Raw genomic sequence first — 115343 nt, forward strand, 5'->3', positions numbered from 1 at the left:
CGGAACTGGTTAGGGCTATGTGGGTCGGTCAAAATTTTATTACGCTCGGACTCTTTGTTGGATAACTCTTGCCAAGTTCTTGCCCAAGAAATAAAGAATCGTTGCAGACCGGTTGTCCCATCAATAATTGGCGCTTCACCATTTGGATAATTCTCTTTAACGAATTGCTTATAAGCGCTCAGAGCAATGTTCAGCCCGCCTAAATCACCGATGTTTTCACCCAATGTGAGTTGACCATTAACCTTTTGGCCATCAACGGAGAAGCTATTATATTGTTCAACCAGTTTATCGGTTTTTTGTTTAAAGTGCTGTTTAGAGTCATCACTCCACCAGTTACGCAACTGACCAGTACCATCATACAAGCTGCCTTGGTCATCAAACCCATGGCCCATTTCATGGCCAATTACAGCGCCAATTGCGCCATAGTTATAGGCAGGGTCAACATTAGGATCAAAGAAAGGTGTCTGTAGTATTGCGGCTGGGAACACTATCTCATTTTGCACTGGGTTAAAGTATGCATTAATGGTTTGAGGCGTCATCCCCCATTCCCATTTACGGACAGGTTGTCCTATCTTACTCATATTGTCGTTATAGACCCAGTTTAAGACCTGTTTGTAGTTATCCAGTAGCGTATCGGGTTTTAGATTGATACTACTGAAATCATTCCATTTGTCAGGGTAACCCACTTTAACGGTAAATTGCTCAAGTTTTTTAAGCGCTTCTTGGCGTGTTGCATCATCCATCCAATCATTATCTTTTAAGCGAGAATTAAACGTTCCTCTGACATAGCTGACAAGATCGGTAATTTTCGCTTTTGATTCAGGGTTGAAATATTTCTCAACATAGATTTGCCCCATAGGCTCGCCCTGTAAGCGATTGACGGTTTCCAGAGCACGCTCTTTGCGTGTCCGCTGTTTTTCTACGCCGTTAAGTTTACGCGAATAAAAATCAAAGCGGGCGTCAGAAAAATCGCGATTCAAATAGGGGGCTTGATCACTTAAATAGTGAAAACGTAGGTAGTCTTGAAGTGTCGATACAGGGGTATTGGCATAAATTTTGGCTAATTGCTCTACTGCGGTATCCGTTTCAACTATCACCTTATTCAATTGTTTGTCTGAAAGTTGCCACTGTTGAATAAAGTTATCCCATGCAAAGCCTTGAGTGAACTTTTTCATATCGTTCAGTGTCATTGGGTGATAATTTTTGATTGTGTCACGGCGCGCTTCTGGGCTCCAATGAGCCTGTGCCATTGATTTTTCCAGTGCGAAAATTTGTTGGGCTTTTTTCTCAACATCATTTTCGCCCGCCAGTTTTAAGATAGTGGCAATATAGGCGATATAATTTTTGCGGATCTCCTCCATCTGCGGGGTATCGTCGAGGTAATAATTACGGTTCGGTAATCCTAAACCGCCTTGCCCAAGGTATAAAACATAAGTATCCGGCTGCTTAGCATCCAAGTCTACCCAATAAGAAATAAATGGCGTATAGGCCGGAAGTACCATTAATTTACTAATATCATTATGATTTTTTGCATTAGTAATTGCATCAAGGTCATCTTTGAGAGGGCTTATTCCTATTTTTTCTATCGCGTCTTCATTAAGATAACTTACATATAAATTACGAATATTGCGTTGATTATGATTGAGTTCCTTCTCTGGTGAGCTTTGCAACTGATCGATAATGCTTTGTAGTTGTTTCTCTGTCGTGAGGTATAACTCAACAAATGAGTTAATGCGCGGCATGCCTGTTGGGATCTTCGCTTTGCTTATCCAGTCCTGATTGACGTAGCGATAAAAATCATCCCCTGAAGCGATATTATCAGATAAAACAATCTTTTGGTCGCCATAAGAAACTTCTTTGGCATAAAGGCTAGGCGCTATAGCGATGGTTGACATACTGATAAGGAGCGCCAAAATTTTTTTCTGCATGTAATACCCTCTCTTCGTTGAGAATTATTGTTTCCATTACTTAAGATTAAAGCCGATTCATTTATCTTGCAAAACTGCCTATCAGCTATTCAAGCATAGATTGGGAAAATTTAAATGTAACTTTGCATTTTCTTACTAGTTAACAATGAAGATAATTTCAAATTTAAACTATTTTAGGTGAAATTTTATCATCTAGCTATTCACACTCAGCATAATGATGATATATTGGTTATATCAAATCATATACATATAGCTTTTAGTTATAAATAATAATTTTTAGCTATAGCGAATTCCTTACGGCTCTGTATAGGTGGACCTAAAAATGAAATTGCAGCAATTACGTTATATTGTTGAGGTGGTTAATCATGACTTGAATGTCTCTGCAACCGCTGAAGGGTTATTTACCTCACAGCCGGGTATTAGCAAACAAGTGCGTATGTTGGAAGACGAATTGGGGATCCAAATTTTTGCTCGCAGCGGAAAACATCTCACTCATGTTACGCCAGCAGGGGAAGAAGTTATCCGTATTTCACGGGAAGTGCTTTCAAAAATTGAGGCGATCCGTTCCGTTGCGGGGGAGCATACTTATCCAGATAAAGGCACTTTGCATATTGCAACAACACATACTCAGGCACGTTATGCGCTTCCGCCGGTAATCAAAGGTTTTATCGAGCGCTATCCGCATGTCTCCCTGCATATGCAACAAGGTTCCCCAACGCAAATCGCAGAGGAAGTTTGCAAAGGGAATAGTGATTTTGCGATCGCTACTGAAGCGTTACACCTATACAGTGACTTGATCATGCTACCTTGTTATCACTGGAACCGCTGTGTTGTGGTGCAAAAAGGGCATCCGTTAGCCGAAAAGAAAAATGTGACGATTGAAGATGTTGCACAATACCAAATCGTAACATATACCCATGGTTTTACGGGGCGTTCTGAATTAGATGTGGCATTCCAAAAAGCCAATTTAGAACCTAAAATTATTTTTACGGCGACAGATGCGGATGTTATCAAGACCTATGTAAGGCTTGGGTTGGGCATTGGGATTATTGCCAGTATGGCGGTTAACCCAGAGTTGGATAGTGATCTGGTTGTCATCGATATGCGCGATAAATTCAGTTATAGCACAACGAAAATTGGCTTCAAACGTACCAGTTTTTTACGTAGCTATATGTATGACTTTATTTGGCGATTTGCCCCTCATTTAACCCGTGATGTTGTAGATAGGGCGATTGCACTGCGCAACAATGAAGATATTGAGGAAATGTTTAAAGACATTAAATTGCCTATCATCTAACTTTAGGTTGCCTTTCAAACGAGAGCTAAGCTTTTAGTGACTGATGTGAATTCAACTAGAAGCTTAGTGACTCACTTTTTTGTTCTCTATTTAGCTATTCCAATGTCAGCGTTCAATTGACAAGTTCAAAATCCTAGCATTCTACTACTCTTTTTATGAGTCACTTGGCTAAATTTCCCCGCCATTTACTGTTTTTTTGATGATAAGCACAGCAAATTTATGGATTTGACACAAAATCCATAAAGTAAATATTTTCAGCAACTATAATTACAACTAATTAACAAATTCACTGTAATTTGTTAGGTAAATAAGATGACCGATAATCATCATAAAAAACCAAGGAGGAGTTATGTCGTTGAGTCTTAAAACACAGAGTGCAGCAACACTCAGTGTCGGAAGCAAGCTCTATAATTACTTCAGTCTACCGATTGCGACTCAGCAACTCGGTGATGCCACAAAGCTACCCAAATCCCTTAAAGTATTACTTGAAAACTTATTGCGAAATATTGATGGCAAATCGGTAGTAGAAGCCGATCTGCAAGCCATTATTGATTGGCAGAAAACAGGGCATGCAGATAGAGAAATTGCTTACCGACCAGCTCGGGTACTAATGCAAGACTTTACGGGTGTACCTGCGGTCGTGGATTTAGCTGCAATGCGTGAAGCGGTTAAATCATTAGGTGGTAATGTTGAGCAAGTCAATCCTCTCTCGCCAGTTGATCTGGTCATTGACCACTCGGTAATGGTTGATGAATTTGCCACGGATAAAGCATTTGATGACAACGTTGAAATTGAGATGAAGCGTAACCATGAACGCTACCTCTTTTTACGTTGGGGGCAAAAAGCCTTTAATCGCTTTAGGGTTGTGCCACCAGGAACCGGTATTTGCCACCAAGTCAACTTAGAGTATTTAGGTAAAGCGGTTTGGTATGAAGAGGTGGATGGGAAGTTATATGCTTATCCAGATACCCTTGTGGGCACCGACTCGCATACCACGATGATCAACGGTCTTGGCGTATTAGGCTGGGGGGTTGGTGGGATTGAAGCCGAAGCTGCAATGCTAGGTCAACCGGTATCCATGCTGATCCCAGACGTTGTCGGTTTTAAACTGACGGGTAAATTGCGTGAAGGTATTACAGCGACAGACTTGGTACTGACAGTCACACAAATGCTACGTAAGCATGGTGTTGTCGGTAAATTTGTGGAATTTTATGGTGATGGTTTAGCTGATCTTCCGCTGGCTGATAGGGCGACTATCGCCAATATGTCTCCTGAGTATGGTGCTACTTGCGGATTCTTCCCTGTCGATAACGTCACATTAGATTATATGAAGTTAACAGGGCGCAGCGATGATGAAATTGAGCTGGTGGAAGCCTATTGTAAAGAGCAAGGTTTATGGCGTCATGCGGGTGATGAACCTATCTTTACGAGCACATTAGAATTGGATATGTCGACGGTGGAATCTAGTTTAGCCGGTCCTAAACGTCCACAAGATCGTGTTGAACTGGGTCAAGTTCCGCAAGCATTCCAAGCCGCTATTGAGCTGGAGCTTAACAAAAAAGAGAAAGGTGCACATCCGACAGTCAATTATCAAGGACAAACCTTTGAAATGACCGATGGTGCTGTTGTGATTGCAGCGATTACTTCTTGTACGAACACATCAAACCCAAGTGTGTTGATGGCGGCAGGTTTACTCGCTAAAAAAGCGGTAGAAAAAGGTCTAACTCGTCAACCTTGGGTGAAATCCTCGTTGGCACCAGGCTCTAAGGTGGTAACGGATTATTTAGCTCTGGCAGGACTAACACCTTATCTTGATAAACTCGGCTTTAACTTAGTGGGGTATGGCTGTACAACCTGTATAGGTAACTCTGGGCCATTACCTGATCCGATTGAGCAAGCGATCAAAGAGGCGGATTTAACCGTTGGTGCGGTATTGTCGGGTAACCGTAACTTTGAAGGCCGTATCCATCCTTTAGTCAAAACGAACTGGTTAGCGTCACCTCCGTTGGTGGTTGCTTATGCGTTAGCGGGTAACATGAATATTAATGTTAAAACTGACTCATTAGGCAAAGACGCACAAGGTCATGATGTCTATCTAAAAGATATTTGGCCATCCAGTGCTGAAATTGCTCAAGCCGTTGAAAAAGTTAAAACAGAAATGTTCCGCAAAGAGTACAGTGCGGTTTTCGATGGTGATGAGGCATGGCAAGCATTACAAGTGGCAAGCTCTTCCACGTATGATTGGCAGCCAGATTCGACTTATATTCGCCATCCACCGTTCTTTGAAGGGATGAAAGCAGAGCCGGAAGTGGTTCAAGATATTCATGGCGCACATATCTTGGCAATATTGGGTGATTCGGTAACGACTGACCATATTTCACCTGCGGGTAATATCAAAGCGGATAGTCCAGCGGGGCGTTATTTGCAAGAGCATGGCGTAGCTGCCGCCGATTTTAACTCATATGGCTCTCGTCGTGGTAACCATGAAGTGATGATGCGTGGTACGTTCGCCAATATCCGTATTCGCAACGAAATGGTGCCGGGGGTTGAAGGTGGATATACGAAACATATCCCTACAGGTAAACAGATGGCGATCTATGATGCGGCGATGCTGTATCAAAAGGAAAAGCTGCCTCTCGCTATCATTGCAGGTAAAGAATACGGTTCTGGTTCAAGCCGTGACTGGGCGGCTAAAGGTACTAATTTACTTGGTGTCCGTGTCGTTATTGCGGAATCGTACGAACGTATTCACCGCTCTAACTTAATTGGTATGGGGGTTATCCCATTAGAGTTCCCACAAGGTACAACGCGTAAGACATTGGGCCTTAAAGGGGATGAACGTATCGATATAGAACACTTGCAATCCATTGAGCCGGGTCAACATATTATTGTGAAAATTACCTATGGTGATGGACAGGTCAAAGAAATTGCAACACGTTGCCGTATTGATACCTCAACAGAAATGGAATATTACCGTCATGGTGGCATCCTGCATTATGTGATCCGCCAAATGCTCCATTAATTTTTAATCTCTAAGTTAACAACGCCCATCTGTGTTTGTTTGCACGATGGGCGTTTTTTATTGTTATTTCGCAATATATGAGGATTGAGTCTAGGCTATGATGATTGCCTATCTATATTGAGTGATGCAGAGATATCATTTTAAAAATTTCGTTATTGGAAAGAGGTATGTTTTACTTTTTATCGTGAGGCAAAAACGAGTAGAGATTATGGCTCATATTTAAACTAGCCAAGATAAATGTGGGGTTGCTGACATTAAATCAGACGTCACAAAACCAATAAAATCACCAATGTGAGGTATTAATATATGGCAGATATTAACGCAACGGATTTTTACAAAGGGGCGCTTTGGGCGGCTGACATTTTAATTACCACCTCGCCAAATCATCATTATTTAGATGAAGTCCGAGATATTCTTGAACATATTCCGAATCTCTATTCCATTGTCATGCAAACCCCAGAAACTGAAGTCTGCGATCTTCGTTTATTGGTTGATAGGGAATTCCCATTAGGACGAAATGCCGATTATGCCTCGTTTGAAATCGTACCATTATCTTTCGCTAATGAGATAGTGACAATGCCAGAAAAATCGCCAGTTCCAGATGAAATCTATCAAACAAGAGAGGATATTGGATCATGGGGCGTTGTGGCTAATACATTGAATGGCGAACAGAAATTACTTATTACGGGTCTCTATGAACCTCGCATTGCGTTAAATTATGCTCAGCGCTTTACAGAGCAACTGGCAGCACAAAAAGCATAACAGGCGATTTTGTTTAAGTACCCTCAAACATTGCTGTTTATTAAAATAACATGCCCGCTAATCGACTCGACAGCGGGCATGTTGTTATTTCTCACGCGCTCATTATCGTGACAAAATTTTATCTTCAGCTAATTGCAGGGCAAAATAGGTGAAAATCATATCAGCGCCAGCCCGTTTGATAGAGCCTAATGTTTCCAGAGTGACGCGGGTTTCATCGATAGCCCCAGCCATTGCAGCAAATTTAATTTGTGCATATTCACCACTGACTTGATAAGCACCGATAGGCAATTCAGTACGTTCACGTAGGTCACGAATAATATCAAGGTAGGCACCTGCTGGTTTAACCATCAATGCATCCGCGCCTTCTTGTACGTCAATTAAGGATTCATGAATTGCCTCACGGCGGTTCATTGGATTCATTTGATAGGTTTTGCGATCCCCTTTTAAACAAGAGCCTGCCGCGTCTCTAAATGGGCCATAGAGTGCTGACGCAAATTTAGTCGAATAAGACATAATGGCGGTATCTTTAAAACCAGCTGCATCTAGAGCTTGGCGGATAGCGGCAACTTGCCCATCCATTGCAGCAGAAGGGGCGATAAAATCAGCACCTGCACGGGCGGCTGCAACAGCTTGTAAACCTAAATTATGGATAGTGGCATCGTTATCAACGATATCGCCATGCATTACCCCACAATGGCCGTGTGAAGTGTATTCACAAAAACAGGTATCCGACATCACAATCATTTCAGGTACTGTCTCTTTACAGATACGAGACATACGTGCGACAAGGCCATTTTCTTGCCAAGCATCACTCCCTGTTTCATCCAAATGATGAGAGACGCCAAAAGTCATAACAGATTTAATACCTGCTTTGGCAATACGCTCTATTTCATAAGCTAAACGTTTTTCTGGAATACGTACAACACCTGGCATGCTGTCAATTTGCTTATAATCATCAAGCCCTTCCTCAACAAAGATTGGAAGGCACAGGTCATTAAGAGAAAGATGCGTTTCTTGGAAGAGATCACGCATTTTTTCAGTCTTACGTAATCTTCTCATGCGTTGGATAGAATGCAGGTTATTCACCGTAGCTCCTTGTTATCAGAAAAATAAACTTAACGTATTAAATTTATTCATCGAGATCATTGTTGATAAACAGTATAAACCTTATGAAATGAAAGTGAATATATCAATCGGTAAAAGTGCTACAACCGATTGTTATCATTTTAATATTAGTCAAGGAAGAGCAGTGTCATACTCTTCCATTATGAGAAGGATTATTGATGTTTAAATAACATGTGGCCCATTTTCTCAGCTTTAATATCGAGATAATGAGCATTACTTGGATTGCGACCAACAATTAATGGCACACGTTCAACGACATTAATACCTGCTTCACGCATGATATTTATTTTCTTTGGATTATTAGTTAATAAGCGAACCTCATTAATACCTAATAACTTATACATGTCAGAGCAGAGCGTAAAGTCGCGTTCATCCGCTTTGAAGCCTAGTTTGAGATTGGCTTCTACGGTGTCTAGACCTTGATCTTGCAAGGCATAAGCACGAATTTTATTAAGTAGGCCGATATTACGACCCTCTTGGCGATGATAGAGCAGTACGCCTCGACCTTCTTTGCTGATCTGAGACAGTGCCGCTTCTAATTGGAAGCCACAATCACAGCGTAAACTGAATAATGCATCTCCGGTTAAGCATTCCGAGTGGATCCGACTGAGAACAGGCTCTGGACCTGAAATATCGCCAAAAATCAGTGCGACATGGTCACGACCTGTTGCGATTTCCTCAAACCCTACCATTAAAAATTCGCCGAAAGGAGTTGGTAATTTGGCTTCGGCAACGCGTTTTAGCTGCATATTTTCATTCATTAGTTGAGATAACTCTTGCTTAATTAATAACGTTAATCGATAAAAATATTGCTTATCGATACTATATGACATCTAGCATATAGCGCAGACATTTATTTGCACACAGTCCACTATGCATTACTATAACAGAGTTAATCATTTGTGAATCTAATTTTATTGATTCGAACAGTCAACTGACATGGATAGCATAAAATGAATAAATCAATTTACCCGATATTAGTCTTTGCTGTTTTATTAATCATACCTCCTACAGCGTTACTGATGGTAGGGTGGAGTTGGCTGCCGTCTCAGAATGTAGAATCGGTTAAATGGTTATTTTGGCTAACAGAAACGGCTGGTCTCCCTTATAGTCTGATAACCTCTATCGTATTATTAGCCTTGGCCCTTTATATCTGTAAACCAAAGTTGAAAAGTGTCCTTCAATGGGTTGTTATTGTTGTATGCTGTATTTTGGTAGGACAAGGGATCAAAAGCGTTGTTAAGAATAGTTTCCAAGAGCCACGCCCATATGTGGTTTGGCTAGAAAAAGAATATGGGCTTTCAGCGACAGAATTTTATGACTTAAAAAGAAAGCAGCGAGCAGACGTTATCAAACAAACCGTTAAACAAAGTGATCAGGTTCCTTCATGGTTACGCAAACATTGGCAAGCGGAAACTGGCTACTCATTTCCTTCTGGGCATGTGCTATTTGCGGCTGGCTGGGCACTTTTATTGATTGGATTATTTTGGCAGCGTCGTCAATATGCACTTGCCATCGTGCTGGCGGTATGGGCGGAAGCTATCGTATTTAGTCGGTTATTATTAGGGATGCATTGGCCTTCAGATGCAATCGCTTCTATTATCATTAGTGCAATTTTGGCGATGATTGCGTGTACGCTCTTAAGGGATAAAACACCCAATTTGAGTGAAAGTAAAAACAAGTAGGTTAAATAAGGTTCAATATACATTAACAAAGTGGGCGTATAAGATAAATTACTTTGTCTGAGTGCGCCAGAAATGCTACCTTATCAGGTAGATAATTTGTTTTCATAAGAACGGATAACGGGAAAGAATGTGAAATATTTTCTGATATTATTACTAGCTGTGGTTATTTTTATTATTTCAATCACGCTAGGCTCAAGCAATAATCAGGTTATTACATTTAACTACCTGATTGCACAAGGAGATTTTGCATTATCTTCACTTTTAGCCTCTTTGTTTGGTGTCGGCTTTGTACTGGGTTGGTTAGTTGCAGGGCTATTTTATCTGCGTGCTGTGGTGAGCTTGAAAAATGCACGCCGTAAAATTAGACGTCTTGAATCACAATTGAGTGTGGATGATAAAACCATCTCTGAATCTACAGAAGTTGTGGCTCAAAAGAGCAAGGAATAATCTTGTATGTTTGAGTTGCTGTTTCTGTTGTTACCTGTCGCCGCTGCATACGGCTGGTATATGGGGCGTCGAAGCGCTCAACAAGACAAGCAGCAACATGCTAACCGCCTGTCACGTGATTATGTTACGGGCGTTAACTTTCTTTTATCAAATCAGCAAGACAAAGCGGTTGATTTATTCCTTGATATGCTCAAGGAAGACAGTTCCGCCTTTGAAGCGCATTTAACCTTAGGTAATTTATTTCGTTCACGTGGTGAAGTTGAACGAGCCATCCGTATTCATCAGTCACTTGTTGAAAGTGCCGCATTATCCTTTGAACAACGCTTATTAGCCACGCAACAACTCGGTCGTGATTATATGGCCGCAGGGGTTTACGATCGTGCTGAAAATATGTTCCAGCAATTGACGGATGAGGTGGATTTTAAGCAAAGTGCACTACAGTCATTATTGGCGATTTTTCAATTAACCAGTGATTGGACGAAAGCAATCGAAACGGCGACTAAGTTGGTTAAATTGGGTAATGAAGAGTTACGCGAAAATATTGCGCATTTTTATTGTGAATTAGCCAATCAACACTTAGGCAGTGACGATCTTGATGGGGCTTTAAGCCTTCTGAATAAAGCCGAACAGGCGGATAAAAATTGTGCCCGTGTTTCAATTATGAAAGGGCGAATTTTTATCGAGCAGGAACATTACGACAAAGCTATCAATGTTCTTAAACAAGTCTACGAACAAGATAGAGAGCTGGTGGCTGAAACTTTACCTTTACTTTATGATTGCTATCAACAAATCGCAGATATGGATGCTTGGGAAGTGTATCTCCGTCAATGTGTTGCGGGTAATACGGGGGCAGTCGCTGAACTGTATCTCGCCGACATTATTGTTGAGAAGCAAAGTCATGAAGCCGCCGCAAGTTATATTAACGATCAGATTCAACGTCACCCAACAATGCGGTTATTTTATCGTTTGATGGATTACCATTTAAAAGAAGCAGAAGAAGGGCGAGCAAAAGAGAGCCTGATTTTGCTGCGGAAAATGGTCGGGGAACAAATTAGAACCAAACCTGACTATCGTTGCCACAAATGTGGTTTTACTTCGCATTCATTATATTGGCACTGCCCGTCTTGTCGTTCATGGGACACCATTAAGCCAATTCGTGGTTTAGATGGGCAGTGACAGCGTCACTTTATTACCAAATATGATTAAGGCTACTACTAAATGATTTCTTCAACTGAGAACCACGCTCGCGTATCTACTCACTCGCCAGTTATTGTTGCGCTCGATTATGAAGATGCAAACGCGGCATTGGCATTTGTTGACCTTATTGATCCGCGTGAATGTCGTTTGAAAGTCGGTAAAGAGATGTTTACCTTCAATGGCCCTCAATTTGTGAAATCACTACACCAACGTGGTTTTGATGTATTTCTCGATTTAAAATTTCACGATATTCCTAATACGGTTGCGCGTGCGGTTGGGGCAGCAGCAGAAATGGGCGTTTGGATGGTTAACGTTCATGCTGGTGGTGGCAGCCGTATGATGGAAGCGGCTCGTCAGGCATTAGAGCCTTATGGAAAAGAGGCGCCATTATTAACAGCGGTCACTGTTTTAACCAGTATGGATCAATCCGATCTGACTGGCATTGGTATTAATGCTACGCCAGCTGAGCATGCTGAACGTTTAGCTTTATTGACAAAAGCGTGTGGCTTAGATGGTGTGGTGTGTTCAGCACATGAAGCTGCAAGACTGAAATCATTGTGTGGTGATGATTTTAAATTAGTGACACCAGGTATTCGCCCAATTGGTAGTGATGTTGGGGATCAGCGCCGTATCATGACACCTCAAGAAGCATTAAAAGCCGGGGTTGATTATATGGTTATCGGCCGTCCTATTACACGTAGTGATAACCCCGCACTCACATTAAAGCAGATCAACCAATCTATTAAGGATTGTGCATGAAGGATACAAATAGCCGTTTAGTGTATAGCACGGATATCGGTCGCATCGAAGAGGAAAAACCGAAAGCACAACGCCCAAAAGGAGATGGTATTGTCAGGATCCGCCGTGAAACATCGGGTCGCAAAGGCAAGGGCGTTTGCGTGGTGACAGGACTCGATCTTGAAGATGATGCACTGGCTAAATTGGCCGCGGAATTAAAGAAAAAATGTGGTTGCGGTGGCTCAGTAAAAGACGGTGATATTGAAATTCAGGGTGATAAGAGAGAGCTGATTAAGCAACTTCTTGAAGCAAAAGGTTATCAAGTGAAGTTAGCGGGTGGATAACACAATATAGGATAAGGGGGCATCCCCCCTTATCCATAGATTTATTTTCCGACTTGGTTACCAATAATCCCACCAACTGCAGCGCCACCAACCGTTCCCAGTGCACTACCGCCCGTTAGGATAGCACCGCCTACAGCACCTACGCCAGCACCTACAGCCGTATTCTTATCTCGCTTTGACATATTAGAGCATGCGCTAACGCTTATTGCGATAAGGGTTGCAAGTGTGAATGTCATAATGCGTTTACTTGTCGTGTTCATTTTAGTGACTCCGAGTTTTAAGGACGCTACCAAATTATCACAATCAGTAATTATACGAATCAGAATTATCGGGAATTAATGTATATAAAAAGCGACAATATATCTGAGTGGAACTCATTAAGAAGGAAAAGTAAGAAACAATATGCTACTGCTAAAACCAGTAGCATATTTATTATAGCATCAAAAGTAATTATGCGGCAGGGCGAGCAACAATATTGCGAGTTTCCATACGTACTTCAGCGATATTAACATTAATAATATCGTTGAGTTTGTATGCGGGTTCGCCTTTGATTAACACGCTACCTGTTTCTTGGCTGCACTGGATCTCATCGCGTACAGCGTGTAAGAACGGCGCTGGAATAAAGGCTACGGCACCATTGTCGGTTAACCTCACTCGTACACCACCACGTGTGATATCGATAATTTCCGCAGGGAATGCCTTGTCTGTACCTTCGAAAGGTTTTAAAAAGCGCGCATATAACCAATCACCAACATCACGTTCAGCCATGCGATTGGCTCGGCGACGCTCCGCTAATTTAATCGATAACTCTTCTGTCGGTTTATCAGTTGAGGGTTTACCCGCAATAACCGATTTAAGTAGACGATGGTTAACAATATCCGTGTATTTACGGATTGGTGATGTCCACGTTGCGTAAGCCTCAAAACCTAATCCAAAGTGAGGGCCGGGTTCGCCTTTGACTTCTGCAAAGGTTTGGAATCGACGAATGCGGCTATCTAAGAATTGTGTCGGTTGTGCATCTAATTGGCGGCGTAGTTGGCGGAAACCTTCTAAGGTGAGCAGGGATTCGGCCGTTGTCTCAATGCCATGCTCTTTCAATGTTTGTACAACTTGCTCTATTTGTAATGGCTCAAAGCCCATATGAACGTTGAATACGCCAAAACCTAATGTGTTTTTGAGCTGTGTTGCGGCACACAAGTTAGCGGTGATCATCGCTTCTTCGACAATACGGTTTGCCGTACGGCGGCTTTCGACGACGATGTCAATAACATTCCCTTTGTCATCTAACAAGAAACGATAGTCAGGGCGATCTTTAAAGACTAACGCATTTTGTTGACGCCATTGATGACGCTTATCCGCCATTTCTTTCAGTAATTCAATCTGTTGCTGATCTGTATCATTAGTTGGTTGCCAGCTACCTGATTTTTCTAGCCAATCAGAAACTTCGTCATAAACCAGCTTTGATTTAGACTCAACCCATGCACTGAAAAACTGAATATCTTCAGCTAGGTTACCATCATCCAAAATGGTTGCGGCACACACTAATGCTGGACGGCGCTCATTTGGGCGTAAAGAGCAGAGGTTATCTGAAAGCTCACGAGGTAACATCGGAATATTAAAGCCAGGCAAGTAGTTCGTATAAGCGCGAGCTAAAGCGAGCTTATCTAATTCACTGCCTTCTTTGATATAACTGGTTGGATCCGCGATAGCGATATAAAGTTTTAAATGACCGTCTGCTGTTCTTTCAATATACAGAGCATCATCCATATCTTCTGTACTTGCACTGTCGATAGTCACGAAATGCAGGTCGGTAAGGTCAACACGCTCAATACCTTCATCATCGCGTTCACTGTGAACCATTTGCGGCTCAGCACGATCAAGTTGATGACGACGTAAAGTGACCCACCAAGGGGCGAAATGGTCATTAGCATCGGTGATGTACTCAGTGATATCAGCGTAAAAACCTTTATCACCTTTTAAAGGATGGCGACTCATCTGTGCAACAACCCAATCACCTTGAGCAAATTCATGGTCGATGTCTTTTACTGGGCGACAAGAAATAGCATCTTTTAGCAGTGGATGATCAGGGATCACAAATAAGCGGTTGTCATTATCTTTCTTCTGAATGCGCCCGACAAAGCGGCTGAGAAAGGGTTCAACAAGTTCTTCTGGTTCAGCGAATTCACGGTCTTTGTCTGTATGAATGGCCGCGATAACGCGATCGCCATGCATCACTTTTTTCATTTGTGGAGGTGGAACAAAGTAGCTTTTTTGGCCATCTACTTCGAGAAAACCGAAACCTTTATCGGTGCTTTTTACCAATCCTTCAACGCGAGGCGTTTGGGAGTGCAGTTGCTGTTTAAGTTGCGCGAGCAATGGGTTGTCTTGGAACATACTTACCGTTTTTATGGAGGTTGAGTTTGGCTCCCATTGTTACGTAAGACAAAGTCTTAGAGCAAGAAAAAATTTGCATTGTGAACAAATAACTGGGAGCAGTGTAATGTTAATTCTCAGGGTACACCTTATCTTTAAATTCGCAGAGATCTTCAATAATACAAGACCCACAGCGCGGTTTGCGTGCGATACAGGTATAGCGACCATGTAAAATGAACCAATGATGGCAGTCGACTTTAAACTCTGTGGGAACGACTTTGAGAAGTTTTTCTTCGACTTCAACGACATTTTTACCTGGAGCAAAATTGGTACGATTACAAACTCGAAAAATATGCGTATCAACAGCAATGGTTGGCCAGCCAAAAGCCGTGTTTAACACCACATTTGCTGTTTTACGACCAACGCCGGGTAAGGCCTCTAAAGCTGCGCGATCTTCAGGAACTTGGCTATTATGCTTTTCAATTAAGATTTTGCAGGTTTTGATGACACTTTCAGCTTTAGTGTTAAACAGACCAATTGTTTTTATATACTCTTTGATACCATCGACGCCCAAAGCGAGCATGGCTTCAGGAGTATTAGCGACAGGATATAATTTGGCTGTTGCTTTATTAACGCTGACATCAGTCGCCTGTGCAGATAACAAAACCGCTATCAACAGCTCAAAAGGGGAGTTAAATTGTAACTCAGTTGTTGGATTGGGATTGTTATCGCGCAGGCGAGTCAATATCTCAATACGTTTTGATTTATTCATAGCTCACAATTAATCTTATCTAGAAATATGGCTGCCGCATCCTTGTTCTTTTTGGTATTCACGTTCAGGTTGTTGGCCCGATTTTAGGGCGGCTCGTTTTTTCATTTTCTCATCAATTAAATATTTGCCCGCAAGCATCAGGGCGAGGCCGATAAAGGCGCCCGGTGGCAGCATAGCGAGTAAAAATGGTGAGTCAAGGTGTAAAACCTCTATTCGCAATGATTTGGCCCATGATCCTAGTAGTAAATCCGCACCGTCAAACAGTGTGCCATTACCTAAAATCTCGCGCATAGCCCCTAAAACGAACAAGGCTGCCGTTGCACCTAACCCCATCGCAAGGCCATCAATAGCAGAAAGTGGTACAGGATTCCGTGAGGCATAAGCCTCAGCGCGACCAATTACAATACAGTTGGTCACAATCAGCGGAATAAATATGCCCAGCGATTCATATAGGCCAAACGCATAGGCGTTAATAAGCATCTGTACTGCACTAACGACAGAGGCAATGATCATAACATAAATAGGAATACGAATTTCAGCTGGTACCCAACGACGAAATGCGGATACGGCAACATTGGTACAGACCAGCACTAATGTTGTAGCAAGTCCTAACCCTAATGCATTGGTCGCTGTTGATGAAACAGCCAGTAATGGGCATAGGCCTAAAAGCTGTACAAGTGCCGAGTTGTTTTTCCATAAGCCCTGTACAAAAAGTTCTTTAGATTGACTCATAATTATTCAGCTCCACAAATAGGATAGCTAGAGAGATTTTGTGGTATTTTTTGCATAAAAACGGCGGTACGTTTGGTCGCATTAACAACTGCTCTTGGGGTTATGGTTGCCCCAGTAAATTGGTCAAAATCACCGCCATCTTTTTTAACCGCCCATTTGGGGTCATGGTCGGATTCAACTTTCCCTGTGAGCAAAGTGATCCAGTTTGAAATTCGTGTTTCAATTTTATCGCCGAGACCTGGTGTTTCATGATGCTCTGTCACTCTAACACCTAGCACATTTCCATTAAAATCTGCACCGACTAAGAGATGTATTGCACCTGAATAGCCGTCGGGTGCTGTAGATTCAAGGGCGGCGGCAACAGGCTCACCATTCTTTCTCGCAATATATAACCGATGTGGTTGCTTGCTGCCTAGCTCAGCTTCTGCTCCGACTAAATAACACTCCTGCCCAAATGCATTATCATACAGGCTAGTTGGTACGACTTGGTCAAGTAGCTGTTTTTGTACGATCGCCGCTTGTTGTGCGATTGTCTCTTTCGTTAAGGTATAAACAGCCGCACTAAGTGCAGTTGTGCCGGCTGCAAAAATAGCCAAGATGGCTCCATGACGACGCATTGTGTTTAACATATAGGCTCCTTACTTATGTCCATGCCCGTATGCACGAGGTTGCGTATAATGGTCAATGAGAGGCACCGCAATATTAGTTAGTAGCACAGCGAAAGCGACAGCATCGGGATAACCACCGTAAACACGGATTAGCCACACTAATAAGCCAATCATTACACCGTAAATCAAGCGGCCTTTTGGTGTCGTCGATGCCGTAACTGGATCTGTTGCAATAAAAAATGCCCCTAGCATAGTTGCGCCGGAGAGTAACTGTACTAGTGGTGGCGAGTAGCGACCATCATCTAATAACCAACTGACTACCGAACAGAATGCTAAGGTAGCAAGGAATGAAACAGGGATCTGCCAACTAATAATCCGACGGTTTAACATTATGAGGCCGCCGATTAAATAGGCAATATTGACCCATTGCCAACCAATACCCGCCAGAGAGCCTTGTAAAATTGGTTGCTGTAAAACATCAGAAATCGAATGGGTTAATAGCCCTGTTTTAAAGCTGTCTAATGGTGTTGCTTGGCTCATTCCATCGACACCCATTCGCAAGGCATCCAGCGTGATCCCCGTTGGAGTATGTCCAGTGAAGATAATTGAAAGGCTCTCTAGTGCATTGATATTAAGAGTCTGTAATTCAGAGGGCGGGAGCCAACTGGTCATTTGTACAGGAAAAGAAATTAGTAATACGACATAACCCACCATTGCAGGGTTAAATGGATTTTGCCCCAAACCACCATAACATTGTTTAGCAATGATCACGGCAAAGGCAGTTCCAAGAACGATCATCCACCAAGGCGCTAATGGCGGTAGACTCACACCCAGTAATAGCGCGGTAACAATGGCTGAATTATCTTTAAGAACGTTAATAACAGGCTTTTTACGTAAACGGATAGCGATGCCTTCTGTGATCACAGCAGCCAGCATGGCTAAAACAATTTGATAGAGAGTGCCAATACCAAAGAAGTAAATTTGTGCTGCAATACCCGGTATCGCAGCCAATAAAACCCAAAGCATAACAAGACTAGTGCTTTGGTTATCATGGGTAAATGGCGCGCTAGCGATTTTTAAACGACGGTTATTTGGATCAATAGGCCTAAATTTCATGGTGTTTAATCACTTACTCTATCATTGTTTGTTCGTTTTGTTTTTGAGCTTGTTTGGCTTTTACGCGAGCTATCGCCGCAGCAACCGCAACTTTACGAGGATCTGTTTCTTCTTCAATGGGTTGTTCAGCAGCAGGTGACAGCATTTCCTCCTCACTCACTTGAGCCTCAAGTTGTGCTTTCTCTTGGGCTGCTTTTTTCGCTTTAGCACGGGCAATAGCGGCAGCGACCGCGGCTTTACGTGGGTCAACGTCGGCTGATTCAGTTTCTGCCGTTGCAGGTTCAGCTTCTGCTTGTTGCGCCGCTTTTTTCGCTTTGGCACGAGCAATAGCGGCAGCGACAGCGGCTTTACGTGGGTCAACGTCGGCTGGCTCAGTCTCTGCCGTTGCAGGTTCAGCTTCTGCTTGTTGCGCCGCTTTTTTCGCTTTGGCACGAGCAATAGCGGCAGCGACAGCGGCTTTACGCGGGTCAACGTCGGCTGATTCAGTTTCTGCCGTTGCAGGTTCAGCTTCTGCTTGTTGCGCCGCTTTTTTCGCTTTGGCACGAGCAATAGCGGCAGCGACAGCGGCTTTACGTGGGTCAACGTCGGTTGATTCAGTTTCTGCCGTTGCAGGTTCAGCTTCTGCTTGTTGCGCTGCCTTTTTCGCTTTGGCACGGGCAATAGCGGCAGCGACAGCGGCTTTACGCGGGTCAACGTCGGCTGATTCAGTTTCTGCCGTTGCAGGTTCAGCTTCTGCTTGTTGCGCTGCCTTTTTCGCTTTAGCACGGGCAATAGCGGCAGCGACAGCGGCTTTACGTGGGTCATCTCCATTAGCCGAAACAGCAGGGGCCTCGGTTGGCGTGACGCTGTCACCGTTATTTTCTTGAGATACTTTTCTTGCTTTAGCTCTTGCAAGTGCAGCAGCCACAGCAGCTTTACGAGGATCACTAGAAGTTTCATTAACCGCCGAGGCTGCAGCTTGTTTTTCTGCTTGTTTGGCTCTCGCTTGTTCTTTACGTGCGGCTCTTGCGGCAATAACAGCACTGTTATCCGGCGCCGCACCCGCTATCACATGAATATCTGAAGTTGCTGTTGCTTGTTTAGCTTTTACACGAGCGAGCGCAGCAGCAACAGCATCTTTGTCTGATGCTTCCACTTGTACAGCGGCTTTTTTATGACGCTCTTCACGGGCTAATTTTTCGCGTTCCATACGCTGCTGCTTCGCTTCAAATCGTAGTTTTGCTTCTGCAGCACGGCGCTCTTCTTGTTTGATTTCGCGAATTTCTGCTTTTTCTTGTCGATAATATTGCACTAACGGAATATTACTTGGACAAACATAGGCACAAGCACCGCACTCGATACAATCAAATAGGTTATGTTTTTGCGCTTTTTCGTGCTCTTTGCCTTTACTGAACCAATATAATTGTTGAGGCAGTAGGGCCGCAGGGCATGCTTCAACGCATAAACCACAGCGGATACAAGCTTCTTCAATCGGTTTTTGCCCAACTTCTTCAACACTAGGAACTAACAAGCAGTTGCATATTTTAACTACAGGTACCTTGAGATCTGGCAAAGTAAAGCCCATTAGTGGCCCCCCCATAATCACCATTTGCTCAGATGCAGGGGTAAAACCCGTTTGTTGTAATAGATGATGAACAGGAGTACCTAAGCGAGTCCAAAAGTTTCCAGGGGAGGTAATAGATTCACCTGTAACGGTGACAACACGTTCAATCAAAGGTTGCCCATCAATGACGGCACGTTTTATGGCAACAACCGTACCGACGTTTTGCATCAATACGCCAATCTGTGAGGAGCGGGCACCAGAAGGAACCTCTTTACCCGTCAGGATCTTAGTAAGCTGCTTAGCACCACCTGAAGGATATTTGGTGGGGATCACCCGCACAAAAATCTGCTTATCATGGGCAGTAATGGCTTTCTTCAGTGCGGCAATGGCTTCAGGTTTATTATCTTCAATGCCAATAAGTATTTGATCAGGGTTGAGTAAATGTTGCAAGACACGACAACCCTCGATAACCTCATCGGCATGCTCTTGCATTAAGCGATCATCTGCTGTGATATAAGGTTCACATTCGGCCGCATTAACGATCAATGTCTTGATAGCATCTTTCCCTCCCGCTAATTTAGACGCGGTAGGGAAACCTGCACCACCAAGCCCAGCGATGCCTGCTTGCTCAATTTTTTGTAATAATTGTTGAGGAGTGAGCTGTAAATAGTCAGGCTCAGGGAATAACTCACACCAAGAATCTAACCCATCGGCTTTGAGGCAAACTGATAGCTCTTTTAAGCCAGAAGGGTGTGCCGTGACCATCGGTTTTATTGCGGTGATAGTGCCTGAAGTTGAGGCATGAACAGGCACTGTACGACCGACACCATGGGTTAAAGGTTGCCCCTTGAGCACATGTTCACCCACTTTGACGATCAATTCCCCTTCAGGGCCTAAATGCTGCTGTAACGGGATAATCAGTTCATCGGGAATTGATGCCACACGCATTGGCGTTTGGCTTGACTGTAATTTCATTTCTGGCGGGTGTATCCCACCAGAGAAATCCCAGATATTGTCTTTTTTTGACCAATTAAACAACTTAAACATGCGCATCTCCTTTTACCGTGGTGAAAGGAGATTTCGGTTGTTGTTCATCAGGTGATACAGGAATATTTTTGACAGGAATACTGTTTAAATCCCATTTCCAGTTTGCAGTGGTCGTTTTCACAGGAACAAGTTCGATACAATCAGTCGGGCAAGGGGCTACGCACAGATCACAACCTGTGCAGAGATCTTCAATTACGGTATGCATAGCGCGCGTTGCGCCAACAATGGCATCAACAGGACATGCTTGAATACATTTGGTGCAGCCGATACAGTTTTCTTCATCAATAATAGCGACTTTTCGAACAGGATTCTGTGCGCTTTCATCACCATCAATTGGCTGAGGGTCTACGTTAAGAAGTTCAGCTATTTTCAACATGACTTGCTCGCCACCCGGCGCGCACTTGTTGATCATCTCTCCGTTATTGGCTACAGCTTCTGCGTAGGGGCGACACCCCGGATAGCTGCATTGACCACATTGACTTTGGGGCAAAATGGCATCAATTTTTTCAACAATGGGGTCTTCTTCAACTTTAAAGCGTAATGAGGCATAGCCAAGGATCAAACCAAAGATCAGCCCAAAAACGGCTAAAATGCCAATAGCAATCCATAACGATATCATTAGAACTTCACCAAACCACTAAAACCCATAAATGCTAAAGACATTAGTCCAGCAGTGATAAGGCCGATAGATGAGCCACGAAAAGGTGCAGGAACATCAGCGACCGCCAACCGTTCGCGAATAGCGGCAAACAGCACCATTACCAATGAGAAACCAACGGCGGCTGCAAAACCATAAACAGCAGACTGTAAGAAACCATGCGATTGATTGATATTTAATAAAGCAACCCCTAAAACTGCACAGTTAGTCGTAATAAGTGGGAGAAAGATCCCTAACAGGCGATAGAGCGTTGGACTGGTTTTTCTAACAACCATTTCAGTGAATTGCACAACCACGGCAATCACTAAGATAAAACTTAGGGTGCGCAGATAGAGCAGGTCGAGGGGCACTAAAATTAACGTATCCATCAACCAAGAGCTGATTGCGGCGAGTGTCATAACAAAAGTGGTAGCAAAGCCCATTCCGATGGCTGTTTCGAGTTTTTTTGATACACCCATAAAAGGGCACAGACCAAGGAATTTTACCAGTACAAAGTTATTAACCAGTACGGTTCCAATGAATAGCAAAAGATAATCAGTCATTTTATTGCCTGAAAACAAAATTAAAAGAACAAAAACTGACGAGCGTCAGTTAAACAGGCTGTATGATAACAAGCTATTTTTGTGATGCTTATCGATCTTGTGTGAAAGTCATCTTCACACGAGCAGAATTTTTGATGTAAGGAACAAAAATAGCAGCACCGATAAGTGGCCAGGCGAGTGTTTTTAGCGCCGTTAGGGAATCAATATTTGCAAAATAAAAGGTTTTTAGTCCAAGCAATAACAGGACTAACATCCAAATAATAAAACGGCGAGGAAAATGCCGAGAACGCATAAACATAAGTTTTAAGATATGAATAGTGAATACCATCATAACGATAGTGATCAGAAAAGATAAATACCAGTCGAATGGGATATAGTGAGTCCAATCATCAATTGTAGTGATAATTCGATATAACGTAATAAAATACATGACCACCATAGAGCATACAGCAAAACACGTTAATAAGATGAAAGCTGCGGGGGCAAGGAGCCAACCAGTAATACGATGGTGGTCATAAACAGGCGTCATATCAATTTAATCCATATTATAAGCTAAATCATACACTAAGCAGCAGTATCAAGAACTGTCTTTGCTTACACTCGTGGCTAGTGAACGCATCTCTTTTATCACGTTGCTGAATCATGAATGACTTTTTAAGTAGCATCAATTCGAGGCTATCCTACCATAGTTTTATTTGCTAATTAATTCGTTATGGTGATACTTTTTATGGATTCAGTGAAAATTAATAAAATGAGGTCATTATGTCCGCACCAATAAAAGTCGGTATTGTAGGTTATGGTTATGCAAGTAAAACATTTCATGCCCCTTTTATCGCTACATTGCCAGGGTATGAATTGACAGCTATCTCCAGTAGCAATTCAGATAAGGTAACCGCTGATTGGCCTGATGTTGAAGTCGTCTCTTCACCTGAGCAACTGTTTGCAAATCCTGAAATTGAATTAGTCATTATCCCGACCCCCAATGACACTCATTATCCACTGGCAAGCCAAGCGTTAGCGGCAGGCAAGCATGTCGTTGTCGATAAGCCTTTTACTGTCACTGTAGAAGAGGCTCAATCACTACAACAACAGGCACAACAAGCAGGAAAGCTTTTATCGGTTTATCATAATCGCCGTTGGGATGCAGGCTATTTAACACTGAAGAAACTGTTTGCTGATGGTTGCCTAGGCGACATTAAATATTATGAGTCACATTTTGACCGTTATCGCCCAGTCACACGACAAAGATGGCGAGAGGCAGCAGTCGCAGGCGGTGGAATTTGGTATGATCTTGGTCCTCATTTATTAGATCAAGCGTTACAATTTTTCGGAAAACCAGCAAGTATTACCGCAGATTTAGGGATGATCCGCCCAGGTGCTGAAGCCGTTGATTATTTCCATGTTCTTCTTCACTATCCAGATAAAAAAGTCGTTCTTCACGCAACAACAGTAGCTGCCGCTGAATCGCCTCTCTATGTTATTCATGGCATGAAGGGAAGTTATGTCAAATATGGTCTTGATTCACAAGAAGAAAATTTAAAAAATGGTCTGTTACCGACTCATGAAAATTGGGGAATAGATCAACGTAATGGCGTTGTGACGCTGTCACAAGGCGATGCGCTTATTTCCCAAGAATGGCAAAATGAAAAAGGAAATTATGGTGGTTACTATCTTGCCATTCATGAGGCAATCCGTCATGGTGCCGCAAATCCAGTACAGCCACAAGAAGCCATTGAAATTATGAAATTAATTGAGGCTGGTATACTTTCAGATAAACAAAAACGCACCGTTACTCTTGATTGTTAATGTTTAAATAGATGAGCCAGCATTTTTAGCTGGCTTTTTGTTAGGTAATAACATGAATTTGTTAGCAAAATTAAAAATTGACCCTTTTTTATTGATTATGATTGGCGTTGTTGTGATTGCAAGCCTATTTCCTTGTGAAGGGGAAATCAAAGTTGGCTTTCAGTATCTAACAACGGCAGCTATTGCGCTTTTGTTCTTTATGCATGGTGCAAAGCTTTCTCGTGAATCAATCATGGCAGGGATTGGGCACTGGCGACTACACTTATTAGTATTTTCAAGCACATTTATTCTGTTTCCTATTATTGGATTAGCTTTGCATTTTATGGTGCCGTCATGGATGTCACCGACGGTATACATGGGGTTTCTTTATCTTTGTGCATTGCCAGCAACGGTACAATCGGCCATTGCCTTTACCTCTGTTGCCGGAGGAAATGTGGCCGCAGCGATTTGCAGTGCGTCAGCATCCAGTATTCTCGGCGTCTTTTTATCGCCGATATTGGTGGGGTTACTAATGGATGAAGATGGCAGCCAAGCAATGGATACGTTGAATGCAATTGGCTCTATTTTATTGCAATTAATGCTGCCATTTGTAGTAGGGCACCTGTCTCGTCCACTATTAGCGAATTGGATTAACCGTAATCGTAAATTAATTAATATCACTGACCGTTCTTCTATATTATTAGTCGTATATGTCGCTTTCAGTGAAGCGGTTGTTGAAGGAATTTGGCAGCGTATTGATGGATACTCTCTATTTATGATTGCTGTGATCAGCTGCCTTATTTTATTTGTCGTTATGATCCTAAATACACTTGCGGCACGCTTATTTAAATTCAGTAAAGAAGATGAAATCACAATCGTATTCTGTGGTTCAAAAAAGAGCTTAGCGAACGGCGTTCCTATGGCTAATGTGCTATTTCCAGCCTCCGTTGTAGGGATAATCTTATTGCCACTAATGATATTTCATCAAATCCAATTAATGGTATGCGCGGTTTTAGCCCAGCGTTACGCAAAACGTTTAACTAAATAATTAATAGTAAAGTCGGGGGGATAATAACCCGACTTACTCAATCCATAATCACCATTTAGTTACAACATACTATGGTGTTATCAATAATAGGCAAACTTAACCTTCAGAGAAAAAAGCTAAACAGGGCAGAAAAGGAGATTAACTGCCCAAAACGTGAATGAATTTAGCTTTATAGCAGGTTAGCGAAGGGCTGCTTTTTGTTTGAGTTGCTGTTTTTCACTTTCGCTAAGAAAGGCGATACTCAATCCATTGATTTGAGCCTGCTCTATTTCAGATGGTGTCAACCCAGCTTTAGGGGCGGCAACTTCATATTCATAAGCTAATTCAATGCCTTCTACGGCAGGGTCATCAGTATTAATCGACGCTAACACACCATGGTTTAAAAACATTTTCAATGGATGTTTCGCTAATGACGGTACAGTGCTGGTCTGGATATTCGAGGTTAAGCAGCTTTCAATACCAATTTTATGTTTTGCTAAGTATTCGATCAGCTTAGGGTCTTCACAAGCTTTAACACCATGGCCAATTCGTTGTGCCCCTAATTCTTTAATTGCATGCCAAATACTTTCTGCACCCGCGGCTTCCCCTGCATGAACAGTTATTTGTAAACCGGCATCGCGCGCTTGGGTAAAGTGAGAGTGGAAAAGGGAGCCTGGAAAGCCAAGCTCATCTCCAGCCAAATCCAATGCGCAAAGTTTGTCGCGGTGAGCGAGTAGGCCTGCTAACTCTTTTGCACAAGCGTCTTGACCAAAGGTTCGACTAAGGATCCCTATTAAATTAATTTTAATATCATACTGTTTGCAACCAGCCGTAATACCATCAATGACAGCTTCAACAACACCTTCAATAGGGAGGCGATGGTTCATTGCCATGTAATAAGGAGAAAAACGCAATTCTGCATAGTCAATACCCGCCTTATAAGCATCTTCGACGTTTTCTTGAGCAACACGTTTACAGGCATCGAGATCGGCTAATACAGCAACTCCCCAATCTAGTTTTTGCAGGAAACCGACTAAGTCAGCCTCTTGTGTCATTACTTGCACATGAGGACGTAAAGCTTCAATCTCATTAGCAGGTAGCGTAATACCGTGTTGTTGGGCAAGGGAAAGGATTGTTTCGGGGCGGATATTACCATCTAGATGGCGATGTATGTCTGTAAGTGGCAGTTGTCTGTTTATCACTGAATTGAGTCCCTTTATGTGTATGGATTAGCCAATATATCCTAGTATAGATGTGAAAACGCCAGTCAAAAAATATTGACTGGCGTTTAAGATTAATATTAATGCAGATTAGTTAGCTGGTTGTGCTACTTCAGCACCGTCAGCCGGCGCATCTTCGGTTTGTGGTACAACTAACTCTTCTTCTTCATATTCCATAGAGCTTTCTGGGCCAGCCATCAACTTCATCTTAGTTAAGAAGTCTGCAAGGGTATAGCTATCCGCGTTAAACGTAATATCATTACCTGCATATTTGATAGTCATGGTCAGATCGTTACCTTTCTCTATCATCCATGGTGATTTTTTCTGTTTCGCTTTTTCTGCACGCTCTTCGTCAGTCATGAACATTTCTTCAAACGGTGAGCTGAACATATCTGAAGTTAGGAGCATTTGTGCTTGATCAAACTCATTTGTTGCTTGCTCAACATACATTTTCTTAGTTTCTGCATCAACAACTTGACCTTGGTCTAAAATAGCGATTTGAGACATTAACTCAATAGCCATTGGTTTGTTCAGCGTGAGGTTAAAGTCAAATGACTTAAATAAGCTCTTAACTGCTTCATCAACTTTGTTTGTCATTGCTAATTCAGTAAGCTCTTTTTGGTCCCACTTATTAAAGGTCATACTTAAGTCTGTCGTTGTTTGACCTGCAGAGTTTTTCCAGTAAAGAGGGCTGATAGAGAAGGTCGGTTGGTTTTTCAGCATTTCAGGCAATGTTTCCTTCATCATCTTCATTGCGATTTTTTCACCTGCTGCTGTTGGATTGCCTGACGCAACTCCTTCTGCTAATGCACTATTATATTGTTTAACAAATTTACCCAACGCTTTTGCATCTAGCTTATCAATCGAAATAACTACCTTACCGGAACCTAAGTTTTGATCTAATGCGACTAAATCATCAATGCTGTAAGTGAAGCTACCTTTAATATTTTCTTTTTCCAGTGCAGAGTCTGAAGTCATCACTAAGTTTTTGAAAGAAAATTTAACCTCAGGGATATTAACATTTGCATTTTCTATAACAAAATCTTGTTTACCGATATAGAAATCATGTTCGGACTTAGTCAGGTTAGAAGTTAGTTTTAGCCCTTTTAACATCATTTCTTCTGATTTATCTGCATTCTGAATCAATAAGTTGTCAGTATTCAGTGTGGCTTCAATCTCGTTAAAGTCAGAAGAGGCATTAAATAATAGTTTTAATCCATTAAAGGAAATGTTTGACTTTTCTTTGGTAAATTCAACGGGTAACAAATCTAGATTTGCATCAACACTTTGGCCATAACCAACAACAGCAGTACCTGAAATAAATGGTTTACCTTTTGTTATTTCGAATAGCTCTTTGGTTGCTTCATTATTTGCTAATTCAATATGTGCCGCGCCCAGTTTAGGCATTAAATTGAATTTAGAGAGTTGTGATAGAGGGAAAGGGCCGTGCTCAATATCAGTATTAAATACAAGACTTTCCTCTGGGCCAGTAGAATATACGGATGAGATAACGATATTAGCTTGCGAGGAGAATAGACCACGTTTAAAGTTTTCCACTTTGAACTGTAAACCTGAACTTGGAGCATTTACCTTAATAAATGAGTTGGTATCCTCAATCATATAATTTAATTCAGACTCAACTTTAGAGCCTGTGTACCATGATGCACCACACCATACAGCACCAATAGCAACTATTACACCAACTGCAACTAATGACTTTTTCATTATGAACATCCATCCTTTCAGCGCGTTGTCTTAACGCGCTATAAAAATTGTACAAGTTTTATCTAACCGTCTTTTGCGTGCAATCAAGACGAACAAAACACAAAAATACATTAAAGGTTATAGACACGAGCGAGCTTACCCACGCCTGTGGCGTAAACTTCTTTTTCAAAGGCCGCCAGAAAAACAGATTCTCCTGAACAGATTTTTAATTCATCATCGCCTGACTTCAAAACTAACTCGCCATCTATGCAGAAAAAGATAGAAGCCGTTTCATTAGTTATGTTTATCTCTGTGTCATCAATAGAATATATATTAAATGCAAAATCTTCTACTGGTATATGATATTTACAGATATTTCCTGTTTTTTCTGGTTCACTAAGTAAACTTTGGCTTGTTTTGGGGATAAAATCTACATTTGCTATCAATTCTGGAACATCAATATGCTTATTGGTCAGTCCAGCTCGTAGGACATTATCGGAATTAGCCATGATTTCTAGCCCAACGCCTTCAATATAAGCATGTGGCGTCCTTGCATATAAGAACATTGCCTCGCCAGGCTGCAACTCAACAACATTAAGCAACAGTGGGACAAATAAACCTGTATCTTCAGGATAGAGGCTAACCATTTGTTTTATGGTGTTCCATGGTTCGCCTTGGCGACTGTTTAATGCGGCTTTCAATACACCTAGTGCTAACTCTTTTTGTTCACCTGTGAGACTCAGAATTTGTGCAAATAATTTCGCTAATTTTTCTTCAGTTGGTGATTGAACAAAGAATTGAATTTCAGGGTGGGCCGCAGAGACAAAATCAAGCAGTTCAGCAATTTCATTGAGTGGGCGAAATGCGTTCATTGCTTTAAAAGGTGTTAAAGCATAAATCAGCTCAGGTTTATGATTATCATCTTTATAGTTGCGGATTGGCGAATCTAAAGGGATCCCCGCAGCATTCTCTTTTGCAAAACCAACTTCAGCATAAACCTTATTAGGATGGACTTGTACCGAAAGAGGGGTTGCGGCACATAACACTTTAAATAAAAAAGGTAAGCGGGAGGAAAAAGTGTCTGCTACTTTTTTACCTAGAATTTCTTCTGGGTTACTCGCAATATAATCAATCAGTGGGAGCGTTTGGCCTGTTTTGGTATTCACGACACAAGAGCTCGCTTTTGGGTGTGCTCCCATCCATAACTCAGCCATGGGTAGATGTTCTGGGTTAGGGATAGCGTACAACTGTGTGAGTGCAGTGGTACTCCCCCAGTCGTAATTTTGAATCTTATTAATCATTTTTAGCATAGCCAAAACTCTCTTTTTCTAAAAATCAACTTATTTCCTTTTTACTACAATACAATAAACACGGTTAAGTCGCATTATTGAAATTAAATATGTGGCATTATAGGGGGGTGTTATCGGCTTACCTGCAAGCTGATGATTCCAAAACCGATTATTCTGTGTATGTACTTAAGGAGATAGTAATGGCAGCCACTCGCATTGAAAAAGACTCAATGGGACCAATTGAAGTACCTGCTGACCAGTTGTGGGGCGCGCAAACTCAGCGTTCTTTAGAACATTTCCGTATATCTGTAGAAAAAATGCCTGTTGCGTTGATTCATGCATTAGCAGTGACTAAAAAAGCTGCTGCAAGCGTGAATATGGATTTAGGCTTACTGCCTAAAGATCGCGGTGATGCGATTATCGCTGCGGCTGACGAAGTATTAGCTGGCAAGCATCCTACTGAATTCCCTCTTGCTATCTGGCAAACGGGGTCTGGTACTCAAAGTAATATGAACATGAACGAAGTACTGGCGAACCGTGGTAGCGAGATCTTAGGTGGACAAAGAGGTAATGAGCGTCTTATTCACCCTAACGATGATGTTAACAAGAGCCAAAGTTCAAACGACGTATTCCCAACTGCAATGCACGTTGCGGCCGTTGTTGCTATTCGCGAGCACTTGCTACCTGAATTAAAAGCGTTACACAAAGTATTAGATGCTAAAGCAAAAGAATTTAAAGACATCGTAAAAATTGGTCGTACCCACCTACAAGATGCAACGCCATTGACTTTAGGCCAAGAAATTTCTGGCTGGGTAGCGATGTTAGCGCATAGCGAAAAACACATTGAAAACTCTGTACCACACGTATGTGAGTTAGCGCTGGGAGGTACGGCTGTTGGTACCGGTCTAAATACTCACCCTGAGTATGCGGTTCGTGTTGCTAAAAAAATTGCGGAACTGACTGGTCAACCATTTGTTACTGCACCTAACAAATTTGAAGCACTCGCAACATGTGATGCTTTAGTTCACGCTCATGGTGCACTAAAAGGCTTAGCGGCGTCCCTGATGAAAATTGCTAACGACGTTCGTTGGTTGGCGTCAGGTCCTCGTTGTGGTATTGGCGAAATCGCAATCCCTGAAAACGAGCCAGGTAGCTCAATCATGCCAGGTAAAGTTAACCCTACACAGTGTGAAGCTTTAACGATGCTATGTGCACAAGTGATGGGTAATGACGTTGCTATCAATATCGGTGGTGCTTCAGGTAACTTTGAACTGAACGTGTTCCGCCCAATGGTGATTGATAACTTCCTGCAATCTATCCGCCTACTGGCTGACGGTATGCGTAGTTTCAACGAACACTGTGCGATTGGTATTGAACCAAACCGTGAAAGAATTGAGAAGCTACTTCATGAGTCATTGATGCTGGTTACTGCTCTTAATACACATATTGGTTACGATAAAGCCGCTGAAATTGCTAAGAAAGCACATAAAGAAGGCTTAACGTTGAAAGAGTCAGCATTAAAACTAAATTATCTGACTGCTGAGCAGTTCGATGAGTGGGTTCGCCCAGAAGATATGGTTGGCAGCATGAAAAGCTAATCAGTTAATTTATTAACTGAATATTTAAACACCTGCTCATCAATGGCAGGTGTTTTTTTATATTTCCATATATAAATTTAAGCGGGGTATCAGTAGCTCAACAGGCTTAGACCTTGGTCGATTACGGATCGCAATGTTATCAACATGGTAATCGGGTAGGTTACCTATCACAATATCAGTCAGTGATTTTTCAACCGCAAAAATGAGCAAAGGGTTGGCACAAGCGAACTGAGTTTGTTTTTGTTGGGCGCTATCCCAAACACGAGCAATAGGTTGCACTTTAACGGGGCGTTGTGTTTTAAGTACTACGTCATTATTTAATTGGCTGATCAATAGAATTTCTTGCTCTAATTGTTTCAACCACTCTTCCTTTGCAACTCCCAATGGTTGGCGCCCACTTTCCAATGAGCCTTGCAGCTTGCTCAACACCTGTTCTTTTGTCATTTTATTTATGACTTTTTTATTTGCCCAACCAAACCTTATGGTATCGATATCAGTAAGGTAGGTTAGAGTTCGATAGGTATTTAATGTCAGTAAACCATGCAGTGTATCATGAATAAATTCAAAACGTTGCGATTCATCAACCCCTGATTTTTGAGTGACTATTTGTTTTATCTGTATTTTTAATTCATTGATCTCATCTAGCAAGACCCGAAAAGTTTGATAAGTAGAATAGGGGGTATCAATACAGATCGCGCCAGGTAACCTAACGGCTGATTTATTACTGGTGAGTTCTGATTTATCATGAATAAATAATAGGTTATAATGTTCGATAGCATGTTGGATGGCAAGTTTACCTGTTATTTTTTCAACGTCGATTTGTTTAATCTCATTATTTTCTTCTCCTTTCATGACATCCGGAAGACGAAAAATGGTCGCAGAGATAGAAGGTTGCTCAGCAATCAATTGGCTAAGTTCCGTTATTTTACTTTCTAACCGGTTAAAGCCTTCAATAAGGTCATATTTGGCATTATTCATTATGCAACACCCCTAATTAGTTACAACATACTGTATCTAAATTAATCATAACAAACATCAAGCATTGTGCAAATAAATAAGTTAACTAGGAAGAAAAGGGAGAGGCGACATCCCCCCTTTATTGCATATGTTTTATTTGATATCGAGATCAATCACCTGATAAAAAGCATTCTCAGTGTCAGCGATACTCCATACAGCAAGTACTATTTGGTATCCACGATTTTCTTTTGGCAATACGCATTGGTGCTCAACAATGGTTTCTGGTCGTGAAGGGGTAGCATATTGACAAAAGGGTATTAAGATTAATTGTTCACGCGTTATTGGTAAGTTGGGGTTCCAGTCAGGCTTAGTAATAAAGTATTGCCAATTAGCTGTCGCATGCCTTGCTGTTAAATACCATTTAAAGGTTTGCTGAGGCTCTGTGATAATATTTTTTACCCATCGAGCTGACGTCTGTTCATCCAAAGCAGCAAAACGGGGAATACCTGCACTTGCAATCTGTCCATCTTGTGGCCCTGAAAGGGGAAAACCTTTAGGACCTTCTAGCGATTGCGGCTCGTATTGTATTGCACCACAATTGCTATTTAGATTTTTTTTACACAAAAAGGCTCGGCTTTTAGGCTCTTCTACATAACCATGTCCCAATGTGATAGCAGAAAAGCAGAATAAGAAGGGAAGTAATAAAAGTCGTTTTTTCATTTGTTGTCCTCATAATTGTTGAGGACAACATTTTCACTTAAACAAAAGTGCAAAATAAATTCCATCATTTGGTAAGTATTACCAAACCCTAACAGCTAACTTTCAACTTGTAAGCGATTAACATACCAATAATGAGTAATCCTGCAATAAACCAAGCTACACCAGACCAACCAAACTGAAACCAAAAGATCCCGCCTACAGTCCCTGCTATACTTGAGCCTGCATAATAACTGAATAGGTAAAGTGAAGATGCTTGACCTCTTGCTCGTTTAGCACGATGACCAACCCAACTACTCGCGACCGAGTGGGCAGCAAAGAAGCCCGTTGTTAGCACCGTCATGCCAAACAGAATGATCCAAAAACTAGAAAAGAGTGTTAACAATATACCCGCTAACATTAAAACTAAAGCAGCGATTAAAACTTTACCTAACCCAAACTTGTTAGTTAAGCTTCCCGATTTAGATGCGCTATAAGTTCCTGTTAAATAAATTATTGATAGCATACCTACTGTTGCCTGACTGAAATGATAGGGGGCTTCCAGTAAACGATAACCAATATAGTTATACATAGTGACAAACCCGCCCATCAAAACAAAGCCTTCAATAAACAGCCATGGTAGACCTTTGTCTCGAAAATGAAGACGCAGATTGACCCATAAATTTTTTGGTTTTAAAGAGCTTGCTCGAAAATGTTGTGATGGTGGTAATAGGCGCCAAAAGCTGATCGCGGCAATTAAAGCGAGTGCCCCTAATAGTATTACAGCAACGCGCCATGAATAGAAATCAGCAATCACCCCTGTAACAAGACGGCCACTCATTCCACCGATAGAGTTACCACTAATATAGAGGCCCATTGATAATGCGACATAACTCGGGTGAATTTCTTCACTGAGATAGGTCATGGCAACCGCTGCGACGCCACTTAGAGATAAACCCACAAGTGCTCTTGCAATTAAAATACCTTGCCAACTTTGCATAAAAGCACTCAACAAAGTAAATAGTGCGGCGCTTGTTAACGCTACTACCATCACATTTTTTCGCCCAATTGCATCTGATATTGGCCCCGTAATAAGCAGCCCTAGCGCCATCAAGCCGGTACTTAATGATAAGGAAAGACTAGCCGTTGCGGGAGAAACATTAAAATCCTCTGACAACATTGGCAAAATAGGCTGTACAAAATAGAGCAACGCAAACGTTGCTAAACCGACAGTGAAAAAAGAAAGAGTGACGCGTAAATACAACGCATCATCACGTTGAATATAATGTTTCTTCGGTAAGTTATGGGGGCTTGAGTTATCTAGCGTTCCGTTAGCCGTATTTTCAGTCGTAAGACTATTTGATGAATTTTCCATAAAGAATTCCTTGCCATAACAACCCAATTGATTTCGATCAAAGAATAGAAATCTCAGACTATTTTGTCTAATATATTAATTATTACCAATAATACTTTAAACATATCAAAGAAAAAATGGCTATTGAATTAAGACACTTACGGTATTTTATTGCTGTTGCAGAAGAGTTACATTTTGGGCGAGCTGCGGATCGATTGCACATTTCTCAGCCACCATTGAGTCAGCAAATTCAATCACTTGAAGAACAGATAAACGCAAAATTACTTGAACGAAACAATAGAAATGTTTCATTAACCCCTGCTGGTAATATGTTTCTCAAAGAGGCTTATCAAATTTTAGCCCAGGTCGATGCAGCGGCTACAAAAGCAGCACGGATGGAAAAAGGGGAATTAGGGGAACTTTCTATTGGTTTTACATCAACGACGCCGTTTATGAATAAAGTGACCATGAGTTTACGTCAATATCGTGAATCATATCCCGAAGTGGCTATCCATATGCATCAGATGAATACAAAACAGCAACTTGCCCCCTTACTTACAGGGCGTATTGATATTGGGATCATGCGTAATACCGAACTCCCTGAGCAGCTAAACTACCAACTTCTATTTAAAGAGCCGTTTATGGTTGCTGTGTATGAAGGCCATCCCTTATTAAAATATGAAAAAACAGGTGTCGACATTCATCTATTGGCGGAGTATCCATTAGTATTTTTCGAACGAGAGGTAGGTACAGCTCTCTATGATGAGATCCATAATCTGCTTACTTCCGCTGGCGTGACGCCCAAAATATCTCAAGAGGCAGGGGAAGCAATGACAATATTAGGTTTAGTCTCTGCAGGTATGGGAATTTCGATTATCACAGAATCTTTTACCCGTATGAAAATTGACGGTGTAAAATACATCAGATTTTCAAATATTGAAGCCGCATCGGAAGTCTGGTTAGTCTACAATACGCGTAGAGCATTGCCTGCTGCTGCAAAAAAATTAACGGAATTACTGATTGAAAATATTGTTGGCTAAATAACGTGATTCAAATCACAAATAACATGTATATCGGAGTAATTGCATTCTATATTACGCATAATAACTGACTGCTTTATAACGGGATTTAACACTGAATTATGGAAAACCAAACGGGTCATATTGATCAAATCAAACAACTAAACACAGGTATTGTCTACCGTGTGATTGATCAATATGGGCCAATTTCTCGGATTGCATTATCTAAACAATCACAATTGGCACCCGCAAGTATCACAAAAATTACGCGCGAGCTCATTGATGCCCATTTAGTTAAAGAAATTGAGTTTCCCGTTCTCGGCTTGCGAGGTAGGCCCGCGATTGGATTAGTCATTGAAAGTGAAGGGTGGCAGTTTTTATCTATCCGCCTTGCCTGTAACTCTATTAGCCTTTCATTAAAAGAGATCAATACACAAACTATCGTAGAACAAGACTATCCATTTGACGTTAAAGGTAATGAGCAATTTTCCAATACGCTCTCATCATTAATTAGCCATTTTTTTGCGACATATTCACGCCATTTAGAGCGTGTTACGGCCATTAGTATTGTTTTAGATGGTTTGGTGGAGCCTTTCTCTGGTGTAATTTATGCTTTGCCTTATTACGACATTGATAATTTACCACTTGGTCATTTTTTAACGGAACAAACTGGGCTACCGACTTATATACAGCCTTATGTTAATGCGTTAGCACTAGCCGATTATTTTTCTTTGTACGAAAAAAGAACAGCAAAAAACATCATTTATTTACAAATTGATTGTGTTGTTAGCGCTGCAATTATCAATAACGGCATTGCATTAGATAGTCATACGCGACGAGCGATACATTTTGGGCATGTACAAACACAAAACACGGGGGAAACTTGTTATTGTGGTGGTATTGGTTGCTTAGAAGGGGCAATCGCTATTCCGGCTATCTTAAAACATGCCGTGGAATTACAACATTTATACCCATCATCCTCATTTTTCAATCATGACATGACTATCGATAGTTTTTGTTTAGCTGTGGAAGACCAAGATCCACTCTGTTTACATGTACTCAATGATATAGCGCAAATACTTGCCAAACAGCTCGGTCAACTCATTAATATCTTCGGCACCGAATTAATTTTAATCAATTCTCCGCTAAATCGGATTTCCTCTGTATTTTATTCACTTTTACATCAATATTGCCATTCGCAGTCTATTCCTCTATATCGTGGTGAATTACGCATTGAACAATCTGAAGTTACTAAAAAAGAGAGTGAAACTGCATTAGTTCAACAAGCATTATATGATGGTTCTTTATTACTTCAGTTACTGCAAGGTTAACAGTAGTTAATAAAATTTTTGCTATTAAACAGAAAATTGAGCTAACGCAAACTTAAGAGTTACCCATTCCCATAAACTGATTCCATATCATTTTTCACTGCAACATGTATGCAGTCGTCTGTCACTTCAGGATAGAAAATAACTATGATGAATCTATTTGTTACCGGGACAGATACGGATGTCGGGAAGACAGTCTCCACGTTAGCAATACTGCAGGCTCTTAATGGCCAAGGAATTAAAGCTGTAGGCTATAAGCCTATCGCTGATAAGTGTATTGATACACCGGAAGGTATGCGGAATAAAGATGCTTTGTTAATACATGGGGCGTCACAACAACTTGTATCCTACGATGATGTTAATCCAATTAAAATCAAAGATAATTACAGCCAAGAAAACTGTATTGATTTCAATAAGATTAAACAAGGACTAGAAAACTTAAATAGTCAATGCGACACCGTTGTTATCGAAGGTAATGGGGGATGGCGCTATTTATTGGATGACAACACATTTTATACTGATTGGCTAAAAGGACAAAAAGTCGGCGTTATACTTGTCGTTGGCATCCAGCATGGCTGTGTAAACCATACATTACTGACTGCAGATGCAATACGTGCCGATGGTTTGCCGCTTATCGGTTGGATAGCAAACCGTATCAATCCAGGGTTGGCACATTATGCCCAGATCATTAATCGCTTACAAAAACACTTAAAGGCACCGTTGTTAGGCGAAATTCCGTATTTATTACGACCGGAAGAAAAAACGCTATGTCACTATTTAGATCAAGATAAGATCAAAGCATTTATGTGCGAATATGCGTAGCTTATCGAGGATGATTGAAAAGGGCGCTGATAATAGCGCCCTGAGTTTTATTGATCAATGACGAGTATAAATGATCTTATATGTTTCATTTTGGCAATGGCCAACAACTTGCCCTTGCGCTTGTTCAGCCTCATCATTTGGAACAGCAACTAAGCTAAAATTATCGGCAGGAACGCCATTGTTAATAATTTTCTGCTTAATTTCTTCAATAACACTTTCACATGATGCTTGTGCTAACACTGGAGCAACGAGTAAGCATAGCGCTGGAAATATAAGTCTTTTCTTCATAATAACTCCTTAATGGGTTTAATGAGTTATGGGCGAGCTAATGGGCGTCCTGTATTTACATCTAGGCAGCGTTGTGTATTCGGCTCCCAATAAGCATTTAAATTAAGACTTTTCTCGCAGGCATCTTTTGCATCAAATGCAGCGTCAACCTTATCAAACTCTTTTTCAGTACGGGAATTTACTTTTGTACGTAAACTCCGTGTTTGATCCCACTGTTCCTTTTCTTGGCGTGCCTGCTCTTTTGTCAAAACACTATCAACATTTCCCGATGTAACACAAGTGCTTCCTGCTGAGCAGTTAACATTCCCTGCATGCGCTGCTGAAGAAAGCCCCAACAAAGGAAGGCAAAACACTACCGCCGCTAGACCTTGCTTAACAAACTTTAGTGATGAGCTCATTATAATTCCTTACAAAGTTAGTTCTATTCGACAATATAAACACAAATATAGCGCAAATTCCTTTAGAAAAGTACGAAAAATCACGCCTCTTTATAAACAGTTAAACCAGCAAAGGTTTGACAAACCGGCATCAATTCAAGTGTATTGACGTTCATACGAGCAGGCAATGTCGCTACCCAGTAAACCGTTTCAGCAATATCTTCAGGTGTAAGTGCATCCGCGCCTTTATAGATATTCGCTGCTTTATCATCATCACCTTTAAGACGAACATTAGAGAATTCTGTTCCGCCAACTAATCCAGGTTCGATATCAGTTACTCGGACTTTTTTGCCTTGGAGGTCAGCCCGTAGTCCTAATGAGAATTGCTTAACAAACGCCTTAGTGGCGCCATAAACATTACCACCTTTATATGGCCAGTTAGCCGCTGTTGAGCCGATATTAATAATATGGCCATGATTATTGGCAACCATAGTTTGCAATACTTCGTAGGTCATATTGACTAAACCTTTCGTATTCGTATCAATCATTGTTGCCCAATCGTCAGGGTTAGCCTCGAATGCGGGTTCTATACCTAGCGCTAAGCCCGCATTATTCACTAAAACATCAATATTTTTTAGTGCTGTTGGTAATCCTGCAATGGCATTTTGAATTGCTTTCCGGTCTCTTACATCAAGAGTAATAGGGTGAAAGTGCGAGCCTAATTCTTTTTGTAGTGCTGTTAGTCGCTCTGTACGACGACCCGTTCCAATAACGGTTGCTCCTTGCTGAATAAAGCGACGCGTAATTGCTTCGCCAAAACCTGAAGTTGCTCCTGTGACTAATATGATCATATTTTCCCCTGTCATTTTATTATTGCTTCATATTATGTGACTATTCTAGCGCTTGTAACTCTAACCTACAAAAATCTTCTTGTCATGATAGAGAAAATAGAGCGCATCCGCACAATGCTTGTGCTAACAACATAAAAATATTCATAAAGTGATGCATTAATGAATATTCTCAGTTATAACGAGTGATGAATAAAAAATCAGGCCAAGAAAGTAATTCGACATTAGGATGACATCAAATGAACTATCAAGTTGCACCATTTTGGCTGTACTCAAGTAAATTAACTTTGTTGATTATTATTGCGTTAGTCATTTCTTTTTATAACGTGACTGGCTTTATTTTATACCTAATATTCTTAGGGTTAATTTGGGCTGTATTGCTCTCTATTAAAATTCACGGATTAAAAGAAAAAGGCCTTATCCTTAGAAATAGTGAGACGTCAACATGGATGGTTTATATAAGAGGGATCCCAGTTCAAGAGCAACGTCAACACTTGAAAAATCCCTATTTTGCGATTAAAAATCAGGGAGTTAGTTTTATTTTCAAAGCATTATCTATTAAGCTATTTATTCAAATTTTCTTTATTGGGCTGATTTTTAAACAAACATTAGTTGTCGATAACATTTATATTCAGCTTGTATCGGTTCTCGCTAGCTTCGCAATTCTCTGGTCTCTACTACAAACTATATGGGCATTATGTGCCATAAAAACTGAAAAAATGGTCATTAATGAATTTACATCTCCCAGTAAATCCCAATGGTATGAGATTAGTTTCCGGACTAAAAAGAATACAGTCAAAACAGCTTTAGAGTGCATATTGGCACTGTAGCAATAAAAATAATAAATCTGATGCAGAAAAAGAGGTGACATTGCTACAAAAGCAAATAGTCGTTTACGGCAATTTGTTGAAGCTAAACTTAAACAAATAAACGCACAGTAATATAAATCAAGTTACCTTAAGTCAGCCAATTAACCATAAACACAACTCGTAACAACAAACAAGGATAGGCGCTACAGAGCTTCCAGATAAAGTAGATTTCATATGCTTCTTTAAAAAAGAGAACATTTTTAACTGATACGATGGTATTACATATCAATATATTGAAACCAACAATTTCGATAAAAAATTGGCAGGTTTGGCTTTTAATTTAAGCTAAACTCAGTTAATCAAGCAAACCATACTACATAATTTATAATATAATGAATTTTATAGCTCACTTTTTAAAATTTTCCTACATAAAGAAATATTCTTGATAGGGATGACCTTAGAAGATAACGCATTGTGTGAAGCTAAAAACTCATTTAAACGTTGATCATATTTTTTCGAAAAACGCAATAACTCAACTGTATTTAAGAGTGTTTCTTTAGGCTTTTTTCGCATAATTGTACTGATTAAAAATCGGTTGGCTAAACGAATAGCACGTAAGTAATAAGGCACATTCATCCTAAAAATAATGGAACATTCGAGAAGAAAAGGGTAAAGACGCTTATCATACGCTCCCTCAATAATCCATCTATCAGTACTTAAAATCATTTCAATCTGAGATTTAATGAATTCTTCTGAGTTTTTACGGTATTCATTTCCTGTCATATCCCAATAAATAGCATCAAATTCATACACTGGCAAAGAGAGTTCTTTTGCTAATTGAGTTGCTACCGTTGTTTTTCCTGCCCCTGAAGGGCCAATAATACAAATTTTCATTTTTTAAATATTCGGTTTTTTGATAAAAAATTGCCACTGGATGAGCTGAAAATAAAAGTCAGTCATTAAGCCTATTATTGGTGATAAATTGCCATGTTTATCAATCATGTAGATAACAATTCATATCAATAATATTTTAGAAAATCATAGCTAGAGCTCATTTTTCAACCCAATGAAGATTATATTCGATTAATTAATCATCATAACTAATAACGCAGTTATGAGATTTTTTGAGACGTTATCTCTCCCGTTCAACGGATAAAATCAATCATTAATTTTCGAAACGTCTCTTTGACTCCTTCTTTCTAACTTTGCTATAGCCTCCCAGGGGTTAAGTACCCGATCTACACTAGCGATTGTTGATTCCCGATGAGCAATTATGATTCTAGTTATTTTTAATGATGAGATAGATTGATTGATATAAGCTTCATTTTTTAAATCTAAATGACTTGTCGCCTCATCTAAAAATAATATGCTCGGTTGTTTATATAATGCTCTAGCTATCATTAGTCTTTGCTTTTGTCCTCCAGATAAACTACCACCTAATTCGCTTAACATCGTTTCATATCCCATCGGCATTTTCATGATTTCTTCATGTATATTAGATAAAATAGCGCATTCAACTATTCTTTTATCATCTTTAACACTCTCAAAACTGGATATGTTTTCTGCTATAGTGCCAGAAAATAGCTTATCATCTTGCAAAACACATGCTATTCTGTCTCTATAATTATTTAATCCTATCGTATCTACATTTATATCGTTTATATAAATATTTCCACTTGTAGGGCTTAGCAATCCAGACATAACCTTCATTAAAGTTGTTTTCCCCATACCGGAAGGGCCTACAATGGCCACACTCTCACCAGCCTTTACAGAAAAACTTAAATTAGAGAAAATTTCCATTGAGTGAACATCATACTTAAATGATATCTTATCAATGCGGATATCCATGCTTTTATTGGGTAAAATCAACGCGTTTTTGGGCTGGTAATTTTCAGTATCTGTAAAAATTACATCTGATACTCTATCACAGTGAAGAGTTAGCATCTTTATTTCCAATAGCATATTTATTAAGTTCGCAGCTCTCTCTGAAAACTGACTTCGATAAATATTAAAAGCAACAAACATCCCTAATGATATTAAGTTATCCATTACCATTAGTGAACCAATCCATAAGATAATGATATGATCTATAGATGATATTAGTGAGTTCGCCCCATAAAAAAACATGCTTAGTTTTGTATTTTTAATATTCGAATTAATGGCTTCAATATTTAAGTTTAACCAATTCTTTGATCTGGATAGACTTAGACCTAATGATTTTATAGAGGCAATACCATAAATTGTCTCTGTAAAATGGGAATTCGCTTCTGCACTCTTAACAATATATTCTTCAGCGTATCTAATATATTTATTATACATTAAAACTCTTAGTGCAATGTATAATAGGGTAAATCCCATAACAATTAAGACTAGCTTTGAGCCATACAAGGTCATCATTATAAAAAGCCCTATGACCATTACTCCATCAACTATTCCATTAATAATATTGTTTATTAGAGTATTACGTAGTGAATCTAATGATTCTAATCGTGACTGGATATCCCCAACTTTTCTTTTTTCGAAAAAGTCAAGGGGCAATTTCATTAAGTAATCAAAAAAGCTTATTTTCCATTGAACATTGACCAATGTATCTATAAATAAAGAAACCCATGCCCGAACAAATCTCAACGCAGCATTGAGTAATGTGAAAACAAACAAACCAAGTATCACTAGTGCCAGTAGGCTATAGTCACTAGATATTACAACATGGTCCATGATTAACTGGGTTCCTATAGGAAATGCAATATTTAGTCCCTCAATTAAAAATGATAAGCACAATACTTTTAATAGTGATGAAGGAAAGTTCGTTATGTTGTTTAACAATGTCCTTATATTTAACCTGGAAATCTTTTTTACTTTCTTAAAGTTACTGTCAGGCCACACTTCCATGGCTACACCGGAAAAACTATTTGAAAACTCATTAATATTGATTGTTCTTTTACCTATCGCTGGATCTTGAATAATGAATTTGTTATTCCTAATTGCGATTAATACAACAAAATAATTCATATTCCAATGCAGTATACAGGGTTTCTTCATTAAGTTTAATTCATCAATATCAATTGATAATGCTCTTGTTTTTAAATTTAAATTTATCAAAGCTTCAATTAAGCTTTGAAGTGTTGCTCCTTGAGATGAAATCCCAAATTCTCTTCTTAGATTAACCAAATCTATTTCCATTCCATAGTATCTGCAGATCATGGCTATACAGGCCAAGCCACACTCTGATGATTCAGATTGAATAATATTAGGTATTCTTCGTTTGAATTTAAGATCTAATCTATCTAAAACAAAATTAATATCTACCATGCTATTTACCTTCAGAAACGCTAGAGTCATAATACGATGATGTCACCCATTGATAAAGAGGCCGTTTTTCTAAAAATAATATAGCTTCAGCCTTTAAACCGTTGGATAAATACAATTTTTTATTTTTATATTTTATGCTTTGATTATCTAATTCAACTATTACTTTGTAAAAAGATGTATTAAAAGAGCTTTGTAAATTTACTGGTGAGCTGGAATATAATAACATTTCATTTTTTGAAATGGGTAATTTTGATATCATAGATATACTTCCTGAAAACTGTCCAAATTTTTGGTAAGGAAAAGAGTCATAGCGTATTTTTATTTTGTCCTTTACATTTAAATAGGGGACGCTACTACTTGGAACCCATAAAATCAATTGATACCCTGATTCATCGCTTCTAATTATTTTTATGATATTTTCTCCAGGGTCAATAAGCTGCCCCTCATTAACATTTAAAGTATCAATAAAACCATCAATTGGTGACAGAATAAATAAAGTATTATTTGCATTTGCTTCAGATAACTGCTTTTGAAGATCTATTTTTTGAGATTCATACTTATATATTTGAGTATCAAAATCAGCCATCTTTATCTTTAAGTCATTTTCTAAGTTTGATATCATTAAAGAGTCTTGATTTATTTGGTTTCTTATACCCTGATAAGCCACTTGCTGCTGATAAAATATGTTACTTTGATTTGTTAATTGTTCTTTATTAATCATTCCTTTTTTCAAATAAATCCTATAATTATCTAAACTCAATTTAGCTTCATTGAGACTTTTTAAAATAGCGAGTTCCATGTCTTTATTTTGAATATTAGACTTCTTATATAAATTTATTTGTGTTTCTATATTCTTTTTTGTCATTTCTTTGCTATCTATTGTCTTTTTAATTATATCATCAATTTTTTCCACTTGATAATTAATGGAGTTAACTGTGTTAACACCTAGATTCCCATTTTTTGTTACCTTGCTAATATCTAGTTGATATATTTTTTGTCCTTTTTTTACATAATCACCGACATTAACAAATTTTTTAATAACAATACTTTGTTGCGTTACGGATATATTTACAGGTTGTTTCTTTGATATTACCTCACCAATAACCGTTTCTTTCCTAGTAATATCTAGGAACAAAAACATAAATAATGCTATAGAAATAAAAAAAACTGATATTACAATATAAAATAACAATGGGATTTTTGAGATAATTAGAGCTTTACCTGTCCATCGACTTTTTTTATACTCTAATGCTTCTTCTCTAAATATACCATTCATAATCACCCTCTATTTAAAATAGAGCGACTGATATAGCCGCTCTATTAGTATTTAATACTTAATAACTAATACTTAGTAAGTAACGTTAAAAGTACTACCATTGTTACCAATAGCATTAAAATTATAGGAATCTTTAATGACAGTGGTGGTTACTGTTACCCCTTTTACCACTGGAGTTGGGGCTGGAGCTGGAACAGAGGGTTGAACACTAACTTTTGGTGTAGTTGTAACAGGTGGCTTGCAGAGATTAAAAGTGCCGCCAGATACTAATTTAACTTCTTTCAATGTTAATTCTTTCATGATATTTCTCTCATATTGATATAAAATTAAAATTTATGATTTGTTTAGCTAAATTTTAGTCCATTATTTAGCCACATCTCATTCTTTTTAAATAAAGCAAGTTGAATAGCTGCTTTATTTTCCTTTAGGTTTAAGACTTAATACTTAGTACGTAACGTTGAAGGTACTGTTATTATTACCAATAGCACTAAAGTTATAAGATCCATAAATGCCAGGTACTGTTGCGCCTTTTACTACTGGAGCAGGAGCAGGAGCTTGAGCATTAGAAGTGCCGCCAGATACTAATTTAACTTCTTTCAATGTTAATTCTTTCATGATATTTCTCTCATATTGATATAAAATTAAAATTTATGATTTGTTAGCTAAATTTTGTCCATTATTTAGCTACATCTCATTCTTTTTAAATAAAGCAAGTTGAATAGTTGCTTTATTTTACTTAGGTTTAAAACGTGATACTGATAGAGTTAACAGTGCTACCAGAAGCATCAATATTATAGGACCAACTAATTTTACTCGTTGATATTGAAGAGCCTGTTACTTTTGGCACTGAAACACTTACTGATGGCACTGTAGTAGCCGAAACAGTAGGTTGAGTTATAGGTTGAACATTACTAATAGATGGTTTGCAGATATTAAAAGTACCACCAGAAACTAACTTAACTTCTTTTAGTGTTAATACTTTCATAAAATCCTCTCATATTATTTGTAAAGTTAAAATGAAATATGAATCTTTAATACTTTAAAAACTCATTTTCTGCTTAGTTAAATTTTAATGCACAATTTAACCGCGTTAATAATTAAATAAGTGAATCATTGCTGGAATAAGAAAAATCTTAATAGGTATAAACACTTATTCTATCAATCGATTGTTTTTTATATGTTTTTATTCATTAAATTTAGTATACATATGAAAGATATAATTATTTTTATAATAAATAATCTTTCGATATTTATTATATTACTCGAATTTTCATTTTCATATTAATGATTAAATAAATGATTGATTGTTTATATATAGTTATATTATATCAAAATCAGCATATAGCTAGAAAATAAACGGATACATTAAGTGAATAATTACGATATGTAATTTTTGATATTTCGGATGGGGTTATAGTTTACTGCGCTTCAAAAAAACTGTCTTTCACATAGGTGTGTATTATGGAAAGCTATTATTTTTCTTGATGTTATTATTCTATCAAGAAAGTAGGGGGGTAATGACTCGCGTTGTAAAAAAGAATATTACTTAATGTGTTGCCTTTCCTATAATTCCAATTTAAAAATGTCACTTTCAATATAAAAAATTTTTTTATATATTAAATTGGAATAAAACAGTAACAAAGGATAGTTTGTACGACTAGTAATATTAAATAAAAAATGAAGCTACCCCTTGTTTCTTCGATTAGTTTTACAACTCGCTATTTTTAATACAGTGCTTGAAATTGCTTTTGTGATCATGCTGCCATTGCTCTAGTTCTTATGGTTCAGTTTATTTAGCGTGATTATCATGTGCTAAAGCGCTGTTGTTTCCGAGAAATAGAAAAGCCTCTGATGAGAGGCTTATTTTCGCCTTAAAAATTAGAAACTCTCGAGTTTTCAAGTGAAAGGTATGGCATTCAAAATTAATGATATGCACTTAAAATTAAGCGGGCACTCGCAGTTAAAAATAGCTATTTCCCGCTTTTCTGTCAGAGCTGAGTCTATGACTTTTGGCTCTTTTAAGGCATCAAGGGTAAATTTTGCGTCAAAAAGCACTGAGATATAACTCTCTAATGTTCTATGATATTTAATCACATCCTCAACAAACCAAGAAGTGGCGCATAACAGACATACAGACAAATTCACTGTTTTCATTTTTCATAAATGATGAGGACTTTGCCGTACACATCGAGTATTCGACAGAAAAATAAAGATAGTTCTAATTCGAATATGTAAAGCGACATTGACAAAATTATTTTCTCTGGCGGTGCCAAGTATTCTTAACCATATAGTCAAAATAACGCTCTGATTTAACATGAATAAACTGTAGCGGTTTTTTCATATTACCAAATAAAGGTATTCCATCACCTAACAGAATTGGGACAATAGTGATTATCATTTCATCAATTAAATCTTCTGCCAAACACTGTTTCGCAACAGAACCTCCGTCAATATAAAGCGTTTTAAACCCAGCGCAGTGTATTGAGCTTATTACATCTTTAATCTCGCCACGCACTAAATGAACAGCTTTCCCTATGAGTTTTACTGGTATTTCTCTGATTGAGTTCGACAAGACAAACACTGGTTTATCATATGGCCACTCTCCATCAAAACCACATACAGTTTCAAAAGTCGTTCGACCCATAACAACAGCATCAATTCTTTGCATAAAATCCGAAAAGCCCATATCGTTTTGACCTGGGTTAGGGATAGAGAATAACCAATCTAATTGGTTATTTGCATCTGCTATATAACCATCTAGGCTCGTTGCAATATAAATGATGTTACGATGCATATAGTAGCTTCCTGAAAAATAAAATAGTTAAATCAGTGAAAGTTTTTCTATTTGTCAGTATCTCATTTTTTAGCATTACATCAATGCGAATGGATCCATAATGTCACAATAGAGCACTTAAAGAACCACATAGAAGATGTATTATTGAAATCTCAGGCTTGTTTAGTAGTATTATGACTAATGTCGCTTTTCTTATGTCAAGCCCACTCGTTAATAAAGCTAAAATGATAGTTATTTTTTATAAACAAACCATTCCGTTATCTCGATTGATTTCGCTTTACATTCATAACTATTTGTTTAAGCTGTGATATCTTATTAACTCACTATGGTCATATCAGCTATGCGTGTTCGGTGTTCATCCCGATTACTGATTATTAATTCGTCTAGACAAGTATTACTATTTCGCTTTGTTCATACGAACGATGCTTTAGCTGGCAGATCATACTGGGCAACGCCAGGTGGTGGTGTTGAGCATGGTGAATCTTTTGAACAAGCGGCTATCAGAGAGCTGAAAGAAGAAACCGGCATTATCAGGGATAATATTGGAAAATGTGTTTCACAAAGAACTTTTGAAATGACACTTCCCAGTGGCGAAACGGTGCTAGCAAAAGAGCGCTTTTTTATCGTCTTTTCCAATGAAGAAGAGATCCACACTAATGGATGGTCTAATAACGAAAAATCTGTTATTAGTCGCTACTATTGGTGGGAGTTAGATGAACTAACCCGGAGCAACGAAATAATATATCCTAATGATATTACAACGTTAATCTCTAATAATTTTGATAATTGACAGCTAATATTTAATTTGTTCGCCCCTGTATGGCTTTCAGCATACCATCACCATACAGTGGTAGATTAGAGAGCGTGAAAGCTGTCATCTGTAGATCAATGTAATTTATTCATCTTTATCATATCAAAAAAGTAAAGCTCTTCGCTTTGTAAACATTTAATTCTGCATTTCTTAACATGGTTAAACTACGAGATAATTAAGAAGGAAAATAAGGAGATAATGATGCAGAAGTTGATCATCCAAGTAGGGGTGTTAGTGTCGTTAGCCGTAATAAGTAATGGGTATGCCTCAAATCATGAATTAAGCACTGAATCAAAAAATTTCTATGAATCCTGCCTAAATATGAGTGAAGATTTGGTCTTTAACGGAAGTTATCAATATCTCTGCGAGTTTAAAGGCCAAAAAATTGCACAGATTTATACAACGTACAAAGCTAATCTATATCGTCAAGAGCGACTTAAAAACCAGTTGCCTAAAAATAATGTTGAGTATCAGACTGAAAATGTCGAGGTAATTTACAAGTGGTTACCACCTAATAAACTCAGATTAACGATAACTTATGATAACGGTATTGAGCAGTACATATATTATTTTATCGAAAACAAAGACAGCACAATTGTTTTCCATGAAATAAATACCGGCTACTAGTACTAAAGTAGCCGCAAGTAAATCTTCAACAAGGCAGGTGGTGTCGAACTGCAGTCAAGCTAGTCTGGACATACAGACGAAGAACGTACACTTCACATGTAGACAAAATTTGGTCTAAAAAATCGATTAACAAACAGTGTGTGAATATTGTGTATATTTTTTGATTTAATTTCGTTACTTTTACCTCACATTTTTCTGCCCATAATAATTTGACTTATGAAGAAAAAGAGCTTAACTTGTGAACCCATTCCATTAAGCATCATCCCTTTTTTATTGCATCTAATTTAAGATAAATTGAACAACAAAGTCATAAGGATATCGGATAGGTCTTAGTATGCATATTATTATAGCAGCAATTTCAGCATTAGCTGCGCTTGTATGGGCGCTACATTCATTACAAAACTCAGGTGTAGACCTTAATTCCTTTAATCCATTTACTTGGGCCCGACGGAGAAAGTGGCAAAAACAATATGGGGTAAAACCAATCTATAATTTGTCGACGGCAACGGAAGCCGCTGCGGTCATTATTGTTGGTGCATTGAAGCAGGAAGGTGAAATATCCCGTGAACAAAAACAAACGGTTATTAACCTGTTTATAGAGAATTTTAATCTAGAAACTCAAGATGCGGTGGATTTGTTTTCTTCATCATCACACCTTGTACATAATGAAATAAACTTTGATCAAAGTATCCCTCATATACTGAAATTAAGTATTACTCAGTTTACGCCCGCAATGGTTGAGACATTCCTATCATTATTGGAGAAAGTCATCATGTTAGAGGGTGAGCCGACAAAAGGGCAAATAAATATAATTGAAAATGTGCGGAACGAATTTAAAAGAATGAAGAAAAAGAGTTTAGGCTGGAAAAATTAGTTCTTTCATTTAAAGAAGGGCGCTGAGCATTGAGTAACATGAGAAGTTTATAGTTATGCTGAATGGCATTACACCCTGTCAGTAAACATGAAAGAACAAGTAAAATGCTACAGTGCCTTCCTACTTTGCATCCCCCCGATAATGCAGGAAAGAGTATCGATGAGAAGACCTTATCGGTATTCAGACAAATTTATTTTGTGACGAATAATAAATAATCAAAACATTAGGGAAAGCAAAACATGTATTCATGAGGCTATCTAAACGGTTTCATTTGTTGAAGGATAAATAAACAGAATTATTTACAAACGCTTATTTTGTGATATTTATTGAAATAGGAATATTGACTGCAACTTCATACTCTAAGCGATTGACGGTAGTTGCTTTAAGTTGCAATAACTTAGAATGATATTTTCACAGGAGTAAAGTTACCATAAACCGTCCATAAAATTTTTGGGCTTCCCGTTTATACTCCCTTATCATGAAAAACCACACATTGAATACATAGCGAATTTTAGTTCCATTGAGCAATTAAACCTATATCGTTATGGAATGTTCATTATTAAATGGTTTAATTGGCTTTATTTCTTTCAAATTAAGATTGCTTTTAAAAAAGTAATCATCAATTAATAGCTAATATTCAACGAATAATTTTTTTTGACCTTTTAATTTGTAAAATAAGAAAAATACACAATAATAATAAGTAACCACCAAAAATATTTTTATATATGCTAATTGATGAGCGTATAGTGTATATGATATAAAATTTTATTTTCCAAAATCATTAACTCTATAGTTTTGGATTGATTAATGTTTTTTATTTAAAGAGGCTATATCGATAATTTTTAATTTAAACACATGGTAATGAAATATCTTACGCTAAAAATAATGTAACTAAATAAGAGGTGTTATATGGTTAATTTACCTATTGGTACAATTATACTTTTTTATGGAAGCTCTATACCGAATGGATGGTTGTTATGCGATGGGAATAATAACACACCTAATCTTATAGATAGATTTGTTTTAGGTGGTAAATTAGATGATTGTAATTTATCTAATTCACGTGAATTATCAGGAAATCAAACTACTAAACAAATTATGGTTGATACATCAACTTCTACTGTTAGCATTACTGGGAATACAGGTGATACATCTCTAACTGTGGAGCAGATCCCGTCACACACCCACGACCTTGGTTTAAGCCTGTCACAATCTGCAGTTTCAAAATATTCAATTAATAATGAAATTACCGCTAATGGATATTGGCAAATTTATTGTAGCAAAGATAATGGACGTGTTTGGTACACTGACTCCGGACATACCGGCTCTGGAAAATCACACTCTCATAAGCTCAGTTTAACTTCAGGAGAGCATGAGCATAATGTAAATGTCATTCCGCCTTACACTATTATGGCCTATATTATTTATGTTGGTGGTGCAAAATAATATTTATATGAAAAGTCACTTTAAATTTTTAATGTGATACGCCAGTAAGATAATGACGTCTTCAATCTAAAATAACAAAAAGGGGTTTTTATGGGTAGGGGAAAATATTTCTTATATACCATTTTTGTTTTTAATTCTTTATTCTCTTATACATCTCTTGCGTCTAATGGTGTGTGTGACATAAAGCAAATAAAAGAATTTAACTTTAACAAACCACTTGAAAATTTCAAATATGGATACCTAAGTGTCAATAACCAATCAGTAATAGGTTGTAGATTTATAGTTACTGATAAAATATCTAATACAGAAAATATCGTTTATTATACTGATAATGATTCAAATGTAGTATGTAGTTTTGTTAGTGATATTTTCTTTTCTTCAACACAATCAGGTATTATTACTGCCTGTAATGAGTCTTATAGTGCAAATGCTAAGTTAAGTCTGATGGCTATTGAAGTAAACACCAAGTAATAGTCAATAAAAATCAATTATTAATTTTTAGTTTTCTTAATATCCGTCTCTAAAATTACAAGGACGTATTTTATTATTGATTTGGTATATAAAACCGCTTCATAAATTTAAATTTAAAATTGCCTTATTGGGGGTGAGTGTGGATAAAAAAACACCAAGTATATTCTTAAAAAAATTTAACACTCTAGCATCTATAATATTTATGATTTTTGTTTATATCAATAGTGCTAGCGCAGATTGTCCATCCTGGGAGACTCAGTATTATCAATTAAGCGTCATTGCTAATAATAACTCCGTTATTACAGTGCGGCATCGAGGCGATTTTACAACAAATATTCCCGAAAATAGCCTTGGGGCTTTCGAAAGGTCTTATCAGAATTGCCGGGCAGCAATAGAAACGGATGTGAGATTGACAAAGGATAATGAACTTGTGGTTTTTCATGATATTAATATAGGTAAAATGTTAGAGAAAGACTACGACCCGTTACTGAATACAGGACCAAATCCAGAACTTAAAAGTTTAACATTAGATGAACTGCAACAAAAAAAACTACTCACGATTACACGTGAAAAAACAAATTATACAGTACCTACAGTTGATGAAATGCTGCATAATTATCTCGATAAAAATGGACAATCACTCATTTATCTAGAAGTTAAAGATGCGGCAGCAATAACTCCAACAGCAATGGCTATTTATAGAGTATCTTTACGAGAACCTTCTCTGGTAAAAAGAGTCATTGTTAAATTTAATATGGCTGAATATCCAACACCGAATGATTGGTTCGCTATGTTAAATGAAAACAATATTAAAGAAGAAATAATGGCCAATCCTGTTATCAGTCCTATAGCCGCAAAACGAATCAATGAGGGACCGAAAATTGACCCAATCAATGGAGCGGATTATCGTGATAATGCAAGTAGAGCCGTAGCATTGTGGTCAAATGCAAAAGAAACTATAGTGCCTAATATCGAAGTTGTAATCAAAGACTCAACTGATTTTAAATCCGTAATTGAAAAAGATAGTATTTATCAAGGTAAATACATTGCTCCTGCAAATCTAGACATATCAAATACAAATGAAGCTACAATGGCTAGAATGGTTGCTATTATTAAGTTTTATAAGAAGCCATTAGGTGCTTTTGTCCCCGTTCCTGACTATATTCTCTGGCGTCCTGGCGTCATAACCGGCATTACGGTTCCCAATGTTATACCGGATACTGTTGGCAACATTAATATTATAAAAGCATATTTTCAAAATAACTCAGCCTGCTGTTATGATTTAGCAGACAGGTTAGGTGTTTTTGATGTTTTTCCCGGAGTTGTTATTCGTGAAAATTATGATTATAGACATATATTAGACTGGAATCGTTCTATTGGTGTCAATATGATCACTGCTGATGATACTGATACTATAGATGAATATTATGCTAAAAATCAGGTGCTAGATAGAGTTGCTATGCCAATTCTAATTCCACCCACAAAAAATATGCATTCAACGCTGTCTTGGGATTTTCACCCTGAATTTAATGTCAGTAAATCTACTGTTGTTAACATAAAAGCGTGGAATGGAGAGTCTTCAGTGTGGTGGGGAGGGCAAACTTGCCTATATACAGACTCTTCAACTCATGAAGAGAAATATGCATGGGTATATCAATGTGGTAATTTTAATGCGGAAAATGCAGGTTATAGTGATAGTTTGATCACAAAGGTAGTTGATTCGCCTCGCTATGGCAGCTTAATACAAATATATTCAGCTCAATATTCTCCTATTTCAGACACACCACATTGCTTACAAATAAGTGGTTTTTACAACGATGCAAGTTGGGGAACTGATTGCGACCCAGAAAATAAAGCCACATTATTTAAACAGGATATGAAAGGTCATTTACAAGCAATGTACTACGTTGATAATCCGCTATCACCAAATCAACCAAATGAATATTTGTATTTATTTAACCACTCAATTTACTATGATTTGTTTTATGGGAAAATACGTACAACTCAACAATTAGATGAAAATAATTGGAACAAATGGCTAATCGAACTTGCACCAAGTAATAATTAATTTGTGCTTAAGCTGCTCTGGTAGTTACCGGTTATTTATACTGGTACCTGCCAGATTATTCTGTCGTGCGTCAGTGATTCAAAAGGCACTGTGGTAATCAGCGATTTGTCGCTAAACTGATACCCCGTATAAAGTCTATAAAACCTTGCCTATATAGATTAGATGCTCGTTTTTACACATTGAGGCACTTCAATCATTGGTTAATTATTTGATATAGAGATAGCATGGCAGCACCAAGCGAGGCACTCTCTGAACCTATTGATGAATGAACTACTTTAACCATAGGTCTTTCCGGATCAAGACGATACTGCAACCAATCCGTGATATCTTCTGCAAAGCGAGAAGTTATCTCTTTCGGCATTGCTCCGCCAATTATGATAAGTTGTGGGTCTAACCATTGAAGGCATCCTAAAACAGTGTCTTCAAGTTGTTTTAATGACCGTTGATACCAAGTCTCTATAACTATATCTTTTTTCTTTATAAGACCAAGCAATTCCTTTTCATCGTAACCCGCAGCACTGAGAGTGCCGAGCAAATCTTTATAAGATGGCCGATGGGTTCCAGTAGGAAAGGCCATACCAACTTCGCCAGCATTTCTAAAGCCGCCCGTCAGTAATTTATGATCTGCAATAATCCCTGCACCTATACCATATCCTAGTTCTAATACGGTTAAGTCTCGGTATTGATTCCACTGACCTGAGTACAATTCTCCAATAGCAGCAGCATTAGCGTTATTCTCAACCCAAGTCGGCCAAGGGAGGTTAGCCTGAAATTCAGCTTGCAGATCGGCATCGCGCCAGCTTTTTAGCCAAGTAACGCATTGTCTTTTTTTTCCATCTGATTTCACGAAGCCGGGTACAGCATATCCTACGCCAAGGATCCTGGCATGTTGAAGCTTCAATTTTTTTAGCGTGCTATTAACCATTTTCTTAATTTGGTCAAGAGTGGCTATGAGAGGTTGGTTTTCTAGATGTACTTCTGATGTGCTGAAAATTTTTTTTCCACAAAAATCAACAAGCGCAAGATCAATAAAACCAGAACTAAAGGAGACGCCAATTGAGCAAGCTCCTCCGGGATTTAGTTTTAGAGGAAGAGAAGGTTGGCCTCTTTGTCCAATATTCTTCTCACCTTCAACAATTAACCCAGAAAAAATGAGCTCACGACATTGTTGTGTTATCGCGCCAGGTGTTAAGTTGGATAATTTAGCTAACTCGGCCCGGGAAATCGGTCCGTACCTGCGAATTAATTCCAGTAGTAACCGTTGAGTTGGCTTTAGGTCCAATACTTCTGGTTTATCTGTCATTGACAACTTCCGATACTATAAATTAATTCCATTGTAGCCCTGCATCCTCAATTAAAGATTGTAAATACGGAATATCATCATGACTGAGAATGTCAATAAGGCCTTCTTGAAGCCATTCAATGATTTCAGCACGACAGTCACAGCCAAATTTAAGTAGATATTGCTCTAAAGGGGCGATGCCGTTTTTATTTTCATGCAAGTACAGCCGTACACCCAACCCCGCCGCCTTATATGCTCTCAAATCGTCGATATGTGTATACTCATATTCCACACAAACACAACTTGCATTTGAGGCAGAAACGGCAGCTAATTGGTCATTGTATCGCTCAATAGTGACAACCTGCAATGCTAATTGCGGTATCTTTTCTTTTACTTTGTTGATTAATACGTGATTAAATCCAAGTAATTGAATGTGTGATATCGCATTCGGAACTGAACTTAAGACGTCGACTAGATGTTCAATAAATTCATCAACTCTACGCCGCTGCTTAACTTCAACAATCAATCCAACCTGATTGGCCACAGCCCATTTTATAACATCTTTCAGTAGCGGTATTTTTGTGCCTTCAAACTTGTTATTAAATTTTACGCCGAAATCATACCGAGACAGTTGTGTGTACGTCATCTCCTCAACAAAACCCGTTCCTGTTGAGACTCTATCTATACGATGGTCATGAGTAACCACGATTTGATTATCTACGGTTAAGTGAATATCTATCTCAATGCAATGTGTACCAGCTTCCAATGCACCAATGAATGCAGGCATGGTGTTTTCAGGGTATTTGCTGGCATACCCTCGGTGACTGTTTGCTAAAACAACACCTTCTTTTGCTCTATGAAATTCAAAATCCATGATAAAACCCTCAATTTATTTTCGATTAAGTTTATCATTTAAATTTAATATGTAAAATAACATTTAAGTCTTTAACTTTACATGCGCCATGTATATAGTTGATTTCAATAGGGTTAAAATTAAATTTCTACTTTTGTTTTATTTTGATGAGCTAAATCACATTAATATAACATTTAATATGTAAATTTAATAAGAAATTATTTCGATTAAGGAAGGCCGATAATGTCTACCCTGATATTAAAAGGTGTTACAAAGCAATTTGGCGATTTTTATGCCGCCCGCGATATCAGTCTTACCGCTGAAGAGGGGGAATTTGTCACTTTGCTCGGGCCGAGTGGTTGTGGAAAAACCACTTTGTTAAAAATGATAAGTGGCTTTCACCAACCAGATAGTGGAGAGATCATTTTAAATGGCAAGCCTATAACAAACCTTCCACCAGAAAAAAGAAACACGGCCATGTGTTTTCAATCTTATGCTTTGTTTCCGCATCTCAACGTTTCACACAATATCTGTTTTGGCTTGAAGCAAAAAAAAGTCTCCATTAGCAACCAACAAGAAAGATTAGAAGAATCCCTAAAACAAGTCGGTTTAGTAGAGCAGCGTTTGAAGATGCCATCACAACTATCAGGAGGACAGCAACAGCGTGTAGCTTTGGCTAGAGCGATGATCACTAGGCCGGATTTAGTTTTGTTTGACGAACCACTATCTAACTTAGATGCGAAATTACGCGAAAGTGTGAGGTTTGAAATTAAAGAGCTACAACGCCTCTACCAACTAACTTCGATTTATGTCACGCACGATCAGGCTGAGGCCTTGTCTATATCAGATAAAATCGTTGTGCTAAATGGAGGGAGTATTGCGCAAGTGGGCTCGCCAGAGGACGTTTATTACCGCCCAAACAGCCGCTTTGTTGCGGATTTTATTGGTGCAGCGAATATTGATGAGGCACATGTTGAACCCGCTGAGCAGCCAGAATACTACCGTATCGCCTGTAAGCTTGGTAACTTCTATGTTAAATCCGCAAATCCTCCCTCAGCAAAACATTGCTATATTTGTTGGCGTCCTGAGGATGTGAAATTTGTTCAAGCCCCATCTTCTATCCAAAATAGATTTTCTTTGGTCATAGAAAAAATGGCATTCATGGGCAATCTCACTGAAGCGTGGGGTTCCAACGATAATAAATCACTCTCAGTTCGTTTGCAGCTTGTGAAGAAACCGCCTATTGCTATCGGAGAGCGTGCCGAATTTTACTTGCCTGAGGATGCAATTCACTTTTTAGAGCCGGTTACGGAGGGGAAGAGATGAATTGGAAAAATGAGGTAAAGGCATGGCTATTAATGAGCACAGGGCTTGGAACGATCCTTCTTCTGATGGGATCAACTTTTTATGTCGTTATTACCCAAAGCTTCGGTTTATTTAACATGACGGGGGAAAGTGAATTTTCACTAGCGTTTTGGGCAAACATCATAGGTGACTCCGTCTTACTTAGTGCGTTGTATTACACCGTAAAAGTTTCGGTGCTTGGTGCGTTTGGTGCAGTTCTGCTTTCATATCCTATCGCACTCTGGCTAAGACAACCCATGTACGGAAAAGAGGTTGTGATCGGAGTGCTTCGAGCACCCATGTTCATTCCAGGTTTAGTGGCTGCATTTTTGTTTGTAAATATCATCGCCTATCATGGAGTGATAAACAGTTTACTTCAACTATTGGGAATAACAGACTCCCCATTGCGTATGCAAAATGATGATTTTGGATGGGGGGTTATCATTCTTCAAATATGGAAAAACCTTCCTTTTGCATTGATTTTAGTTGGCGGTGCTGTCAATTCGATTAGAGATGAGATACTTGATGCGGCAAGTAATTTCGGTGCTAATAGATGGCGGAGATTCGTAGATGTCGTCTTCCCTCTAACACTCCCCGCGGTACAAGTTTCTCTAATACTTATCTTTATTGGTGCGGTAGGGGATTTTGCATTCTTCTCTGTGGCCGGTCCCCGTAACACTTACTCCCTTGCGCGCCTGATGCAAGCTACCGCAATGGAATACGGTGAATGGAATAACTCAGCCGTTATTGCCGTCATAATAATGTTAATTTCCGCGATTGGAACGCTGCTCATTGCGACTGTGTTAACCCCGTTGGCTACCAAGAAGGGGGAGGTTAAATGAACACCATAAAGACCAATAATGGACGGAAAGTTGTAAAAATTTCATTGATTTTTTTCATCTTCATTAATGTTGTTTGGTTAGGTTTGCCTTTTACTATGGCAATCTTGTGGTCCTTGGTTGACCCACAACACCCATGGAGTTATCCAGACCTTTTTCCTCAAAAATTATCTTTAGCGCGGTGGAAAATTGTTTGGGAACAAACATCGCTAGCAACCGCGCTTTTCAATAGTTATACCATCGCTCCTGCTGTTGCTATTTTGAGCTTATTGCTTGCGACACCTACAGCCTATGCTTTCGGAAGAATGACATTTAAAGGCAAAGCAGTTGCGGAAATGCTAACGCTCATTCCACTGGTTATGCCGGGCATGATTATCGGTATCTTCTTCAGTTCAATGTTAATAAGTTTAAATATCAGCAATACTTTTATGAGCATTGTAATTGGCCATACCGTTCTTACGCTCCCTTACTCAATTCGCATAATGTCAGCGGGGTTCAAGTCGATACCACAAGACATAATCGACGCGTCGCGTGACATGGGAGCTAGTTTTTGGGGGACGTTCTGCAATGCTTTTTTACCCATGCTAAAGCCAAGTCTACTGGCTTCATTAATATTTTGTCTGGTTCGAAGTTTAGAAGAGTTTAGTATTTCATTTGTACTGGGCTCGCCAGATTTTATCACTGTTCCCACGATACTGTATTCATTCTTAGGGTATTCCTTTGTACGTCCAGATGCCGCTGTTGTTTCAATGATCTTGGTGATACCCAACGTTATATTGATGATAATTATTGAGCGCCTGTTAAAAGGCAATTATTTGTCTCAATCCACAGGAAAAGCATAACATTCACTAGAGGTAGTCAAATTATGAAAAAAATATCATTGGCGCTCTTACTGGGAGTCGCAGTTATATCAACCTCTTACGCTCAAGATGTAGATAAAAATTCCTTTCCTAACTGGGATGAGGTGATAAAGCAAGCAAAACAAGAAGGAGAGGTTACATTTAACATTTGGTACTTGCAGCCGCAGTGGCGTAATTTTGTGAAGGGATTCGAAGATGAATATGGAATAAAAGTACAAATCTCAGAAGGAACCATTGATGGAAATATGAATAAACTTTTAGCCGAATCAAAAAAACAGAGTGGTAAAATTGATGTAATGGCCTTATCCATTGCTCAACTGCCTATTACTTTAAAAGCTAATGCAATCAGTAAAGTTGACTGGCTCCCAGGCTATGAGAATGGAGTTCATACAATACAAAACATCGATACACAGGGGTATGCCGTCGCTTTTTGGGGAAATCAAACTGGATTCGCCTATGACCCCAAACAATTTGGCGATCAAGCTCTTCCTCAAACGCTCGATGACCTTCAGGCGTTTATCGATGCAAATCCCAATCGTTTTGGATATAACGATCCCAATAACGGAGGCGCTGGTGAAGCCTTCATTCAGCGTATTGTCACACTCAAAAGCGGTGAGTTTGATAGCAGTGCAACGAAGATTGATCCAAAGGTGATTAAAGGTTGGTCTTCTGGCTGGGCGTGGTTTACTAAAAACAAATCTAGTATTACGCAAACCGCGTCTGGCGCCGATAGTCTCACACGTTTAAATGATGGAGAGTTGATGTTGGTTCCAGCTTGGGAAGATCATATGCTAGGCTTGCAACACAATGGAGCAATAACTTCAAGATTAAAATTTTATGTCCCCAAATTTGGTATGCCAGGGGGAGGGAATGTTGTAACCATCGCTGCAAATAGTCAACACCCAAATGCCTCCGCTGTTTTTATTAACTGGTTGATTCAACCTAAAACTCAGCAAGCGCTGAAAGAGACCTTTGGCACTTCCCCCATGACTAAAATGGCTACTGCTAATCAGGTGTCAGACGTGAAATTCTATGGGAAAGACTATAGTATGCTATTCCGCAAGGAGTTCGTGCGAAATGTGACAATGAAGTAAAGTTATTTATGAGACCTACGTGGCTCCCGGTGCATTTTATATTAATGACATACAACAAGCAGGATTGTCGGGTGACTATGATGTGACTATCACCGAAGCGGATGGTAGCGAACGTCAATTTGTAGTGCCTTATTCCTCATTGCCAGTGATGCTACGGCCAGGGGGCTGGAAATATGAACTCGCCTCCGGCCGTTATGATGGGAATTTGACTACAGACTCTCGCCGTTCAGATTTTGTATTAGGCACCGCGGTATACGGTTTACACAATAATGTCACTTTGTACGGTGGAACGTTATTGGCGAAAGATTATCAATCCTTGAGTTTGGGAAGTGGATTCTCTTTAGGGAACTTCGGGGCGCTGTCAACGGATGTGACCCATTCATCAGCCAAATTTAGTGGTGCAGCGCAGCAAGGCAGTGATCGTCAAACTGGTCAATCTTACCGTATTCGTTATTCAAAAAGTTTGATGTCGACGGGCACATCGGTCGATCTTACCGCATTGCGTTACTCAACCGAGCATTTTTACAGCTTTAGTGAATTTAATAGTCAAGGTTATCGTGAAGCAGGGGGTGTTTATAGTGGTACAAACTCAGCTGAAATAGTGACCAAATACAATCAGCAACATTATATACGTTGGATGATGAATAGCGGAGATAACCTCATTGCACTCGAGTCTTTATCTATGAAGTCAGAACTGGAAGGTGAAGACCTTGTTGATGCAATGGCGAGAGCATTAAAAGGTTTCCATTCAGAGAGTATGGACCCAGCCAAGCAATTTGTTCTTGCTTGGGGGAATATGGTTGGAATTCCTTTAAATATTATAATGGAAAATAAACCATTAGATGCGAAAACAGCAGCAGAAATTGTAACGAGTGGAATTCCAACAAGTGAAACAAAACTCGTTCAATACCTTATCGCTAAGATATATATTTCTTATATGAAAAATGGGATTCGGACTATTAAAATACAAGAATCGCTTGATTTAGAAAGAATTAAAAGGTTAGCTTATGACCCACATAAAAAAAGGATAGCGAACTAATAGCCGTCGGCATTGGCGAGCAGATATGCCTAATCGTTGTGCTGCCATTTTGGTTGGCAGGCGCTGGTCAATCACATCCTGGATTACTTTTAGTCGTTTAACATCTTCCAAGGTAAAAAACTCCGCTCTATAAGCCGTCATGCGAACCCCTTAATGGTGAGCCTACGTGACGGACATCTTAACTTATCCCAGAGCGGACATTACAACTTTGCTATTACAATTTAGGTTCGCATAATGTGTATTATGTTAAATAGAGTATGGGGAGCTAATAACTTTATAAATAGCCTCATTATCACTATCATTACCTCCTGATTTACTATGCGAAATAGCTACTGGTAGTTTAACCAGTGCTCCTAGTATTAGTGTATGCTTATATATATTTTTACTACCCTACCACGTAAATACGTTTGCCGGTAATATTGTTATTGGTGGTGGCGGAATTCATTGCGTAACCATGCAACAACCCGATTTCACAGCATTTATTACGAATAAACAAAGATATGACACAATTTAATACAAAAAGAGCCTCATTAGATACGTTATCTCCCGAAGATATCTGTGCTGTAATGAAATTTGAAGATGGTGACCCGAATGAAAACCCATGGGTTTTAGGAAAACCACCTACACTTAAAATTGAGATCCGTGACTATGATCCTATTTGGGCAACACTTTTTATACAAGAAAAAGCACGTATCCAAGCCGCACTAGGCGAAGCAGCACTACATATTGACCATATTGGCTCAACTGCGGTTCCAAATCTAGCAGCTAAACCTATTATTGATATTGACCTAATCGTTGAGGATCCTACTGCTGAGAACCGTTATATCCCTCAACTAACTGCCTTGGGGTATGTTCATACAATTCGCGAACCATCTTGGTATGAACACCGAATGCTATACCTTGATAAACCACAGGTTAATTTACATGTATTTGCACCTGGCTGCCCTGAACATTTACGTCATCAGTTATTCCGTGATTGGCTAATGACCCACCCTGACGATCTTGCTACCTATGCCGTCAGCAAAATGAAAGCAAAAGAAGGTGTTAATACAATGATGGATTACAATCAAAAGAAAAATGATACTATTCAAAAGATTTATGCAAAGCTATTTGCCCATTTACAAAAAAATAGCTAAAAAGCGGAATGCATGCATAGAGTTATTCATCAATTTGATAAGCAAGATATAGGTCAATCGTCAGCTATTTTAGCGGATTTATCACATAAAGAATGGTTCCTATTATTAGACATTAGCATTACGCTTCTACAATAATCTGCAACTACTCAGTTGATGCATAAATCCTTTGTCAAAAGGATCACCTTCAGACACTGATGCAATACCATATTTCTTTGTGAAATCTTCCTGCACATTTCCGTCTTTATAACGAAGTTCGACTTCTGAATACAGTACACGGCCATCCGGTGTAACTGGCGGCTCAGTGATCGACATTTTATGAGAAACGTAATCACCTGATGTCATACCATGAATTGTCATAACACCATCTTTAACCGTAATGGTAGTTTTCACCATTACGGACGGAAAAATGTGTTTATTTTTCTGTTCAATTGCAATGTGATTAAATGACTGGCTTATTCTACATATGTAAACCCCATCAAACTGACGGATTTTTTGAGACTGTTCTGGCAAATTACCCGGTTTGCATCCTGCTATAGACAGACATGAAAATACAAAAATTACAATATCCCCTGTTCTGTTCAGGCTCATCTTTCCTGTTCTCTTAAAATCGGTTTAGTGGCTCAATACATCCATTATTTTGAAAACTCCATATCAAATAAATAAACGCCATTCTTCCACTAGACGCACTTCGCCTAAGGGCTGGCCATAGTAAAAATGCTCAGCCTGATCTTTACGAAGCGCTCGCATCACTTTAGTCCCTTTAAAGGATTACTCAGTAATATGCATATCTTCAAGAAAAGTGATTATTGGACTGAACATAAATATTCAGAGCCGTTGCTTTCAACTCCATAGCCGAGTGAGTAATATAATTTAAGGTTGTTAGGAATGTTTTATTGTAAAAATATAGCCCTTCTGTGCTTAAACAAGTCGCGAGCTTTAAAATTAGCTGAATGGGAGGTATTTTATAATTATCATCGCCCCACTCAGCTCATGCTGGTAAAACACGGTATGAAGTGTTAAAAAATAAGCTTGGTTTTTAAGGCTAAGTGTCAGCCGAGGTTCTGAGTGACACACAATCGGATGTTACGAAAATCCTGTACATCGGCTATACCGAGTAAATAAACTTTAGGGTTAGTCATAGTATTAACTTAACGTCCTGATTATTGATGAACTATAATTAATTTTAAAATCAACTTACGATAAGCTTAACGCATAATAACCGAAAGTTCTACGGAACCACGTGCTAAACCGGTTACCCCTGCCCCCTTTGAATATAACTCATATTCAAGAGTTTTCGTTATATTGACATTGTTTTCATTTGCTTTAATACGACCAAGCTCGACTATAGTCTGGTCTAAACGTATTGGTAATTTAGCCCCATTGTGGTGCACAAATAATTTTACATACGCAGCAGCTTGATTACTTGCGTTATTTAAATTGACATCAAAAGCATTACCAGAATAGAACTCTGGTTTAACGTTAGCTGAAATTCCGATATATGCGTCAACTTGATCCTTAAATTGGCTACAATTTATCGTCATAGGGCGTTGAACGGAAGCTAATAAAGTACCGTTGGCTGCACTAGAATCGTTAATACCAAAATTAATTTTATTCGGAGTCTGCAAGCTGCATGTTAGTCCAGAAACAGTGATATTTATCGCTTCTGTTTTGGATACTAGCATCTTCCAATTCCCTTCATAAAGGGTACGCCAGTCTTTAACAGAGGTACCTATATCGTGTTTTAAGTGATATGTGCCACCTTTTTGATTCCCAGTGCCATATATTAGCAAACGACCCGTTGTATATACATTATGTTGTATACTAATTTCAGGCGTTGTTTGATAAGGTTCAAAAATACAATTCCGGTACCATGGAAATTGATTTGTACCTGAACCCCAGCCATTGAAATGCCCTGTTACTATATCGAATGGGGCAGGCCGAGGATAAATTAATCCCTTTCTTCGCTCATCTGTAAAAGTAAACTCAGGCACTAGCATTAGATCATTACTAATTGGTATTCCGTAAATACCATCAATTTGCATTAGAGCGGCTTGATAGCAAAGGTTATATGAACCATTGAAAGAATTGGTTAATGTAACATAGAAATAAGAATCTCCAACGTTACCGTATGTTACCATTTTGTTTTTTGCAGTGTAATTCCCAAACACTCCAACTAAGCCACGCCCATTGAACACCTTAACGTTTGCGGCTAATGATGACATTGTTATACTTGTCAAAATGATTGCGAATAAAATTTTTTTCATCATATTACTCAAATTAGTTATTGGCATGTAACAGTTAAATTGCGCAGCGACGAGTAGGTGTTTTCAGTCGACTTACTCATATCAAATGGAACTTGACATTGCTCAGAGTTTGCTCTTCCCCATACTACTGATAATGTCCCTTTTTCAGGTAACCCGCTTATATATACACGACCATTTTCACCAACAATTCCTGATATTAAACTAGAACTATCTTGTTCTGATTGTTGTAGTGATGCTACAGCTCCCATTGGAATAGTTTTTGGACCCGTTAAGGTGAGCATCGCCTGATACCCTTTCAAGGTATTAAACTGAGTTTTAACTAAAGCGCCTTTTGTTGGATACACATTAACGGATGTTTCTTTACTTTCAACATCTGTTGGTAATGTATTAATATCTAGATTAATAATATTTTGGCTGTATTCCATCATATTAGGCACAATAGCGTAACCCCGAGAGTCAATAACGGCCATCCCATTATTGATACTTGCTCCCGCAGCATCTGGCGCATACACTACAGCAGCAGAATTACCAATGAACTGACCCAATGTAACCCCACCAGGGTGAATGACGGCAGCACCATTTCCATTCGCGTAAGTTAGCTGACTTTCGCGACTATAACTGTATCCGCCTCCCACATATCCTTTACTTCCTTGATAACCGACGTTAACCGAACTGGATAATTTTTGGTCTCGGTTATCACCACTTTCGCTTAATTGGTAAGTAAACTTATTATCTAGTAGCTGCCCATTAACACCAAGCTGTTGGTAAGTTCTTCCGCTATTGTCGTGGCTTATCTGGAAGCTGCTACTAATATTTTCAATATTTTTATTATTTGAAAACAGACTAAATGGCACGCTAACGTTGAAGCTAATTTGGCGGTTTTCAGGCCAGTTTCCGTCACCTTGTGTACGGCTAATACTGTAATCAATACCATAAGATAAACCTTTATAGAAACCGCTATAACCAATCCCTAAGGTCGTTATCGTATCTTTACGTCCCCAATAATCACTACGCATACCTCTAAAATAAATTGAACCCCATTTACCAAGAGATTGGTTTATATAAGATTGAAAGCTACTACGTTGACGTCCGTTTAACCACGGTGCAACATTATCTTTCAAACGATAACCTGCATGGTTAAAGTCTGAAAAGCTATAATAGTCTTTTGTTGAGTACCTCAACGCGGTCAAGTCAATAGATGTACCAAAATCAGATAAGTTCTTTGAGTAACGAAGTCTGAAGGATTGACCTTGCTTATCTTCATTTCTAATTGTGGCATAGGCATGGGTAGCATCGATTGACATGGCACCAAATGAACCTAATGAGAAACCTGTACCAACAATACCAGTCCAGTAATGATTAGCCCCTAAAAAACCGGTATACAATGTGACCGCTTTGGGTAATCCGTATATGAGTGTCCCCATCAAGAAATTACTTTTTTTATTACCATCGGTTATGCCACCATTGTATTGACCCGCCGCAACTTCATATTTAAATGTTCCAGCTCGTTGCATTACGGGCAATGATGAGAATGCTTGAGTGAATACTCGAACAGAGCCATCTTCCTCATGAATTGAAACCTCCAAGTCCCCAGCTGTACCTGTTGGATAAAGGTCATTAATCACAAATGGTCCTGGTGCAACGTATGTTTGGTATATGGTATTACCATTTTGGCTTATAGTTATGCGGGAATTAGATGATGCAACGCCTCTAATTTGTGGCGCAAATCCCCTATCACCTCGTGCTAACATCTGCTCATTGGATAATAAACGAACCCCTTTTACTGGGACACTGTCAAGTACATCATTGAGTGTGCTCGTTTCACCCATTACAATTTCAGAACTTAAGTGCTGAATATCCCTTGAAACGGTTGTGTTATTAAAATCACTTTGGTGATTACGTACCGTCTTACCGTCAAATTTATTTTCATTTTCAAGGTAAAAATATTGGGAACGTAAACGCCACGCACCAAGATTTAATCCGCCTGTAATGTTGGCAAAAATAGAGTTATTTTTTGTTTTACCGCCAATTCCACCCGTAAATTCTTGTCGGCTCCCACTGACTTGATAGTTTAATATCAAGCCAGGTAAACCTTGGTCAAGAAGCTCTATCGGTACAGCACCTCTAGCCTTCTGGTTCATAGAGATTTGCGGGATATTTAAATTTAGTGTTAATTTTGAAACATCGAATTGAACTTGTGCATTTTCTATTACCGATGATAGAGAGGTAATTTTGTGAGTCGCAGGCATTCCTTTCAATATAGAATTACCTTGAATATTTACGCCGAACTCCTCTAACATAGCGGGAGTAAATTCAGGAACAATGTTACCTTCACCATCTTGTGTGAAATATATTTCCTTCTGGCCTATCTCCTCTTTATTTATTTTCATAGTAACTATGTAACGGCCAGGAGCTACTGTATCAGAACGTGCAAATACAGATAAATCGATACTATCTTTATCTGTTCCTGCCGGCAGGTTTAAAAGAGCGGGATCAAAATAAGGCTCAGCACTAGTTACCCCCCCAAACAGACAAAACATAAGCGCTATTGAGATAGGTTTTAAGATAAATATTCTGTTGTTCATAATATACTCTCATCCAATACGCCAGTGCTCAGTTTTGTTATTAATCCATATTCATTTAAAGCTTGCCAAGTAACCTCACCAGAAACAGATTGAGGTAATTCAATTTGGTTTTCACTAAATGGAGGAATACTGTCATCTATTAATTTCATTGGCACTTTATATGAACCAATAGTTAATGAGGTCAATGTAATTGAAAGAGCTGACGGGTTTTTGATCGTCAGTTTATTTTTATTTATAGAAAAACGCATTTTTTCCACTTCCTTGTCAATCCGTAATTCTTCAATTGCTTTAGGTCGATAAAGCATTTTTAAATAGAGTGTTGGAGTAACAATAAACTCCGAGGTGTTCTTATCTGATACTTCTGGAATAATTCTTAATGAAACATAAAATACACTTTCTCTATCTTTTGCTAAATTGCCATCAGCAACCCGTTGTATTTTCCAACTATAGCGAACGCCACTATCTAAACGATGTAATGGCGGTGTGATTAAAAAAATATCTGATTCTTTATTAATCAGTGGCTTCAACGTTTTTTCATTTGCAGCAATGATTTGAGACTGGACGAGTATTGCCTCGCTATTCGCATTCTCTAACATGGTTGAAACACCATTTTTTTCCGATTCTTTATAAACTATACGTTCAGGTGAAAATAACAAACCATTCATGATATCGGTATTTGCGAAAGACGATCCCATATAATAAACAAAAGAAACAATTAAAATAATGATTTTTTTAACTATTGACATGTTTTCCTCTCGCCTAATATTAGTGAAGCCGTATTATCTTCACTATCACCACCATAATCATTAACTGCTTTCCATACTATTTTACTCGACTGATTTACTTCACCAGTATTGTTTATTAAGTATCTGCTTTTTGGTGGAATTATTACTCCAGATATTTTCGGATACTGTTTATTATTTATTTTTAGAGAGCTTAATGTTATATGATATGGAGATGGATTTTCTATACATACATTCTTTTTATGTAAATAAAACTGTAGCCCTTTAATTGCATCTTCACTTGATTGTGTTAATCCATTGGGGCGATAAAATAGTTTTATAACTAAACGTGTACCTATCGATAACTTTGCCACCTGTTCTTCATTATTGTTAGTTGTAACACCTGGTATACCAATAACACTAAAATAAAATAAGGATTCTTTATCTTTAGGCAGTTGAGTTATTTTTTCTTCAGGCAAAATTTTCATTGCCTGCTGACTATTTGGATTCAATCGATATAGTGGTGGTGTAACTAAAAATACGCCTGATTCTTTCTGCCCAATAGGCGTATCAAACACCCCTGATTGAACTAAATATACACTGTCACTATCGTTTTTTAAGGTAATGGATTCTTGCGTTGAATCACCATTCCAAATAATTCTTGTTTGTTCTAATAGTAGCCCTGCATAAGCATTAGAAGATAAGTCTGTTAATAAAATTAAAGTACCAACCAAACAAAATAATGAAAATATGATTCTACGCATATTATATATCCTAGATTAGCTAGTCAGTGAGTACGGTGAATATCATTGACGCTTTAAAACTACCTTTTGTTATTTGATTCGTATCGTTACATTCACCGCAAGATAATGCTGTTGTCACTGTAAAGGTATCACCGATAGCATTACTAGAGTTAAGCCGGAAAAGAACATCACCATCTGTTTTCGCAATGTTATTAACTAATAACTTAATACCGACACCTTTTGAGGTTCCACTTTCTTTGAATAAAGGTTTTCCATTGAAAATTTCTGTTTGTCCAGATACAAAAATTTTGCTTTTAGATAAATCGCTAACATTTGTACATTTTGCTAGCTTCAAAGTTATATCTCGATTTAACTTTGTGGTTTCACCCGAATCGTTTTTGACAATATCAACTGGTGAAACTTTTTTGTAATCAATCACAGCTTCTGAAACATCAACTTCACAAGTCTTTTTATAAAAAGTCGCTTCAAAATCGACAGCAACAGTATTCACTTGTGCTAATACTGATTGGCAGAATACAATCGATACAAAAGATAAAATTAACCGCAGCACATTGGTATCCTCTTTTTTGAATTATGGCATTACAACGGTTAATAAAATTGATGCTTTTGCAGAACCCGCTGTAACGGTGCTATTGTCTGCTTGACGTACAAATCCGATGGTCATTGGTAAAGAACCTTTTGTACTTCCAGCAGGTAAATAAAAGCTTTCATTATTTTTTAAGGTTTTTCCCTTAGAGTAGAACCCTACCAACTCTGACACTTCGCCATTTTTCAGCATAAAACCAACCCCTTTTGCTCCAGCAGGGTTCTCTGTTAAAAATAGATTAGGGTCATTTGATACATCACCTGTTACCATTACTTCGGGCATCACCGTTGTTTCATAATCTCGACATTGGTATGAAAGTTTTATTGGCGTAATATCTACAGCATCATTTAATCTAAAATCTCCGACAACAGGACGACGAGTCATTTCGATATTTGATGGCGTTACCTCAATGTCACATTCACCAATACTTTGTATATCTGCAAGTATTTCTAGTTTATTTCCTGCAAAAGATTGCATTGTAGAAGCCATTAATAAACATGCGACTAAGGTGGATAATTTATGGTTTCGTATGTTCAACATAGCCCCCTAAATCATTAATAGTTACCCAAGTGATTGGGCCTGTATTCACAGTTGTCGGATAAATTATATTGCTAAAAGGCGCCACCATCGTGTTGTTCTTTTTAGCTGAAATATCTATATGCTTATTACCAACTTTTAAAGATGCTAATGTAATATAATAAGGAGAGTTGTTTGTGACTTGCACACCGCCTTGAACTGCTGAAAACGTCAAACTTTCTTGTGCTTTATCAGAAGTCTGAACTAACCCAGTTGGGCGATAAAATACTTTAATCACATTTTCTATTGCAATTTTTACATCACCTTTCATATTTGAAACATCTAACTCTGAATTTTTTTCACTGCGTGCGATTGCTCTTGCATGTAAGTAATAAATTGATTCACGATCTTTCGGTAAATTCATTGAGCTAGAGGTTTCAGTAATACGAACATCTCGCTGTTGTCCCGGTTTCAAATAGAGCATAGGAGGAAGAATATCAAATACCTTCTCTTGGGTAGAATCACTAGGTGTTTTCGTTAAATATACCTGAACCAGATATTCTTCGTTCTCTGTACTATTGCGAACAGTTACCGGAATAGATTGGCTATTTTGTGGAAAAACAATTCGAGTAGTATTAAGGCCTACCCCAGCAGCTGATAGTCCTGTAATTTCAAGACCAAATATCATCATTCCAATTATTGAGTATCTGATAGTTGACATCAAATTCATAATTTATCTCCAATAGTCATTCTATTAAGTAACAAGTAATAAATGAGATGGCCATTTCTGCCATCTCATTTAAATAATTATTATTCGTAGCTTACAGAGAATGTAATTGGAGCATCAATGCGTTGTGAAGCAGGAGTTCCTACTGTTGAATATAAGCCAACGTTCATTGCGATTGAAGCAGAAGAACCTTGAGCTAATCCAGTCACAGAAGTTAAATCAACACTTGTGTTAGGTTTAACTGGTTTAGAATCAGCAGTTAATTTAACACCAACAGTTGCATTTGCAGTGTTGTTGAAGTAATCACCATTCGCGTCTAATGCAGTTCCTTTAGCAAATAATTGAACTGATGCACCGGTTTGATCTTTGCTACAATTAGTTAATTGTAGAGTGAAGTCTTTTGCACTTGAAGCAATATCACCAGCTGCTGTAATATCCGCAGAAATGTGAGTACCTAAGTCAATATTAGGATTGCTAACACTTAAATCACAGGTTGCAGCTGCGATTTGACCTGAAACATTTACTTGAGCGTTTTGACCTGCAGAAGCAGCACCAGCGAATCCTAAGCCAGCAGCAACACATAGAGCAATCATATTTTTTTGATTAAACATAATAAGACCTTAAATATTTATTAATAATTGGGTGTAAGTTAATATTTATCCTACGATTACAACACCCTTTTTAATCGCAGGACTTAAATAGAAATGAATTGATTTCAACTTAATGAATAGGCTGATCGATTCTTTTCCTGTTTTCTTTTAAAGAAATTTATTTTTAAACTCTAAATTCATGTTTTCCATATACACTCATATTTCCATATTGACATCCACGTTTAATTAATTGAAAAAAACTTAACTTTCTTAATTAACGGGATTGGCGAAGATTCTAATCCAAAAAAAATTTTTTTCTAGAGTGAATATTCATGCAGTGAGTAAGCAAATGTAATTGTCTTTTATTTTTAATAATTCAATTGTTAAATATTCTTCATTAAAAATGAGAGTTAAACGTTCAATTGTCCCTATAGTTGTTCTTAACTATAATTTAACACCCACTTAACTTGCTCATATTGTGCGCACCACCACCAATGAACAATAATCATATGAATAAAAAGACATTTTTAATCTTTTAACTTTAAAATGATTTGACTTAAAAAATTATCATCAACAAAAAAACAACACATAATGCATAATAAAAATTGAAACTCATAAACCCCGCTATTAAGGTTTAGTATTGAATTAAAAACAGATTTTTCTTAAAATTTTTTATTGTTTTATTGAAATATATGTTTACATTTATTTACTAACACATAAATATAATAACCTATTTTCTGAGTATTTTTTTAATTTAACTAGAATTTTTTTACTGCCAAATATCAGAATATATCCCTTAAGTATAAAATGATGTGTAAATACTCAATCCGTATCCTTAAATTTAAAAAAATCATATAGTGAAGCAATGTTACTATTATGTAGTGTATCGAAAGCATTTCTAGTTAGATAAGGTATTAGTAATCAGTTGCTAATACTCATGCTGTTGGACATTTCGCCTCAAATGAGTGTTTCGAGCTTTATGGGATATTTAAAAGGGAAAAGTAGCCTAATGCTTTATGAACAGTTCGGCGATTTAAAGTTTAAATATCGTAAAAGAGAATTTTGGTGCGGAGGATACTCTGTTGATACGGTGGGTAAGGATACGAAACGAATACAAGAATACATAAAACATCAATTAGAACAGGATAAATTGGGTAAACAATTGTCGACCCCTTATCTATGTACCGTGTTTTGAATCAAGTCATAAACCGGAGCTACGTGGCATTGCAAGATGGCGAGATGTTTTTGGCTGAGAAAAATCTAATACCGTATAAATATCACATACGAATAACTCTCCCGATACGTTTAGCCGCAGTACAATATCTCATCTCGCTTGGTCACTTAATAATTTGAATAATTGTAATGGTTCCACATCCACTTCTTTATCATGTTATCAATTTATACCAACCTAACATATACGTTAATTCATATATATGTGAGTGTTAAATATTAGCGGCGAGTTATCGCCGCTATCAACATTAATACTCAGAGAGATGGATAATCTGTATACCCTTCTGCGCCACCACCATAAAAGCTTTCAGGGCGCTGAGGATTGAGTGCAGCTTTATTTTTAAGGCGAGCGACGAGATCAGGGTTAGCAATAAAATCACGACCAAATGCAACAGCATCAATCAACCCTTTCTCGATTAAATTTTCTGCCTTTTCTGTAGTGTAAGCGCCAGCACCAATGATCACAGCGTGGAAGCGTTCACGCACTTTTTGACGGAAATCATCAGTATATGGTTGACCGCCCGCCCAATCAGGTTCAGACAGATGCAAATAGGCAATATGACGTTTGTCTAGCTCTTCAATGAGATACAGGGCATCGTCAACTTCATTCGGCCCATTATCGGTATTTTGAAATGTACCTATAGGTGAGATACGGATCCCAATATGTTCAGACCCCCATTCCGCACAAACGGCATCAACAACATCTAAAAGAAAACGAGCACGATTTTCCCTTGTTCCACCATATTGGTCAGTACGGTGATTCGCGGATGGAGAGAGAAATTGATGCAGTAAATAACCGTGAGCAGCATGCAATTCAGCCATATCAAAACCTGCTTCCCGTGCATTAGCAACCGCTTGACGGAAGTCATTAACGATCGCTGGAATTTCTTCTGTTTCTAATGCACGAGGCATGGATGTATCGACACGGATAGCGCGGCCATTTTCATCGCGTAATGATGTCCGTGTTCCTGCACTTATTGCTGAAGGTGCGACGGGAGCTAACCCATTAGGCTGAAGGCTAACATGAGAAATTCGCCCGGTATGCCACAATTGAACAGCAATACGCCCTCCTGCTTCATGAACCGTTGAAGTGATTTTTTTCCATGCAGCGATTTGCTCGGCGCTATGTAGCCCTGGAGCTCCGGCATAGCCTTTTGATTGTGCAGAAATTTGAGTCGCCTCTGAAATGATCAACCCAGCGGTGGCACGTTGGCGATAATATTCCCCCATTAATGGAGTCGGAATATCGCCGGGTTCAATGCTACGTAAACGGGTTAGTGGTGCCATAAAAATACGATTTGGTGCGGTTAGTGTACCCACTTTAAGAGGTGTAAATAGTTTTTTCTGTGACATAAAAGCTCCAGATTAGACCGGTCGACTAGTAATTGAGTAAATAAAAACGCCTATTAACTTTCAGGCGCTGCAATCATTTTTTCCACATAGGCCAGTGCGCTTTCCATCGGCTTATTACTACGCGATATTTTTGCCTGTAAATTTGCACCTAACCATAAAGAATAAAGAACCCGTGCGATAGATAGCGACTCCCCTGAAAAATTCAGTGATTTTTCATCACGCCCATTTTCCAGTGTTTGTGCCAGTAGCGCGATGACTTGGCTCACACCTTGATCCATCGCAATGTTCATATCTTCTGATAGATCACATACCTCTGCTGATAACTTCACCGTCAAACAGCCTGTTGTATGATCAAACTGGCAAGTGTTGTTTAACATTTTTCCATAATAGGCAAGTAAACGATCACGATAATTACCTGCTCCATGCTCGAAGTGCTTCACCAACTTTTGTAGATAGCCGGCGTAATAGTGCTCTAACATCGCAACACCAAAAGCTTCTTTAGAGCGGAAATAATGATAAAACGACCCTTTTGGTACTTCTGCCGTTTTTAGCAACTCACTTAGCCCCATTCCAGTAAAACCACGCTGAAGACAAAGGTGCTCACCAGTGACAAGAAGATGTTCCCGGGTATCATGTTCAGTCTTTCTGTTCATATCGACAATGTAATAGACCGATCGGTCTGATGCAAGATTTATTTTGTTTATTATACATGACAAAATTATTAACTCTGAAAATATCACAGGTTTTCAAAGGTAAAATTTTTTATTTGTACTACTCGTGGTAGCATGGGCGTGTATTAAACGCGCCAGTATTTTGAAAATGTAATACTGTAATTACCCAAATCCTCATTCTGCCATATTCTGATTTGTTGATGACTTATTAGTGTATGATCCTGTTGATAAAATTAATAACAAAGACACTAAAACTAATATGAATTTTGAACATATTGATACTAGCATACTGCAACAAGTTAAATCCGCCTGTCAGCTCATTGACAAACACCTTGGCGAGATACTAAATAGTATTTACCTTTATGGCTCCACATTACATGGTGGCCTAAAACCTCTTAGTGATATTGACTTACTCGTTACTGTCGATACCCCTCTTTCAGAGCAGCAACGTCAACAATTGATGAGCGAACTTTTAACGGTTTCGGCTTGGCCAGGTTCCGATCCAAAACAACGCGCGTTAGAGGTAACAGTCTTACTTAATGAATCAGTTAAGAAATGGCATTACCCTCCTCGCCGTGAATTACAATTTGGCGAGTGGCTTAGAGATGATATTGTTTCAGGGATATTTGAGCCGCCTCAAATCGACCCTGATATCGCTATTTTACTGACTAAAGTTCACCAGCACAGCATTGCAATACTAGGTAACGATGCTGCTCACTCTTTTCCGCCTATTCCGTTCAGTGATTTATCAAAAGCGCTAAAAGCGACACTAGAACAATGGAACGTTCAGGACGACTGGGAACATGATGAATGTAATATTATTCTCGCCTTAGCACGCATTTTGTATACCTTGTCGACACAAAAAATTGCCTCCAAATCAGAGGCTGCGGATTGGTTATTACATAGGATTAATACCCCCTCACACTATCAATTGTTGTCAGCGGCACAACGAACCTATTTAACCGGTGAGACCTTTGATGTTTCAAACTCAAAAGCAATCGAAGATTTTATTCTTACAATAAAATCTCAATGTGAAGAGCGGCTTGCAAAGTAAAAACTCAAAAAAATCATTTCTATGGCGTTTATATGATACAAAAACACAAGGGCTAGCAAAAATACGCCCTCATAGTTGCTGACGGTTATGATTATCCAACCGACTCGTCAGATATTGATGATTGGATTACTTGTGGTGGAAATTATGATGAATGGGATATTACACCATTCATCCACTGTATTGATGACAAAATTGCTTAAGGTAAATTTAATTACATCCTCTTAGGTTACCCTTTTGCAAAAGCACATCCTGCATTAGCTAATAAAATTTCATATGCCTTCTTTTAGAAACCCCATTAGATATCGTTTTATCTCGACGCATTTTACGGAACCGCCAAAACGCAATTCGCCATGAAATTTTTGCAAATATCAGCGAATAGTTTCGCGGCCTTCTTATGTTGCGATGCAGAAAAGAGAAAAAACGACAGTGATTACATTATTGACGGTATGTTACCCTTAGAAGAAATAGTGAAATTGATCTTAGAAAAGATCTCTTAAAATACAAAATAGCATAACAAATGTGACAGCGTCACTAATGTGGCTGGCTGATTGTCTAAGAGCCTACCTTATGATTGCGTGCCTTCATTCCAACATGGGAGTATAGTAGTCGCTTCGATTGGATTGATATCACCGTTTTTATTATGGAATTAACTCCTTTAGTGAAAAATATTCGACAGATCCTAGCCACAGATACACCAATAATTGATGTTCGCGCGCCTATTGAATTTAAACAAGGCTCAATGCCAGCAGCTCATAATTTGCCTTTAATGAATGATGCAGAGCGTGCAGCCGTTGGGACTTGTTACAAACAGCAAGGTTCGAAAAAAGCGGTCGAATTAGGCCACCAATTGGTTAATGGTGCCATTCGCTCAGAACGACTAGCTGCATGGCATAAAGCTTGCCAACAATTTCCCCAAGGCTATATCTGCTGTGCTCGAGGTGGCATGCGTTCACACATTGTTCAGCAATGGCTACGTGAAATCGGTATTGAATACCCATTAATTGTTGGTGGTTATAAAGCCTTACGACAGACAGTTATTGAGTTAACAAAAGAGTTAGTACAACGACCGATTGTCCTTATTGGTGGGTGTACTGGTAGTGGAAAAACAACAATGGTACGTAAACTGCCCGATGGTATTGATCTTGAGGGTATCGCTCATCATAGAGGCTCTTCTTTTGGTCGCACACTACAACAGCAATATTCGCAAGCTACATTTGAAAATCATCTTGCTGTTGAACTGCTGAAAAAATCACAACAATATTCCCGCTGGGTCATCGAAGATGAAGGCCGTGCAATTGGTGCAAATAGCCTCCCTCAACCTTTACGTACCCAAATGGCACAAGCATCATTAGTGGTCGTTGAAGATCCATTTGAATTACGCTTAGAGCGGCTTAAAGCTGAGTATTTTGATCGTATGACTCACGACTTTTTAAGTACTTATGGTGAAGAGCAAGGCTGGGAGGCTTACAGTGAATACTTGCATCATGGCATATCGGCAATTCGTCGTCGTTTAGGTACACAACGCGCGGCAGAACTCAGCACCTTGCTAGATAGCGCATTAATCGAACAACAAAAAAGCGGCTCAACAGAGGCCCATTTTGCTTGGTTATGCCCCCTACTTCATGAATATTACGACCCAATGTACCACTATCAACTCGAGAAAAAACAAGATCGAATTATATATCGTGGTTGCTATGAGGATGTTTTACAGTGGCTTACCGCTAATGCGTTTTAAAAGAAATGAGCCTACTTACAGAGCCAATCTCATCCCTCTGTAAGTAGTAATAAGTTCTATTGGTCAATTCAAGGTAGTACAGTTAACGGAAACCTCGCCGATGGTTATGTGTTGACCAACTGTATGTTTCATCACTAGCAGCTAACTTGTCTTTCCTTTTTTGTGCCCTCGCTTTTTTCGCTGCTAATTCAACTTCCCTTGATATTTCAGCAACAATTTCATTTTTTACCCTACTGTGCTCCGCATTAGTTAATTCACGCCCCAATTTCTTTCTCTCTTGACCGAGCCGCGTATTTACTCTAACCCGTTGAGCATCGGTCATTTCTTGCAGCGTTAACATTTTCATTGGTTCACCTCTGTCATCGCGTAGGAGTTAATAATATAGCACTCAAACTGCTAAAAAGGTGGTCATATAGATCAATTTTACGATATCAATCATTCTTTTTCTGATGGCCTTATTGACCCTAGCTTGATAAATACCCGTGATTTTTTAAAAGCAAACCAATGGGATTTTTATTAATGCCAAACCAAAAAATACTTAAGTGATATTTATTTTTCACCCTCTTTGAGAGTTAAATAAATTTATACTTTAGTAAATGAAAATAAATATACCGCCTAGTTGAGTAAAGGCTATTGATATCGAATTTTATCGGCGTTACGGTTAAGTGATTGATATCACTAGCACAGCATGAGGTTTAATTTAATGCGATATTTAGCAATTTTAATTATAGGTTCAATTACAACCTCTGCTTATGCTGATAATATCTATTTGAAAAATGGAGATTCGCTGTCAGGAATGATAAGTATTATTGATGATAATAAGGTGCTTATTAAAACCAGTTATGCTGGAGAATTAAGGGTCAAACTAAATGATATAAAGACATTTGATATTGATGAACCGGTCGTTATCAAACTGCGTTCTCCAGATAAATGGCAACAAATCGATGCTATTGAAGCGTCAAAAGAAGGCGAAATAATCCTAATTAGTGGTGATAAGCATCAAAAAATGAGAATTAACGATGATTTGGTTTTAAGTAAAAAACTAGAGGGTACTCCCCTAAAACAAACAAAAATCACGGGTGGAATAAATGCAGGCGCTACCTATAATAAAGGGGCCTCAAGCAGCGAGAAATATTCATTCGATGCCAATATGCAAATATCGGCGAAAGATTGGCGCCATGGATTAAATGGTGCAATGCTCCGGAATAAAGATGACCATAACGTCAGTAGTTATTACTACAATTTAGGTTATGAATTAGACTATTTTATTAATCCATCTTTCTTCTGGCGTGGCTCACTTAATTATCAACATGATTGGATCGAAGACATAAAATCCAAAGGTGGTGTTGGCACAGGCCCTGGTTGGCAAGTATGGAATACCGAGCTAAGTTCGCTTTCATTTACTGGCCTTCTCAGTTATCAACACATGACATATCGCAATGGGGTCAATGATAATTATATGCAAGGGTCATTGGCTTGGGATTTTAACCAATACCTATTTGCTAAAACAATAAGCATCTACACCAAAGGTCGTATTGGTCGAGGATTTAATAATGATGTGAGCCTCGATTTAAATGCTCGACTTGGCATGATGTATCACTTAACCGATGGACTAAATTTGAATGCCAGTATTATTAGAGAAAAAATCAATGCAGATAAAGGTGATTCTAACAATACCAACTATACCATCGGTGTTGGATATAAATGGTAACTGCTATCATTGTTTATCGTATACATACGATGTTTACACTGAGTGATATTTAGTTAATATCTGTTATGTTGGATCTTAGGCTAATCAACTGATAATTCATAGCTATTGCCATCAGCATCTTCAGCGATAAGTTCGCCATAACCATCCCATTCAACATCAACATCCACTTCTTCACCATCTGAATTAGTTATTATACCTGTTCCGTATTTCCCTTGAATATCAATATTCCCGCTGACACTTTCACCATAATCATCTGTTCCAGAAACATCATAATTATACCCATATGGTGAACCTGTACCATAACGATAATTGTAGAGGTAATCATCAGCATATACGATGCCAGAAAAAAAGAATGTTAATATAAAAAGAAAATAGCCCTTCATTAAATATCCTTACATGGCAACATTAGCCTTGATTAGTTTGATGCATATATTCCCAAGGAATTCAGTAGTTCTGCATCTATAAACACATTAAGCGGTAACCCGTATGTTTGTCGATAACGCGTTATCGAGTTTCTAGTTGCAGGCCCCATCACACCATCTATTACCCCATCAAAATAATTTCTCTCAAAAAGTGCATATTGAACCCGCATCACCAATCTTTTACGTTGTTCTGCTGTTAGTGTTGATTGCCTAATATTTGCTGCATAGTCATTTTTGTTAGCTGAATTTTGTGCATTTCCAGATAAATTACGCTGTTGATTATTTGTCGCTGGAGCCGAATAAGATGGTGTTACAGGAGCCGAACGATAATAACCACCACCCGAGGAAGAACGATGAGAACTGTGGCTACGATGGCTTCGATGTGAACTATGACTTCGATGACCTGCAATATATATTGGCGTTTCAGTATTTAAAGGAGCAAAAATAAGATCATCGGGTTGATAAGATTGTTCATTTTTAAACGTAATCGCAGAGTCTGCAAATACTTGATTATTTAGCACAAGAAACCCAGGTAATAATGCTGCTAAATTCCATTTTTTCATACTATAACTCTCGGTGGTTGGTGGTATTGACCATAAGATGAACTAAAATACCCTCCACATTCGCCCATCATTTTGCAGTGAAGGCAATCATCAGGATAGTAATTCTTCCAATCAGATATTGATTGAACACTATACTGCCATAGATCCTGTGAGATATGACAGAGGGGATAATTAAATAATACAATAGGTAATTGAGATCTTTCTGCGATATCAATCGCTTTTTGTAGTGATTCAAGATAGGTCTCAGGATTTACGTAAAGCGATTTCCAATTTTTACGAGCCCACCCTGTCGCTTCCAAATTCATTACTGAAATTTGATTGATGTTTGAAAAAACACGTCCTGCCATTTCAACAACAGCATATAGATCTGAATAATTATAGTTTGTAGGAATAAATCTTAATTCTATGTTTAATCCACTGTTACCAGCATTGATAATGCCTGATATTGTTTCTTCAAATGCACCATCACTTGATACTAGTTTATTGTGTATACTTGCTGAGGCTGAATATAGCGGGATCCCAAAAGTAATAGGAAGCTCTTTTGCAATATTTGCTACTTGTTTTGTAAACATTAAATCTTTAAATGCTCTGCCATTCGTCAGAATATGTAATGCTGTTTTTGGCGTATTATTTTTAATACGCTCCAAAAACTCAATAAATTCAATCCCATAAAGCAAAGGCTCACCGCCACTAATTCCAATAACTCCTTCTAATTTAAATGCAGCTAACGCTTGTGTAGCAACATCTAATAACCAACTATCGGATATATTCTTAGGTGGCTGAGAGCAGAATAAACATAAGTTATTACATCTTTCTGTCAGCAATAGCGTATTATGATTGGCTTTTCTAGAAAGAATAATTCTCATTTTGTTCATTGTTACAGAAGCAATATCACCACTTTCGATTGAATGATATAATGTTTCATCCGCTATAACATGTTTCACTCCAGCAGTATGGTATTCTGCACTCTTTTCCTTAACGACTAGGATATTATCAAAATAAAACTCAGGGCTAGATAGCTGGTCCTTATATAGCTGGTAATATCCAGCAGGAATTGGCTCAAGTAATATAAATTGATCATTTCTTACAACGTTAGGCATAAGACCATTCCTTTAGAATCTTTGCATCTTCATTGTTTTTTATTATTTTAGATAATAAGAGATTAAACATACCTTTATGATATAAACAGAAACGCGATAAGCTTTTATTACCGATAGGCTCACCGAATAGGCTAATATTTTGGCATGGGTCAACGCCACAAAAAGGTTGATACGCACAATTATCACATCCGACATGGAGCATATTCAGTGAGTCAGACAGCAATTGATGGTAGATAGGATTTTGTGAAAATATAAGCTGCTCTATATCTCCAATGGAGAAATCAATATCAGGATGGACTTTTTGTAACATTCTAGTCTCATCACTACCATATAGCTTTCCATCATAATTAAATAGTAAGCTATTGAAAATCAATCCACTAGGTGATTTCAAATCTGCGTATCCAGCAAAATTTGGATTATTTATTCTTTTAATGTGGATTGCAGCAGAATGTTCGACAAATGGAATTCCTTGCTTATTTTTTTCAAGAACAAGCTCTAATAGTTTGGAATAAAAAGCAAGATACTCATCAATAGTGTAATCCTCTTTGTTTTTAGCGAATCCATAAGGACTAATAGGCCGAATAAAAATATCGAATATTTCTAACGATTGATGTGCATCCAGTAACAAATGTGGGGAGTTAAGTAAAGCTTTTGTCACTGTGGTCACTGTTGCAACATGTGATTTACCAAGCGCTTTCTGTAATTTTTTAATATTGTTTTCAACGAGTTGAAATGAATTGCCATTGGGTAAAATTCTATTCTTATTATGGATAGATTCCGTTCCATCAAGAGAAACCGAATAATAGATAGGTTTATTGATAGACCAATCAATCATATCATCGTTAAGCAAAGATAGACTTGATGTAATAACAAATTCAATATTTTCTTCCCCAAGTACTATCACGGCTTCTTGATATATTTTTTTTATTAAATCAAAACGTAGTAGAGGCTCCCCTCCCTGAATTTCTATTTTGTATGGTTTAGATGAAAGCTTTTTTATTAATGATATTATTTTAGGGATTTTTTCTTCTTTAAGATCAAAATTTTTGGCTGATAATGAGGCGCGACTAACTTGGCAATATTTACACGTATGATCGCATCTGAGAGTCGGTACTATCATAAAAATAGGAGAAAATTTGATCTCATTTGTTATTTTTTTTCCAAGTGCTGAAGAAAGCATCTTCTCTGCTAACAAAACATTATTGCTAATAAATAGCTTTTCTATTAGTTCTTTGTTTAGTTGTTCATTCGATGTTGCATGTTCGTTAACTAGCTCAAAAAAATTTTCAGACTTTAGCGTGGTCGAATACCCCGCAAGATTACTTATGAAAAAATCTTCTTCACTTATTTTTTCAAAATTAAAAGGTAAAAGATTCATTGAGATAAACGCTCATCAATACTGGCCAATACTTTACTCATAATCGAGCTTCTGATATCTCTTGTCTTTATATCAATCTGTTCTCTTAAAGTATAATCATTCAATAGGCGATTAAATTGAAATAAAGTATCATCATTACAGTCTTTAAAGGACACCTCATACGTAGTGTCTTTTTCTGTCAATGTCCATTCTGTTATTGATGTCATCCAGTATAACGACTGTCTTATGACAGAGATCGAATACTGTTCTTTTTGTAGGGTTAGTCTATTCATTGTACATAACTAGTTATAAAATTAAAAAATATACCTTAAGTTTAAGGGGATTTAATTTGGAATTCTCTTAAAGACTAAGGCAAATAATACCAACCAATTTTTTACTTATAGTTAACAATAAAATCCAACATCTTAAATCTATTTAAATGTTGCTCATCTGCCATTCTCAATAGCGTAATAACATCGATGGGTAACTTATACCTTATTGATAGATATTAGAATAAAATTGACTCAAAACGCCCTCGATATTTTATTAATTTGCTTGTATTTTCAAAGTGGCTGGATCCCAAAAAGGAAATGATAGCAATGAAATTAACACAACTTTGGCGCAAGCACCCTTCAAGCGAGCATTTAACTACCCCACGTGTGATGGCTCGTGTTTTCGTGAAGCAAGGTGAATTAGAAAGTAGCATTGCGTTTTATGAACAACTGCAACAAGTCACTATAGACGGTTTTTTCCCTTTCCCTGAGCACCAACTGCGTCTTGCCATGGTAGGTGCTTTCTTGATCATTGAAGGGCCAGATGACAAATTGGCCCCCTTTACGAGTACTCATACGACATTCCTCGTTGATGATGTGCAACCTTATTACGATAAATTAGTCGAACAAGGCGCGAAAATTATTTTCCCACTACAAGATGTACCAACCGGAAGGGCTTTTAATGCAGTTCATCCCGATGGCACAGTTATTGAATATGTTCATCACCGCCCAAATCATGAGGGCCAATAACCACAGTACAGAACACATTGACAACCCAACATCTTAATAGCGTCAGCGCTTAATTTCTCTCGCGCTTATAACTGTTTTACAATAAGCGCTTTGAGACTTTATATCTCATATGCATAAGTTAAATAATGCCCCCTAATATGTACGCCATACACTGATATAAAATTAATCTATTCCTGCCATTAAGCCTACCTCATATTTTATCTTTCTTATTTCTTATAGAGATTTAACTATTAGCGTCAAATTTTGTTATTAAATAAATTTTCAGTGTAATTAATTGTAATTATGCATAAAAATTATTGAGCTTGGTGCTATATCCAAGGTTTATAGTATAAACCTGTTCAACGATGGAGGACTGTATCATGTCATTTCTCAGTTGGTTATTTGGCTTAGGCAAGCATTCTCGATATTCAAAACATGGGCGTTATTCAGGTCATGGCGGTTATTCTAAACATGGTCGCCAACATGACCAATATGAATATCAAAATCGCGATAGCTACTCTGATGTTAATCAGCAATATCAAAATATTATGCGATGTAAACAGTGCAACTCAATCTTAAATAAAGAAGCGAAATTCTGTAGTGAATGTGGTCTACCGGTATAAATAAGAGCCTAAAAAACCCTACTATAGGTACACAATATGAAAATATCTTTTTTTTACCAAATAAATCACTATCCACTTTATATGAAAAATTTTATCGCATCGCCAACTAAGATGGGAACTGTCTTGCCCTCTTCTCGTTGGTTATGTAATACCATGCTCAACAATATTGATTGGAGAAACAGTTATAAAATCGCAGAAATCGGTGCGGGTAACGGTGTTATAACGCAATATATTTTGCAACGAATGTCATCGTTAGCATATTTAGAACTCTATGAAATCAATAATGATTTCATTAAAATTTTGCAGAAGATAGACGATCATCGAACAACAATTCATCATTGCTCAGCAGAATATCTATCGGGTGATTATGATATTGTTATTTCAGGGATCCCTTTTCGTTCACTAAGAAAGAAGATGGGGATGAAAATTCTCAAAAAGGTACAAGAGAGGTTAATAAAAAACAACGGAAGCCTTATATTATTTCAATATACTCAAGGGTGTGAGTCCATGTTCTCACGTTACTTTTCTTTTACCAAAAAGAGGGTTTATCTAAATTTTCCACCAGCTTGGGTGTACACCTGTAAACCAAAATTAGACAGTGACGACTGATCTTCGGATAATAAGAGTACCGTAATGAATATATATGACATGTCACCTTAGAACGGTTTTAACGGCTTTAAGGTGACATCATAAACCCCAACCATTATTGAGTTAATGCTTTCCTACGTTGCAATAACCATTTATCTAGTTCATTTGCAAATTGTTGCCGGTCACGTTGACTTAGACTTGCAGGTCCCCCTGTTTGTACACCGCTTGCCCTCATCGTATCCATAAAGTCTCTAATTGTTAAACGCTCACGAATGGTCGCTTCACTATAGCGCTCTCCCCTTGGATTTAACGCAATAGCGCCTTTTTCCATCACTTCCGCCGCTAAAGGAATATCAGCAGTAATCACTAAATCACCCAATTGTGCACGACGTACTATTTCATTATCTGCCACATCAAACCCTGCTGGAACTTGCAAGGTACGCAAAAAGGCTGAAGGAGGAACGGTTAACCGTTGATTAGCGACGAACGTTATCTGAACTTTCTCGCGATCTGCCGCGCGGTACAGCACTTCTTTAATCACTTTCGGACAGGCGTCAGCATCTACCCAAATAAACATAAAGTTACCCCGTAACTACAATATTAAAGGCTATCTTACCAAGATATAACAGCAAGGTGAGTTTTATTTTACATAGCACTTTTACTTTTCGTTCACGGTGATGAGGGTATATTGTTTCCATAAGGCAAACACAGTTAATAAACCAAAGAAAAATGGAACCGCTAATGTTAATTCGAGGTAGACCAACCGGTTAATATGCAAATGTGGCTCTTTGGGCACTAAATAGTACGCGAGCGGTGCCGCTAAAAAGGCCGAAATAATAGCAATAACAAAAAGGTTTTTAAGTCTATGAATATTTTCCCATTGATTTTCTTGGCTTTGTCGATAATGGTACTGCCAGTATTTATAACACAGATACAGTGCACCGAATAAAGAGCCCGCATGCTGCAATAGCTTATAAATAGCAATCTCTTGGCTATCCGTCATAATATTTAAATTTGATTTAAGAAATGTAAAATGACGAACAACAGCGCCTGTATCATGAGTAAATGAATCCCAAATAATGTGTGTTAGCGCTCCGAGAAAACATGAAAATATCAGGATGGCGCCATTTTTTGCGCTCCACCGCCAATTTTGGGGAAACTGAAATGGTACCACCTTTGATAACGGAACTCGGATCCAATAAGTCACAACATAAATAATCAAGCAAATTGGCAGTCCCGTATAAAACCATCCAACGACATGATGGGCTTGTGCCGCTATTTGATACAGCCCAAAAGAATAAAGCAGATCTGGGCTTAAACTCCCCAAAATTAGTGCTGGTAAACTAAGCCATCGACCAAGCTTAGATTGTTTTAATGGAAACACCACTGCTGGGTGAGAAAAAGTCCATGGCATACAAACAATCCCTTACAACAGAAAAACGTTTATTTTGCACTCATGATCCGATTTGTATTATGAGATAAATCGTAAAGCCATTGATATATTAAGCTTATTTCCTATTACGCTATGAGTGCTAAGCTAACAAACTAACTCCATTCGCTCTTATAGCATTAAGCATATCAACCCCAAATTTAATTTCGGGGTTGATAAATTGCTATTAAATTAATGAGTTAAATGTTGAAATAAATCTATCAACATCTTCCTGAGTTGTTGACCAGGAAGTACAAAGGCGCAAACAGCTTTTCCCTGCCTCAGGCTCACAAATCTTACGCAATACGTAATGAGACATCAATTTAGTCGCAAGTTCGTTAGGTAAAACCACAAAAATTTGATTAGATTCTGGTGGTGCAAGGAAACCAAAACCTTTTTCCTCAAAAAGGTTCACTAGCTGTGTCGCTTTATCATTAACATATGCCCCCAATTGAAAAAATAGGTCATCGCTAAACAGTGCATCAAATTGTGCTGCCAACAACCAACCCTTTGCTTGCAAAGCGCCTTTTTGTTTTAGGGTATAGCGGAAATCAGACTGAAGTGCAGGATTTAAAAGCACCAATACTTCTGCTGAAAAAGCGCCTATTTTTGTTCCACCGATATAGAACATATCCGTCATTTGAGCGATTTCTTCGATTGTTAAATCACTCTTGTTCGACATTAATCCAGATGCTAAACGCGCCCCATCCATAAATAGCCACAAACCATATTGATCACAGGCCTCCCTTAGAGCCTGAAGTTCATATTTACGATATACAGTACCTATTTCTGTTGAGTTACTGATATAGACTAATTTGGGTTGTACTGCATGCTCATCACTATGCTCGGCAAGTACCGCCTGAATATGCTTTGGTTCAAGTTTACCGGAGTCTGAGCTAACGGTGATGACCTTATGGCCTGTTGCTTCAATAGCCCCTGTTTCATGGGTCGCAATATGCCCAGAATCGACGGCAATTACGGCTTGATGTGGACGCAAGACATGGGAAATGGCTGTTAAATTGGTGATCGTACCACCATTAAAAAAGTGAATATCTGCGTCTGTACGCCCTATTCTAGACTTAATTTTCTCCGCAATTTGTTGAGTATATTTATCTGTTCCATAACCATCAAAACGGCTTCCAACTAAATCATTTAGCGCTTTCATGACTGCGGGGTGTGCTATTTCATTATAATCATTTTGAAAACTGTACATCATTATTCCCAGTGCTGTTTTTGCTAATATTTTTCATAGCACTATTTATATTCGGATACACAGCAATCTTCAATAGCCTGAACGACATCAGTCGTTTTAATGCTGTTTAAACTTTCTCAAGTAGTTTTTAAAATTATTACAACAAAAATTTATGAGCAAAATAAGGGGTTATATTCTTTTTATCTGTATAGACATTATTAGCTTATCAGCGACGTCCTTTTTTACTGGCAACGCCGAAAAGTGATATTGATTCTAAATTCCCCTAAAACCGGATGGCATCCTGCTTTAATGCTACGTACGCCATGGTAATTTAGCCTAGATTTCCCCCCCCAAACCACCACATCACCATGCTCTAATAGTAGTGCTGTCTTGGGCGCTTCACGAGTTAAGCCACCAAAATCAAATGTTGCAGGTAGCCCTAGAGAAAAAGAGACGATCGGTTGAGAAAAATCCATTTCATCTTTGTCTTGATGTAGTGATAATTTTGCCCCAACAGAATAACGATTGATTAAGCATGCATCTGGTGAAAAATGATAAAAACCAGCCATTTCAGCGGCCTTCCTTGCTAATTCGATAAAAATTGTCGGCATTTCGGGCCAAGGCTTATTTGTGACAGGGTCACTCTTTTGGTACCGATAACCTTTATGATCAGTTACCCATCCCCAAGGGCCACAGTTGGTCATCGCCACTGACATACCATATCCACCCGGTGTCACCATATATCGAAAAGGTGATTGCTCTACCACCTCATCAAGTGCTGATATCAATGCCTGCCCATTCCCTAATAAAAAACCTTTTAATAAGAAAGCATCTTCGGCAATTAACAACCTATTGTCTTCATCCGAAAACAGCATATTCACCTCAATCCAAATTAACTAAATAACGTTCATAGTATAACCGGTGATGAGTGATCCGCTTCTCACAAAACTACATTATCATTGCTTTTTAATCTGATGGTTCAAAGCGATTAAGCACAGGTATACCAAGCTATTTTCTCGTTTCTTATAGTACTACATCCCGACTTTTCTCCCATTATTGGTAAACAAAAATTAATCATTTCAAACATTCCGGCCGATATTAACAGCAGACATCGACGATTAATGTCACAGTTATTGTTTAATAAGCAATAATTTGATTAGCCAATATATTCAACTTAACGCGATTAATTCGAGTTTTTATCTATACTTAAATCTGATTTTGATTTCTTTTCGCTCAAGTTAGAATTTCATTAATCACATTAAAATATTTTATAAAAGTAGAGTTTATAATTAAATGACCAAATACTCCTGCAAAATTACCGTAGCCCTACTATTTATTAGCTCAATCGCTCACGGCATAACGCTAGAAAATACTGATTTTTCTATCGCCATTGAACCCGAAACCTTAAAAATGACTTATCAAGATGAGATCATTAATGAAGGCACTCAGTATACCCCTGTTGAAAAGCTTAACTCGGGTGCAGATAGCGCCAAGTGGTATTGGCCAGATAAACAGATGGAAGTGACGGCTCATCTTGAAGGTAAACAACTTCATTTACGCTTTACCACAACACAAACTCAACAACTCTTTTGGTATCAATCTCCTATCACAGTTTCAGCGCTATATTTGCCGTTAGGTGAAGGCAGTCACATCCCCACTGACAATCCCATATGGCAACAGTATTTAATCAATGAACAAAATGGGATTGATACTAACTATGACCTTAAACTCCCATTATGGGGCCAACAGCAAAAACACGTTTATAGCTGGTTAATGGCAAATCCATTTGGTAATCAGATTGATTTTACGACCCAATCTAAACAGCTGAAAATGTCTGCTCGTCATGTCTTTGACCAATTTAATCTAAACCGTCCCTTTGATGTAATACTCTCAATTGGCGATACCCCATTGGATGGCGCTTTCGCTTACCGCCAATATTTAGAATCAAAGGGTGAAATTAAAACATTACGAGAAAAATTCGCGGATATCCCCGATGGACAAAAGCTAATTGGTGCGACTCACATTTATGTATGGGGTAAAGGGTTGCTTGATCAGCAAGATATTAAAGATTGGCAAGGGTTAAGCCAATATTTACAATCTCCGAATGGTCAGTCTATTTGGGATGCACTAGAACAAGAAGCGCAAGAAGCATTCAAAAAGATTAAGCTCTCACCGCCTGAAAAATGGCAGCAACCATACTTAGTTGGAGCTTTGAATGAAGCCTTCAAGCGTATCGTTCCTAATCAAAAAACACCTGACGATAGTGATTTTTTATACTCTCAGAAGCTACAAGCACAAAAAATAAAGCAAGTTGTTACACAGCAGTTAGGGCCATGGTTAATCGCAAGCGAAAACTGGGGGCAAGGTTTATCAATTCCACTGATTAACCAGCTCAACATTAGAGGACTAGATAAACTTTGGTTAGGAGTTGATAATTGGACCGTAACCTTTTATCAGCCTCAAGCAGTTGAACAAGCCATTGAGCTGGGTTATTTAATTGGCAGTTATGACTCCTATGATACCGGGATCCCTGTTGGTACAAATGACCAATGGCTTACCGCTCAAGTCACCAACGAATTACGCGAAAAATGCGCCATTGTGCAGGAAAAAGGCACCAAATTAGCTGGGTTTAGTGGCAAAGGTTACTACCTGAATCCAGGCTGCATGTTAAGTTATTCACAAGATAGGATCAGAAAATTACTTGAGCTTTCATCAACGAATAGTTTATTCCTTGATGTCGATGGTACAGCGATGGTAACAAATGACTATAATCCAGAAAATCGCACAAGTGCAGAGCAAATGACACACGCCCGTAATGCACGTATGCAGTGGATTGAAAAAAACCTTAGAATTCCTTTAGGATCTGAAGATGGCAATGCCTTAACAGCAAAGCATTTAATGTTTGCCCATGGGATGGAAACGTGGGGTTTTGGTTGGGGCGATCCTAGTATCCATAAAGATAAGCATTCTCCTTACTATTTAGGTGCCTGGTGGCCTGAAAGTGAACCAGCGACCTTTTTTAAACAAGCAAAATTAAAACAACCTTATTTAACCGTTGTATTTGATCCCCGTTGGCGTCTCCCAATGTACCAAGCTGTCTTCCATGATACTATTATTAGTACTCATCACTGGACCTTTGATAACCTCAAATTCCCCGAAGTACAGGTAACGAGAGAGTTACTCAGCCAGTTATATAATACCGCGCCTTTATACAATTTAAGCCGTAGCACCCTTCACCAGCGCCTCCCCGCCATGATGAAATCTAACAGTGTTTATCGGCCACTACACGAGGCTTTATGGGATCAAAAAATGGTCGGCTTTCAATGGCTTGATAATCAAGGCTGGGTACAAGAAACTCGCTTCAGTGATGGCTCAATAATCATGGCCAATTTTTCTAAGCAAGTATTTAAAGATTTACCTCCACAATCGTTAAAAGCCATTTTGTCTGACGGACGGGTCATTAAGCAGAACTACGCTCGTTAGCTTCATTATCTTCAAATAACATTAAAGGGTAAGTTTCATATGCAACTTACCCTTTATGCCACATAGATACTACGTCGTTTAGCTAGTTATGCTAGCTGCTGTAATCTACGCTGTGCTAATCGTTTTTCTGATTGTTGGCTTGTCCATACGCTGCCTAATATCACCACCATACCTAAAAGCTGTAATAAACTTAAGCTCTGATCTAATACTACCCAACCTAATACGACAGCACTAACTGGACTTAAAAACCCTAAAGAAGCGACTGCGCTTGGGCCAAGCAAGGCAAGTCCTCTAAACCATAAAGCATAAGTCAATGCGCCACCAATTAAAGTCAGATAGCTTATCCCTATCATATTAATAACCGTTAATGATGGTAATGAAGGCTCTAACCACAGAGCGAATGGCAATAAAACGATCCCGCCAGCAGTTAATTGCCATGCTGTAAATATCAATGGCGTTACCGGTGGCTGCCAACGACGACTCAGCACGGTACCTGCCGCCATTGAAAAAGCGCCGGCGATACCCGCGATCACTCCCGTTAAATCTAGTGCAGCATTAGGGGTCAATAATAATATTGCAACACCCGCAATCCCTGCAAAAGACGAGGCTATAGACAATGCGGAAAGTGGGCTTTTCAATAACCAATAACTTAAGAATAATACAATCAGTGGTTGTATCGCCCCTACTGTTGCCGCGACGCCTCCGGGTAAACGATAGGCAGCAACAAACAAGAGCCACCAAAACAGCGAGAAGTTTAAAATCCCTAATAGCGTTACTCGTAACCACCAAATCCCTTGAGGTAATTTACGCAGCCAAATCAATAATAGCAATCCCGCAGGTAATGCCCTTAATACTGCCAATGTTAGCGGGAAGCCCGATGGTAACATCTCAGTAGTAATCAAATAGGTACTTCCCCAAACAATCGGCGCTAATGCCGTTAATAACAAAGCCGTATATCGGTTCATCATAAAACCCTTCTCATTTATCTTGATATCAAGATAGTTTTAAACTAACTTGACGTCAAGATAAATAGTTGTCATGATTGGCCTATGGATCGTATAGATAAAATCATTCAACAATGGGCACGTGAACGCCCTGATTTAGATATCAGCGCGATGGGGCTGATCGGTCGACTAGGTAATATTGTTCTCCACCTCACCCGTGAAATGGAGAAGGTTTTCGCACAATTTGGCCTTAACCGCTCTAGTTTTGATGTATTAGCGACACTACGTCGCGCGGGTCACCCATACACTCTCTCACCAGGTGATATGTTGGCTACACTGATGGTGACATCTGGCACAATGACCAATCGTATTGATCAACTTGAAAAAGCTGGGTTAGTTAAACGCCATCCTAATCCAGAAGATGGACGCGGCTTTTTGGTGTCATTAACCGATGATGGCTTATCCTTAATTAACCAAGCGATTGAAGCACATGTCGCTAATCAATCAAGATTAGTGGCGGGGTTGAGCACTGACGAACAAAACGCATTAAATCAGCTTCTTAAAGTATTTCTAGTATCTTTAGAAAAATAAAAAAACAGCCAAATAACGACTGTTTTCCTTTATTACTCATCTCTGAAATATTTTCAACCTCACTAAAATGAGGCTCGACGGAAAATATCAAAATCAGGGCGTATTAAACTCAACTGTGTGTTCCCCCTATTTTCAGGGTACAACGTCACATAGCCACTCGCACGCTCCAATTGTACTTTCGCTGTTCCTCCCATTAACTTGTCATTACTAATTTTTTGCTGGCCAATATGGCTATTATTTGTATACATACTGCGCGATGTTGAGGGAACCGCACGCGAAGTTGATGCTTGAGCATACTGCTGGCTTGGCTGTAATGAGCCTAAACTTTCTGCACTTAAACGCCTATTAGCTGAAGGGGGGATCATTTCTACTTCTTGGGATGAAGAGGAAACGCCCGAGTGGCTAACTCTAGAAAGCCCGCTATCATGAGAGTGTGCACTATCAGATCCGAAAGAGCCTGCTTGAGCACGATTAGAAGATACAGAAGAGCGTCTTGATGACATTGATGAGATACCACTCTCTGCGCTTGTTCCCTCCCCTCCAGCGATAGCGCCGCGCCGCCCCATTCTACGTGCAAAAAAGTCGTGATGCTCTACTTCCGAGGCTCTTCTTAATTGAATTTGACCGTTTCCTACAGAATGTGCTCTATAACGCGGTGCTGGCATAGGCATTCTCTCTAGCCGCCATATAAACATGCCACTTGTCGCTATAACGGAAGTCACTCCAAGTGCAATAGAAGCCCATCCCAAATTTGCTGATGTCCGATTCGATGCTTCAGGTGAATCATCATGGGTCGCTATGCTAGCAATTCCGAGTGCCTCGCCTGCCACAGTTAAAAAAGTAGTACCGGCAAACCAAGCAAATGATGAGGTAATATAAGCAAATGCAATATTCGCCGAAGCAGATGCCAAGTTGGCTAGTATTCCAGTTATAGCAGCCGCCGGTGCTCGGCCCGTAGGATCAGTATAATTAATGGGGTCTCCATTACAGTAAACATAGGGATTGATCCCCCCTTCACCAAATGGGCTTAAACTATCAGGGCAGTTAAAACGCATAATCGTTGGATTATAAGCACGATAGCCATTACCTAAATGATAAACGCCAGTCAGCGGATCTTTTCTTTCACCATTAAAAGCCACATAGGTGTTTTCTTTAATTTCACTATCTCCATAGGGCAAAAATGTATGTGTATCCCCTTCTTCCATTTTCGAATGACGAGACCAACACACACTTTCATTATGACCCGCGGCCATAAAGACCAGTTGATTATCATCAACCACCGCACAGCACTCATGATCTGACTTAATCAGGCGAGTATTTTGCTTTTTGCTTGTATTAATTTCATGAACTAGTTCATCATCACGATAATAGAGATAATAGGTGCCATTATCGTGAGTTTCCTGTTTAACGAGTTGATTAGAGGCATTATAACCATACTTAGCACTCACTAAATCATTGACGCTGACATCCATGAGTCGGTTCAGCATATCGTATTTTAATGTTCTTCCTACTTCATCACATATCATTCTACCGCAAGCATCATATGTAAAAACAGTTGCAGGATAATGAGGGTTAGAGTGAGTGATACGTGTTAATTGAGTTGGATCTAACGTATTTTCATAATGGTAAGTACTGATATTTTCTTGTTGCCCCGAAAATACAGACACAACCTGACACAAGTTATTCAGTGCATCGTATTCAAAAAATTGTTCGATAACATTCGCTCCCGTGCTATCTTTTGGAAGCTCACTGCCTTGCACAAAATAATTTGTTAAACGATTCCTCACATCATATTGATACTGCTCACTGCGGATTAATCGTGTATTTCGAAATGTGTTTTGAGTTGCGAGTAACCCATTTGCTAACCAACTTTTATTGATAATAAAATGCGTACCATTACTATCAATAATTTCCCGTGTCACTTCCTTATTAAACTCATCATAAGCATATTTAATCTCTACATATTCATCTGCTTTAGTGCTTTTCGCTTTACGGATAGCGGTTCGCCCTAATTCATCATATTCAAAAGTGACGATGATATTTGCATCGATTATGGATTCTATTTGCCCGTCTTTTCGCCATATATACCGAGTTTCATTGTTATCAATATCTGTATATTTGGCGACGGTCCCTAAAACAGTGCGCTCATATTGTGTTTTTCGCACTTGGTCATCAATCAAAAAATACTCTTCTATTAAGTCACCTTGTTGATTTAATTTATTTATATTGAGTGTGCTCTCCGATTTTGCAAAGACTATTTTTTGTGTGGCTACATCGTAATCAAATTGCTGTGTCGTTTCACTCGTCATCACTTTTTTTGTCAGACAATCTAATTCAGGAATATATTCGAAGTGAATTTTTTCTCCCGAAGGCAATATGACTACACTGGGTTCCGGATAAACGTTTTCATATTGAAATTGCGTTGTTCTTCCTCCTACAGTTTGACTTACTAGGCGCTCTAAGCCATCAAATTGTTGTTCACCAAGTAACCACATTTGTTGGGAGCGATCAGTAACGATTATTGCCGTCACCAGTTCATTCTGGGAATGGGGAGCGTATTGTCGATGGATCACTGTGCCATCTTCATATTTTTGAGTCACGATGCGATTAAAACAGTCGTAAGTGTTCTCAATACTGTGCCCTAACTCATCGGTTATTTTTAACAGGCGCCCAAGGGAGTCACTTTTATAATATTTGGCGGCAGCGACCTTCCCATCGATACCTAATAAATATTCAGATTCAATTTGCTGATTTTGTTTATTCAGCGTAATTACCGTTTTCCCGTGGCGGGATGCTGAGGCTACTTCTGTATTGATAGGATATGTTGTTTTGGTTAAGGCGATAGGGTCTATCTTTATCATATCCGTAACGCCGATAGATTGTGTTAATGCGGTAACCTCTCCCCAGCCATCATAGTTTGCCGTCGTTTGATAGATAAATTCGGCTGTATTTAAGCCAGATAAATGGTGATCATATTGCAAATGTTTAACTATTTTACCAAATGCATCATATTGGCAAGATTCTATTTTATGCCACTTTTTACTATCATAAGCATCTAATACATCTGTACGAATTTTCCGCCCTAAACCATCAAAATAGTGCTTAAACTGACTCCCACATTTATCTTTTTCAATGGTGATAACCCCCTCCTCTATTTTTAAATATTTCCAAGAAACTGAGGTTTCATAAGGCGTATTTACTGCCGATTTTTTATAAGATGGGCGTCCTAATTTATCATAGGTATAAATTTGAACGACATTAAGCTGATTTATATCTTCAAGTACAACGCCTCGTAATACCGACATCGTTTGAGTGGTGGTGGTAATGATATTATCAAAGCTAATATCTGTATTCTTTTTTATAATAGTATCGCCATTTAATTGATAATCAAATTGCTGATAGGATGTGAAATGTTGTGAATTTTCACCCAAAGTATATTGAGTACTTCTAATTAATGATGGCGTACCATATCCTAGGCGTTTAGCATCTTGAAAATAACTGAAAGAGAGACACTTAAATAGTATTTCATCTGAATAAAATAGTTGTTTTGCGATTACTGCAATAGAGGTATTCGCCAAATTTTCATATCTATAATAGATTTTATTAATCGGCTCATTATGCTTTCTGCTTAATGGGTAAGTGATTTTTTCTTTCATATACCGAATAAACCCATTAACTTCGGCAGGACAATCCTCCTCCCCTTCGGCTTTATACCATGTTGTGACCACTCGAGTGCCATCGGGTGTTACTTGTAAAGTTTGATTGCCTTGTTCATCAAATTCATATTCGCTAATCTCTTTTCTTTGGTTACCCTCGTTATCAGTGATCGTGATAACCTGTGTTTTCATTAATTGGAACTGTTCAGGCTGAAAATGAATAGGCGTATATTTTTGAGCATAATATTCTATTTCATTTTTTGTTTTACAGCCATCTCGCTCTATTTCCTCACTAATTTGCAGATGATAATTATTAAATACACGAGTGGTTTTAATTTCACTGCTGCCATCAGAAATTGTTTCTGTAGAGCTATAAGTATAGTCTGTTAAAAGTTTATAAATATAATCACTATCACTCGTCCAATCACCAAAGTCGCCATTAAAACCTAAAAAATTATGCTCGCTATATTTGTAGCGTTTAACCGTTTTTTGCTGCCCAAAACCTGGATTAATGATATATGATGTAACAACCGGTAACCGCCCTGTTTTACCCGAGCTACTTGGGAAACGAAAACCAAACAGCTCACTGTACTCGACCTGATCAGTCAGTCCTGTAGGATAAATAATTTGCGTTAGATAATGCTTATTGCTTTCAGTTAATGCCTCATAGCCAAAACGCCAATAAATAAACGCATTATCTGCATATTCACAAGCAATATAGTTAAGTTGCTCATGATTAATTAATGAAAATTTTATTAAGTACTCATCATTGGTTTCTGGAAAAACACGAATGCTAACATAATGCGAGTAGTTTATTTCACAAAGTGTTTGAAATTCGTCTTTAACCCTTTTTAATAATGGGTATTCACCACTCCATGACCATGATAAGGATAATTCACGGCCTAATTCTGACATAATCTTTGTGGTAACATAATAATCCTCACCGATAAGAGTGAGGCTCTCAGATTTCCCATCCTTCCAAATAACAGTATAACCATCATGACTATTGATATTATTTGTATATTTTAATATAAAGTGTTTAAGCCTTTTATTTATAACATTTACTGTTCCTGGTGTTATTTTATAACTTTCGCCACTACTTAGCTCTAATGTATTATTACGCAAACAGAGCATCGTTATCCCTATTGAAAACCCTCTTCCAAAACCATAGTTAGCATCTTGCAGTGGCGAATAGGATACAGATAGAGCAAGATCTGGCCCAGAACGCTGATTAGCAATAATATTAACGAAAGGTATGCTGACAAGAAACTGTCCTGTTCTGACATCAACATTTGTCTTTAACTTCCCTAAGAAATTACCCGACTCGCTGCTGAATTGAGTACTCATAGTTCCCCTTTAATAAAAAATAGAAAAGTAGCACTAAATTTAGTTAGAATGATATTTAATGTTTAAAATCAAATAGCAAACATGATAATATCCATTTTCTCTTATCATGATAATCAGCGACTCAATTTAAAGTAAAAAATAAAAAACAACACAAAATATTAATTTTGTCTTGGTGCTATATTATCTATTTTAAATTCAGACTTAACGCCAGCAATTAATAGGGTTGAATACTTACTAGGGGGAATAGCAAACTTCCTTATTCATCACCTATCGAATAAAGAAGTTTTCATAATAGATCGCTAACCAAGAAAAAATAAAAAAGCACGTTTCGCTTTTTTATTATAACCATCCCTGCTTCTGATGCTGTGCGCAAATCGGGCATAAATGCGCGTTGGGCTGCCAAGACAAGAAAGCCAATCGACATTTTTCGCACTGAGCATCATAGTAGTGATATACCGTAGGCTGGTTATTTTTGGCGACTTGGGATTTGACTTCAATTGATTTTGGAAAACACACCACTTGGCAGCTCATGCAGCCAGTACAACGTTTTTCATCAAAGATAAATTGATTTTCTTCAATAAGGATCGCTTGTTCATCGCAAACTTTGGCACACGCACCACATAAAATACAGCTTGAGACATCAAGTTCAATATGGAACCAACTGTCTTGCGGATAGAGTTGTTTGCGGGCATTTAAACCCGTTCTCACTTGCCCTTTATTTAATGGATTCTCATCCAGTTTTTGACGAAAGAATAAGGAGCGACGGCCACTATCAATTTCTGGTGGTTGTGTTACTACCAACTGCCAAATAGGCTCTTGCAACGTTTTTAGCTGAATATTAAGCGCCGCCAGCACCGGCAACCATTTTTCTACCAGTGGCTCCGCAATTTCTACCCCATTTATCTGGTATTGCTTATGCCAAACTAATAACTCTTCCACACTTGCCAAAGGCTCATCGTGGCTAATAACCAGATGATTGTTATGATAAGTACGTTCATGCGGCGAGATATTTTCGATTGCATCGACAGGACATGAAAACAAACAGTTCCCACATTGGTAACAAAGCTGGTTATCGATAGTTGCATTCATCGTCTCAAAAGAGATAGCCCCTACAGGGCAAACTTGTGAACAACTATCACAGACACTATTTTTGAGGCGTTTCCTCACACATTTATCATTGATAATGGGTTCAGGAGGAAGATCCATCCTAATAAAATGCCTCATACAACCAAACTCCATGATGTAACGATAAAATATAAAACGACTGAATACCCTCAGTAACCGAGTTAAAAAATCGCTTTCTTCTCGTAATATGAGCGAATGCGACTTAAACTGAGGACTTTATTATACCTACTAATCAGAATTTAGGGGAATTATAGTAGGTAAATGATTGATCATGGACAGGTAACAATAACCTCGATTATTGCCTATAACCTAACGGTCACCATTTTGTAACCTAATACGATACAAGTAGACTATCAAACTATATACTCATCAATACTAACGTTTACTTATTGAACATATAAATGCTTAGGCTCTACCATTTTTGCACTATATAAGAACAGCCATTATATATCCTAAATTTATCCCTATCGCCCTGAATGACAGGTTAATCACTAAGTAGCGCTCGACTAGCCAATAAACCTATTTGCTGCAAAATATCATCAAGCAATGACTGAGTAATTTGGGATTGATTAAGTCTTTTTAATAACGGTTTTTTAGCGACGACAAAACCCAATACCTGCCCAATAAGTGCATGTGCACGAATAATTGCGGTTTGTTCATCAACTTGATTGATAAACTGAATCAAACTTGATAAACGCATATGGAAAGGTTCGATGAAATCACGATAAATAATTTCGTAATTTTCTGTCGGCTCAAGCTGTTCTCTTAAGATCAGTACAGAGTAATAATTGTGTTCTGGGAGCAGCAGAGCATGCCCAAGGCCCCCCATTAACATATGAAGTAATGTTTTAGCCCGTTCCGTCTGTATCGGATGTTGCGCTGTCAGCTCTGCAAAAGTACGGTCAAATTCATGAGTATTGCTAGCGGCCGCGAGGTCATTGGCAATTTTTTGAATAACAGCAGAATAGACACCCAGCTTTCCTCCCATATGATAAGGAATGGCTGATTGGTTGACCCCGGCATTATCTGCTAATTGTCGGGTTCTCACTCCAGCAATTCCATGAAGAGCAAATAATTTGATCCCTTCGTTTATCAATTTTTCTTTTGTTGACTCAGATGAAAGCGTGTTTTTATTGGTCTCTGTCATATCCCGCTGTGGCCCTATGGGTTAAATATCGGCTCGCATCAAATAGGTGGAATTTTTGTTCAATTCGATCCCTTTTTCTTTGCCAACGACAACTGTTCCGCCTAGATTACATAAATGATAACCAAACGCACAATTAGGTTCAAACGCAAACGTCATACCTGCTTTTAGCACTAACTCTCTGCCTGGGTTGGGTAATCTCTCCAATTGACGATATTTTTGTGCAATCGGCAATGATTCAATACCGGGTGCAGTACCAAAACCAATTGGCCCGTAAGGGTTAATACTGTGGATCAGAGGATGCACATGCCAACCTTTTGATCTTAATAATGGTTGCTCCATTTTATCGACAACTTCGCCGAAGGTGACCCCTTCTTTTAGATATTCGACGCCAATTTCATAACATTCCCGTGAAATTTCAGCCGCTTTTTCAATATTTGGATGTACCTTACCTACTGCGACAGCAGCTTGGTGCTGTGTCTCATACATACCATATAATGCAAATATCTCAGTTAATACAATATCACCTTCTTGAATTTCACGAGGCTTTTGCGAACGGTATTGCCACGCAGGTTGCCCCCAACCGATATATTCAGGACCTGAGCCCATTAATATTTCCGCGGTGAATCCTCCCATAGACAAACATGTAGAGGTTACTGCCGCAGCGATATCGGCTTCCGTATTACCTGGAATAGCGGTTGCTCGCATGGCCTCGCTCATGGCTTCACCGATCATGGCCGCATGCTTAATATGCTCAAGTTCTTCTTCACTTTTAACGGAAGCGAGCTGGAAAAACTGTTTATATACCGGAACAAAATTGACATTTGGCAATCTTTTTTTAATTCCTGTTAAGGTGTTAAACGGCATTGCACCATCAAAATAAAAAGGGGGATATGGTTCCAAACCGATTACGCCTATATTTGCACGAGAAGATACACCTAAATCAATTAATACTTGTGCAATGTTATGCCCTGTTTTGCCAACAACGATTTGTTCAGGCGCAATCCACTGCATATCACCACGCATGGCAGCTTGCATATGATCAGCAACCATCATAGGTGCAAACGTGACAACGACAGGCGCTTTATCAAGGTGGAATAAAACCACTGATCCTAATCGGTCATTGGTAAAGTAATGATCGATGCAAAATGGGGCTGGTGCAGCAGACTCTCTGTCACCATATACCATTAATACTTCTAGATCATTGGCTTGCATAATTTGGCGCGCAAGCCCCCACCTTCTATCACGCTCATTAATTGTAAATGCGTTTGGGATCACTCTATTTTTCATAACAACCTCATTTAATTCATTTGAATGAATTAAATATAGATCGAAATTTGCTCTCCTGTCAAAAATATTTTCACCATCCTATACAATGAACGAGATAAATGACTCTAACTTTCTGTTTAAACTAACTTAAATTAACATTTAAAAATGTGTTATTTTTGAGTTTAAACTGACTGTCGACAACCTCCGTTTCGCATATTCAAAACTTGGCCGCCTGATCGTGGGTAACTCTTTTTCCCATAACGGATTAGTTTTAATGTGATACCCCTCCGCTTTAGACGTTGTTATCAACTCAACTAATTCTTCTTTATTCGTTATGATGCATAACTCATCAAAACGCCCTATCTTTTTGGGTAAAGCAAATGTTGCTGGAAAATTAGCATCTAAATCCGTCACTGGACTTGTTGCATCAACACTGTGATGTACGACTTTCTCTGCCTCACCCACTAATGCGCGATTAATTAAAGAAATCATCTCTCTCACTCGTGGTGATGCATTACCAATTTCACTGTCTTCATTTTGATAAAAATGGTTTTCATCTCTATAAGCTTGGCTCAAATTTGCATCTGTTGGTAAGCGTTGATACTTTTCAACACGTTGGCGATATACCGAATGGGCAACATCGGGTACAGGGAGCATATCTTGATGACCAAAATCTCTCATGTGTGGGCCAATTAACAATAAATCATAATCAGCAGTGATAGGTAGGCAACTATCAATAGGTGCTAATACTTGAAGATATTTTTTCTCAAAATAAATTCGGTACTTTTGTTGCTGAGGCTCCCATTTGGCCTCAAATTGATAACTTTTCAAACTAGGCCCTTTCGCGGTAAATTGTTTGACCCCTTGTGAATTTTCTAAACTAAGGTTATCAATCGCTCCCATTTGCAGTAAGGTGTGTAATCGCTCCTCTGTTATTTCAAGAGGAATCGGCCGAGCATGACCTTTTTCAATACAACGACGAATAAAACCGTTATATTTATCAATAAGATCTTCAGATTTGTTTTCTAATTTACTAAAACGCTGATCAACACAAATCAACCCTGCCTGAGCCCCCCATGAAGCACTTTTACCTTTGATATGAAAGTTTTTTGTCGGGTAGCCCGCCGCAATTAAATCTGTCGCAAAGCGGTCTACAGGCCGAACGCCTATAATGCTATCTTGCTCCTTAGCAACTTGCTGCAATGGGAGCAAATGGCTTGATACCAATCCAGTATTTTGGCTAATACACTCGGTTAACTGCGCTATAGAATGCGTTGTTTTTTGCTCGGTAGGCTCATTTACAGCTTGAAGAGGCTCATAACCGATTTTGTTGTAGCTCTTATGTGTTTGTATCATTACTTTTCCTTACTTATTTATTCCTAATTCCCTCCCTTCTATCAAACTTTTCACCTCATTTCTTTAATAAAACAATGCTTGACATTTGATTTCAAAATCAATTATTTAATTGTTTAAAATGACATATAGAGATAATACAAAGCCAAATTATGCATGTATAATATAGTTATGTTAGTTAATGTATTCTCATTATCTCGTCGTCCTTTACCCCGCTTGTCAGCACGATATGACAAGCAAAGAACGTCTCTTTCAATTCTGAAATAAGGTCTATATATGAACAATTTCGAATTTTATAACCCAACACGTATTGTATTTGGTAAAGGGAAAATTGCTGAATTGAATAGATTGGTCCCCAAAGAGGCTAAAGTTCTAATTCTTTTTGGTGGTGAAAGTGCACGTAAAACAGGAACATTAGACGAAGTAGAACAAGCATTGGGTGAGCGTGAAGTTGGTCTATTCGGCGGTATTGAGGCGAACCCTCGCTATGAAACTTTAATCAAAGCGGTAGATAAAATTCACCAAGAAGGCTACAACTATCTGCTCGCAGTTGGTGGTGGCTCAGTCATTGATGGCACCAAATTTGTTGCTGCGGCAGTTAATTTTGAGGGTGACCTCTGGGAAATTTTGACCAGTGGTGGAACCAAAGTAACATCCGCCTTACCCTTTGGCACCGTATTGACGCTCCCTGCCACAGGCTCCGAAATGAATAAAGGCTCAGTGATCACCCGTGAAGCGACGCAATCTAAACGCGCTTTTATGCATGACAGCCTCTATCCACAATTTTCTATTTTAGATCCTGTAAAAACCTTTACGCTGCCACCACGTCAAATCAGCAATGGTGTTGTTGACGCGTTTGTTCATGTAATGGAACAATATTTAACTTATCCTACTCATGCTTATGTACAAGATGCATTTGCAGAAGGTTTATTAAAAACGCTAATTGATATTGGGCCAAAAGCGTTAGCTACTCCGCATGACTATGATTTACGTGCAAGCTTAATGTGGACAGCCACTTTGGCACTAAATGGCCTTATCGGCGCGGGTGTACCACAAGACTGGTCGACACATATGTTAGGCCATGAGATTACAGCGCTATACGGCTTAGATCATGCTCAAACGCTAGCGATAGTCTTACCTTCTATGTTGAAGGAAAAATTACCGCAGAAACAAGCTAAACTGGTTCAATATGCTCAGCAAGTATGGGGGATCAACGAAGGGTCTGAGGAGCAAAAAGCTCTGCAAGCTATTGAGCTAACAAGAGCATTTTTTGAGCGCATGGATGTCAAAACGCGTTTTAGCGATTATAACCTCAATGACGACGTGATTGATCCTCTTATTGAAAGTTTGACCCAAAATGGAATGACGGCACTGGGTGAGCATCATGATATTACGCCTGAAGTCAGTCGCCGAGTTTATGTAGCATCTCTATAATAAACCCCGCTCCCACCCTTGTGGTGGGATCACTAACTGGAGGTAAAAATGGATAATTCAACTTATACCCCACCGAAAGTCTGGCAATGGGAACAAGGTAATGGCGGACAGTTTGCAAATATCAATCGACCAGTATCAGGTGCGACGCATGAAAAAGAGCTACCGATTGGTAAACATCCCCTACAGCTTTACTCTTTAGGAACACCTAACGGGCAAAAAGTCACCATCATGTTAGAGGAATTACTCGAGCTGGGTATAAAAGAAGCCGAATATGATGCTTGGCTGATCAATATCAGAGAAGGTGATCAATTTAGCTCAGGTTTTGTCGAAATTAACCCTAACTCTAAAATTCCAGCATTAGTTGACCGAAGTGGCGAAAAACCTATCCGTGTTTTTGAGTCCGGTTCAATTTTGACTTATTTAGCTGAAAAATTTTCAGCATTCCTACCAACCACCCAACCGGAAAGAGCAGAAACCCTCTCTTGGCTCTTTTGGCAAATGGGTTCAGCGCCTTTTGTTGGCGGTGGATTTGGTCATTTTTACACCTATGCACCAGAAAAATTTGAATACCCCATCAATCGATTTGCGATGGAAACCAAGCGTCAACTTGATGTATTAGACCAGCGTTTAGCCAATAACCACTATATTGCAGGCGAACACTACTCTATTGCGGATATGGCAATCTGGCCATGGTATGGCGCGTTAGTCAAAGGCTGGTTATATGATGCTGATGAATTCCTCAGTACTCACGAATATCAACACCTAAACCGTTGGGCTGACGAAATTTATGCACGCCCAGCGGTACAACGAGGGCGTCGAGTTAACCGTTTACATGGCGACCCCGCACAACAAGTCCGCGAACGCCATGATGCAAGTGATCTTCGATAGCGCGTTTTAACCTGTATGACTTTATTAAGAGCCTTATGCGATTTGTATAAGGCTCTTTTATTTATACGCAGGATGAAATGGTCAGCGTGGGCGTTCGGCGAGTGATCATTAGCAATAAAATTGCAGAGCATATCGCCATGCAAAAGTTAAAACCTAACCCGAAGCTGACCGCATTTTTAAGTTGTTCAAAGGGAAATTGAGCCGAAAAGTGAGTTAATCCGTACTGCATCATCACAGAAACCATAGTGGCACCTATCGCGGCTCCGACTTGCTGCAATGTTGCAGTAAAGCCTGAAGCTTGTCCCGCTATCTGAACACTCACTTTAGCAAGAACTAAATTTAGCATCGGTGTCATGATCATACCTTGTGTAAACCCCACAAGGAATAAAACCGGCGTCAACCATAGTGCTGAGCTATTCGATGAAAACCAATATAGCATCACAAGTAACAGCATATAGCTTAAGCCATAAAATAGCGCGCCCCAAAATATTGTTCTTTCACCATAGCGATTAACCCAAAGAGGGGTGATTACCGATGAAATTACAAATCCAATGCTAGAAGGTACAAAAATCATACCTGACAAAAACGCGCTTAAGCCGATCCCTTTTTGCAGTAATAGAGATAACATTAAAGGGAAAGCGGAAGATGTTGCATAAACACTCATTACTACCAGTAATCCAATAACAAAGGGGCGATTACGCAGAATTTGCATACTGAATAATGGCGCTTTTCCTTGTTTCTCTAATCGGATTTCATAATAAGCAAAGATGGCCAACAGTAAGCCCCCACTGCTGAGTAATAGGCTACTTGTATTTAACCAACCCCATACGGGTAACATAAGCAATGGCAATAAAACACAGCAGATCCCTAAACCTGATAATATGACGCCACACCAATCAAGATTAATGCGGCATTTTTCTCCTTCGAGTAAAAAACGCGATAATGCGATAGCCAGTATGCCTATCGGTAAATTCACTAAAAAAATTGTCCGCCAACTCAAGTTAAATAGATCTAACGTGATCAGCCACCCTCCTAAAGCTTGCCCAGCAATAGCAGCGAGTCCTAAGCTCATTCCCAAATAGCCAAATGCTTTTTTCGCCTGTAACGGATTAAAATTGACACGGAGACTGGCATACACTTGGGGAAACAGTAATGCAGCAGATAGCCCTTGAAAAAATCTTGCGACCACCAGCAAGGTTGCTGTCGGTGCGAATGCACAAAATAAAGATGTGAGCGTAAAGCATGCCATACCCACGCGGTATAAGCATTTTTTACCGTAAATGTCTCCTAACCGACCTCCTGTAATGAGTAATAAACCAAAGGCTAATTCATAACCGACTATAATTAATGTTAGCTCAGTCAAATTGGCATTTAACGAATGCTGAATAGTCACAATGGCAACATTAACCACAAATAGATCAAAAATTGTTACGAACCCCGCCAATATTAATACAAAAAGAGCGATATGCTGATGTCGATTCATGATGTTCTCATTTATCTAGCCGAATAAAATGAGGACTATAAAGAATCCGTTATCATGGTACAATTTAACCATTTATACTATTACTAAAGGCAATAGGCTATGAAAGCGATGCAACGAATGCGCCCTGAGCTGGCTGAGTTTTTAAAGCAAAAACGGGAAAGTATTTCACCAGAAGAAGTCGGCCTACCGCGAACGACAAGGCGCAGGACTCCGGGGCTTCGTCGTGAAGAAGTTGCTGCTTTAGCTGGGGTTGGTTTGACTTGGTACACATGGCTTGAACAAGGTCGTGATATTGGCGTTTCGACGCAATTCCTTGATAATTTATCAGCCGCGTTACATTTAAATAGCGCTGAGCGTCAACACCTTTATTTGTTAACCCATAACCGCGAGCCGATAGCAACAGGTAATACCGAGCATCGTGTTCCTTCGGCTATTTCCCGCATGATCAGCGATTTTCCTGATCATTATCTCTGCTATGTGCTCAACTTGCACTGGGATGTGCTTGCTTATAATACTCGGGCCGATCACTATTTTCATTTTTCGGATGCGCAACCGTATTATTGCAATTTCCTCTATCTTCTATTTATGGATCCTCGCTACCAAGAACGCTTCGTTAATTGGCAACTTGTTGCCCAACAACTACTGGCCAGTTTTCGCCGTGATTATGCTCGCACCAAGAACAACCCCAATATTAAAAAAATGATTAACGCCCTGCTGGAACAATCAACTTTATTTAGCCAACTTTGGCATAAGCATGAAATTTACCAACCTTGTACAGGTATTCGTGAAATTGCTTATCAAGGTAAAGTGGAAAATTATGATTACTCTTCTTTGACATTTGATATTGAAAAAGGTAATCGGTTATTAGTCTACATTCCGAAATAACCTGATTGTTGTGAAATTATTGAAGCCGCTTTTCTGTATCATGTCAGTGATGACGCTGGGCGATACTGTAACATAGGCTTAAAGCCAAAAATAATAGCGTAATCCTCTATAAAGGTACTGCTATTCCTTCTATTGCCTATTTAAAAAACCCTAATCCTAGATAAGAGTTATCCAATATCTTGTTTTTATCTTTTTCAGCCTTTGTACTGACTCAGCCATTCCCTGTTATCACAAAATTCGGTAATTTATCTATTTAACAGAGAGTGCTACAACTCAATAACAATTATAACGTTAGGTCGTGGGTCATGTTGTCTAAATCAAATATTTCAAATAGCGCTTTACTCTGCTCTTCATTGCTATTAACCATTGGACGTGGAGCAACCTTGCCATTTATGGCGATTTACCTGACACGAGAATACCAAATGGCTATTGATATTGTGGGGATTGCAATGTCTCTTGCCTTAACTATCGGTGTCTTATTTAGTATGGGCTTTGGTATTTTGGCAGATAAAGTCGATAAGAAACGCTGTATGCTAATCGCTATTATTGCGTTTATTTTGGGCTTTATTGCAATTCCACTCTCAAGTCATGCCGTGCTTGTGGTTATTTTCTTCTCGTTAATAAATTGCTCTTATTCCGTCTTTTCAACCGTACTAAAAGGTTATTTTTCAGATACTCTTCCTCTTTCTATTAAAGCAAAGGTATTTTCCCTTAATTACACATTTTTGAATATCGGTTGGACCATCGGCCCGCCTCTTGGAACATGGTTATTGATGTATAACATCAATCTGCCATTTTGGTTAGCGGCAATTTCAGCGTCAATACCCGTTTTCTTTATTCAACACTTTGTACAAAGTGTGAAACCTGCTCCCCACCAAGAAGGCCAAAAGCGCTTATGGAACCCCGCTGCGATGCTACATGACAGAGCATTAGCATGGTTTATTTTGTCCACTTTTCTTGGCTCGCTGGTATTTGGCACCTTCACAACGTGGATATCTCAATATGTTATTACTGTATCCAACAGCGAGTTTGCACAAGCCGTCATCGGGGTCGTGCTTCCCATGAATGCAGTGGTTGTGGTTACTTTGCAATATATGGTAGGTAAACGCCTTACACCAGATAACCTTAAGCGTTATATGACGTTAGGTACTCTCTTTTTTGTCGGTGGCCTTGCCACATTTATGGAAGCTGACGAAAACTTATACTTATGGGCGCTAGGATCCTTTATTTTTACTCTCGGTGAGCTGATCTATGCGCCCGGTGAGTACATGTTGATTGATAATATTGCGCCGGAAGGCATGAAATCGAGCTATTTTTCGGCTCAAGCCCTTGGCTTGCTTGGCGGTGCATTCAACCCGATGCTTACAGGGGTCGTGCTCACAGAGCTTCCCCCTAAAGCCATTTTTATTATTTTAATGTTCTTCACGGTATTAGCTTGGATGAGCATGCTCAAAGGTATGAACGTCAGCAAACAACGACAAATCTTACAAACTCAGTAGGTACGAAGGGGGAAGCCAACTCGCGCTTCCTCATTATTGACTCGACCGAATATCTAATACACTCAGCACAATGGCAATGGTCAGCATTAGCATAATGATCATACTCATGGTAACCAGCCCATGGTAGCTCAATACCCATGATAAAAGTGGCAGCATAGAAAACAGTACAATGTTATTAAAACTTTCCGAAACGGCTAATACTTGACCTTTGTTTTCGCCACTGCGCATCGCAACCATGGTGGTACTCAATGGCGCAGCCATCCCCAAAAAACCGCCCCAAATAACTAAACATGCTGTGTGTACCACCAGTGGAACATACGCTAAAACAAATGTGAGTACCGCCACTGCCATCAGAGAGATGACTAATAACAATCGTTGGCTATCATTTGATAAAAAATGATAGAGCCGACCGACTAATAGATTTCCGATAAATAACCCCACTCCAAACGCAGCAACGACAACACCGATTAGCGCGCTATCAATTGAAAATTTCAGTCTGAGTACCTCTCCTGACAATAAGAAAACACTGACCGCAGTGCCGTTCCATATTGCTTTAGCACTAATAAAACGAACTATTTTTATATCCTGTAGCCACTGGAATCCCCCTTGTTTTCTCACGTCTTGATGAGGCTTTGAAGGTGGCAATATTTTACAGGCACAAAACCATACGATAAGACTTCCTACTGTTGTCATAATAAAGGGCGCGTACCATGTTAAATACTCTGTTAATACGCCTGCTAACACAGGCCCTGATACGATCCCTATCGTCATACCAACCATCACCATCCCCATCGCTGTGGATTGCTGACGCGCTGGGAAGATATCTGCAATTAAAGCAAAAATGGTGGGTACTATCGCCGCCGACGCTAAGCCACCACAAATACGGAAGAACATTGCGATAGTGAAGTTCGGAGAAACAATGATAGCTAGGCTATCTATCGCAAATAGAAACATGGCTACTAACAATAACTTTCGCCGATCGATGCGATCAGAAAAATAACCTATCACTGGTGCTGTAACCGCATAAGTCAGCGCATAAGCTGAAATTAGCCATGATGCTTGTGCGCTACTGACCGAAAAAACCTCAGCCAGCGGTGTTAATGTTGCAGATAACATAAATTCAGTAGTACCCACTAGGTAAACCGCCGTAGCAAGTACCCATAATAAGTAACGATATGGTTGCATAATAATTCTCTTGAATAATAGACAGCCCTTCCGTGAACACAAGGTCACAGATAGGTGTTAAGGGCGATGGGGAATAAAATTAAAATGGATTAAAACAAGAAGTTAAAAAGTGGTATCAGGAAATAAGATATGAATGTTTGAAGCTAACTAGATGTTTAGATCTTATAAAACATCGACGCGCTCGTCAAGAGGCATTATGGTGCCCTTTCATCAATAAAAACACCATAATACCTTTAATTATAAACGGGTTAATTTTAATGTTTCCCCCAATATCTTTATTCCATTAAGACGCCTTGGGATCAACGGCAATGCGTAGTTAATACGTAAATGATGTGTAAAGCATCCATCAGATGAAAAGTGCTCTCCTGTTAGCACAATCACTTTATTGCGCTGTAAAACATCCATTAATTTACGGTTATCCACCGGAGGATGCTCAACCCATAATGAAAAGCCCCCTTGTGGTCGAGAAATCCGTGTCATTGGCGGAAAGTGACTTTCCACTAGTTCTCGATACTGGCATTGCAGCTCACTATAATGTTGGCGCATAGCGCGTAGATGTGGGAAATAGTGCCCATCACGTAAAAAGTTAGCCATAACTTGCTGCATAAATATTTCTCCCGAACAGTGAGACAAATATTTTAAGTGCATGACTTTTTCTTTATATTTTCCGGGTATCACCCATCCTGTTCGCACCCCTGGGGCGATTGTTTTAGAAAATGAACTACAAAGGATCACCTGCCCATCACTATCCAATGATTGGATCGTCGATGGGCGCGGATATTCATACGCTAATCCCGCAAGAATGTCATTTTCAATGATCGTCACGCCATATTGAGTTGCCAGTTGCAATAGCTGCTGCTTATGTGTTTCAGGCATGGAGCAGCCCATAGGGTTATTGCAAGTCGGTGTTACCACAATAGCTTTTACTGACCAACGATGAAAAGCCTCTTGTACCCGTTCTAATTTGATCCCTGTCTGTGGATCTGTTGGGATTTCAATAATTCTTCTGCCTAATCCATACAGTGTCTGCAATAAACCAGGAAATGTCGGTGATTCTACCGCTATCACATCATCGCCTTGCGTCGATGCTTGAATAGACAGCGATAATGCTTGATGACCACTTGTCGTCGTCACGATATCGTCAGGCGTAAACAGGGTTTTATGATCAGAAATATGATGAATTTGCTCACGCAATGCTGGCAATCCTTGTAAGCAATCATACTCTAACATTAAGCGATTTTTACGACGGCTGAGCATATTCATTTCTTGCCACAGCGGCTCTAATGTTTTGTTATCGATATTCGGAACCGCGCAAGATAATGAAGTGATATTATCGCGCTCTTCTACGCGTAAAAAATCAATAGTTGGGTTCCATTGAGCGATATGTACTGGTTTTTGTATGTAATTTACCGCCTTAGGCAGTAGAGCCTCGGTTTTGTTTGGAATAACAAAATAGCCTGATTTAGGTACCGCATAGATCAGTTGCATTTTTTCTAGCTCACGATAAGCAAGCTGCGCTGTTGTTAAGCTGACCTCATGTTCACGCCCTATCTCCCTCACTGAAGGAAGTTTTTCACCACTTAAAAAGTCTCCTCGATGAATTTTTTCCTGTAATGTCTGCGCGATCTGTTTGTACAGTAACATCATTCAGCCCTTAACCGTTTGCATATCGCATTAATGTAATACAAAACTACCCATATTTGATCTGTATTATGCAAAAAACGCTATCTGTCACTTTTTTATGATTATTCTCTATGCAAACCTAATTGTAAATTTAAAGGTACAAGGGGGTTATATGGAATATGAACATAACAAAGGTGGTAAACCTTATTCTAAATTAATTTTAATAGAGCCTATCGTTTGGATATTGAAAAAATTAACCAATCCAATAAAAGCGATTTATTATCACTTTAAAACCAGAAAGAAATTTGAAAAATATAAAAACCAAAAAATATAAAAATCAATAATTATCAATAGGATAAACAAAAAAGCATTTTCATATTAATGTTATCTATAAAAGTTTATTGATTCTTAATTATAGTTAACCCTAAGTGTAAAAAGCTTAAATTATTTTTATTTTTCCTATACTCGATAAATAAAACGATCGATTACGCTATGTTATAAGAAGCTATCCTTTTAATTCATGATGTTATTTTCAGTCATGAAATAGTGATAGCTTTCCTTAATTAACGCGGAGCTAATAAAATGATGTGGCCTTCTTGCTGTATGATACCTTGTTCTTTCAACTTAAATAAAACTTTATCCAAATGGCGACGTGAAGTACCTAAAATTGCGGCTAACGTCTCTCTCGGTAAACGAATTTGGTGGCTCGATAGTTGCGTTAAAATGTACAGCAAGTTCTTTTCAATGGAATCAACGGCGGTCATCAATCGTTGTTCTCCATTAATTAATGAGCGTTTCGCCAATTGTCGATTTAAAAGAATGGATAAGCGGTGGTCTTGAGATAACCAAACTAAAAAACTATCAGATGGGATACGGATCACTCGTGCGTCCGTTAATGCAATCACATCATAGCGATAATGTTTTTGCTGGCACAATGCTTCCATCTCACCAAGAAATTCACCTTTATAACAGAATGTTAAAGCGAGCTCTTTACCACTATCAGCGAGTTTGTTCACCACAAACTCACCTTCAATGATAATATAGGTGTATTGGTTTTCTGTGCCTTGATGGATCAGTTTGTACCCTTCTTGTAAATGAATGGTACAAAAGGTATTTTTGACTGAGGGTGGCGCATGACGAAATAACCAATCAACATCGGGAAGTAGCTCTTGTTCACTGAACTTTAGCCACAACTCGCGAAAAGGAGTTTCATCCATCATACCTGCCACCCATCACTATGATTAACCTAAAATTAGCCCTGCTATAGCACCGTTCATTAAGTTCGCCAAAATAGCCGCACCAAATGCTTTGAATGCAATACTCGTCAATTCACCACGACGTTCAGGACACATCGCACCGATGCCACCTATCGCAATCCCTATTGTACCTATGTTAGTAAAACCACACAGAGCAAACGAGAGGATCACTTGTGTCTTAACGCTCAATGCTTCGCCTGTCGCTGGCAAAATAGAACCATCTAAATAAGGCTGTAGATTAGCATATGCAATAAATTCATTGAATAATACTTTCTGGCCTAATAACTGCCCTGCGAACTGAGCTTCATTCCAATCAACGCCTAACAGCCATGCTATCGGTGAAAATAGCCAACCAATCAACTGGGTGAGCGAAATTTCATAACCAGTAAAGCTAGTTGCCCACATCATTATGCCATCGAACATTGCAATAATAGCTAACAAAGCCAAGAGCATACCCGCAATATTCAACGCCATACTAACCCCGACGCTAGCCCCCTGAGTTACCGCATCAATGCTATTACGGTATTCAGATTTTTCGCCTTTCATGGAGCTGACCGTTGTATATTTATCACTGTTCTCTTTAGTTTCAGGGTAAAACAATTTCGCAAACAGTAATCCTGCTGGGGCCGACATAAAGGAAGCCGCCAGTAAATACTCAATTTTCACGCCATACTGGGCGTAACCAAGTAACACGGTTCCCGCAATTGAGGCTATTCCCCCAACCAAAATGGTGAAAAATTCTGAAGAGGATAAATATTTTAAATAAGGGCGGATCACTAACGGCGCTTCCGTCACCCCTAAAAAAATATTTGCAGCTGAAGACATTGATTCCGCTCGTGATGTTCCAAGCAAACGGTGTAATGCTCCACCAATCAAGATGATCAGTTTCTGCATAATACCTACATGAAACAGTAAGGCCGATAGTGCAGATAAAAACACCAGTACAGGTAGTACTTTAAATACAAAAATAAACCCATCGGCACCAAGCAGATCAAACATTTTGTCAGTGGCTAAGCCCCCTAACAAAAATTGTGTGCCTGTTTGTGTATAGTCTAATAATGCGGTGACTTTATCCGCCATCCACATCATAACGCGCTTGCCAGCTGGCAGATATAACATACAAAATGCAAAAGTAAATTGCATTAATAGTGCGATGGAAACGAGCCGTAGGCTTATCCTACGGCGGTTGTTAGAACAAAGGTATGCAACCAATAATATGACAGCAATACCTAAAAGGCTATTCAGTATCGACATCAGCGTCCTCCGCCTACTTTTAACTTTTATTTCAGTTCAAAGGCATTTAAATACTGGTACTGCCTATCACTGAGAGTATCGAAGGAAACACCCATATCTTGTAATTTTAATCGCGCCACTTCACTGTCGATTTCATCGGAAACAGCATACACTTTTTTATCCAGCGCATGTTTGAGTAGATATTCTGCGCCTAAGGCTTGTAAAGCAAAACTCATATCCATAATTTCTGCTGGATGACCATCGGCACAAGCGATATTGACCAGTGCTCCACGCCCCAACAAATAAACGGTACGACCATTTTTCAAGCAGTAGGCTTCAATATTTTGACGTGCTTCATAGGTACTCACACACAATTCTTGCAACGCATTAAGGTTAATTTCGTCTTCAAAATGTCCGGTATTACTAATGATCGCCCCTTCTTTCATTAAACTGAAATGCACCTCAGTCAGCACATCACAGCAACCCGTTGCGGTCACAAAAATATCACCTAGTGGTGCTGCGGCTTCCATCGTCATGACTTCAAAACCATCCATCTTCGCTTCAAGCGCTTTGATTGGGTCGATTTCAGTAATAATGACTTCAGCACCAAGGCCTTTTGCACGCATCGCACAGCCTTTACCACACCAGCCATAACCCGCAACAACCACTTTTTTACCCGCAATCACTAGGTTAGTTGTGCGCATAATGCCATCAAACGTAGATTGCCCTGTACCATAACGGTTATCAAAGAGATGCTTAGACTGCGCCCCATTAATGGAGATCACCGGGAAATTTAGCTCATGGCTTTTTTCACGAGCCATCGCCCTTAACACGCCAGTAGTTGTTTCTTCACAAGCGCCAATAACATGACCTGCATATTCAGGATAAACACTGTGTAATTCATGCACTAAATCGCCACCATCATCGATAACGATATGAGGCTCACATGCCAGTGTCTCTTTTACAAATTGTTGGTATTCTTCGGCGCTAGCACCATGAATTGCAAATGTATTGATACCACTTTTCACTAATGCCGCTACGATATCGTCCTTAGTCGACATAGGGTTACTACCAGTCACCGATACTTTCGCACCGCCAGCGGCAAAAACTTGAGCAAGATAAGCGGTTTTCGCTTCTAAATGGATAGATAATGCAATGCGTTTGCCCGCAAAAGGCTTCTCTTTACTAAAGCGAGCTTCTAAAGCACGCAATAGCGGCATATGAGCACGTACCCAAGCAATTTTTTGTTCGCCAGCCGGCGCTAGAGATAAATCTTTATAGATACTTGTGACCATCTTAAATTCCTTTCAATATGTTGCTTAGAATGAAGCAAAACATACAAAACGAACGATAGTCACAATAGGTCATTTGCCCATATTAGGTTGAAAAAGTGTTAACGAGATATAATTATGGCAAACAATTTTGCGTTGTGATTATTTGTTAAACGAATCATTTATTCACCGCTTCTTTATCCAACAACTGACGTTTACGTGCAATACCCCAGCGATAACCGGACAAAGCGCCATCATTTCGCACCACTCGATGGCAAGGAATTGCCACAGCCAGCATATTTGCCGCACAAGCGCCGGCAACCGCTCTTACCGCTTTTGGATGACCTATCTGTTTAGCTATATCACTGTAACTGACCGTTGTGCCAACAGGGATAGTGCGCAATGCTTGCCAAACACGTTGCTGAAATGCTGTACCGCGAATATCTAAGGGTAAATTTAATCCAATTTCGGGTGCTTCAACAAAACCGATTACTTGTGCAACCAACGTTTCAAACTCACTATCTCCCCCGATTAATTCAGCATGAGGAAACTTATCTTGTAAGTCTTTGAGCAGTTTTTCAGGATCGTCGCCCAACAAAATAGCACAGACCCCGACTGAACTTTGCGCCACTAAAATATCGCCTAATGAGCACATGGCTAATGCAAAGTAGATTTTTGCTCCCTCGCCACCAGTTTTCCATGCTGTTGGCGTCATGCCTAAGCGCTCTGCCGAGGTTTCATAAAAACGGCTATCTGAACTAAATCCAGCATCATAAATCGCATCAGTAATACGCGATTGCTGCTGTAATTGCTGACGCAGCTTCCCATGCCGGTAAGCATCAGCATAAGCTTTTGGGGTAAGCCCTGTTTGAGCTTTGAATAAGCGATGAAAGTGATAGCGACTGATCCCCACAAAAGCGGCAATATCATCGAGTTTCACTGACGTACCGCTTTGTTCTATATAGCGGCAGGCTTGTGCAATTTTTTCTTGGTAAAATTGTTCAAGTTGAGCAGCCTCTTTCGTGCTACGTTTACCGGGCCGGTAGCCTTTATCTAACGCCTGTTGTTCGTTATCAAAAAACTCGATATTCTCTCGTTTCGGTAAACGCCCCGCGGCTGACGGATGGCAGTAAATGCGTGAAGTACGGACACCATAAACAAAATGACCATCCGCGGCTTTATCGCGGGCAACAATCGCTTGCCAACGTGCTTCATCACTTAACCATTTGTTTACTGTTGCCATAGTCATACTCCATTTCTATCGTGTGTTGCCGCCATTATTCGTTAAATAAGGCAGCAACAAACTCCATCTCTTGCTTTTTAGTCGCATTAGTCACAGATGCAGACCGCTGGCTGAGTACTTTCTTTTCGTAAGTTTTGACGTACTTTCAACCATAAAACCACAATACCTAATAATGCGACTAACGTTCCCATATAACTCACCGTTGAGTAACTGTAGCCGAATGATAATACGCTAGCCCCAATCGCTGCACCAATCGCATTACCGAGGTTAAAAGCGCCTACATTCACCGAAGATGCTAACGCTTGCGCCCCAACCGCGGCTTTCATGACTAAAATTTGCAAAGGGGGAACAATGCCAAAACTAAAAATACTCCACAGGGCTAACCCTAGTCCGGCACCTATTGTTGTCGTACCTATCATTGGGAAAATAACCATACTTAAGGCCAACATGCCAAAGAACACAAACAAT

The 115343-nt window shown here is 38.9% G+C and carries 105 protein-coding genes and 5 pseudogenes (2 of these 110 only partly in view); 42 read left to right on the forward strand and 68 right to left on the reverse strand.

Annotated features, from left to right (window positions below; all coding sequences use genetic code 11):
- Positions 1-1928: the 5' portion of a M13 family metallopeptidase gene (locus tag I3B46_RS10565; protein ID WP_104873507.1), read on the reverse strand. The gene continues 106 nt to the left of window position 1, outside the view; the window shows 1928 of its 2034 coding nt (coding positions 1-1928); it begins with the start codon at positions 1926-1928; its stop codon lies off the left edge, out of view.
- Positions 1929-2250: 322 nt separating this feature from the next.
- Here I3B46_RS10565 and cysB point away from each other — a divergent pair, with 322 nt between their 5' ends.
- The 3 genes from cysB to I3B46_RS10580 all read left to right on the forward strand — a co-directional run bounded on the left by cysB (position 2251) and on the right by I3B46_RS10580 (position 7009).
- Positions 2251-3225, forward strand: a complete 975-nt coding sequence (gene cysB, locus I3B46_RS10570) for an HTH-type transcriptional regulator CysB (RefSeq protein WP_004920151.1) — start codon at positions 2251-2253, stop codon at positions 3223-3225.
- A 349-nt stretch (positions 3226-3574) separates the two neighbouring features.
- Positions 3575-6247: an aconitate hydratase AcnA gene (gene acnA, locus I3B46_RS10575; protein WP_104873506.1), complete on the forward strand. Its 2673-nt coding sequence runs from the start codon at positions 3575-3577 to the stop codon at positions 6245-6247.
- A gap of 306 nt (positions 6248-6553) precedes the next feature.
- A complete protein-coding gene (locus tag I3B46_RS10580) occupies positions 6554-7009 on the forward strand; it encodes a hypothetical protein (protein ID WP_004920143.1) in 456 nt (151 codons plus the stop codon).
- A 102-nt stretch (positions 7010-7111) separates the two neighbouring features.
- Here the strand turns inward: I3B46_RS10580 and hemB are convergent, their stop codons facing one another.
- Positions 7112-8095: a porphobilinogen synthase gene (hemB, locus tag I3B46_RS10585; protein WP_014656045.1), complete on the reverse strand. Its 984-nt coding sequence runs from the start codon at positions 8093-8095 to the stop codon at positions 7112-7114.
- 191 nt (positions 8096-8286) lie between these two features.
- Complete coding sequence (ribA, locus tag I3B46_RS10590; RefSeq protein WP_014656044.1) at positions 8287-8883, reverse strand: GTP cyclohydrolase II; 597 nt, start codon at positions 8881-8883, stop codon at positions 8287-8289.
- 204 nt (positions 8884-9087) lie between these two features.
- Here ribA and pgpB point away from each other — a divergent pair, with 204 nt between their 5' ends.
- The 5 genes from pgpB (at position 9088) to yciH (ending at position 12545) form a co-directional block, all read left to right on the forward strand.
- Entirely contained in the window at positions 9088-9819 is a 732-nt protein-coding gene (gene pgpB / locus I3B46_RS10595; protein WP_040133192.1) for a phosphatidylglycerophosphatase B, read from the forward strand.
- A gap of 129 nt (positions 9820-9948) precedes the next feature.
- Positions 9949-10266, forward strand: coding sequence for a LapA family protein (locus tag I3B46_RS10600; protein ID WP_004920126.1), 318 nt, complete (start codon positions 9949-9951; stop codon positions 10264-10266).
- 6 nt (positions 10267-10272) lie between these two features.
- Positions 10273-11442 carry a lipopolysaccharide assembly protein LapB gene (lapB, locus tag I3B46_RS10605; protein WP_004920122.1) on the forward strand — a complete coding sequence of 390 codons (1170 nt, stop codon included), beginning with the start codon at positions 10273-10275 and terminating at the stop codon, positions 11440-11442.
- 42 nt (positions 11443-11484) lie between these two features.
- Complete coding sequence (gene pyrF / locus I3B46_RS10610) at positions 11485-12222, forward strand: orotidine-5'-phosphate decarboxylase (RefSeq protein WP_088499257.1); 738 nt, start codon at positions 11485-11487, stop codon at positions 12220-12222.
- The gene (yciH, locus tag I3B46_RS10615; protein WP_004920116.1) at positions 12219-12545 is read left to right on the forward strand and encodes a stress response translation initiation inhibitor YciH; all 327 of its coding nucleotides are present in this window, start codon (positions 12219-12221) and stop codon (positions 12543-12545) included. Before pyrF ends, yciH begins: the two co-directional genes overlap by 4 nt.
- 41 nt (positions 12546-12586) lie before the next feature.
- Here the strand turns inward: yciH and osmB are convergent, their stop codons facing one another.
- From osmB to I3B46_RS10665, 10 genes are all read right to left on the reverse strand, one after another.
- A complete protein-coding gene (gene osmB / locus I3B46_RS10620; RefSeq protein ID WP_004920113.1) occupies positions 12587-12805 on the reverse strand; it encodes an osmotically-inducible lipoprotein OsmB in 219 nt (72 codons plus the stop codon).
- Between the two features lie 190 nt (positions 12806-12995).
- Positions 12996-14939 (reverse strand): exoribonuclease II, encoded by a 1944-nt coding sequence (locus I3B46_RS10625; RefSeq protein ID WP_104873505.1) that lies wholly within the window; start codon positions 14937-14939, stop codon positions 12996-12998.
- A gap of 109 nt (positions 14940-15048) precedes the next feature.
- On the reverse strand, positions 15049-15690 hold the full coding sequence (gene nth, locus I3B46_RS10630; RefSeq protein ID WP_014656041.1) for an endonuclease III: 642 nt from the start codon (positions 15688-15690) through the stop codon (positions 15049-15051).
- Between the two features lie 15 nt (positions 15691-15705).
- On the reverse strand, positions 15706-16422 hold the full coding sequence (locus tag I3B46_RS10635) for an electron transport complex subunit E (protein WP_004920103.1): 717 nt from the start codon (positions 16420-16422) through the stop codon (positions 15706-15708).
- A gap of 2 nt (positions 16423-16424) precedes the next feature.
- Positions 16425-17051, reverse strand: a complete 627-nt coding sequence (gene rsxG / locus I3B46_RS10640) for an electron transport complex subunit RsxG (RefSeq protein WP_004920100.1) — start codon at positions 17049-17051, stop codon at positions 16425-16427.
- Positions 17052-17060: 9 nt separating this feature from the next.
- The gene (rsxD, locus tag I3B46_RS10645; RefSeq protein ID WP_004920098.1) at positions 17061-18146 is read right to left on the reverse strand and encodes an electron transport complex subunit RsxD; all 1086 of its coding nucleotides are present in this window, start codon (positions 18144-18146) and stop codon (positions 17061-17063) included.
- Positions 18147-18159: 13 nt separating this feature from the next.
- A complete protein-coding gene (gene rsxC, locus I3B46_RS10650) occupies positions 18160-20736 on the reverse strand; it encodes an electron transport complex subunit RsxC (protein WP_163762040.1) in 2577 nt (858 codons plus the stop codon).
- A complete protein-coding gene (rsxB, locus tag I3B46_RS10655; protein ID WP_104873503.1) occupies positions 20729-21355 on the reverse strand; it encodes an electron transport complex subunit RsxB in 627 nt (208 codons plus the stop codon). Before rsxB ends, rsxC begins: the two co-directional genes overlap by 8 nt.
- Positions 21355-21936, reverse strand: coding sequence for an electron transport complex subunit RsxA (gene rsxA, locus I3B46_RS10660; RefSeq protein ID WP_004920088.1), 582 nt, complete (start codon positions 21934-21936; stop codon positions 21355-21357). Before rsxA ends, rsxB begins: the two co-directional genes overlap by 1 nt.
- An 88-nt stretch (positions 21937-22024) precedes the next feature.
- Positions 22025-22465, reverse strand: a complete 441-nt coding sequence (locus I3B46_RS10665) for a DUF2569 domain-containing protein (protein WP_014656038.1) — start codon at positions 22463-22465, stop codon at positions 22025-22027.
- A 233-nt stretch (positions 22466-22698) separates the two neighbouring features.
- Between I3B46_RS10665 and I3B46_RS10670 the strand changes: the two genes are divergently transcribed.
- Positions 22699-23742: an oxidoreductase gene (locus I3B46_RS10670; protein ID WP_004920084.1), complete on the forward strand. Its 1044-nt coding sequence runs from the start codon at positions 22699-22701 to the stop codon at positions 23740-23742.
- A gap of 52 nt (positions 23743-23794) precedes the next feature.
- On the forward strand, positions 23795-24769 hold the full coding sequence (locus I3B46_RS10675) for a bile acid:sodium symporter family protein (RefSeq protein WP_004920081.1): 975 nt from the start codon (positions 23795-23797) through the stop codon (positions 24767-24769).
- Positions 24770-24948: 179 nt separating this feature from the next.
- Here I3B46_RS10675 and add read toward each other — a convergent pair whose 3' ends face one another.
- From add to manA, 3 genes are all read right to left on the reverse strand, one after another.
- Positions 24949-25950, reverse strand: coding sequence for an adenosine deaminase (add, locus tag I3B46_RS10680; protein WP_004920077.1), 1002 nt, complete (start codon positions 25948-25950; stop codon positions 24949-24951).
- A 108-nt stretch (positions 25951-26058) separates the two neighbouring features.
- Complete coding sequence (locus tag I3B46_RS10685; RefSeq protein ID WP_104873502.1) at positions 26059-27693, reverse strand: YdgA family protein; 1635 nt, start codon at positions 27691-27693, stop codon at positions 26059-26061.
- 110 nt (positions 27694-27803) lie between these two features.
- Positions 27804-28982, reverse strand: a complete 1179-nt coding sequence (manA, locus tag I3B46_RS10690; RefSeq protein WP_014656034.1) for a mannose-6-phosphate isomerase — start codon at positions 28980-28982, stop codon at positions 27804-27806.
- Between the two features lie 179 nt (positions 28983-29161).
- Here manA and fumC point away from each other — a divergent pair, with 179 nt between their 5' ends.
- Complete coding sequence (gene fumC, locus I3B46_RS10695) at positions 29162-30559, forward strand: class II fumarate hydratase (RefSeq protein ID WP_014656033.1); 1398 nt, start codon at positions 29162-29164, stop codon at positions 30557-30559.
- Positions 30560-30616: 57 nt separating this feature from the next.
- On the opposite strand, the gene tus is transcribed toward fumC, so the two are convergent.
- From tus to I3B46_RS10710, 3 genes are all read right to left on the reverse strand, one after another.
- Positions 30617-31537 carry a DNA replication terminus site-binding protein gene (gene tus / locus I3B46_RS10700; protein WP_104873501.1) on the reverse strand — a complete coding sequence of 307 codons (921 nt, stop codon included), beginning with the start codon at positions 31535-31537 and terminating at the stop codon, positions 30617-30619.
- Between the two features lie 132 nt (positions 31538-31669).
- Positions 31670-32236, reverse strand: a complete 567-nt coding sequence (locus tag I3B46_RS10705) for a lytic polysaccharide monooxygenase (protein WP_104873500.1) — start codon at positions 32234-32236, stop codon at positions 31670-31672.
- An 88-nt stretch (positions 32237-32324) separates the two neighbouring features.
- On the reverse strand, positions 32325-33587 hold the full coding sequence (locus I3B46_RS10710; protein WP_040133187.1) for an MFS transporter: 1263 nt from the start codon (positions 33585-33587) through the stop codon (positions 32325-32327).
- Between the two features lie 116 nt (positions 33588-33703).
- Here I3B46_RS10710 and I3B46_RS10715 point away from each other — a divergent pair, with 116 nt between their 5' ends.
- The 3 genes from I3B46_RS10715 (at position 33704) to bioD (ending at position 36735) form a co-directional block, all read left to right on the forward strand.
- Positions 33704-34606: a LysR family transcriptional regulator gene (locus tag I3B46_RS10715; RefSeq protein ID WP_036940318.1), complete on the forward strand. Its 903-nt coding sequence runs from the start codon at positions 33704-33706 to the stop codon at positions 34604-34606.
- 101 nt (positions 34607-34707) lie between these two features.
- Positions 34708-35916, forward strand: coding sequence for an ROK family protein (locus tag I3B46_RS10720; RefSeq protein ID WP_014656029.1), 1209 nt, complete (start codon positions 34708-34710; stop codon positions 35914-35916).
- Positions 35917-36060: 144 nt separating this feature from the next.
- The gene (gene bioD, locus I3B46_RS10725; RefSeq protein WP_004920048.1) at positions 36061-36735 is read left to right on the forward strand and encodes a dethiobiotin synthase; all 675 of its coding nucleotides are present in this window, start codon (positions 36061-36063) and stop codon (positions 36733-36735) included.
- A gap of 54 nt (positions 36736-36789) precedes the next feature.
- Here bioD and I3B46_RS10730 read toward each other — a convergent pair whose 3' ends face one another.
- From I3B46_RS10730 to ydfG, 3 genes are all read right to left on the reverse strand, one after another.
- Positions 36790-37023 (reverse strand): DUF1161 domain-containing protein, encoded by a 234-nt coding sequence (locus I3B46_RS10730; protein ID WP_004920046.1) that lies wholly within the window; start codon positions 37021-37023, stop codon positions 36790-36792.
- Between the two features lie 26 nt (positions 37024-37049).
- On the reverse strand, positions 37050-37421 hold the full coding sequence (locus I3B46_RS10735) for a DUF1283 family protein (protein WP_004920044.1): 372 nt from the start codon (positions 37419-37421) through the stop codon (positions 37050-37052).
- Between the two features lie 80 nt (positions 37422-37501).
- A complete protein-coding gene (ydfG, locus tag I3B46_RS10740; protein WP_014656028.1) occupies positions 37502-38251 on the reverse strand; it encodes a bifunctional NADP-dependent 3-hydroxy acid dehydrogenase/3-hydroxypropionate dehydrogenase YdfG in 750 nt (249 codons plus the stop codon).
- 236 nt (positions 38252-38487) lie between these two features.
- On the opposite strand from ydfG, the gene I3B46_RS10745 reads away from it, so the two are divergent.
- Positions 38488-39078 carry a hypothetical protein gene (locus tag I3B46_RS10745; RefSeq protein ID WP_014656027.1) on the forward strand — a complete coding sequence of 197 codons (591 nt, stop codon included), beginning with the start codon at positions 38488-38490 and terminating at the stop codon, positions 39076-39078.
- Between the two features lie 378 nt (positions 39079-39456).
- Here I3B46_RS10745 and I3B46_RS10750 read toward each other — a convergent pair whose 3' ends face one another.
- From I3B46_RS10750 to I3B46_RS10780, 7 genes are all read right to left on the reverse strand, one after another.
- Positions 39457-39951, reverse strand: a complete 495-nt coding sequence (locus I3B46_RS10750; RefSeq protein WP_004920037.1) for an AAA family ATPase — start codon at positions 39949-39951, stop codon at positions 39457-39459.
- A 264-nt stretch (positions 39952-40215) separates the two neighbouring features.
- Positions 40216-42366 (reverse strand): peptidase domain-containing ABC transporter, encoded by a 2151-nt coding sequence (locus I3B46_RS10755; protein ID WP_163762041.1) that lies wholly within the window; start codon positions 42364-42366, stop codon positions 40216-40218.
- A gap of 1 nt (position 42367) precedes the next feature.
- Positions 42368-43642 (reverse strand): HlyD family secretion protein, encoded by a 1275-nt coding sequence (locus I3B46_RS10760; protein ID WP_040133182.1) that lies wholly within the window; start codon positions 43640-43642, stop codon positions 42368-42370.
- Between the two features lie 72 nt (positions 43643-43714).
- Positions 43715-43942 (reverse strand): hypothetical protein, encoded by a 228-nt coding sequence (locus I3B46_RS10765; RefSeq protein WP_014656024.1) that lies wholly within the window; start codon positions 43940-43942, stop codon positions 43715-43717.
- 144 nt (positions 43943-44086) lie between these two features.
- Positions 44087-44257 (reverse strand): hypothetical protein, encoded by a 171-nt coding sequence (locus tag I3B46_RS10770; protein ID WP_164456934.1) that lies wholly within the window; start codon positions 44255-44257, stop codon positions 44087-44089.
- A gap of 127 nt (positions 44258-44384) precedes the next feature.
- Positions 44385-44627, reverse strand: a complete 243-nt coding sequence (locus I3B46_RS10775; protein ID WP_004920016.1) for a hypothetical protein — start codon at positions 44625-44627, stop codon at positions 44385-44387.
- A 1266-nt stretch (positions 44628-45893) separates the two neighbouring features.
- Entirely contained in the window at positions 45894-46436 is a 543-nt protein-coding gene (locus I3B46_RS10780) for a dihydrofolate reductase family protein (protein WP_004920011.1), read from the reverse strand.
- Between the two features lie 340 nt (positions 46437-46776).
- Here I3B46_RS10780 and I3B46_RS10785 point away from each other — a divergent pair, with 340 nt between their 5' ends.
- From I3B46_RS10785 to I3B46_RS10810, 6 genes are all read left to right on the forward strand, one after another.
- Positions 46777-47226 carry an NUDIX hydrolase gene (locus tag I3B46_RS10785; protein WP_102780529.1) on the forward strand — a complete coding sequence of 150 codons (450 nt, stop codon included), beginning with the start codon at positions 46777-46779 and terminating at the stop codon, positions 47224-47226.
- Positions 47227-47448: 222 nt separating this feature from the next.
- Positions 47449-47874, forward strand: a complete 426-nt coding sequence (locus I3B46_RS10790; protein WP_231405848.1) for a hypothetical protein — start codon at positions 47449-47451, stop codon at positions 47872-47874.
- A 334-nt stretch (positions 47875-48208) separates the two neighbouring features.
- The gene (locus I3B46_RS10795; RefSeq protein ID WP_004920003.1) at positions 48209-48748 is read left to right on the forward strand and encodes a hypothetical protein; all 540 of its coding nucleotides are present in this window, start codon (positions 48209-48211) and stop codon (positions 48746-48748) included.
- A gap of 909 nt (positions 48749-49657) precedes the next feature.
- Complete coding sequence (locus tag I3B46_RS10800; RefSeq protein ID WP_102780530.1) at positions 49658-50194, forward strand: tail fiber protein; 537 nt, start codon at positions 49658-49660, stop codon at positions 50192-50194.
- Positions 50195-50284: 90 nt separating this feature from the next.
- On the forward strand, positions 50285-50665 hold the full coding sequence (locus I3B46_RS10805) for a hypothetical protein (protein ID WP_104873498.1): 381 nt from the start codon (positions 50285-50287) through the stop codon (positions 50663-50665).
- A gap of 139 nt (positions 50666-50804) precedes the next feature.
- A complete protein-coding gene (locus tag I3B46_RS10810) occupies positions 50805-52733 on the forward strand; it encodes a glycerophosphodiester phosphodiesterase family protein (protein ID WP_158660884.1) in 1929 nt (642 codons plus the stop codon).
- A 193-nt stretch (positions 52734-52926) separates the two neighbouring features.
- Here I3B46_RS10810 and I3B46_RS10815 read toward each other — a convergent pair whose 3' ends face one another.
- On the reverse strand, positions 52927-54036 hold the full coding sequence (locus I3B46_RS10815) for an ROK family transcriptional regulator (protein WP_004919995.1): 1110 nt from the start codon (positions 54034-54036) through the stop codon (positions 52927-52929).
- A 22-nt stretch (positions 54037-54058) separates the two neighbouring features.
- Positions 54059-54889 (reverse strand): glycerophosphodiester phosphodiesterase, encoded by an 831-nt coding sequence (locus tag I3B46_RS10820; RefSeq protein ID WP_004919992.1) that lies wholly within the window; start codon positions 54887-54889, stop codon positions 54059-54061.
- A gap of 222 nt (positions 54890-55111) precedes the next feature.
- Between I3B46_RS10820 and I3B46_RS10825 the strand changes: the two genes are divergently transcribed.
- The 5 genes and pseudogenes from I3B46_RS10825 to I3B46_RS22005 form a co-directional block, all read left to right on the forward strand.
- Positions 55112-56194: an ABC transporter ATP-binding protein gene (locus I3B46_RS10825; RefSeq protein ID WP_102780533.1), complete on the forward strand. Its 1083-nt coding sequence runs from the start codon at positions 55112-55114 to the stop codon at positions 56192-56194.
- A complete protein-coding gene (locus tag I3B46_RS10830; RefSeq protein ID WP_004919984.1) occupies positions 56191-57054 on the forward strand; it encodes an ABC transporter permease in 864 nt (287 codons plus the stop codon). Before I3B46_RS10825 ends, I3B46_RS10830 begins: the two co-directional genes overlap by 4 nt.
- Positions 57051-57893, forward strand: a complete 843-nt coding sequence (locus I3B46_RS10835) for an ABC transporter permease (protein WP_014656019.1) — start codon at positions 57051-57053, stop codon at positions 57891-57893. The genes I3B46_RS10830 and I3B46_RS10835 overlap by 4 nt, the downstream gene beginning before the upstream one ends.
- 23 nt (positions 57894-57916) lie before the next feature.
- Positions 57917-59005 carry an extracellular solute-binding protein gene (locus I3B46_RS10840; RefSeq protein ID WP_014656018.1) on the forward strand — a complete coding sequence of 363 codons (1089 nt, stop codon included), beginning with the start codon at positions 57917-57919 and terminating at the stop codon, positions 59003-59005.
- A 1-nt stretch (position 59006) separates the two neighbouring features.
- Positions 59007-60044, forward strand: a pseudogene (locus I3B46_RS22005) (fimbria/pilus outer membrane usher protein); the annotation flags it as partial.
- Here I3B46_RS22005 and I3B46_RS10850 read toward each other — a convergent pair.
- Positions 60033-60185: pseudogene (locus I3B46_RS10850) on the reverse strand (helix-turn-helix domain-containing protein); the annotation flags it as partial. The pseudogenes I3B46_RS22005 and I3B46_RS10850 overlap by 12 nt on opposite strands.
- A gap of 359 nt (positions 60186-60544) precedes the next feature.
- Here I3B46_RS10850 and I3B46_RS10855 point away from each other — a divergent pair.
- Positions 60545-61180 (forward strand): GrpB family protein, encoded by a 636-nt coding sequence (locus I3B46_RS10855; protein ID WP_036940309.1) that lies wholly within the window; start codon positions 60545-60547, stop codon positions 61178-61180.
- Between the two features lie 126 nt (positions 61181-61306).
- Here I3B46_RS10855 and I3B46_RS10860 read toward each other — a convergent pair whose 3' ends face one another.
- A complete protein-coding gene (locus tag I3B46_RS10860; protein WP_076913989.1) occupies positions 61307-61768 on the reverse strand; it encodes a hypothetical protein in 462 nt (153 codons plus the stop codon).
- A 351-nt stretch (positions 61769-62119) separates the two neighbouring features.
- Between I3B46_RS10860 and I3B46_RS22675 the strand changes: the two are divergent.
- A pseudogene (locus I3B46_RS22675) lies at positions 62120-62245 on the forward strand (IS481 family transposase); the annotation flags it as partial.
- Positions 62246-62385: 140 nt separating this feature from the next.
- Here I3B46_RS22675 and I3B46_RS10865 read toward each other — a convergent pair.
- The 8 genes from I3B46_RS10865 to I3B46_RS10900 form a co-directional block, all read right to left on the reverse strand.
- Positions 62386-63444, reverse strand: a complete 1059-nt coding sequence (locus I3B46_RS10865) for a hypothetical protein (protein ID WP_163762246.1) — start codon at positions 63442-63444, stop codon at positions 62386-62388.
- 17 nt (positions 63445-63461) lie between these two features.
- On the reverse strand, positions 63462-66029 hold the full coding sequence (locus I3B46_RS10870) for a fimbria/pilus outer membrane usher protein (RefSeq protein ID WP_163762042.1): 2568 nt from the start codon (positions 66027-66029) through the stop codon (positions 63462-63464).
- Entirely contained in the window at positions 66026-66775 is a 750-nt protein-coding gene (locus tag I3B46_RS10875; RefSeq protein ID WP_004919958.1) for a fimbrial biogenesis chaperone, read from the reverse strand. The genes I3B46_RS10870 and I3B46_RS10875 overlap by 4 nt, the downstream gene beginning before the upstream one ends.
- On the reverse strand, positions 66766-67515 hold the full coding sequence (locus I3B46_RS10880) for a fimbrial biogenesis chaperone (RefSeq protein WP_014658390.1): 750 nt from the start codon (positions 67513-67515) through the stop codon (positions 66766-66768). The genes I3B46_RS10875 and I3B46_RS10880 overlap by 10 nt, the downstream gene beginning before the upstream one ends.
- A 19-nt stretch (positions 67516-67534) precedes the next feature.
- A complete protein-coding gene (locus tag I3B46_RS10885) occupies positions 67535-68065 on the reverse strand; it encodes a fimbrial protein (RefSeq protein WP_014658389.1) in 531 nt (176 codons plus the stop codon).
- A gap of 21 nt (positions 68066-68086) precedes the next feature.
- Positions 68087-68641 carry a fimbrial protein gene (locus I3B46_RS10890; RefSeq protein WP_014658388.1) on the reverse strand — a complete coding sequence of 185 codons (555 nt, stop codon included), beginning with the start codon at positions 68639-68641 and terminating at the stop codon, positions 68087-68089.
- The gene (locus I3B46_RS10895; RefSeq protein ID WP_004919944.1) at positions 68619-69347 is read right to left on the reverse strand and encodes a fimbrial biogenesis chaperone; all 729 of its coding nucleotides are present in this window, start codon (positions 69345-69347) and stop codon (positions 68619-68621) included. Before I3B46_RS10895 ends, I3B46_RS10890 begins: the two co-directional genes overlap by 23 nt.
- A gap of 80 nt (positions 69348-69427) precedes the next feature.
- Positions 69428-69955 (reverse strand): fimbrial protein, encoded by a 528-nt coding sequence (locus I3B46_RS10900; protein WP_004919941.1) that lies wholly within the window; start codon positions 69953-69955, stop codon positions 69428-69430.
- 910 nt (positions 69956-70865) lie between these two features.
- Here I3B46_RS10900 and tnpA point away from each other — a divergent pair.
- Positions 70866-71129: pseudogene (gene tnpA, locus I3B46_RS10905) on the forward strand (IS200/IS605 family transposase); the annotation flags it as partial.
- A gap of 9 nt (positions 71130-71138) precedes the next feature.
- Here tnpA and I3B46_RS10910 read toward each other — a convergent pair.
- From I3B46_RS10910 to I3B46_RS10920, 3 genes and pseudogenes are all read right to left on the reverse strand, one after another.
- A pseudogene (locus I3B46_RS10910) lies at positions 71139-71255 on the reverse strand (ArsR family transcriptional regulator); the annotation flags it as partial.
- A gap of 164 nt (positions 71256-71419) precedes the next feature.
- Positions 71420-72517, reverse strand: coding sequence for an alkene reductase (locus I3B46_RS10915; protein WP_104873492.1), 1098 nt, complete (start codon positions 72515-72517; stop codon positions 71420-71422).
- Between the two features lie 53 nt (positions 72518-72570).
- On the reverse strand, positions 72571-73170 hold the full coding sequence (locus I3B46_RS10920) for a TetR/AcrR family transcriptional regulator (protein ID WP_104873491.1): 600 nt from the start codon (positions 73168-73170) through the stop codon (positions 72571-72573).
- Positions 73171-73447: 277 nt separating this feature from the next.
- Between I3B46_RS10920 and aadA36 the strand changes: the two genes are divergently transcribed.
- Positions 73448-74242 carry an ANT(3'')-I family aminoglycoside nucleotidyltransferase AadA36 gene (gene aadA36 / locus I3B46_RS10925; RefSeq protein WP_174822199.1) on the forward strand — a complete coding sequence of 265 codons (795 nt, stop codon included), beginning with the start codon at positions 73448-73450 and terminating at the stop codon, positions 74240-74242.
- Positions 74243-74882: 640 nt separating this feature from the next.
- A complete protein-coding gene (mnmH, locus tag I3B46_RS10930; protein WP_004919920.1) occupies positions 74883-75977 on the forward strand; it encodes a tRNA 2-selenouridine(34) synthase MnmH in 1095 nt (364 codons plus the stop codon).
- Positions 75978-76059: 82 nt separating this feature from the next.
- Here mnmH and I3B46_RS10935 read toward each other — a convergent pair whose 3' ends face one another.
- Complete coding sequence (locus I3B46_RS10935; protein WP_014658383.1) at positions 76060-76323, reverse strand: DUF3811 domain-containing protein; 264 nt, start codon at positions 76321-76323, stop codon at positions 76060-76062.
- A 357-nt stretch (positions 76324-76680) separates the two neighbouring features.
- Between I3B46_RS10935 and I3B46_RS10940 the strand changes: the two genes are divergently transcribed.
- Entirely contained in the window at positions 76681-77688 is a 1008-nt protein-coding gene (locus I3B46_RS10940; RefSeq protein WP_040133142.1) for a DUF481 domain-containing protein, read from the forward strand.
- An 80-nt stretch (positions 77689-77768) separates the two neighbouring features.
- On the opposite strand, the gene I3B46_RS10945 is transcribed toward I3B46_RS10940, so the two are convergent.
- The 5 genes from I3B46_RS10945 to hxsD are packed head-to-tail and all read right to left on the reverse strand — an operon-like array spanning position 77769 to position 81423.
- Positions 77769-78071 carry a hypothetical protein gene (locus I3B46_RS10945; protein ID WP_004919911.1) on the reverse strand — a complete coding sequence of 101 codons (303 nt, stop codon included), beginning with the start codon at positions 78069-78071 and terminating at the stop codon, positions 77769-77771.
- Positions 78072-78103: 32 nt separating this feature from the next.
- Entirely contained in the window at positions 78104-78673 is a 570-nt protein-coding gene (hxsA, locus tag I3B46_RS10950) for a His-Xaa-Ser repeat protein HxsA (RefSeq protein ID WP_104873490.1), read from the reverse strand.
- Positions 78670-79773 carry a His-Xaa-Ser system radical SAM maturase HxsC gene (hxsC, locus tag I3B46_RS10955; protein ID WP_104873489.1) on the reverse strand — a complete coding sequence of 368 codons (1104 nt, stop codon included), beginning with the start codon at positions 79771-79773 and terminating at the stop codon, positions 78670-78672. The genes hxsA and hxsC overlap by 4 nt, the downstream gene beginning before the upstream one ends.
- Positions 79766-81151 carry a His-Xaa-Ser system radical SAM maturase HxsB gene (gene hxsB, locus I3B46_RS10960; protein ID WP_104873488.1) on the reverse strand — a complete coding sequence of 462 codons (1386 nt, stop codon included), beginning with the start codon at positions 81149-81151 and terminating at the stop codon, positions 79766-79768. The genes hxsC and hxsB overlap by 8 nt, the downstream gene beginning before the upstream one ends.
- Positions 81148-81423 carry a His-Xaa-Ser system protein HxsD gene (hxsD, locus tag I3B46_RS10965; protein WP_004919898.1) on the reverse strand — a complete coding sequence of 92 codons (276 nt, stop codon included), beginning with the start codon at positions 81421-81423 and terminating at the stop codon, positions 81148-81150. The genes hxsB and hxsD overlap by 4 nt, the downstream gene beginning before the upstream one ends.
- 306 nt (positions 81424-81729) lie before the next feature.
- Here hxsD and I3B46_RS10970 point away from each other — a divergent pair, with 306 nt between their 5' ends.
- From I3B46_RS10970 to I3B46_RS10980, 3 genes are all read left to right on the forward strand, one after another.
- A complete protein-coding gene (locus I3B46_RS10970) occupies positions 81730-82152 on the forward strand; it encodes a VOC family protein (RefSeq protein WP_036940287.1) in 423 nt (140 codons plus the stop codon).
- 359 nt (positions 82153-82511) lie between these two features.
- Positions 82512-82754: a zinc ribbon domain-containing protein gene (locus I3B46_RS10975; RefSeq protein WP_004919892.1), complete on the forward strand. Its 243-nt coding sequence runs from the start codon at positions 82512-82514 to the stop codon at positions 82752-82754.
- Between the two features lie 36 nt (positions 82755-82790).
- Positions 82791-83363, forward strand: a complete 573-nt coding sequence (locus tag I3B46_RS10980) for a class I SAM-dependent methyltransferase (RefSeq protein ID WP_004919889.1) — start codon at positions 82791-82793, stop codon at positions 83361-83363.
- A gap of 94 nt (positions 83364-83457) precedes the next feature.
- On the opposite strand, the gene I3B46_RS10985 is transcribed toward I3B46_RS10980, so the two are convergent.
- The 4 genes from I3B46_RS10985 to alkB form a co-directional block, all read right to left on the reverse strand.
- A complete protein-coding gene (locus tag I3B46_RS10985) occupies positions 83458-83919 on the reverse strand; it encodes a YaiI/YqxD family protein (RefSeq protein ID WP_004919887.1) in 462 nt (153 codons plus the stop codon).
- Between the two features lie 81 nt (positions 83920-84000).
- Positions 84001-84756: a DUF4184 family protein gene (locus I3B46_RS10990; RefSeq protein ID WP_104873487.1), complete on the reverse strand. Its 756-nt coding sequence runs from the start codon at positions 84754-84756 to the stop codon at positions 84001-84003.
- Between the two features lie 202 nt (positions 84757-84958).
- Positions 84959-85984: a threonine aldolase family protein gene (locus I3B46_RS10995; RefSeq protein ID WP_151207842.1), complete on the reverse strand. Its 1026-nt coding sequence runs from the start codon at positions 85982-85984 to the stop codon at positions 84959-84961.
- A gap of 221 nt (positions 85985-86205) precedes the next feature.
- Positions 86206-86838: a DNA oxidative demethylase AlkB gene (gene alkB, locus I3B46_RS11000; RefSeq protein ID WP_004919878.1), complete on the reverse strand. Its 633-nt coding sequence runs from the start codon at positions 86836-86838 to the stop codon at positions 86206-86208.
- A gap of 418 nt (positions 86839-87256) precedes the next feature.
- Here alkB and I3B46_RS11005 point away from each other — a divergent pair, with 418 nt between their 5' ends.
- Positions 87257-89446, forward strand: a complete 2190-nt coding sequence (locus I3B46_RS11005) for a glycoside hydrolase (protein ID WP_036940279.1) — start codon at positions 87257-87259, stop codon at positions 89444-89446.
- Between the two features lie 86 nt (positions 89447-89532).
- On the opposite strand, the gene I3B46_RS11010 is transcribed toward I3B46_RS11005, so the two are convergent.
- Entirely contained in the window at positions 89533-90414 is an 882-nt protein-coding gene (locus tag I3B46_RS11010) for an EamA family transporter (RefSeq protein WP_395756071.1), read from the reverse strand.
- A gap of 81 nt (positions 90415-90495) precedes the next feature.
- On the opposite strand from I3B46_RS11010, the gene I3B46_RS11015 reads away from it, so the two are divergent.
- Positions 90496-90981 (forward strand): MarR family winged helix-turn-helix transcriptional regulator, encoded by a 486-nt coding sequence (locus I3B46_RS11015; RefSeq protein WP_104873485.1) that lies wholly within the window; start codon positions 90496-90498, stop codon positions 90979-90981.
- A 62-nt stretch (positions 90982-91043) separates the two neighbouring features.
- Here I3B46_RS11015 and I3B46_RS11020 read toward each other — a convergent pair whose 3' ends face one another.
- The 5 genes from I3B46_RS11020 to I3B46_RS11040 form a co-directional block, all read right to left on the reverse strand.
- Positions 91044-95984, reverse strand: a complete 4941-nt coding sequence (locus tag I3B46_RS11020) for an RHS repeat-associated core domain-containing protein (protein WP_104873484.1) — start codon at positions 95982-95984, stop codon at positions 91044-91046.
- 339 nt (positions 95985-96323) lie between these two features.
- Positions 96324-97208 (reverse strand): 4Fe-4S binding protein, encoded by an 885-nt coding sequence (locus I3B46_RS11025; protein ID WP_040133138.1) that lies wholly within the window; start codon positions 97206-97208, stop codon positions 96324-96326.
- A 385-nt stretch (positions 97209-97593) separates the two neighbouring features.
- Entirely contained in the window at positions 97594-98256 is a 663-nt protein-coding gene (locus I3B46_RS11030) for a CerR family C-terminal domain-containing protein (protein ID WP_014658371.1), read from the reverse strand.
- A 21-nt stretch (positions 98257-98277) separates the two neighbouring features.
- Positions 98278-99543, reverse strand: a complete 1266-nt coding sequence (locus tag I3B46_RS11035) for a M24 family metallopeptidase (RefSeq protein ID WP_004919852.1) — start codon at positions 99541-99543, stop codon at positions 98278-98280.
- A 138-nt stretch (positions 99544-99681) separates the two neighbouring features.
- On the reverse strand, positions 99682-100878 hold the full coding sequence (locus tag I3B46_RS11040) for an anthrax toxin-like adenylyl cyclase domain-containing protein (protein ID WP_040133136.1): 1197 nt from the start codon (positions 100876-100878) through the stop codon (positions 99682-99684).
- Between the two features lie 273 nt (positions 100879-101151).
- On the opposite strand from I3B46_RS11040, the gene I3B46_RS11045 reads away from it, so the two are divergent.
- Both I3B46_RS11045 and yghU read left to right on the forward strand, forming a co-directional pair.
- Positions 101152-102309: an iron-containing alcohol dehydrogenase gene (locus tag I3B46_RS11045; RefSeq protein ID WP_036940268.1), complete on the forward strand. Its 1158-nt coding sequence runs from the start codon at positions 101152-101154 to the stop codon at positions 102307-102309.
- Positions 102310-102357: 48 nt separating this feature from the next.
- A complete protein-coding gene (yghU, locus tag I3B46_RS11050; protein ID WP_004919841.1) occupies positions 102358-103197 on the forward strand; it encodes a glutathione-dependent disulfide-bond oxidoreductase in 840 nt (279 codons plus the stop codon).
- 61 nt (positions 103198-103258) lie between these two features.
- Here yghU and I3B46_RS11055 read toward each other — a convergent pair whose 3' ends face one another.
- Positions 103259-104680 carry an MFS transporter gene (locus tag I3B46_RS11055; protein WP_060561015.1) on the reverse strand — a complete coding sequence of 474 codons (1422 nt, stop codon included), beginning with the start codon at positions 104678-104680 and terminating at the stop codon, positions 103259-103261.
- Positions 104681-104779: 99 nt separating this feature from the next.
- On the opposite strand from I3B46_RS11055, the gene I3B46_RS11060 reads away from it, so the two are divergent.
- Both I3B46_RS11060 and ydeE read left to right on the forward strand, forming a co-directional pair.
- On the forward strand, positions 104780-105565 hold the full coding sequence (locus I3B46_RS11060) for a helix-turn-helix transcriptional regulator (protein WP_014658367.1): 786 nt from the start codon (positions 104780-104782) through the stop codon (positions 105563-105565).
- 305 nt (positions 105566-105870) lie between these two features.
- Positions 105871-107064: an efflux MFS transporter YdeE gene (gene ydeE, locus I3B46_RS11065; protein ID WP_014658366.1), complete on the forward strand. Its 1194-nt coding sequence runs from the start codon at positions 105871-105873 to the stop codon at positions 107062-107064.
- Positions 107065-107097: 33 nt separating this feature from the next.
- On the opposite strand, the gene I3B46_RS11070 is transcribed toward ydeE, so the two are convergent.
- On the reverse strand, positions 107098-108249 hold the full coding sequence (locus tag I3B46_RS11070; protein WP_104873483.1) for an MFS transporter: 1152 nt from the start codon (positions 108247-108249) through the stop codon (positions 107098-107100).
- A 237-nt stretch (positions 108250-108486) separates the two neighbouring features.
- Positions 108487-109893: an aminotransferase-like domain-containing protein gene (locus I3B46_RS11075; RefSeq protein ID WP_036940254.1), complete on the reverse strand. Its 1407-nt coding sequence runs from the start codon at positions 109891-109893 to the stop codon at positions 108487-108489.
- Between the two features lie 151 nt (positions 109894-110044).
- Here I3B46_RS11075 and I3B46_RS11080 point away from each other — a divergent pair, with 151 nt between their 5' ends.
- Entirely contained in the window at positions 110045-110206 is a 162-nt protein-coding gene (locus tag I3B46_RS11080) for a hypothetical protein (RefSeq protein WP_154598661.1), read from the forward strand.
- 229 nt (positions 110207-110435) lie between these two features.
- Here I3B46_RS11080 and I3B46_RS11085 read toward each other — a convergent pair whose 3' ends face one another.
- The 5 genes from I3B46_RS11085 to I3B46_RS11105 form a co-directional block, all read right to left on the reverse strand.
- Entirely contained in the window at positions 110436-111092 is a 657-nt protein-coding gene (locus I3B46_RS11085) for a Crp/Fnr family transcriptional regulator (protein WP_036940251.1), read from the reverse strand.
- A gap of 21 nt (positions 111093-111113) precedes the next feature.
- Positions 111114-112382, reverse strand: coding sequence for a NupC/NupG family nucleoside CNT transporter (locus I3B46_RS11090; protein ID WP_014658360.1), 1269 nt, complete (start codon positions 112380-112382; stop codon positions 111114-111116).
- A gap of 26 nt (positions 112383-112408) precedes the next feature.
- A complete protein-coding gene (locus I3B46_RS11095; protein ID WP_004919812.1) occupies positions 112409-113656 on the reverse strand; it encodes an adenosylhomocysteinase in 1248 nt (415 codons plus the stop codon).
- A 154-nt stretch (positions 113657-113810) separates the two neighbouring features.
- On the reverse strand, positions 113811-114875 hold the full coding sequence (ada, locus tag I3B46_RS11100; RefSeq protein WP_104873482.1) for a bifunctional DNA-binding transcriptional regulator/O6-methylguanine-DNA methyltransferase Ada: 1065 nt from the start codon (positions 114873-114875) through the stop codon (positions 113811-113813).
- An 86-nt stretch (positions 114876-114961) separates the two neighbouring features.
- Positions 114962-115343 carry the 3' end of an MFS transporter gene (locus I3B46_RS11105; protein WP_014658358.1) on the reverse strand. Its footprint extends 803 nt past the window's final position, so 382 of the gene's 1185 nt are visible here — the last part of the coding sequence; its start codon lies off the right edge, out of view; the stop codon is at positions 114962-114964.

It is taken from the genome of Providencia sp. 2.29, assembly GCF_015832305.1.
Lineage (GTDB): Bacteria > Pseudomonadota > Gammaproteobacteria > Enterobacterales > Enterobacteriaceae > Providencia > Providencia stuartii.

Coding starts and splice junctions, on each gene's coding strand:
- I3B46_RS10775 (WP_004920016.1), bottom strand. CDS start 44,627: ATGAAAGTATTAACACTAAAAGAAGTTAAGTTAGTTTCTGGTGGTACT.
- alkB (WP_004919878.1), bottom strand. CDS start 86,838: ATGCTGTTTTCGGATGAAGACAATAGGTTGTTAATTGCCGAAGATGCT.
- I3B46_RS10805 (WP_104873498.1), top strand. CDS start 50,285: ATGGGTAGGGGAAAATATTTCTTATATACCATTTTTGTTTTTAATTCT.
- I3B46_RS10880 (WP_014658390.1), bottom strand. CDS start 67,515: ATGCGTAGAATCATATTTTCATTATTTTGTTTGGTTGGTACTTTAATT.
- rsxB (WP_104873503.1), bottom strand. CDS start 21,355: ATGATATCGTTATGGATTGCTATTGGCATTTTAGCCGTTTTTGGGCTG.
- I3B46_RS10765 (WP_014656024.1), bottom strand. CDS start 43,942: ATGAAAGAATTAACATTGAAAGAAGTTAAATTAGTATCTGGCGGCACT.
- I3B46_RS11010 (WP_395756071.1), bottom strand. CDS start 90,414: ATGATGAACCGATATACGGCTTTGTTATTAACGGCATTAGCGCCGATT.
- bioD (WP_004920048.1), top strand. CDS start 36,061: ATGATGAATCTATTTGTTACCGGGACAGATACGGATGTCGGGAAGACA.
- I3B46_RS11055 (WP_060561015.1), bottom strand. CDS start 104,680: ATGAATCGACATCAGCATATCGCTCTTTTTGTATTAATATTGGCGGGG.
- osmB (WP_004920113.1), bottom strand. CDS start 12,805: ATGAACACGACAAGTAAACGCATTATGACATTCACACTTGCAACCCTT.
- I3B46_RS10685 (WP_104873502.1), bottom strand. CDS start 27,693: ATGAAAAAGTCATTAGTTGCAGTTGGTGTAATAGTTGCTATTGGTGCT.
- I3B46_RS11095 (WP_004919812.1), bottom strand. CDS start 113,656: ATGGTCACAAGTATCTATAAAGATTTATCTCTAGCGCCGGCTGGCGAA.
- I3B46_RS11020 (WP_104873484.1), bottom strand. CDS start 95,984: ATGAGTACTCAATTCAGCAGCGAGTCGGGTAATTTCTTAGGGAAGTTA.
- I3B46_RS10975 (WP_004919892.1), top strand. CDS start 82,512: ATGTCATTTCTCAGTTGGTTATTTGGCTTAGGCAAGCATTCTCGATAT.
- ydfG (WP_014656028.1), bottom strand. CDS start 38,251: ATGATCATATTAGTCACAGGAGCAACTTCAGGTTTTGGCGAAGCAATT.
- I3B46_RS10795 (WP_004920003.1), top strand. CDS start 48,209: ATGCATATTATTATAGCAGCAATTTCAGCATTAGCTGCGCTTGTATGG.
- I3B46_RS10935 (WP_014658383.1), bottom strand. CDS start 76,323: ATGAAAATGTTAACGCTGCAAGAAATGACCGATGCTCAACGGGTTAGA.
- I3B46_RS10865 (WP_163762246.1), bottom strand. CDS start 63,444: ATGAAAAAAATTTTATTCGCAATCATTTTGACAAGTATAACAATGTCA.
- I3B46_RS10815 (WP_004919995.1), bottom strand. CDS start 54,036: ATGACAGATAAACCAGAAGTATTGGACCTAAAGCCAACTCAACGGTTA.
- rsxG (WP_004920100.1), bottom strand. CDS start 17,051: ATGTTAAACACAATGCGTCGTCATGGAGCCATCTTGGCTATTTTTGCA.
- I3B46_RS10715 (WP_036940318.1), top strand. CDS start 33,704: ATGGCTATTGAATTAAGACACTTACGGTATTTTATTGCTGTTGCAGAA.
- acnA (WP_104873506.1), top strand. CDS start 3,575: ATGTCGTTGAGTCTTAAAACACAGAGTGCAGCAACACTCAGTGTCGGA.
- I3B46_RS10830 (WP_004919984.1), top strand. CDS start 56,191: ATGAATTGGAAAAATGAGGTAAAGGCATGGCTATTAATGAGCACAGGG.
- I3B46_RS10675 (WP_004920081.1), top strand. CDS start 23,795: ATGAATTTGTTAGCAAAATTAAAAATTGACCCTTTTTTATTGATTATG.
- mnmH (WP_004919920.1), top strand. CDS start 74,883: ATGGAATTAACTCCTTTAGTGAAAAATATTCGACAGATCCTAGCCACA.
- I3B46_RS10785 (WP_102780529.1), top strand. CDS start 46,777: ATGCGTGTTCGGTGTTCATCCCGATTACTGATTATTAATTCGTCTAGA.
- I3B46_RS10875 (WP_004919958.1), bottom strand. CDS start 66,775: ATGTCAATAGTTAAAAAAATCATTATTTTAATTGTTTCTTTTGTTTAT.
- I3B46_RS10730 (WP_004920046.1), bottom strand. CDS start 37,023: ATGAAGAAAAGACTTATATTTCCAGCGCTATGCTTACTCGTTGCTCCA.
- I3B46_RS10855 (WP_036940309.1), top strand. CDS start 60,545: ATGACACAATTTAATACAAAAAGAGCCTCATTAGATACGTTATCTCCC.
- tus (WP_104873501.1), bottom strand. CDS start 31,537: ATGAATAATGCCAAATATGACCTTATTGAAGGCTTTAACCGGTTAGAA.
- I3B46_RS11045 (WP_036940268.1), top strand. CDS start 101,152: ATGAACAATTTCGAATTTTATAACCCAACACGTATTGTATTTGGTAAA.
- hxsC (WP_104873489.1), bottom strand. CDS start 79,773: ATGCCTAACGTTGTAAGAAATGATCAATTTATATTACTTGAGCCAATT.
- pyrF (WP_088499257.1), top strand. CDS start 11,485: ATGATTTCTTCAACTGAGAACCACGCTCGCGTATCTACTCACTCGCCA.
- I3B46_RS10800 (WP_102780530.1), top strand. CDS start 49,658: ATGGTTAATTTACCTATTGGTACAATTATACTTTTTTATGGAAGCTCT.
- I3B46_RS10705 (WP_104873500.1), bottom strand. CDS start 32,236: ATGAAAAAACGACTTTTATTACTTCCCTTCTTATTCTGCTTTTCTGCT.
- I3B46_RS10940 (WP_040133142.1), top strand. CDS start 76,681: ATGCGATATTTAGCAATTTTAATTATAGGTTCAATTACAACCTCTGCT.
- I3B46_RS11080 (WP_154598661.1), top strand. CDS start 110,045: ATGGAATATGAACATAACAAAGGTGGTAAACCTTATTCTAAATTAATT.
- I3B46_RS10825 (WP_102780533.1), top strand. CDS start 55,112: ATGTCTACCCTGATATTAAAAGGTGTTACAAAGCAATTTGGCGATTTT.
- ribA (WP_014656044.1), bottom strand. CDS start 8,883: ATGCAGCTAAAACGCGTTGCCGAAGCCAAATTACCAACTCCTTTCGGC.
- I3B46_RS10750 (WP_004920037.1), bottom strand. CDS start 39,951: ATGAAAATTTGTATTATTGGCCCTTCAGGGGCAGGAAAAACAACGGTA.
- I3B46_RS10790 (WP_231405848.1), top strand. CDS start 47,449: ATGCAGAAGTTGATCATCCAAGTAGGGGTGTTAGTGTCGTTAGCCGTA.
- yghU (WP_004919841.1), top strand. CDS start 102,358: ATGGATAATTCAACTTATACCCCACCGAAAGTCTGGCAATGGGAACAA.
- I3B46_RS10995 (WP_151207842.1), bottom strand. CDS start 85,984: ATGTACAGTTTTCAAAATGATTATAATGAAATAGCACACCCCGCAGTC.
- I3B46_RS10870 (WP_163762042.1), bottom strand. CDS start 66,029: ATGAACAACAGAATATTTATCTTAAAACCTATCTCAATAGCGCTTATG.
- aadA36 (WP_174822199.1), top strand. CDS start 73,448: ATGAATTTTGAACATATTGATACTAGCATACTGCAACAAGTTAAATCC.
- I3B46_RS10625 (WP_104873505.1), bottom strand. CDS start 14,939: ATGTTCCAAGACAACCCATTGCTCGCGCAACTTAAACAGCAACTGCAC.
- I3B46_RS10755 (WP_163762041.1), bottom strand. CDS start 42,366: ATGGTAGATATTAATTTTGTTTTAGATAGATTAGATCTTAAATTCAAA.
- I3B46_RS10835 (WP_014656019.1), top strand. CDS start 57,051: ATGAACACCATAAAGACCAATAATGGACGGAAAGTTGTAAAAATTTCA.
- I3B46_RS10665 (WP_014656038.1), bottom strand. CDS start 22,465: ATGACGCCTGTTTATGACCACCATCGTATTACTGGTTGGCTCCTTGCC.
- I3B46_RS11070 (WP_104873483.1), bottom strand. CDS start 108,249: ATGCAACCATATCGTTACTTATTATGGGTACTTGCTACGGCGGTTTAC.
- nth (WP_014656041.1), bottom strand. CDS start 15,690: ATGAATAAATCAAAACGTATTGAGATATTGACTCGCCTGCGCGATAAC.
- I3B46_RS10770 (WP_164456934.1), bottom strand. CDS start 44,257: ATGAAAGAATTAACATTGAAAGAAGTTAAATTAGTATCTGGCGGCACT.
- cysB (WP_004920151.1), top strand. CDS start 2,251: ATGAAATTGCAGCAATTACGTTATATTGTTGAGGTGGTTAATCATGAC.
- I3B46_RS10985 (WP_004919887.1), bottom strand. CDS start 83,919: ATGTTTATTTGGGTAGATGCTGACGCCTGTCCGAAAGTGATTAAAGAA.
- I3B46_RS11090 (WP_014658360.1), bottom strand. CDS start 112,382: ATGTCGATACTGAATAGCCTTTTAGGTATTGCTGTCATATTATTGGTT.
- rsxA (WP_004920088.1), bottom strand. CDS start 21,936: ATGACTGATTATCTTTTGCTATTCATTGGAACCGTACTGGTTAATAAC.
- I3B46_RS10780 (WP_004920011.1), bottom strand. CDS start 46,436: ATGCATCGTAACATCATTTATATTGCAACGAGCCTAGATGGTTATATA.
- hxsB (WP_104873488.1), bottom strand. CDS start 81,151: ATGAATCTTTTACCTTTTAATTTTGAAAAAATAAGTGAAGAAGATTTT.
- lapB (WP_004920122.1), top strand. CDS start 10,273: ATGTTTGAGTTGCTGTTTCTGTTGTTACCTGTCGCCGCTGCATACGGC.
- hxsA (WP_104873490.1), bottom strand. CDS start 78,673: ATGAAAAAATGGAATTTAGCAGCATTATTACCTGGGTTTCTTGTGCTA.
- manA (WP_014656034.1), bottom strand. CDS start 28,982: ATGCTAAAAATGATTAATAAGATTCAAAATTACGACTGGGGGAGTACC.
- I3B46_RS10710 (WP_040133187.1), bottom strand. CDS start 33,587: ATGGAAAATTCATCAAATAGTCTTACGACTGAAAATACGGCTAACGGA.
- I3B46_RS11040 (WP_040133136.1), bottom strand. CDS start 100,878: ATGATACAAACACATAAGAGCTACAACAAAATCGGTTATGAGCCTCTT.
- ada (WP_104873482.1), bottom strand. CDS start 114,875: ATGGCAACAGTAAACAAATGGTTAAGTGATGAAGCACGTTGGCAAGCG.
- hxsD (WP_004919898.1), bottom strand. CDS start 81,423: ATGAATAGACTAACCCTACAAAAAGAACAGTATTCGATCTCTGTCATA.
- I3B46_RS10820 (WP_004919992.1), bottom strand. CDS start 54,889: ATGGATTTTGAATTTCATAGAGCAAAAGAAGGTGTTGTTTTAGCAAAC.
- I3B46_RS10890 (WP_014658388.1), bottom strand. CDS start 68,641: ATGTTGAACATACGAAACCATAAATTATCCACCTTAGTCGCATGTTTA.
- I3B46_RS11035 (WP_004919852.1), bottom strand. CDS start 99,543: ATGAAAAATAGAGTGATCCCAAACGCATTTACAATTAATGAGCGTGAT.
- I3B46_RS10980 (WP_004919889.1), top strand. CDS start 82,791: ATGAAAATATCTTTTTTTTACCAAATAAATCACTATCCACTTTATATG.
- fumC (WP_014656033.1), top strand. CDS start 29,162: ATGGCAGCCACTCGCATTGAAAAAGACTCAATGGGACCAATTGAAGTA.
- I3B46_RS11075 (WP_036940254.1), bottom strand. CDS start 109,893: ATGTTACTGTACAAACAGATCGCGCAGACATTACAGGAAAAAATTCAT.
- I3B46_RS10945 (WP_004919911.1), bottom strand. CDS start 78,071: ATGAAGGGCTATTTTCTTTTTATATTAACATTCTTTTTTTCTGGCATC.
- I3B46_RS11025 (WP_040133138.1), bottom strand. CDS start 97,208: ATGAGGCATTTTATTAGGATGGATCTTCCTCCTGAACCCATTATCAAT.
- I3B46_RS10970 (WP_036940287.1), top strand. CDS start 81,730: ATGAAATTAACACAACTTTGGCGCAAGCACCCTTCAAGCGAGCATTTA.
- I3B46_RS10895 (WP_004919944.1), bottom strand. CDS start 69,347: ATGAATTTGATGTCAACTATCAGATACTCAATAATTGGAATGATGATA.
- I3B46_RS11005 (WP_036940279.1), top strand. CDS start 87,257: ATGACCAAATACTCCTGCAAAATTACCGTAGCCCTACTATTTATTAGC.
- I3B46_RS10580 (WP_004920143.1), top strand. CDS start 6,554: ATGGCAGATATTAACGCAACGGATTTTTACAAAGGGGCGCTTTGGGCG.
- I3B46_RS10900 (WP_004919941.1), bottom strand. CDS start 69,955: ATGTTTAATCAAAAAAATATGATTGCTCTATGTGTTGCTGCTGGCTTA.
- I3B46_RS10840 (WP_014656018.1), top strand. CDS start 57,917: ATGAAAAAAATATCATTGGCGCTCTTACTGGGAGTCGCAGTTATATCA.
- I3B46_RS10735 (WP_004920044.1), bottom strand. CDS start 37,421: ATGAGCTCATCACTAAAGTTTGTTAAGCAAGGTCTAGCGGCGGTAGTG.
- I3B46_RS10920 (WP_104873491.1), bottom strand. CDS start 73,170: ATGAACAGAAAGACTGAACATGATACCCGGGAACATCTTCTTGTCACT.
- I3B46_RS11085 (WP_036940251.1), bottom strand. CDS start 111,092: ATGATGGATGAAACTCCTTTTCGCGAGTTGTGGCTAAAGTTCAGTGAA.
- ydeE (WP_014658366.1), top strand. CDS start 105,871: ATGTTGTCTAAATCAAATATTTCAAATAGCGCTTTACTCTGCTCTTCA.
- pgpB (WP_040133192.1), top strand. CDS start 9,088: ATGAATAAATCAATTTACCCGATATTAGTCTTTGCTGTTTTATTAATC.
- I3B46_RS10745 (WP_014656027.1), top strand. CDS start 38,488: ATGAACTATCAAGTTGCACCATTTTGGCTGTACTCAAGTAAATTAACT.
- I3B46_RS10720 (WP_014656029.1), top strand. CDS start 34,708: ATGGAAAACCAAACGGGTCATATTGATCAAATCAAACAACTAAACACA.
- I3B46_RS10760 (WP_040133182.1), bottom strand. CDS start 43,642: ATGAATGGTATATTTAGAGAAGAAGCATTAGAGTATAAAAAAAGTCGA.
- I3B46_RS10670 (WP_004920084.1), top strand. CDS start 22,699: ATGTCCGCACCAATAAAAGTCGGTATTGTAGGTTATGGTTATGCAAGT.
- I3B46_RS11030 (WP_014658371.1), bottom strand. CDS start 98,256: ATGACAGAGACCAATAAAAACACGCTTTCATCTGAGTCAACAAAAGAA.
- I3B46_RS10915 (WP_104873492.1), bottom strand. CDS start 72,517: ATGTCACAGAAAAAACTATTTACACCTCTTAAAGTGGGTACACTAACC.
- I3B46_RS10860 (WP_076913989.1), bottom strand. CDS start 61,768: ATGAGCCTGAACAGAACAGGGGATATTGTAATTTTTGTATTTTCATGT.
- I3B46_RS10635 (WP_004920103.1), bottom strand. CDS start 16,422: ATGAGTCAATCTAAAGAACTTTTTGTACAGGGCTTATGGAAAAACAAC.
- rsxC (WP_163762040.1), bottom strand. CDS start 20,736: ATGTTTAAGTTGTTTAATTGGTCAAAAAAAGACAATATCTGGGATTTC.
- I3B46_RS11015 (WP_104873485.1), top strand. CDS start 90,496: ATGGATCGTATAGATAAAATCATTCAACAATGGGCACGTGAACGCCCT.
- I3B46_RS10990 (WP_104873487.1), bottom strand. CDS start 84,756: ATGCCATGGACTTTTTCTCACCCAGCAGTGGTGTTTCCATTAAAACAA.
- I3B46_RS11060 (WP_014658367.1), top strand. CDS start 104,780: ATGAAAGCGATGCAACGAATGCGCCCTGAGCTGGCTGAGTTTTTAAAG.
- yciH (WP_004920116.1), top strand. CDS start 12,219: ATGAAGGATACAAATAGCCGTTTAGTGTATAGCACGGATATCGGTCGC.
- rsxD (WP_004920098.1), bottom strand. CDS start 18,146: ATGAAATTTAGGCCTATTGATCCAAATAACCGTCGTTTAAAAATCGCT.